Raw genomic sequence first — 86,878 nt, 5'->3', positions numbered from 1 at the left:
CCTTGCCGGACGATACGCGCCTGTTCACCGGGCACGATTACGAGCCCGGCGGGCGCGCCGCCAGATGGGAGAGCACGGTGGGCGAGCAGAAGCGCGCGAACCCGCATCTGGCCGGCATGACGGAGGAGCGCTTCGTCGCGCTGCGGGAGGCGCGCGACCGCACCTTGCCGATGCCGAAGCTGATCCTGCATGCGCTTCAGGTCAACATCCGCGGCGGCCGGCTGCCGGTGCCTGAGGCCAACGGCCGGCGCTATCTCAAACTCCCCCTCGATGCGCTGGCGGGGGCCGCGTGGTGATGACTTCCGCGATGACCCGCAAGATACCTCCGGCGGAGATGGAGGCGCGCGCCGGCGAGGTTGCCGCCTTGCTCAAGACATTGTCGCATCCGGCACGTCTGCGGCTCGCCTGCGCCCTCGCCGAGGGCGAATACGCCGTCGGCGAGCTTGAGGAGCGGCTCGGCATCCGTCAGCCGACACTGTCGCAGCAGCTCGGCGCATTGCGCGAAGCCGGGGTTGTCACGACGCGCCGCGAGGCCAAGCAGATCTTCTACCGCCTGAGTGAAGAGAAGGCCGCGCGCCTGATCGAAGCCCTCTACGCCATCTATTGCGAACCGGAGCAGCACCCATGAATGCCTATTGGCCTTCCCTGATCGGCGGCATGTTGCTCGGCCTCTCCGCCATCGCGCTGCTGCTGCTCGACGGGCGGATCGCCGGCATCAGCGGCATCGTTGGTCGCTTGCTCGGCGGCGGGCAGGTCCCGCTGAACGCGGCTTTCGTCATCGGGCTCATGAGCGGCCCGCCGCTCTACAGGCTGGCCTTCGGGAGCTTCCCGTTCCCGCGAGAAGATTTCACACCATCCATTCCGCGGGCGACGAATTTGGTATTCCCCCGAAGAAACTGAAAAAGGCGCTGATTGCTCTCGGCAACTTGCCAACCAAGACGAGGCCAACAGATCGCGCTTCGACGCCGTCGGCAGCGCAGAAATATTACAACTCATCTCAGCAGCGATGCCTATGGAGCAGGCACGAAAATATCTTGGGGCCACACCGGAATTGATGACATCTCTTCATCGAGCAGGCCTGATAGAGCCATTTGTTCGAAGAAATGTACAACAGAAAACTGGAGTTCACCTTTATTCGAAGAAAGACCTAGATCGGCCCCTATCCGATTTGTATTCGAATTTCCAAGATAGCGAAATCAATCAGCTCACCGCGACTAATATTATGCAAACGGCCAAAAGAGCAAATCGCAGTCAGGTTGAAGTCATCAAGCTCATTCTAGCGGGGAAACTTCGCAACGTCTGGAGACGACAGAACCAGTCTGGCATCCCAGCTCTTCTGTTCGACGCCAGCGAAGTCCGAAGCCTGCTTCATAAACCACAGAACGTACACACGATCGGGCGAGTGGCCGAGATCCTTCGGTCCACACGCAGCGTTGTAAAAGCCTTGATCAAGGAGGGCATTTTTTCCACCGGCACAGTCCCTCACATAGTGAGTTCCAAGCCTATTGTCGTGATACCAGCGCCAGAACTAGCTCAATTCAGGCGAGAGGTATGCACGATCTTTGACCTGGCGCGCGAAACAGGGGTTCACTATTCCCGCGTCAAAAGAGCGATCCAGGCCGCGGAAATCGAACCTGCCCTGAGATCCGATCGCTTCTCGGTCGATTTCTACCGACGATCCGAGCTTGCATACATCACGGTCAAATAGCAGCGCGCGCGGCGCAGCGTTTGGGCCCGGCATCTAGCGATGCCGGGCCCTTTTTTGTTGTGGATGTTATCGGCGTCCGAAGCCAAACTTTGCGCTTCCAGATGCCATACTAGAACAATTCCCGCATTCTCATGCTAGCAATATCAATGGCTTACATACCAAGCAGGTGCCATTTCCTGTGCATTCCCAGATGAACATTGTGGAAGCGGTCCCGGTACCGACCGGGAACCTCCCCTGTCATTCCGGGGGCGGGCCGCAGACCTGAGCCCGGAACCCATGAACGCGACACCGTTCCAGAAGCCGTCATGCTCGCCCTTGTGGCGAGCAACCACGTCTTGAACACGGCCTTCGGTCAGCGAAGACGTGGATGGCCGGGACAAGCCCGACCATGACGGCAAATATCATGTTCATCGATACCGGGCTCTTCGCTGACGCGAAGCTCCGGAATGACGGTGGAGCCTCGGCAGGGCTGAGGCGATCGAACGCCCCGAGACCCGCTTACGGCCTGCTCTCGAAGCGCGGCAGGATCGCCTTGAAGGTCGCGCCCTCGCCCGGCTTGCTCTCGATCGTCAGCCGGCCGCGATGGCGCAGCACGATGTGCTTGACGATGGCGAGGCCGAGGCCGGTGCCGCCGGCCTCCCGGCTCGCGGCGGTGTCGATCCGGTAGAAGCGCTCGGTCAGGCGCGGCAGGTGCTCGGGCGCGATGCCCGGCCCGTCGTCGCGGACATGAACGCTAGCCTCGCCCTCTCCTGCTGCGACCGTGATCGCGACCTCGCCGCCCTGCTTGCCGTATTTGATGGCGTTCTCGACGAGGTTCTCCATCAGCCGCAGCAATTCGTCACGGTCGCCCGGAATCTGGAGCGGCTCGCGCGGGGTGACGAGCGTCAGCGTCACCTGTCGCTCGCGCGCCAGCAGGGTCAGGGAATCGACGATCTCGCGCGCGATGCCGGCGAGGTCGACCGGCGTGTCGGGCGCGACATGGGCGCGCTGCTCGATGCGCGAGAGCGACAGCAGGTCGTCGACGAGGCGCGCCATCCGCAGGCCCTGCTCGCGCATGATCGCGAGGAAGCGCTCGCGGGCGCGCTCGTCGTTGCGTGCCGGTCCCTGCAGCGTCTCGACGAAGCCGAGCAGCGAGGCCAGCGGCGTGCGCAGCTCATGGCTGGCATTGGCGACGAAATCGACGCGCATGCGCTCGATCACGCGCTGCTCGCTCAGATCCTGGAAGGTCAGCAGCGTCGCGTATCGCGGCCCGCCGCCCAGCGCCGCGATGTGGATGCGGAAAGCCCGCTCGAACGGCACCCGTTCGACGAGCTCGACGGTCTTGCGGCCGCCCTCCTGCGCGACCTGGGCGATCGCGTCGTTGAGATCCGGATCCCGCAGCACCAGTGCCAGCGCCTTGCCGCTCTCGATGCCCGGAATCAACGCCTGCATCGCCGGGCTCTGCGCCTGGGCGACGCCCTGCTCGTCGAGGAGCACGACGGGCGCGCCCAGCGCCTCGATCATGCTCCGCGCCGCAGCGGAAGGGGAAACGGCAATGTCGATCATGAGAAGCCCGGAGCCAGCCGGCATCGCCCGGCGCGCCCTTCCTGGGCGGAAGCGGCGCGAGCGTCAATTCCCTTCCGTGCCACAGCCGGCTAGGCTTCCTTTCGAATGGGAGGTCGTGATGGCGAAGACGGACGCGAAAGCCGGCAGGAACCCCGAGACCGCCGCAAATGGCCCGAGCGCGGGGCAGAACCGCAAATCCGGCAAGGTGAAGGGCTTCGACATCGAGGCCGACAGCCTGCCGGAGGCCATCGTCGACGCCGCCTATCACAGCGGCGACTATCCCTATGGCAAGCGGATGAAGCGCAAGCGCTACAACCGCGAGCTCGAGCCGCTCCAGATCGAGCTGCAGAAGCTGACGCGCTGGGCCACCAAGCAGGGCGAGCGCATCGTCATCGTCTTCGAGGGCCGTGACGGCGCCGGCAAGGGCGGCACGATCAGCCGCTTCACCCAGCATCTCAATCCGCGCCAGGCGCGCATCGTCGCCCTGCCCAAGCCCTCCGACACCGAGAAGGGCCAGTGGTATCTGCAGCGCTACGCCGCGGAGCTGCCGACCAGCGGCGAGATCGTCTTCTTCGACCGCTCCTGGTACAACCGCGCCGGCGTCGAGCGTGTCATGGGCTTCTGCACGCCGCAGGAGACGGAACATTTCCTGCAGGAGGCGGCGGTCTTCGAAGGCATGCTGGCGCGCGACGGCATTCGCCTGATCAAGCTCTTCCTGACCATCGGCCGCGAGATGCAGATGACGCGTCTGCATGCGCGCTGGCACGATCCGCTCAAGCGCTGGAAGCTCTCGCCGATCGATTTCGAGGCCATCCCGCGCTTCGACGACTATTCGCGTGCCTTCGACGAGATGCTCGGGCGGACCTCGACCGAGGCCGCGCCCTGGTATGTCGTGCGCAGCAACGACAAGCTGCGCGCCCGCCTCAACGCCATTCGCCACGTCCTGAAGACCATCCCCTACAAGGACAAGGACGAGGCGGCGATCGGCAAGCTCGACGAGGAGATCGTCATCCCCGTCGCGCGTTATCTCGACCATGGCGGCGAGCCGGAAGGCCGCTGATCCGGCGGCAATGCACGCTCCTGCCGGATTCCGGCCACGAAATCGGCTGATCCTGCCCGGCGAAACCAGGGAGGTGACCGAAGCATGGCGTTCCCCGCCCTCATGGCCCTGCGGCAGGCGCTGCTCTCGCGGCTGACGATCGGTATCGGCGGCGTGCTCGCGCTCGGCTTCACCACGGCCCAGTCGGTGCGCGACGCCATGCCGGCGGCGAGCCTGCCGGTCGTCCAGGCGGGACAGCCGATCGCGGCCGGGCGCTGGCAGGTCACGCTTCGGCAGGCGGAGGTCGGCACCACGCCGCGGCCGGACGGCTACAAGGGCCGCCCCGGCACGAAGGCGCTCTCCATCGACCTCGAGCTCATGAACCGCAGCTCCGAGAGCAGCAATGCCGTCGCCCGCATCCTCTCCTTCGACCCGCCGTTGGCCGGCCTCGCGCCCTCGCCCACGACCTATCTGCTGCGCGACGGCACGATCCTCGGCGCCCTCCAGCCCGGCTTGCCCGAGCGGGTCCGCATGGTCTGGGATCTGCCGGAGGCGGCGCCGGTGCCCGAGACAATCCGCCTCCTCGTCGTCGGCGAGACCTTCAAGCCGCGCGACAACCTGCTGGCCGCGCCGGGCTGGTTCAACCCGAAGCCCGTCGCCACCCTGTCCCTGCCCCTGCGCGGCGGGGGGGCCGCGCCATGATCCGCAGCCTCGCCCGGGCCGCCGCGATCCTGCTCGCCGCCGCCCTCCTCCTGGCCATGCAGCGCACCACGCCGGGCTACAGCGAGATCACCGGCCCGATCACGCAGAATGGCGTCGCCGGCAAGGTCGTCACCGCACGCGGCTTCAAGCTGCGTGTCGAGAAGGTCATCCTCGCCGACAAGCTGCGCTGGCAATCGCTCGGCCGCAGCTATGAGCGCGACACCGGCGGGGTCTGGGCCGTCGCGATGGTCGCCGCCGAGGGCACGCCCGCCTCGACGACGCTCGCCGGCGGGATCTGGCAGTCCGAATCCGGCCTGCGCTTCGATGCGAGCCCGCGCGCCTCGCCCTTCCGCGGCCTCCTCGCCGAGGCGCGCCTCGAGCCCGGCCTCGCGCGCCGCGGCCTGATGGTCTTCGAGATCGGCCGCGACGCGGCGCGCAACGGCGCCCTTCTGGTCTCGATGTCGCGCTGGCCGCGCCTCGACGCGCAGCTGCGCATCCCCATCTCCGACGAGCACATCGAACAGGCCGAGACCCTCGATCTCGACACGCTGCTATGACCGACGCCGCGCTCTCCTCTCGGCCAGCGGCGAAGGCCCCGAACTGGCGCAGGCGCTGCCTCTGGGCGCTGCCGGTCGTCATCCTGCTCGGCCTCGCCGTCCAGCTGCGGGACACGGCCCCGACCTGGCTGCGCGACAGCGAGTTGCTCGCGCAGGACGTGCCGTTCGATCGGCCCGCCACACTTGCGGGCGCCGAATGGCGCGTCGTCAGCCTCCAGCGCGTCGCCGAGCGGCGGGACGGCTCCGCCGTCGCGCTGCTACGGATGGAGGCCAAGGTGCTCGATGCGGAAACCGTCGCCACGCCGCCCTGCCGCATCGTGTTGACCGATCCAGAGGGGCGGCGCTGGCAATCGACCTTCCTGCCGCCGAGCGAGGCGAGCCGCGTGATCCGTCGCGACAAGGACGAGGGCAAGAGCTGCGGCCCGGCCTTCCTCGGCAAGCCGCCGGCCGGCAGCACCGTCGCGATCACCGAAAGCTTCATCCTGCCGGCAGCGGCCTTCCAGACGGCGGGCGTCGCCCTCAGCCTGCCGGGTTCGCGGCCGTATTATCTGCGCTTCCGGCGGGAGAACTGAGGCTCTCGGCCCGCTTTGCCGCCGCCCGCTCGATCACGGCCGCGGCCAGGCAGATCCGCAGGGCATCGACCAGGATACCGCCGCGGATATCGCTCGGCCCGCCCAGGAAGAAAGCGATGATGCCGGCGATCGCCTGCCAGGCCGGCAATTCCTGCGGCCCGATGAGATGGGCCAGCCCGATCCAGCCCCAGGCCGCGGCCCAGCCGATCGCCCGCCAGAGCACGACGAGCCCGAGCAGCACCGGCAGCCCCGCGCCGAAGGCGAGCCGGACGCTGTTCACCACCGGCAGGTAGCGCGAACGGTAACCGGCGATGAAATGGTCGATGAATTCGCGCAGGAACCGGGGCAGCCGGCCATAGCGCGTGAGCGCCGCCGCCGTGCGCCGGTGGCTCGCCAGCGCGGCGGCGTCCTTCATGTCGAAGCCGTAGATCACCGCCGCCATCAGCAGCCAGACCAGCGGCAGGAGCGCGTAGAAGAACAGCCTCTTCAGGCTGCTTTCCAGCGCAGCCGGGGCGAGGTCGACGGCGACGGGCGTCGCCGCCTGCGCCTGGTCGACCAGGCCGAGGAAGAAATCGCGCAGCCATGTCAGATAGGGCATCGGCCCGCCTGCGCCGACCCAGGCCCAGGCCGCATCCTTCCAGCCCGCGATCACATAGAGGCCGATGAAGATCCAGTTGGCGTCGCAGAGCACGATGACGAACTGCCAGACCGGCCGCGAGCTACGCGTCTGCATCAGCTTCGCCAGCCGGCGCATGCCGAAGGCAAGTGCGACCGCAGCGATCAGCCAGAGCGTCGTCGGCACGTCGAGCACGGCGACGCGCTGGCCGAGTTCGGCCATCTGCAGCGCCAGCAGCGAATAGTCCCGCACCGTATCGCTGAGGAAGCCCCAGGCGGCGTAATAGGCGAAGAACGGGATGATCGCGATCGCGACGACCGCAAGCCAGCCCTCCTCCGGCCCGTCGCCCTCCGCCGCGCCGGCCCGCGCCTTCGCCGGGAACAGCGCCGTCACCGCCGGCATCGCCGGACGCAGCGACAGGAACATCAGCACGACCGTCACCAGCTTCGCCAGCACGATGCAGGACAGCACGGCGAAGCCGCCGAGCGGATTGGCAAAGCCCGCCCTCACCGCCAGGGGCAGCAGCAGATCGTTGAGCAACGCCCCGCCGACGGCGATGCACAGCAGCATCGGCCAGCCGAAGCGCCACAGATGGAGGAATTGCCGCAGCAGGCCGCCGATCTCGCGCATCGGCGGCAGTCTAGGCGATCGCCGCCCGTCGGCGAACCCACGCGGAGCCCGCTCCTGACAGAAGCTGCCAGTTGCTTCGGTGTCCGTCCGTTCACCGCCCCATGATCAGCTGCGGCAGCCAGGTGGTCAGCGGCGGCCAGAGCGTGATCGCGACGAGCACGGCGATCAGCGGCGCCAGCCACGGCACGATCGCCCGCGACATCGCCTCGAAGGAGATGTTCGCGACTTTCGAGGTCACGAACAGCACCACCCCGACCGGCGGCGTGATCGTGCCGATCATCAGGTTGAGCACGAAGATCAGCCCGAACTGGATCGGGTCGATGCCGAACTGCGCAGCCGCCGGCGTCAGGATCGGGATCAGGATCAGCATCGCCGCCAGCGCCTCCATGAAGCAGCCGACGAAGAGCAGCAGCAGGTTGACGATCAGAAGGTAGACGATGGGGCTGCCGGCGAGGTCGACCAGCGCCGGCCCGACGACCTGCGGAATGCGCGAGATCGACAGGCACCAGCCGAGCGCCGCCGCCGCCATCACCAGCGCCAGCACCACGCCGGTGGTCTCGACCGTCTGGACGACGAGCTCGGGCAGGGTCTTCAGCGAGAAGCTGCGATAGACGAAGAGCCCGAGCACCAGCGCATAGGCGGTCGCCACCGCCGCCGCCTCGGTCGGCGTGAAGATGCCGCCCATCATGCCGCCGAACAGGATGACCGGCGTCATCAGCGCCCAATGCGCCTCCTTGTAGGCGATCCAGAGCTGCCGCGCGCCGGGGAAAGGGTGGCGCGGCAGGTCGCGCTTCCTGGCGATGTAGACCACCATCGCCATCAATGCGCCCGCCATCAGCAGGCCGGGAATGATGCCGGCGATGAACAGCCCGCCGATCGAGACGTCGGCGGTGACGCCATAGATCACCATCGGCAGCGAAGGCGGGATGATCGGACCGATCGTGGCGGAAGCCGCCGTGATCGCCGCCGCCGTCTCGGTGTCGTAGCCCTCGTCCTGCATCGCCTTGATCTCGAGCGTGCCGACGCCGCCGGCATCCGCCACGGCCGAGCCCGACATGCCGGCGAAGATCACGCTGGCGAGGATGTTAGCGTGGCAGAGCCCGCCACGCATGAAGCCCACGCAGGCCGTGGCGAAGCCGAAGATCCGGTCGGTGATCCCTGCCGAGTTCATGATGTTGCCCATCAGGATGAACAGCGGCGCCGCCAGCAGCGGGAAGGAATTGGCCGATTGCGCGATCTTCTGCGGCACGATGCCGAGCGGGAAGCCGCCGAGGAAGGCGAAGGCGATGGCGGCGAGCGCCATCGAGACGAAGAGCGGCACGCCGAGCATCAGCGCGGCGAACCAGACCGGCAGGATCTGCAGCATCAGCGTCGTCATAGCGCCTGCGCTCCCGGCTCAGCGACCGCGACCTTGCGCCCGGCCAGCACGTCGCCGATCTCTGCCAGCGCCTGCAGGATCAGCGCCAGCGCCGCGAAGGGCATCACGACGTAGAGCGCAGCCGAGGAGACCGGCAGGGCGATCGATTCGACGTCCCAGGTGCGCTCGATCAGCCCCCAGGAGTAGCGCAGCAGGATCGCGGCGAAGACGATCACCGAAATCTGCGTGGCGACCTCCAGCATCGCCTGCGCCGGCCGCGGCAGCCGCGTGGCGAAGACCATGATGCGGATATGCGAGCGCCGCCGCGCCGCGATGATCCAGCCGACGAAGCCGGTCCAGACCAAAAGGTACTGCGCGAGCTCGTCCGACCAGGCGAGCGGCGCGTTGATCTGGCGGAAGAACACGCCGAGCACCACGACCGCGAGCAGCGCGAGCAGCAGGACGACCGCGGCCCAGTAGACCAGCCGATCCGCCAATGCGGCGAAGGATTTCATCATATGTCCTGCCATGGATGAAGGGCCCCAATGAGCGGGAAGGCACAAATGTTCGAACGTGCCGTCATGCTCGCCCTTGCGGCGAGCATCCACGTCTTGAACGTGGACCTTGATCAGCGAAGGCGTGGATGGTCGGGCCAAGCCCGACCATGACGGAGAGGCTCCGACGTCCAGCGCCCTACAGCGCCGCCAGCGCGTCCCAGGTGCCCTTGCCCCATTTGCTCTCGAACTGCTTGGGCAGGCTCGCAAGCACGGGCTTGGAGAAGCTCTCGAGATCGGGCTCGGCCACGGTCATGCCTGCCGCCTTCAGCGTCGCGACCAGGCTGCCCTCCTGGCTGGAGAGCTCCGCGTCCTGCCAGGCGACGCCCTCGGCGATGGCAGCTTCCAGAACCGCAAGGTCGGCCGCCTTCAGCCCCTTCCAGAAGTCGCTGTTCACGATGATGAGCCGCGGCGTGATGATGTGCCCGGTCAGGATGAGGTGCTTCTGAACCTCCTGCAGCTTGGCGCTGTGGATCGTCGGCAGCGGGTTCTCCTGCCCGTCGACGGCGCCCTGGCTCAGCGCGAGGTAGAGCTCGTTGAAATTGACCGGCGTCGCCTTGCCGCCCCAGGCCTCGACCATGGCGCGGAACGTATCGACAGGAGGCACCCGGATCTTCAGCCCGGCGACATCCGCCGCCGTCTTCACGGGCTTCGAGCCCGTCGTCAGGTGGCGCTTGCCGTAATAGGTCACGGCGACCATGCGCATGCCGCGCTTCTTCTCGAGCTCGGCATTCATCTGCGCGAAGACAGGCGCCTTGGCGACCTTCGACATATGGGCGGCATCGCGCCAGAGATAGGGCGCCTCGACCACCGACAATTGCGGCAGGAAGGCCCCGAGCGCCGCCGCGCCGTCCGTCGTCATGGTCAGCGCGCCCGAGGCGACCGATTCCATCATGTCCTTGCCGGAGCCGAGCTGTCCCGCCGGAAAGGCCTGGATGTCGACGCGGCCGGAGGTCTTCTCCTTCACCTGCTTGGCGATGCGCTCGACCATCTGCACCTGCGGATGCGTGGTGGGCAGCATCTCGCCCCAGCGCAGCACGGTCGCCTGCGCCCTGGCGATCGCCGGCATGAACACGGCCGCACTTGCGGCAGTCGCCCCCTGGAGAAAGCTGCGTTTCGTCAGTTTCATCGTCGTTCCCTCCCGTGCGGCCGGTTTCTCCGGCTCGTGGTCATGATCGTGGTTTGCGTCGTCCGTCGTCTTCCTCGAGTCGTCAGTATTGCATCGCCCGGGTGCGGGCGTTGCCGATATGGGCCGCCATCGCCTCGGACGCGCGCGCGGGGTCGCGCGTCTCGATCGCCGCGATGATGGCGAGATGGTCCTGCATCACCGGCACGATGATGCTGTTGTGGATGCGCGTCTCGTATTGCCGGATCAGCCGGATCTTGAGCCAGGTCACGCGGAAGGCCTGGCTGACGATCTCGTTGTCGAGGTGATCGATGATCGCCTCGTGCATCAGCCGATCGACCTCCTCGGCATCCTCGATCAGCTTGTCGTCGCCGCCTGCCTCGGCGCGGGCTACGATCGCCTCGTGGCGCGCGCGCTGCTCGGCGATCTCGGCATCGGTGGCGTTCTGGGCGTAGAGCGCCGTCGCCTCCTTCTCGAGGAAGAGCCGGAACTGGAAGGCGTTGCGGATCAGGTTGAGGTCGACATGGGCGACCTGCATGCCGCGCTGCGGCACGGTCTTGATCAGCCCCTCCGCCTCCAGCCGCGGGATCAGCTCGCGGATCGCGCCGAGCGGGAAGCCGGTCATCGCGACGAGCTCGCGCTGCGTCACGAACTGGCCGGGCTTGATCTCGCGCGCGAGCAGCCGCTCGGTGAAGGAGGCATAGGCGCGCTCCCTCAGCTTCAGCGGTTCGCCCTCGCGCGGTTCCTGCTCCGGCTGGATCACCTGTTCCTCCTTGAGAAGTCTTCCTCAGGCCGCCCTGGCCTGGGTGATCGAATCGAAGGCTGCAAAGAGCCGCTTGCGGGTCGCCTCGTCCAGCGCTTCGAGCGGCGGGCGCATCGCCCCGTAGCCGGCATCGCCATGGATATGGCCGGTCAGGGCCTTGACCGCGGCCAGCACCGGATAGGAGCAGATCTCATCGACCAGCGCGTTGACCACCGGGCTGTCCTTGCCCTCGTAGACCATCGGCCGCACCAGCTCGGGCACCAGGTTGGAGACGCCGCAGATCGTGCCTTGCGCCCCGTTGCGAACCGCCTTGGCGAGGTGGCGTTCGTCGCCGACCAGGATGGCGAGCTCGCCATGCGCCTTCAGCAGCGCCTCGGTATTGGCGTAGCTGCCGGAGGAATCCTTGACACCGATGACGAGCCCGGGAAACGCCGTCTTCAGCCGCTGCACCAGCCCGACACTGATCTCGACCGCGGTCATCGAGGGGATGTGGTAGAGCACGACGTTGCGCGCCGAGGCCCCGAGCTTCTCGAAAAACTGCGAGAACCAGACATAGAGCCCGTCATCGCCGACGCCCTTGAAGTAGAAGGGCGGCGCGACGAGCAGCCCCTTCGCCCCGGCGTCGAGTGCGAGTCGCGCCTGTTCCACCGCCTCGTGCAGCGAGGCCGCGGCGATGCCGGCATAGATCTGCTTGGCGGGGTCGACCCCCGCCCCGATCAGCGCACCCATCATCGCCGTCCGCGCCGGCAGGCCGAGTGCCGCGCCCTCGCCCGTCGTGCCGAACAGCGTGACGGAGTCGCAGCCCCGCGCCAGCACGTGCCGGGCATGATGGACGAGGCGCGGCAGGTCGACGCCGCCACCTTCCCGCATCGGGGTCGTGATCGCGCAGGAGAGGCCGAAGCGGTTCTTCTCGATGGCCATGTGAGGGAGCTTTCAGAGCTGAATGGTGGCTGACATGTTAGTATGAAGACAGAACCGCCCGCAAGCGGCTCATGCGGGTTCCGCTAGCCGTCCTTGAGGCCTCCGGCGGAGAGCCCGGCGACGATCTGGCGCTGGGCGATCACGGTGACGAGCAGCACCGGCAGCGTCACCAGCAGAGCCGCCGCAGCCAGCGGCCCCCAGGAGATCTGCTCGAAGGTCAGCGAGTTGTAGACGGCCGAGGGCAGCGTCCGGCTCGCCTTGCCGCCGAGCACCACCGAGAAGATGAAGTTGTTCCAGGAGAAGATGAAGGCGAGGATGCCGCCCACCACGATGCCCGGCTTCGCCAGCGGCAGCGCGACATGGCGGAAGGCCTGCCAGGTCGTGGCGCCGTCGATGCGCGATGCGTCTTCGAGTTCCATGGGAACATTCTCGAAATACCCGATCATGATCCAGACGATGATCGGGATGGTGATGACGAGATGGGTGATCACCAGCGCCGTGATCGTCCCGACCAGGCCGGTGATCTGGAAGAGCAGAAAAAGCGGGATGAGATAGGACAAGGCCGGCGTCATCCGCGCGATCAGGATCAGGATCGCGAATTTATGCGCCTTGCCGCGCGCGATGCCGTAGCCCGCCGGCACGCCGACCAGGAGCCCGAGCAGCACCGCCCCGCCCGTGACCAGCATCGAGTTCCAGAGATAGAGCCCGAAATTGTTCTGCGCGAAGACGTCGACATAGTTCTTCAGCGTCGGCGGATTGGGAATGAAGACCGGCGGGAACGCCGTGTTGTCGAGCTCGTTCTTCAGCGACAGCGAGATCATCCAGAGGAAGACCAGAACCGCCGGCGAGACCAGCACGAAGACCGAGGCGTAGAAGCCGAGTTTCTTGAGCGCGCGGTTCATGGGCGCTCTCCTGCGACACCCGCAGCCCTCATCCTGAGGAGCGCTCCAAAGGAGCGCGTCTCGAAGGATGCTCCAGATGTTTCTGGAACCTCGTGGACCATCCTTCGAGACGCCGCTGCGCGGCTCCTCAGGATGAGGGCTGAGTGTCCGAAGCGGGTCATCACGCGTTCCACTTCGACTTCTGCCGCGCATAGAGCAGCAGCAGCGAGAGCATGATGATGATCACGAAGAAGATCACCACGACGGCGGAGGCGTAACCGATCTTGTAGAACTGGAAGGCCTGCAGATAGAGGAAGATGTTCAGCGTCTCCGACGCCGTCCCCGGCCCGCCCTGCGTGATCACGAAGATCGTGTCGAAGGCCTTCAGCGCATCGATGGTGCGGATCACGATCGCGACCATGATGAAGGGCCAGACCAGCGGCAGCGTGATGTGCCGGAACATGTGCCAGTCGTTCGCGCCGTCGATCAGTGCAGACTCGTAAGGTTCTCGCGGCAGCCCCGCCAACCCGCCGAGCACGATCAGCATGACCAGCGGCGTCCAGTGCCAGACCTCGACCATCACGAGCGTCGGGATCACCGTCGCCGGATCGTAGACCCAGCCGGAAGGCCCGATGCCGATGAGCGAGAGCAGGTAGTTCAGCACGCCGAGCTGCGGGTGGAACATCATCGTCCAGACCAGCGCGACCGCGACCGGCGTCGCCATCATCGGCATGACGAAGATCGTGCGCAGCAGGCCGCGATAGGGAAACTCGCGGTGGAAGACCAGCGCCGCCGCCGTACCGAAGACGATGGGGAGCACCACGGCAAGAATGGTGAAATACGCCGTATGCCCCATCGACTCGATGAAGCGCTGGTCCCTGGCGAGCTCGGCGAAATTGCTCAGCTCGATGAACTCCGAGCCGCCCCCGATCTTCCAGTCCTGGCCGGACATGTAGAGGGTGAACAGCCAGGGGAAGACGATCACCGCCGCGATCACCAGCACCGCCGGCAGCGAGAACAGCCAGTAGCGCGGCGTGAAATCCGCCGAGGCGGCGGTAGCGCTCGCATGGGCCGTACTCGGCATGCTGGCTGGCAGGGACGTGCTGGTCATGCGTTCTGCTTCACTGGAAACCGCTCGTCATGCTCGCCCTTGCGGCGAGCATCCACGTCTTGAACACGCTCTGCGACCGAGGAAGACGTGGATGGTCGGGACAAGCCCGACCATGACGCCTCCCGGCACCGATCCACTCAGCCCTGTTCGCTCTTGGCGAGCACCGGCGCGAAGGTCTCCGTCGCCTTCTTGAGCTCGGCCGCGACATCGGCGCCGCCGATCGCATTGGTCAGCGCCACGCCGAAGACGTCGCGGAACTCGGTCACCGGGACGATCTGCGGCAGGCCAGCGCGTGCGATCTTGGCCGAGGCCAGCAGGCAGTCGAAATACTGCTTGCCGAACTTCGACTGCGAGATCGTCTCGGTATCGAGATAGGCCGAGGAGCGGCCGGGCGCGCCGGCGCCGGCCTTCAGCATGGCGATCTGGTTCTTCTTGTTGGTCATGAACTGGACGTAGAGCCAGGCCGCCTCCTTCTTCGAGGAGCCGCGCGAAATGCCCATGCCGTCGGCGAACATGCCGGCGTGATGCGCCTTCGGCCCCGGCGGCGTGACGCCGTAGCCGACCTTGCCGACGATGCGCGACTTCGACGGATCCTCCAGCGGCGTGGCGAAGCCGATGCCGTCGAGCCACATCGCGGCACGGCCCTGCATGAAGGTGGTCTGGCACTCGTTCCAGTTGAAGCCGACCTGGCCGACCGGGCCGGTCTCCTTGTTGAGCTTCCTGTAGAGCTCGCCCGCCCAGACCGCCTCCGGCGTGTCGGTCAGGAGCTTGCCCTCGGTCGAGACCGTCTCCATGCCCTGGCCAAGCATCAGCGAGGTCCAGACCGGGATGTTGGCGTTCTTCAGGCCGCGCGAGACGAAGCCGGCGACGCCCTTGGCCGGGTCGTGCAGCTTCTGCGCGACGGTGAAGATCTCCTCCATCGTCTTCGGATAGGCCACGCCCTTCGCGTCGAAGAGCTCCTTGTTGTAGTAGATCATCCAGTAATCGACGAAGAACGGGATCGTATCGAGCGCCCCGTCGGCCTGCCGCGCATAGGCGACGGGCCCCGCGCCGAAATCGGCGAAATCGAAATCGGGCGCGGTCAGCGCCGCGTTCTTGATGAAGGGCTCGAGGTTCTCGAACCATTTGCCCTTGGCCGCCATGCGCTTCTGGACATGCAGCGAGATGCCGCTGACGTCGAAGCTCGGCTTGCCCGAGGCGAACTCGATCACCGCCTTCTGGCGCTGCTGCTGCTCCGGCACCTGCTCGGAGGAGACCTTGATGCCGGTGAGCTCGGTGAACTCCTTCTCCGCCTGCTGCATCAGGTCGGAGCGCGGGTTCTTCACCAGCAGCACGTCGATCGACTGGCCGGAGAACTTCTTCCAGTCGAAAGCGCCTTGCGCCTGCGCCTTGCGCAGCACCAGCGGCGAGGCGAGCGCGGCGGCGCCGCCAGCCAGCAGGACGCGGCGGGTCGGCTTGAGAATGCTGTCGGTCATCGGCGTCCTCCCCAGGACTCTTGTCGGAACGAGACTTGTTTCTCGGGCTGTTGGGAGCCGCCCTTTGCGGACGTGCCCCCGCGCGGAAGGCCGGAAAGCACCGTCGCCGCCGCCCGCGATCGAGCTGGACGCTAATCCGCTTTCGTGGCGGTTGCAAGCTAACATGTTGGCGTGCACATAGTAGTGTCACGCCGGCCCCGCCCGGTCCCGAGAAAGCCCGCGAGAGCCGCCCGTGCCGAGCCCGCCCCGCATCGATTCCCACCAGCATTTCTGGCGGCTCGCCCGTGGAGATTACGGCTGGCTGACGCCGGCGCTCAAGCCCATCCATCGCGATTTCGAGCCGGCCGACCTCGCCCCGCATCTGGCCGAGCACGGCATCGCCTCGACCATCCTCGTCCAGGCCGCGCCGACCGAGGCGGAGACGCGCTTCCTGCTCGATCTCGCCGCCACCACGCCCTTCGTCGCCGGCGTCGTCGGCTGGGCCGATTTCGAGGCGCCGGACGCCCCCGCGCGCATCGCGGCGCTCGCCGCGGACCCGCTCCTCCTCGGTCTCAGGCCGATGGTGCAGGACATCCCCGATCCGCACTGGCTCGCCCGCCCCGATCTCGCCCCCGCCTTCGCCGCCTTGAAGGCGCACGGCCTCGTCTTCGACGCGCTGGTGAAGCCGCCGCAGATCCCGGCGCTGCTCGCGCTGCTGGAGCGCGAAACCGAGCTGCCCGTCATCATCGACCACGGCGCCAAGCCGGATCTGACCAACACCGATCTCACAGCCTGGCGCGACGGCATCGCCGCGCTCGCCGCACGCCCCAACACCGCCTGCAAGCTCTCCGGCCTCGTCACCGAAGCCGGGCCGGGCTGGAGCGACGCGACGCTCGAACCGGCCGTGTCGCACCTCCTCGCCTGCTTCGGACCGCAGCGCCTGCTCTGGGGCAGCGACTGGCCGGTCGCGACATTGGCCGCGTCCTACGGCCAATGGCACGCCGCGGCCGAACGGCTCACCGCCGCGCTCTCCGAACCGGAGCGCGCCGCAATCTTCGGCGGCAACGCCGCCCGCATCTATCTCGCCACCAGGGGCCGCCGCCCATGCTGAAATCGCTCGATCCCGTGCTCTCCGCCGATCTGCTCTGGGTGCTCGCCGCCATGGGCCATGGCGACGACCTCGCCCTGGTCGACGCCAACCACCCCGCCGAGACCATCGCGCGGGCCACCACGAGCGGAAAGCTCATTCGCCTGCCCGGGCTGACGATGGAGCGCGCCGCCCGCGCCATCCTCTCCGTGCTGCCGATCGACGATTTCGAGCCGGGCGCGCTGCGACGCATGGAGGTCGTGGGCGATGCCACGGCGATCCCCGACGTCCAGGGCGCCGTGCAGCGCGAGATCGACGCGGCGCTCGGCCGGCCCGCCCCGCTCGCTCGCCTCGAGCGCTTCGCCTTCTATGCGGCGGCCAAGGCCGCCTTCGCCGTGGTGCAGGTCGGCGATCCCCGGCCCTATGGCTGCTTCCTGCTGCGCAAGGGCGTCATCGCCGGCGAGCCGGGCTAAACCTCACGAGCCCTTGGCGATGGCTTGCTTCAGGCGCGCGACGGCCTCCGTCGCGCCGGAGCGGACCGTGACCTCCAGCGCCGGCGCCTCGCGCTCGATCATCGCGATCAGCGTCTGGGGCGTGATCTCGGACCGCTGCTGGGTGAGCTTCAGCACGGCATTGGCGATGATGTTCGGCCAGAACGCCGCCCCGCCCTTGGCAAGCCCCTTGGCCTTGCGGCCCTCGAATTCCTGGGCGAGCTGTTCGGGGGTCTTCTTCGCCATGGTCTCGTCACCTCCAAAGCAATTCCAGCAAAAGTGCGAAGCGGTTTTGCGTCCGGAATTGCGTAAAGCTCTAGTGGATTGAACCGCTGCCTATCACGAAATGTCGGCCCCTGCCTGCCCTCTTTGACCGCACTGCCCTCTCCGCACAGCCGGGCCGCGACAATCGCATTTGCATGCGGCCGCGACGCAAGGCACAGCAGCGCCCCCGAGGCAGGCCTGTGATGCGGCTGCCCGTCCAGGACCAGACCATGCCCCCTTTGTCCCGCGCGCTCCTCGCCGGCTTCGCCGGCCTCTTCCTCGTCGCCCCGGCCGCCGCGCGGATCACCGACCCGGAGCTGAGCTGCGCCGACTGGCTCAAGACCGGCGCCCACCGGAAGAGCGAGCATTCCGCCACTGTGGCGGAGCGGATCAGGGCCTTCTGCGCCGCCAACCCGAAGATGAAGGCGATCGACGCCGAAATGACAATGACGGGGGATTGAGGGACGGGTGCCGTCGCGCTGTCCGTCGCTTCGTCATGGTCGGGCTTGTCCCGACCATCCACGTCTTCAGCGATGCTGTGCCGTGTCCAAGACGTGGATGCTCGCCACGAGGGCGAGCATGACGGCGGGTTTCCGCGCATGCATCTTCGCCGCCCGCGTTGCCGCGTTCGTTGATCGATGAGGGGCAGCGGAGCGCCGCGAGGCGCGGGGGTATCGGGCCGCTTCCATTGAGCCAGGATGCGGCGCGGATGGATTGAGCCACCATCCGCACGCCCCGTGGCGCTCCGCTTGTCGGCGATTTGAAAACTCCGGGCCGCGCTTATCGGGTCGGGGTTGCCGTGGCATCGGGCCGGAAGGTGGAAGCCACCTTTCGGAATGATCCGACGCGACGACACGATGCCGGGTCGTCGCTGCCGCGTCCGATGGGACGCGCGCTGATCCAGGCACCGGCCGACCGTTCCAGCGAGCTCCTCGCACAGGGATCGTAGTGTCCCCAGGGCGGTGCCCCGAAGCCTCCCGGGAGTGGTTCGTAACGCCACCCGCAGGCGCCGCCCCCGCCCCGCCAACGGCATACCTCCGGATGGCTGCCCCTCGGGGACGAGGTGGGGCCAGTATAGGCGCGGGTGCGAGGGCGGGGATAAGTTTTCTGATGGAAGCGCGGGAACGCATTTTCTGAACGGCCGTGATTGCACGCGGGGAACCCCTCTCCCGGATGGGAGAGGGGCAGGGGTGAGGGACCGCCGTTGAAGGACAGGGCGATTGCGCTCAACATCATCCCCCGATGACAAGCGAACAGCGCCAATTCGCCCGGCAGCTCCGTTCCGTGCGCGTCATTCGGTTAGGACGGTGCCCCGAAGCCTCCCGGGAGTGGGTCGTAACCCCACCCGCAGGCGCCTCCCCGCCCCGCCAACGGCATACCTCCGGATGGCTGCCCCTCAGGGACGAGGTGGGGTGAGGATAGGCATGAGGTGGGAAGGCGGGGATAAGTTTTGGCACCGGGTGCGCGGCATTGGCGACAGTCGCCTCAAACCGCAACGATCTCAATGCCCGGCATAAAGCGCGATCGCGGCGAGCACATATGAGAATGCAATCAGAAGATAAGCTAGCTGAAGAAACGTCACTGGGACCTCCGCTTTGAAACAGCGGCGATCCATATATCTCAGATTTTCTCCAATCTTTTGGGAGTTTCACCCAAGAACGCGGATATTTTGCCCGAAGCTAGGCAGCCCCTGCTGAGAGCTCGGCGCACGGGCGTGTCCAAAAAACACGTGGAGGGCAATGGGCATCAGATGGTCCAAAATGGTGGTTATTTCGATGCGGTGCGCTTAGAGAGACCCAGTTGGTAACCGCCTGTTAACCATGCCGGCCAGCCTTATGGGTCGCCAAAAATTTGAAAGCTCCGGCCATGACTTTGCCCCTCCACACGATCGGCTATGAAGGTTCGTCAATCGAGGATTTCCTCGCGACACTTTCAATCGCTGGCATCGACTTGGTGATCGATGTTCGAGACGTGCCGCTCTCGCGAAAAAAGGGCTTCTCTAAAAACGCTTTGCGCCAGCAACTCGCGGGATACGGCATTGATTACCAGCATCTAAAAGCGCTTGGTGACCCAAAAGAGGGGCGCATAGCCGCTCGCGAACGGCGTTTTGATGATTTTAGGCAAATATACGGCGAGCATCTCCGAACTGATGAGGCTCAGAATGCCGTTGATGCGGCAGTGACGATGGCTAATGCGCAGCGCGCGTGCCTATTGTGCTTCGAAAGAGATCATCACGAATGCCACCGGTTGGCGGTAGCGATCGAGATGGCGAAAAGAGCAGATTTCCGTTTGATCCATATCGGGGTCAAGCGAGGTGTTGCGCCTATCCGGGGGGAAAACGCAAAACATGGAGATTTCGCATTCGTCGGGTAGTACAGAGGCAATTGTTCTCATAAAAGCCGCGCCACAAGTTGGAATGAAGCACGGAGAGACAGTGTGCTGTGCTGGGCTTGACCTGCATGGAAACTGGCTTCGTCTTTATCCGGTTTCGTTTCGTCAACTCGAGGCGGGGCAGAAATTCGGTCGGTGGGACCGCATTCGGTTCCGATGGCGTTTACCAAACGACGACCAGAGGCCGGAAAGCCGTCGCGTAGACCAGCAATCATTAGAAATCATCGGCGAGATTAAGAAGAGCGAACGCGCACCTTTCCTCGACCGAGCGATAGTACGTGGCCTTGCGGCTGAGCGAGAAAAAGGCCGGTCACTTGCATTGCTAGAGCCTGAGATCATCGAGTTTGTTGTCCAGAAGAAGCCGGACGATGAGCTGCGCGCTGATCAAAGTCGCTTTGAGCAAATGCGCGCGCAGCAAGACATGTTCACAAAAGCGCAGACCCCCTACAAACCATGCCCCTACCTGTTCAAGTATCGCTATCGAACTGCCGACGGCGAGCGCTTCGGTACCTGCCAGGATTGGGAGATTGAAGCCACGTTCTTCAAGTGGTCTAGTCAATACGGCGAGACGCGCGCACTGGACGATATGCGGCGCAGATTTGGTGATGAGTTTCCAAAGAAGGGCCTGCTGTTCGCCATGGGAACGCACTCCCGGTACCCGGATCAATGGCTTATCAATGGGCTCATCCGGCTGGATAGAAGCGACCAGCGAGAGCTGCTTTAGGCACTCCGGGTAAGGTCACGAAAATTAGCGCTCATTTCCATTCGATTTTTCGCGCTGCCGCTTCCTGCCTTGACTCCCCACCCCCAGCGGCTCTACCCCCATCGACGGGACACGCCCCCCCAACGGGGCGCGCCCATCTGTAAGGATGGAGACATCGATGGCGAATACCGCTCCGGCCGCGCGTCCGCGCGTGCCTAATTTCTCGTCCGGCCCCTGCGCCAAGCGCCCCGGCTGGAACCTCAAAGCCCTCAGTGACGCCCCGCTCGGCCGCTCGCACCGCGCCAAGATCGGCAAGGACAAGCTCAAGCTCGCGATCGACCTGACGCGCGAAGTGCTCGAGGTCCCGGCCGATTACCGCATCGGCATCGTCCCGGCCTCCGACACCGGCGCCGTCGAGATGGCGCTCTGGTCGCTGCTCGGCGCCCGCGGCGTCGACATGCTGAGCTGGGAGAGTTTCGGCGCCGGCTGGGTCACCGACGTCGTCAAGCAGCTCAAGCTCACCGATGTCCGCACCTTCGACGCGCCCTATGGCGAGCTGCCGAACCTGAAGAAGGTCGACACGAAGAACCGCGACGTCGTCTTCACCTGGAACGGCACCACCTCGGGCGTGCGCGTGCCGGATGCCGACTGGATCGCCGAAGACCGCGAGGGGCTGACCATCTGCGACGCCACCTCCGCCGCCTTCGCCCAGAAGCTCGACTGGCCGAAGCTCGATGTCGTCACCTATTCCTGGCAGAAGGTGCTGGGCGGCGAAGGCGCGCATGGCGTGATCGTGCTCTCGCCCCGTGCGGTCGAGCGCCTCACCACCTACAAGCCGGCCTGGCCGCTGCCGAAGATCTTCCGCCTGACCTCGGGCGGCAAGCTGATCGAGGGCATCTTCTCCGGCGAGACGATCAACACCCCCTCGATGCTCTGCGTCGAGGACTGCATCGACGGCCTCGAATGGGCGAAGAAGATCGGCGGCCTGCCGGCGCTCTTGAAGAAGGTCGACGCCAATGCCCGCGTCGTCGCCAAGTTCGTGCGCGAGAACGACTGGATCGACTTTTTGGCGGTGAAGCCGAAGACCCGCTCCAACACGTCGGTCTGCCTGAAGTTCACCGACCCGGCCGTGACCGCGCTGGCGCCGGAGGCGCAGGCCGCCTTCGCCAAGCAGGTCGTCTCGATCATCGAGAAGGCCGGCGCCGGCTACGATCTCGGCCATTACCGCGACGCCCCTCCCGGCCTGCGCATCTGGTGCGGCGCCACCGTCCAGGCGCGCGACCTCAAGGCGCTGATGCCCTGGATCGCCTATGCCTTCGCCGAGGCCAAGGCCTCGCTGGGCAAGAAGGCGGCCTGAGGCGCTACACCCTGTCATTCCGGGGCGCGGGCGAAAGCCCGCGAACCCGGAACCTACGACCGGGCGAGCCCTCCCCTCCGCCTCTTCCAGAACCACAGCGTTGCACCCCGTCATGGGTTCCGGGTTCGGCTTCGCCGCCCCGGAATGACAGGCGGGGCGCCCTCCCCCTTCTCAGCGCCAGACCGCTCCCTGTGCAGCGCGGCGCCAGCCGGAGCCTCCCATGCCCGCACCCAAGGTCCTGATTTCCGACGCCCTCTCGCCCGCCGCCGTGCAGATCTTCAAGGATCGCGGCATCGACGTGACCTTCGATCCGAACCTCGGCAAGGACAAGGACAAGCTCGCCGCCGTGATCGGCGACTATGACGGCCTCGCCATCCGCTCGGCCACCAAGGCGACCGCCAAGCTGCTGGAGCAGGCCAAGAACCTCAAGGTCATCGGCCGCGCCGGCATCGGCGTCGACAATGTCGAAATCCCGGCCGCGACCGCGCGCGGCGTGATCGTGATGAACACGCCCTTCGGCAACTCGATCACCACCGCCGAGCACGCCATCGCCATGATGTTCGCGCTCGCCCGCCAGATCCCCTCGGCCGATACCTCGACCCAGGCCGGGAAGTGGGAGAAGAACCGCTTCATGGGCGTCGAGATCACGGCCAAGACGCTCGGCCTGATCGGCGCCGGCAATATCGGCTCGATCGTCGCCGAGCGCGCCATCGGGCTGAAGATGCGCGTCATCGCCTATGACCCCTATCTCTCGCCGGAGCGCGCGGTCGCGCTCGGCGTCGAGAAGGTCGAGCTGGACGAGCTGCTGAAGCGCGCCGACTTCATCACGCTGCATGTGCCGATGACCGAGAAGACGAAGAACATCCTCTCGGCCGAGAACCTGGCCAAGACCAGGAAGGGCGTGCGGATCATCAACTGCGCCCGCGGCGGCCTCGTCGACGAGCAGGCGCTGGCCGACCTGATCAAGTCCGGCCATGTCGCCGGCGCCGCCTTCGACGTGTTCTCGCAGGAGCCGGCCGAGACCAACCCGCTCTTCGGGCTGGAGAACGTCGTCTGCACGCCGCATCTCGGCGCGAGCACCAACGAAGCGCAGGAGAACGTCGCCCTGCAGGTCGCCGAGCAGATGAGCGACTATCTGCTCAAGGGCGCGATCACCAACGCGGTCAACTTCCCGTCGATCTCGGCGGAAGAGGCCCCGCGCATCAAGCCCTTCGTCGATCTCGCCGAGAAGCTCGGCTCCTTCCTCGGCCAGCTCACCGAGGCGGCCGTGAAGGGCATCCGCATCGAGTATGAAGGCGCGGTCGCGAACCTCAACCTCAAGGCGATCTCGGCCGCCGCGATCACCGGCGTGCTCAGGCCCTTCCTGCCCGAGATCAACATGGTCAACTCGGCCATGGTGGCGAAGGAGAAGGGCATCGTCGTCGAGGAACTGACCCGCGAGGTCGCCGGCAATCTCGAAAGCGTCATCCGCATCGTCGTCGAGGCCGAGGACATGCCGCGCCACGCCTCCGGCACGGTCTTCCAGGACGGCAAGCCGCGCATCGTCGAGATCCGCGACATCGCCGTCGACGCCGAGTTCGCGCCGCACATGCTCTATGTCCGCAATGCCGACAAGCCGGGCTTCATCGGCCAGTTCGGCTCGCTGCTCGGCGCCGCCGGCGTCAATGTCGCGACCTTCGCGCTCGGCCGCGACAAGCCCGGCGGCGACGCGATCTGCTACGTCTCGGTCGACGAGCCGATCTCGGACGAGCTGCTCGCCAAGATCCACGAGATCCCGATGGTCAAGCGGGCCCGGCGCCTGCGGTTCTGATCGTGATCAATCCGCTGCGGGCCATCGTCGCCTCCAGACAGGAGGCGGCGCTGGAGCCGATCCGCTTCGAGGTCCGCCGCGACGAGGCGGCGGGCCTCTGGTACGCCATGGATACCGGCGAGCTCGGCATCGTCACCGAGGCTGAGTCGCTCGACGCCCTGCGCGAGCGGCTGAAGCAGCTCCTGCCGGAGTGCTTCGGCATCGAGGACTGCCCGGTCGAGCTCGCGCTCTGCGACGAGGGCGACCCGGCCTGAAGCCTCCGCCGCAAGGCCGCCGCAATGTCCGTTCCCTGTGATGGCCTCGCCACGGGGAAACGCCCATGCCTGCCCGCTTTCGCTTCGCTGCCGCCGCCCTCGCCTGCCTCGCGGCGGCCCCCGCCCTCGCCGACTGGGACCGCGACAAGCTCGACAAGGGCATCGTCGCGATCGAAGCCCAGGCCGAAGGCCGGCTCGGCGTCGCGCTCCTCGACCTCAGGGACCGCAAGCAATGGTCCCACCGCGGCACGGAGAGCTTCCCGCTGCAGAGCGTGTTCAAGCTGCCGCTTGCGGTCGCGGTGCTCCAGCAGGTCGAGGCCGGCAAGTTCAAGCTCGACCAGCCGATCACCGTCACGCGCAAGGATTTCTCGCTGTTCCACAGCCCGCTCGCCAAGACCTTCAAGGGCGAACGCAACGACTATCCGCTGAGCGAGCTCGTCCGACTCGCCGCCGGGCAGAGCGACAACACCGCCGCCGACCTCTTGATGCGCGAGATCGGCGGCCCCCAGGTGGTGACCAACATGCTGCGCGACGGCGGCATCACCGGCATCTCGATCGACCGCTACGAGCGCCAGTTCCAGCCCGAGATCTACGGGCTCAAGGGCTTCGGCTGGGACGACACGGTCGACGAGCCGCGCTTTCGCGCCGAGCTCAAGGCGCTGAAGCCGCGCCTGCGCATCGGCGCGCTGCAGGCCGCGCTGAAGGACAAGCGCGATGCCGCGACGCCGGAGGCGAGCGTGCTCTTCCTCGAGGCCTTCGCCAAGGGCAACTGGCTGCGCGAGCCCGCCCATACCGCCTTCATCGAGAAGATCATCTCCGAGACGAAGATCGGCGCCGACCGCATCAAGGCCGGCCTGCCCGCAGGCTCCCGGCTCGCCCACCGCACCGGCCTCGGCATGACCACGGACGGTATCAACCACGCCACCAACGATATCGGCATCGCGACGCTGCCGGACGGGCGGCGCTTCGCGATCGCGATCTATCTCGCCGGCTCCCGCGCCGACGCGAACGAGCGCGAGGCCGCCCATGCCGCCGTTGCGCGGCTGGCGGTGGAGAGCCTGCGCTGAGGCGCACCGCCCGGACAACCGCACGTCATGCTCGCCCTCGTGGCGAGCATCCACGTCTTGAACGCGGCCTTTGACCGAGGAAGACGTGGATGGTCGGGACAAGCCCGATCATGACGTCGGAGGAGCGCGGCCCGCTCTACCGCCCCAGCCGCTCGGCGATCCAGATGCCGCCGAGCACGAGCGCGAGCGCCAGCCCGTGATAGAGCGCGAGCTGCTCGCCGAGGATCGCCACCGCCAGGATCGGCGCGAAGACCGGCACGAGATTGACGAAGACCCCGGCCCGGCCGGGGCCGATGATCTCGATGGCGCGCATGAAGAAGAGCTGCGACAGCAGCGACGGACCGATCACCGTGAAGGCGAGGATCGCCCAGCCCTTGGCCGTCGGGAGATAGAACTGGCCGAGCGCGATCTCGCCGATCAGCAGCGGCAGCGAGAACAGGCAGGCGACGCAGGCGACCGCTGTGAAGAAGACCAGCCCCGGCACCGCCGGCCGGTTGCGGATCGCGACGGTGTAGCCGGCATAGAGCACGCAGGCGAGGATCATCAGCAGGTCGCCGGCGGCGAAGCGGAAGCCCATCAGGACCTGGATGTCGCCGCGGCTCGCGGTGACGGCGACGCCGACGAGCGTCACCGCCACGCCCAGCGCCTGCATGGCGCCGATCGGCGTGCGATAGGCCAGCAGCGCCCCGATCAGCACGAAGACCGGGATCGAGCCCTGCAGGATGCCGATATTGATCGCCGAGGTCGAATAGGCGGCGAGGTACATCAGCGTGTTGAAGGCGGTGAAGCCGAGGATGCCGAGCAGCGCGATGAAGCGCCAGCGCGCCCGCAGCGCCGGCCAATGCGCCTTGAGCTGGTCGCGCAGCAGGAAGGGCAGGATCAGGCAGACGGCGACCCAGCGGAACGAGGTCAGCGCCATCGGCGAGATGTTGCCGACGGCGAGCCGGCTCGCCACGGCGTTGCCGCCCCACATCAGCGTGGTCAGGATCAACAGCAGATAGGCATTGGCCCAGGCGCGTTGCAGCCAAGTCGGGGAAGGGTGCACGATTCCGCCCTGTCGCGAGAAAGGGCCCATGCAATACCCTTGCGCGCACCCGGTCTCATATGAGATCGGGCGCAAGCCTGCCCGTCGCCCTGCGCATCCCTGCGGAACCTTTTTGATGATTGCAACCAGCTCCCGCCCGCTTCGCCTGCTCTTCGTCGACGGCAACACGCGCGCGCATCGCGAAGGCCTGCGCACGGCCTATGGCATGGCCTATGGCGAGGCCTATGCCGCCGAGATCGCGGCGATCGCGCCCGGCATCGTCTCCGACATCTGCCTGCCCGCCGACGAAGGCGCCAACCTGCCCGACGGCGCCGGCCTCGAATCCTATGACGGCATCTTCCTCACCGGCTCCGCCCTGCACATCTACGAGATCGAGCCGGCAGTGACGCGGCAGGTCGAGCTGATGCGCGCGATCTATGCCAGCGGCACGCCCTGCTTCGGCTCCTGCTGGGGCATCCAGGTCGGCTCGGTCGCGGCGGGCGGCACCGTCACCGCCAATCCGAAGGGCCGCGAGGTCGGCTTCGCCCGCCGCATCGCGCCGACTGAAGCCGGCCGCGGCCATGCCTTGCTCGCCAGCCGCCCGGCCGCCTTCGACGCCCCGGCGATCCATCTCGACACCATCGCGCTGCCGGCCCATGGCACGACCATCCTCGCCTCGAACGCCTACAGCCAGGTCCAGGCAGCCGAGATCAAGCATAATGGCGGCAGCTTCTGGGGCGTGCAGTACCACCCCGAATTCCCGCTGAAGCAGGTCGCCTCGATCCTCGGGCGCATGGTGCCGCTGCTGATCGACGAGGGCTTCCGCCGCGACGAGGCCTCGACCCGGTCCTGGCTTGACGATTTGCGCACGCTCGATGCCGAACCCGCCAGCCGCCAGGACCTCGCCTGGGCTCATGGGCTCGACCGCGAGGTGCTCGACGCCGAGCGCCGCGTCACCGAGCTGCGCAATTTCGTCGAGCATCGCGTCAAGCCGCACGCCAGCGCCCGCAGCCGCGCCTGAGCCTCCCCGCGAACATCGCAATCAGTGCCTGTATCACTTTCCGGATAAGGAGCGCCTCATCCCGGACGGAGCGAAGCGGAGACCCGCGGTGACGGCGTCGTTCTGGGTAGAGCCGCAGCCTTGCCATCGCGGTCGGCGATGACTAGGTAGGCGGCCGAGAGGCCACGACCTCCCCCAACCTGGGCAATGTGCCGGGACGACCCGGCAACCATGGGGGACCGCTATGGCGTGGCTCTACCTGTTTTCTGCCGGCATTCTCGAAGTCGTCTGGGCTTTCACCATGAAGCAGTCGGACGGGTTTTCCCGTCCGGGACCGACGGCGATCACCATCGTCACCATGATCGGCAGCTTCGCCCTGCTCTCGCTGGCGATGCGCAGCCTTCCGCTCGGGACGGCCTATACGATCTGGACCGGCATCGGCGCGGTCGGCGCCTTCGTCGTCGGCGTCACCGTGCTCGGCGAGGCGCTGACGCCGATGCGTATCGCCGCCGCCGTGCTGATCGTCTCCGGCCTCGTCATGATGAAGTTGTCGGCGCATTGACGACAGCACTCGCCAAAGCCGGACTTGCCAAAGCCGGACTTGCCAAAGCGGCGGCGGCTTTCTAAGCAGGCCCGGCCTCGGGACGACCCGCGGCCTTCGCACTTCACAGGGGACGGCCCCACGACGCGGAATTCTCCGCGCCGTCGCGCAACCTCGTGCAGCGGAGGCCCTGCCTTGGCCAATCCCAGCGACCAGTTCATCGTCAAGACCCTCGTCCCGCTGCGCATCAGTGGGCTGGATCTCGGCTTCACCAATGCCGCGCTGATGATGATGCTCGCCACCGCGACCATCGGCGGCGGCCTGATCTGGGCGACGCGCTCGCGCGCCCTCATCCCCGGCCGGGCCCAGTCGCTCGCCGAGATGCTCTACGAATTCGTCGCCAGGACCCTGACCGAGGCGACCGGACGCGAGGGCATGCGCTTCCTGCCGCTGATCTTTTCGCTCTTCATATTCGTGCTGGTGCTCAACCTGTTCGGCATGGTCCCCGGCGCCTTCACCGTCACCAGCCACATCGTCGTCACCTTCGCGCTCGCCATGCTGGTGATGGCGACCGTCATCGGCTACGGCCTGCTGCGCCATGGTTTCGGTTTCCTGCGGCTGTTCGTGCCGTCGGACGTGCCGAAATGGCTGCTGCCTTTCATCACGCTGATCGAGATCGTCTCCTTCCTGTCGCGGCCGATCTCGCTCAGCCTGCGCCTCTTCGCCAACCTGCTCGGCGGCCATATCGCGCTCAAGGTCTTCGGCAGCTTCGTCGCCGCCCTGCTCGCCGCCGGCTTCGGCTATTCGGTGCTGGCGCCGCTGCCGCTGCTCATGACCGTCGCGCTCACCGCCTTCGAATTCATGGTCGCGGTGCTGCAGGCCTATGTCTTCACCGTGCTGGCCTGCATCTATCTCAACGACGCGCTCCACCCCGGCCATTGAACGCCATCGGCCGCTCCGGCGCGCCGACCTCTCCTGCAAACGCAGGACGCTCCGGACGCGCTGGCCCTCTATCCGCATTCCGGCCAAATTCGGCCTTCGGCGTGCCGGATTCGGCAGCGCCAATCGCGGCCCCTGAGACTGCGATTTGGAGGGGATGATTTTAATGCGAAACCATATTGCCGCCGCCCTGATCCTGGCTCCCGGTTTCGCCGGCGCCGCCGAGACCGAATTCGCAAGCCGGATCGACCGCGTCACGGTCTATCCCGACGGCGCCGTGGTGACGCGGCTCGGCAAGGCCCAGCTGCTGCAGGGCGTTTCGCAGCTCGTGCTGCGCGGCCTGCCCGCGACGATCGACCCCGCCTCGATTCGCGTCGAAGGCAAGGGCGATGGCGTCTTCTCGGTCGGCGCCGTCGATGTCCGCCTCGCGCCCGGCGATGCCAGGCCGGTGCTCGACACGGTGATGGAGGAGAAGCTCAAGGGCCTGCGCGACGACAAGGCGAAGCTGGAAGGCCAGGTCGCCGCGATCGAGGCCAAGCGCGCCACGATCGAGCGCTTCGCGCAGACCGGCCCCGACAAGCTCGGCCCGGATGGCAAGGCCCTGCCCGTCGCCGACTGGCCGGCCGTGTTCGAGGCGATCGGCACCGCGCTGGTCAAGGTCCAGGACGAATTGCGCGGCGTGCGCAACCGCCTCTCCGACGTCGAGGCCGAGATCGCCGCGCTCGAGCGCGCCCGCCCGCAGGCTGGCCGGCCCGGCGCCCCGAAGCGCGACGTCGCCATCGCGGTCGAGGCGCCGCAGCCGGTCGCTGCGGAGTTCACCGTGAGCTATCGCGTCACCGGCGCGAACTGGACGCCGACCTATGAGGCGCGGCTGACCACGACCGGGGCGAAGCCGCAGATCGCGCTTACGCGCCGGGCCGAGCTGCGCCAGCGCAGCGGCGAGCCCTGGGACGATGTGGCGCTGACACTCTCGACCACGCGCTCGGCCGGCGGCACCGGTGCGCCCGATCTCTCCCCGATGCAGGTCGCCTTCTTCGAGCCGCCGGTCGTCTATGAGCGCCGGGAGCGCATGAGCGCCGCGCCCGCCCCGATGGCGGCCGCCCGCGCCAAGGCCGAAGCCGAGGCCGACGCTCGGGCCAAGCAATCGCAACGCTCCGCCGCACTCAAACCGGCCGAGATCGAGGTCGCCGAGATCGAGGCCGGCGCCTACCAGGCCAGTTTCCAGGTGCCCGGCCGCGCCACGATCCCGCAGGATGGCAGCTCCAGGACGGTGGTGCTGACCGAGCGCAAGGCGGAGGCGACGTTGTCCGCCCGCGCCGTCCCGGAGCTGGAGCAGAAGGCCTATCTCCAGGCCGGCTTCGTCCACGAGGAGGAGGCGCCCCTGCTGCCCGGCCGCGTCGCGCTGCATCGCGACGGCAGCTATGTCGGCATGGGGCGGTTCGAGCTCGTCGCGCCGGGGGACGAGGTGGCGCTCGGCTTCGGCGCCGACGACCGCATCAAGGTCGGCTTCGCCCCGGTGAAGCGCCGCGAGAACGAACCGCGCTGGCTCAACCAGTCGCGCACCGACCAGCGCGAGTTCCGCACCGTGGTGAAGAGCCTGCACGCGCAGCCGGTCAAGGTGACGCTGCTGCAGCGCGTCCCCTTCTCGGAAAACAGCGCGATCACGGTCGAGACCATCGCCGCCCAGACCACGCCGCCGACCGAGAAGCAGGTCGGCGACCGGCGCGGCGTCTCGTCCTGGACCTTCGAGCTGGCGCCGGGCGGCGAGAAGGAGGTCAGGCTGGCCTACCGCATCAAATGGCCGGGCGACCGCGAGCTCTCCTATGACGAGCAGCCGCTGCCGAACGCGAGGGATTGAGACGAGCCGACGGCGTCCGGCCCCGCATCATTTGCATACGCCGTCATGCTCGCCCTTGTGGCGCGCATCCACGTCTTGAGCCCCTACCAGGCAGCAAAGGCGTGGGTGGTCGGGACAAGCCCGACCATGACGCAAAGCATCATGCGGGAGGACCTGCCGAGGTCGGCTCAACTTCCGCCGACGGCACCCGTAGCTTAGAGCGCCATCTCGACCTCGCGCCCGCGGCCGAGATCGGCCATCCAGCTGCGGTATTTCGGCTGGACCGCGAGCTGATGGGCATAGTGCCGGCGCAGCGCCTCGGTCAGGCGCCCGTTCCGGCCGAGCTGTTCATCGGCGAAGCCGATCATCACCGAGTTCGGCCAGGCCTGCGGGCGGATCTCGCGCAGCCTTTCGAACAGCACGTCCTCGCCCTCTGCCGGATCGGCCTGGGCCATCAGCGTCATCATCGCCGCGGTCGAACGCGAGATGCCCATATGGCAATGGACCAGCAGATGCCCCTTCACGCGGACGGCGGAGGTGTCGCGCAGGCCCTCGCCGAAGCGCAGGATCTCGCCGACATGTTCCTGCGCCGGCATGATCTGGCCGGGCCGCGGGTCGATGATGTCGTGGAAGCGCAGCGTGACGCGATGATGCTCGCCATAGGTGCCGAAGGCCTCGATCTCGGCACGGTCGGGATCGAGCACCGAGAGCACATGCGTCACCTCGCGCGCGCTGTTGCCCGGCAGCTCCTCGATGCCGCAGATGGTCAGGGTCGAGATCGCGAGGGTCTTCATGGCATGGCTCCGCTGCTGAGCCCGCCTAGATCCGTTCCGCCGGCGGCTCAACCGTCGGAAACGACGCGCACCCCGTCAAAACTGCGGCCGGCATCCCCTGACGCCGGCCGCGGTGATGTCCTACTCCGCCGCGACGGCCCGCAGGCCCTGGCCGAGCTCCTGGTCGACGAGGCCGACCCAGTAGCGCACGCCGTCCGGGATGATCGCGTCGTTGAAGTCGTAGAGCGGCGTGTGCAGGCCGACGAAGGAGCCGTCGGGATTGACGCCGTTGCCGATGCGCATGAAGGCGCCCGGCCGGACCAGCATCATCTCGGCGAAATCCTCGCCGCCCGTGCCGGGACGGAGCTGGCCGTTGACATGCTCGGCCCCGACGGCGGCGGAGGCCGCGGCGACCGCGACGCGGACCTGCTCGGCCTCGTTCACCAGCGGGCTGGTGCCGCGATGGTAGGTGGCTTCGGCCTTGCAACCCCAGGCCTGGGCGGTGGCCGCCGCGAGCTCGGCGATGCGCCGCTCGACGGTGTCGCGCACCTCCTGCGAATAGGTGCGGGCGGTGCCGCCGATGACGAGTTCGGAGGGGATGACGTTCGAGGCGTTGACGTCGCCGCCATGGATGTAGCCGACGCTGATCACCGCCGTGTCGAGCGGGGCGACGTTGCGGCCGATGATGCCCTGCAGGCCGAGCACGAAATGCGCCTGGGCATAGGTGATGTCGGTCGAGCGGTGCGGCTGCGAACCGCCATGGCCTCCGACGCCGTGGAAGGCGACCTTCCACGAATCCGCCGCCGCCAGGAACGGACCGACGGTGGTGCCGAAGGTCGATTCCGGCATGCCGGGCGTGTTGTGCAGCCCGTAGATCGCGTCGCAGGGGAAGCGCTCGAACAGCTTGTCGGCCAGCATGGCGTTGGCGCCGCCGCGACCTTCCTCGGCCGGCTGGAAGATCAGGTTGACGGTGCCGGCGAAATCCCGGTTCTCGGCGAGATAGCGCCCGGCCGCGAGCAGCATCGTGGTGTGCCCGTCATGGCCGCAGGCATGCATCCGGCCCGGATTCTTCGAGGAATAGGGCAGGTTCGTCGTCTCATCGAGGGCCAGGCAGTCCATGTCGGCGCGCAGGCCGATGGCACGTCCGCCCGGCTTGTTGCCACGGATCACGCCGACGACGCCGGTCTTGCCGACATTCTCGGTGACCTCGACGCCCCACTCACGCAGCTTGTCGGCGACGAGCTTGGCGGTGCGCACCTCTTCCAGGCCGAGTTCGGGATGGGCATGGATGTCGCGGCGGATCGCCGTGAACGCGGCATGGTGCTGGCCGAGCCAGTCGTCGAGCTTGGTCATGATCGCTGGTTTCCCCTCTCCTGCGGCATCGGGAAGCATGGTCCCCGCCATCTCCCGATCCACCCCATAGCCCTTACGCCCGAATGCGGCAGCATTACTGCGCAGATGCTGCAGACCGGCCATGCTCAGGCTGTTTATCCGCTGCCGGTCGCGGCTTGGGGCCCGATCCGAGCCCTCATCCTGAGGAGCCATTCCCCGGGGGAATGGCGTCTCGAAGGATGTTCCAGGAAGCTCGGAAATATCTGGAGCATCCTTCGAGACGCCGCTGACGCGGCTCCTCAGGATGAGGGCTCGGAAGCGGGAAACTGGCCCGAGGACCACCGGAAAACTTGACCTGCGAGCCGCATTGGCCCATGAGGGGTTGCAAGGACCTGCCCCGAAACCCCGGCCTTGCGCCGGGGTTTTGCATTTGCGCGGGCGCTTGCACGACAACGTGGAAGATCAAGCAGGGAAACCTCGCTCATGGCGAATGTTGTGGTGGTCGGCGCCCAGTGGGGCGACGAGGGCAAGGGCAAGATCGTCGACTGGCTCTCCAGCCAGGCCGATGTCGTCGTCAGGTTCCAGGGCGGCCATAATGCGGGCCACACCCTCGTCATCGACGGCGTCGTCTACAAGCTCTCGCTGCTGCCGTCGGGCATCGTGCGGCCGGGCAAGCTCTCGGTCATCGGCAACGGCGTCGTCGTCGATCCCTGGCACCTCGTCGAGGAGATCGCCAAGCTGCGCGCCCAGGGCGTCGCGATCACGCCGGAGAACCTGCGCATCGCCGACAACGCCACGCTGATCCTGCCGCTGCACCGCGAGCTCGACCATTTCCGCGAGACCTCGAATGCCGGCATGAAGATCGGCACGACCAAGCGCGGCATCGGCCCCGCCTATGAGGACAAGGTCGGCCGCCGCGCCATCCGCGTCATCGACCTCAAGGACGAGGCCCTGCTCGAGGCCAAGATCGAGCGCCTGCTCGCCCACCACAACGCGCTGCGCCGCGGGCTGGGCATCGGCGAGGTCGACGGGGCGGAGCTGCTCGGCCAGCTCAAGGCCGTCGCCGCCGAGGTGCTGCCCTATGCCGACACCGTCTGGGCGCTGCTCGATGCCGAGCGCCGCGCCGGCAAGCGCATCCTCTTCGAGGGCGCGCAGGGCGCGCTGCTCGACGTCGACCACGGCACCTATCCCTTCGTCACCTCCTCGAACATCGTCGCCGGCCAGGCCGCGACCGGCTCCGGCCTCGGCCCCTCGGGTGTCGGCTATGTGCTCGGCATCGCCAAGGCCTACACCACCCGCGTCGGCGAAGGCCCCTTCCCGACCGAGCTGTTCGACGAGATCGGCGAGCTGATCGGCACCAAGGGCAAGGAATTCGGCGTCGTCACCGGCCGCAAGCGCCGCTGCGGCTGGTTCGACGCCTGCCTGGTCCGCCAGACGGTCAAGACCTCCGGCATCGATGGCATCGCGCTGACCAAGCTCGACATTCTCGACGGCTTCAAGGAGATCAAGGTCTGCGTCGGCTACAAGCTAGACGGCCAGGTGCTGGAGCACCTGCCGGCCGGCCAGGCCGACCAGGCCCGGGTCGAGCCGATCTACGAGACCATCGAGGGCTGGGAAGGCTCGACCGCCAACGCCCGTTCCTGGGCCGATCTGCCGGCGCAGGCGATCAAATATGTCCGCCGCATCGAGGAACTGATCGGCGCCACCGTCGCCGTGCTCTCGACCAGCCCCGAGCGCGACGACACCATCCTCGTCCACAACCCCTTCGAGGGCTGAGCCGACCCGCCGAGGGTTGACGGCGGGCGCCATCAGCGACAAGTGAGGCCAATGGCCGACTTCTATCCGATCCTGGCGCGTGCCGTCGCCGGGCTGCCCGACAACTCCCCGGAGACGCGCCGCGCCATCTACGACCGGGCGCGGACGGCTCTGGTCGCGCAATTGCGCGGTCTCGACCCGCCGCTGAGCGAGGCCGAGATCATGCGCGAGCGCCTGGCGCTCGACGAAGCCGTGGCGCGGATCGAGGCGGATTACGAGGATGCGCCGCCCGCCCCGCCCGCCGGCGAAGGACCCGTGATCCGTCCGGCGGATCCCGCTCCGCCGCCGTCGCGCCCGGTTCCGCCCAAGCCACAGCCGGAATTCGCCCCCCTGCCGCCCGCCGCGGGCGAGGATGAGGGCGAGCCGCTGCCCGAGCCGGCCGAGCCGCAGGTGGCGCGCCCGCGCGTGCAGCCGCCGCGCGAATCGCGGGTCAAGCCGGGGCATATCCGTTCGGCCGTGGTCGGCGGCGTGGTGGCGGTCGCGGTCGCGGCCATCGCGGCCACCGCGATCTACGTCCACAAGCTGCGGCCGCAGGAGCCGGCGCGCCAGAACGGCGAGACGGCGCAGCAGCAGCGCCCGGCCAGCCAGACCGAGAGCAACGGCAAGATCACCGACCGCATCGGCGAGGCCGGCGCGCCGACGCAGGGCCGCGGCAACACGGCGAGCGCCTCCCCCGGCATCCCGGTGCCGCAGCCGGGCGGCGAGATCGCGGTGGCGCAACGCGCCGTGCTCTACACCGAAGTCCCGGAGAACCCGCAGCAGCCCAAGGCTGTGACCGGCCGCGTCTTCTGGCGCCTCGACAGCGAGAGCGCCGGCCAGGGCCGTCCGGTTGAGACGATCGTGCGGGCGACGGTGGAAATCCCCGAAGCCGGCCTCAATCTCGACTTCACCATCCGCCGCAACACGGATTCCGCCTTCCCGGCCTCGCACATCATCGGGCTGCGCTTCTCCAGCACGGGCGACCCGGCGACGCAGACGGTCAAGGAAGTCGGCGTGCCGCAGTTCAAGGCCGAGGAGAGCGAGCGCGGCGCACCGCTTTCGGCGATCAACTCGGCGCTCGGCGACAATCTCTTCGTCGCCGCGCTCTCGAACGTGCCCGTCGAGGTCGAGCGCAATCTCGACCTGATCCTCAACCGCAGCTGGATCGACATCCCCGTGCGCTTCGCCTCGGGCCGTCGCGGGATCATCACCTTCGAGAAGGGCGTCTCCGGCGGCCAGACCCTGTCCGACGCCTTCAATCGCTGGCGCTAGCATGCGCTCCTCCGGCAACGCCATCCTCGCCCGAAGACCCCGGCGGAAGCTCTGAAACGCCGCGCGTGCCGATTCGGCGCGCGCGGTCGATCCCCTTAGCTTCAACGGAAACCGGCAGCGCAGGCGGCCGGCAGGACGAAACCATGACGAATGCCTTCGAAAGCCCGTTCAAGGGCCGCCTGCTCTCGGAGCAGGTCACCAACCCCAACATCAGCGTCGGCCGCTACAGCTATTATTCCGGCTACTATCACGGCCACGCCTTCGACGACTGCGCCCGCTATCTCTGGCCCGAGCTCGCCGATGTCGACAAATTGATCATCGGCAGCTTCTGCTCGATCGGCACCGGGGCCACCTTCATGATGGCCGGCAATCAGGGCCACCGGAACGACTGGGTCTCCAGCTTCCCCTTTTTCTACATGAAGGAGGAGCCGGCCTTCGCAGGCGCCCGCGACGCCTTCCGCAAGGCCGGCGACACGGTCGTCGGCAGCGACGTCTGGATCGGCGCCGAGGCGATGATCATGCCGGGCATCCGCCTCGGCCATGGCGCGGTGGTCGGCAGCCGGGCGCTGGTGACCCGGGATGTCGAGCCCTACACCATCGTCGGCGGCAATCCGGCGCGGCCGCTGCGCAAGCGCTTTGGCGACGAGGAGATCGCCATGCTGCTCGAAATGGCCTGGTGGGACTGGCCGCTCGCGGAGATCGAGGCCGCCATGGACCTGCTCTGCTCGAGCGAGATCCGCGGCCTCCACGCGCGCTGGCGCGCCGCGAAGGCGGCGGGCTAGCTCTTCCTTTGCGCCGCGAATCGCGCCGCGGCCCGGAGCACGTCCGCCTCCGGGCCGAAGCCCGCCAGCGCCGCGACCGCGGCCTCGCTCAACCTGTCGCGCTCGCGCTTGGCGCCGTCGAGGCCGAGCGCGCCGACCAGGGTGGCCTTGCCCTTGTCCGCATCCTTCGCGGTCGCCTTGCCCATCTGCTCGGCGTCGGATTCGACGTCGAGGATGTCGTCGGCCACCTGGAAGGTCGCGCCCAGCGCCCGGCCGTAATCGCCGAGTGCCGCAAGCGCCGCCGCATCGGCGCCGCCGAGCCGGGCGCCGATCTCGACGCTGGCGGCGAGCAGCGCCCCGGTCTTCATCGCCTGCAGGCGGCGGATGGCGGCTTCCGGCAGTGCCTCCGGCCCCTCCGCGAATCGTCCCTCGGCCGCGAGGTCGAGCATCTGCCCGCCGACCATGCCGCCGAGCCCGGAAGCGCGCGCGAGGCAGCTGACCAGCGCCGCGCGCACGGCGCCGGACGGATGCGTCGCCTCGTCCGCCAGCACCTCGAAGGCCAGCGTCAGCAGCGCATCGCCGGCCAGGATCGCCGTCGCCTCGTCGAAGGCCTTGTGCACGGTCGGCCGGCCGCGGCGCAGATCGTCGTCGTCCATCGCCGGCAGGTCGTCATGCACCAGCGAATAGCAATGCAGCAGCTCGACCGCGGCGCCGGCGCGCAGCCCCTGCTCGGGCGCTGCGCCGAAAAGCCGCGCCGTCTCCGCGGTCAGGAATGGCCGCAGCCGCTTGCCGCCGCCGAGCGCGCCATGGCGCATCGCCGCGAGCAGGCGCGCCGGCCGGGCGGTCTCGCCGGGCTTCGCCGCATCGGCGAGCAGCGCCGCGAGCAGGGCCTCGATCGCCTCGGCATGGCGCGCCAGACGCGCCTCGATCTCGCCGGGGCTGGCCGATGATGGAACGGAACTCATGCGCGGGCCTCGCGTTCGCTGCCGGGACGGGGGCCTTGCCGGACGAAGGCGGCATCGTCAAGCTGCGCCGCCATGACGCAGGATATCGCGGACGAGCCGGTCGACCGGCAGGGGAGAGCGGGCCAAGGGGGACCAGGCGTGCTGGGTAGGGTTCTCGGCCAAGGTTTCCGACTCGCCTTCCGGCTCGCGTTCTGGCTGCTCCTCGCCCTCGCCGCGCTGATCGCGCTCTATCGCTTCATCCCCGTCCCCTCCACTCTGATGCTCGGCCGCTGGCTGACACTGCGCCCCGTCGAGCGCGAATGGGTGCCGCTGGAACAGATCTCGCCTCATCTGATCCGCGCCGTCATCGCCGCGGAGGACCAGCGCTTCTGCAGCCATCGCGGCATCGACTGGATCGAGCTCAACGCCGTGCTGGAGGATGAGGACGGGCCGAGCCGCGGCGCCTCGACGCTGACCATGCAGACCGCCAAGAACGTCTTCCTCTGGCCGGGCCGCTCCTATCTCCGCAAGGGGCTGGAGATCCCGCTGGCGATGGCGATCGACCTCGCCTGGGGCAAGCCGCGCGTCGTCGAGGTCTATCTCAACGTCGCCGAATGGGGCGAAGGGCTGTTCGGGGCGGAGGCGGCGGCACAGCGCTATTTCCGCAAGCCGGCCGCGAAGCTCTCCCCCGCCGAGGCTGCGCGCCTCGCCGCCGCGCTGCCGAATCCCCTGCTGCGCAATCCGGGCAGGCCGAACCGGGCCCTGCAATCCGCCGCCGGGCGGACGCTGCGGCGCCTCGGCCAGCTCGGGCCGCTCGGCGATTGCGCCCTTCCCGGCTGATCCCCCTGCCATTCCGAAGAAATCCGGATTCGGCACTAGCAATCCTCGCCCTGACCGTGTATGGCGAACGCCTCACGAGATTGATCCGTCGCCGTGGCGGATGCTTGGCCTTGGGCCAGCGTCCCGACGGTGGCACGATGGAGAGTACAATGGCCGTTCCGAAGAGAAAGACGTCGCCGTCGAAGCGTGGCATGCGCCGCTCGGCCGACGCGCTGAAGCAGCCCACCTATATCGAGGACAAGAACTCGGGCGAGCTGCGCCGTCCGCACCATGTCGACCTGAAGAGCGGCATGTATCGCGGCCGTCAGGTCCTGAAGGCCAAGACCGAGGCCTGAGCCGGAGGCGGTGGCGACGCCGCTCCCGCGACGATGAATGCGAACCGGCCGAAAGGCCGGTTTTTCTTTGCCTGCCTTCCGTCAGCCCCGGGGGCGCGGCAGCCGGCCGCGCGGCAGGAGCCGGGCCGTGGCCCTGTAGCTCCCGGCCGCCGCCTGCGGCGTCGCCCGGCCCGAGCGCGCGAACGGGCCGATCTCGGCCCGCGCCGCCGCCGCCTGCAGGAGCACGAGCACGCTGCGGTCGGCCATGGCCTGCTCCGGCCAGATTCGGGGCTCCGCCATGTATCACTCCGGCACAGACGAGTTGTGACGGAGCTCAGGCTGCAAATCGGCCGCCAGCCTTAACGGCGTATTAATCCGAATGGCCGCATCGTTTCGAAGCACTTCCCATCAGCCGGACAGAGCGACGAAGCACCAGAATGGCGCGACGCGTGCTGTCCCTCCGAGGCCGCGCGATGCCGACCCCCTCGATCTTCAGCTTCCAGAATGGCGGCCCGGTCGACCCCCGCAGCATCCTCTCCTCGATCGGCGAAGTCGTTTACGGCTGGGACGTGCAGAGCGACGCCCTGACCTGGGGGCCGAATGCCCGCGAGGTGCTGGGCCCACTTCCGGACCGGGCCCTGGCGCGCGGCCTCGCCTTCGCCGGCCTCGTCGAGCCGGGCAGCGGCCCGAGCCGCTACGACGCGATCTTCGGCTCCAGCGAGCATGACGACGGCGACGGCGTCATCTACCGCACCCGCTATGCCATCGACCTCGCCGGCCGCAAGATGTGGGCCGAGGACACCGGCCGCTGGTTCGCCGGCAGCGACGGCCGGCCGGCCCGTGCCCGCGGCGTGCTCCGCCTCGAACGCTCGGCCAAGCCCGAGGAGCTGGAGCGGCTCGGCAACGAGCTCTGCGACCGCCCGGCCCTGCTGGAGCGCATCGATTCGGCGCTGAAGGAGCATCTGCCGGCAGAGCGGCCGGTCGTCGTGCTGGTGGCGGCCATCGACGAGCTCGCCCGCCTCAACGACGATTTCGGCCATGAGGCCACCGACGAGATCATCAGCACCGTGCATGAGCGGCTGCGCGCGGTGACGCGCCGCCGCGACCATCTCGTGCGCTATGCCGGGAACAGCTTCGCCATCCTGCTCGTCGGCTGCCCGCAGGACCAGATCGAATCGGCGGCGCAGCGCTTCATCAAGATCGTCGCCCAGTCGGCGATCGAGACGGCACGCGGCATCGCGCTGGTGCGCCTGCGCGTCGGCGCCGCCAGCGCCCCCGAACTCGGGAACCATGCCGGCTCGCTGCTTGGCGCGGCCGAAGGGGCGCTCGCCAGCGCCCGCGCCGGCTCGGTCGACACCGCCGTCACCGCGAAGCCGCGTCCAAGGCGCGAGACCGCAGGCGATCCGGTCGGCTTCGACGTGCAGGCCCTCGCCGCGCTGAACGAGCGGCGGGTGCACCTGGCCCTGCAGCCGATCGTCCGGACCGTTTCGCGCGAGCCCGCCTTCCACGAGGCGCTGCTGCGCGTCGGCCAGGGCCAGAGCGGGCTCTATTTCGCCTCGGCCGAACTCATCCCGATGCTGGAGCGACGCGGCCTGGTGCGGCTGTTCGATCACCGCGTGCTCGAGCTCGCCATGGAGATGATGGACGAGGATCCGGACCTGGTGCTGTCGGTCAACGTCTCGCCGCGCTCGCTGGCCGATCCGGAATGGCTCGACGCCTTCATCGCCTGCACCGATGCCGGTGCGAGCAAGGCCTCGCGCCTGATCGTCGAGGTCACCGAGACGGCGACGATCGAGAACCCGGCCCGGATGGCGAAGCTGCTCGGGCGCATCAAGCGGCAGGGCGCGCGCATCGCGATCGACGATTTCGGCGCTGGCCACACCTCGCTGCGCCATCTGCGCGCCTTCCCGATCGACATCCTCAAGATCGACGGCGCCTTCACCCAGAATCTGCGCCGCTCGACCGACGACCGATTCTATGTCCGCACGCTGGTCGATCTCGCCGGCCATCTCGGCGTCGAGACGGTGGCCGAATGGGTCGATGACGAGATGCAGGCCGCCATGCTGCGCGACTGGGGCGTCACCTATCTGCAGGGGCATCTCGTCGGCCGGGCGGAGCTGCAGGCGCCTTCGCAGCCCGCACTTCGCAAGCGCGCGGCCGGCTGAAGCCAGCACCCCAATCTGGCGCTTGGAGGGATGAGCGTTCCCGCTAAGGGCCGACGACGAGACCCATTCGAGCCTCGCGATCGACCGATGAAGGTTCGGTAGAATCGGCCTTGCGCTGACTGTTTCGAAGAAATCCGCGTTGCTGCCGGAGCGGACGGCACAGCGGAACAAGGCACTCACTCCAGGAGGTTGCGCCGCTTCGGGACGGGAGCAGTTCGTTACTTTCGCTTAACTTCCGGCTGCACTGTATGTGTTGCGCTGTTGCTGATTCGCCGTTCAGTTGAATTGGCGGAATGTACGTTGCGCCATGTCCCAACGCGACGACGTTGAAACCTAGACGGCCGGGGGGCTGAGAATTGAAGAGTTTAGCAGCAAGGAGCGGCGCAGCCGCTCGCGGCTATCGCCGAACCGTGTTGCTGCCGACAGCGCTCGTCGCGCTGGTTTGCGCCGGCAACTTTCCGGCGGCTGCCCAATCGGTCGTGGGCAGCGGCGATGTGAATCCCGGCCCTGCTCAGTCGCCGAACTGGGCCGTTGGTAGCGACCTCCTGGTCGGCGATACCGGCGTCGGTCAGCTCGACATCAGTGCCGGCGGAACCGTGGTCAACGATTTCGGCGCGATCGGCTACAATCCGGGCGGCAATGGCACGGTCACCGTTTCAGGCGTCGATGGCGACGGCAATGCGTCGACCTGGACCAATACGAGCGACCTCGTCATCGGCCAATCCGGCACAGGTTCGCTGACCATCCTTGGTGGCGGCAAGGTGAGCAGCCAGAGTGGCTCTATCGCCGCCGACCTTGGCAGCCAGGGCACAGTCACGGTCTCGGGCGTCGACGGCAACGGCAGGGCTTCGACATGGACCAACACCAGAGATCTCTATGTCGGCTCCGACGGGACCGCGACATTGACGATTCTCGCCGGCGGCCAGGTTTCGAATGTCGGCGGCAGCATCGGCAGCGGCAGCAGCGTGCTGGTCGGCGGACGGGGCTCGTCCTGGCAGAATAGCGGCCGCCTGACGATCGGCTTGCATGGGGCCGGAACTCTGCGCGTCGAAAACGGCGCTACGATTTCGAGCGCAGACGGCCTCATTGGCAGCGGTGCCCAGGGCGATGTCGTGCTGACTGGCGCGAGCACGAGCTGGACCAATACGGGTCAATTGACCGTCGGCAGCTTCAGCACGGGCACGCTGCGCATCGAGGGTGGCGCCAGCGTCAGCAGCAATCAGGGCTATATCGGCGCCAACAGCACCGGCACCGTCACCGTGACCGGGGCGGGTTCGAAATGGTCGATGTCGCCGTACAACCTGACCATCGGCAATGTTGGCACCGGTTCTCTGACGGTCGAGAATGGCGGGTTGGTTCGCGCCGAGAGCGGTGTCCTGCTCGGCGCTGCCGCAGGCTCCGGCGGAACGCTGCTCCTACAGGGCACTGCAAGCAATCGCGGCGTTCTGGAAACCAGCCGGATTTCGGGTGGCGCCGGTGCAGCGAGCGTCACGCTCGACGGCGGCCTGCTGCGCGCCACTGGCGGCAACTCCAATTTCTTCAGCAGTTTCGGCACGCGCAGCATCGCCATCGACACCAATGGCGCCGTTATCGACACGAATGGCCATGACATCGGCATCTCCCCCGCCTTCGCGGGCGCGGGCGCGCTGATCAAGGACGGAGCCGGCCAGCTGACCCTGACCGGCGACAGCGGCGCGACCTTCACCGGCGCCGCCAGCGTGACGGCGGGCACGCTCGCCGTGAACGGCGTCCTAGGCGGGACGATGGAGGTCATCGGCGGCCGCCTGCAGGGTATCGGCACGGTCGGCGCCACCGTCAATCAGCCGGGCGGCACGATCGCTCCGGGCAATTCGATCGGCACACTGACGATCAACGGCAGTTATCTCGGCAATGGCGGCCGGCTCGAAATCGAAACCGTGCTCGGCGGCGATTCCTCGCCATCCGACCGCCTTGTGATCACCGGCAGCACTGCGGGCACGACCATCGTCAGGGTGCTGAACCGGGGCGGCGTCGGAACACAGACCATCGAGGGCATCAAGATCATCGATGTCGGCGGGGCCTCGAACGGCGTCTTCAACCTCCAGGGCGACTACGCCTTCCAGGGGCAGCAGGCCATCGTCGCAGGCGCTTATGCCTACACCTTGCAGAAGAACGGCATCAGCACGCCGAACGATGGCGACTGGCATCTGCGCTCGGCCTATATGGCACCGCCCTCTCCGACCTCACCGTCGGCCGGCTCGACCATCATCCGCCCGATCTACCAACCCGGAGCGCCCATCTACGAAGCCTATGGCCATATCCTGCAGAGCCTGAACGAGCTTCAGACCCTGCGTCAGCGCGTCGGCGAGCGCTTCGACAGCCGGACCGACGATACGCCGAACGCGGCAGGCCGTGCGATCTGGGCCCGCATCGATGCAGTCCACAGCCGCGTCGCGCCGGGGTTTTCCACGACCGGCACGAGCTACATGATCGATAGCTGGCGTCTGCAGGCCGGCGCCGACGGGCAGGTTTTCGCCAGCGATGCCGGCACGCTGATCGGGGGCGTGTCGCTGCATCATGGCGAAGCGTTGGCCGATATCTCCTCGGTCTTCGGCCGCGGCAAGATCAAGACCTCAGGTAGCGGGTTCGGCGGGGCGCTGACGTGGCATGGCGCGACTGGCTTCTATGCCGACGCGCAGACCAAGTTCAGCTGGTTAGACAGCGACCTGTCCTCCACGACGACCGGGCGCCAGCTCGCCAAGGGCAAGGCCGGCTTCGGCTATGCGCTGGGGCTCGAACTGGGGCAGCGCATCGCGCTTTCCGGTGGCTGGTCACTGACGCCGCAAGCGCAGCTGACTTATGCGCATGTCGATGCCGACCGCTTCGTCGACCCGTTCGGTGCCCACGTCGCCCTGAGCGACGGCGACGGCCTGCGCGGGCGACTTGGCCTGTCCATGGACTACCGCCAGAGCTGGCGCGACGCGGCAGGGCGACGGGTCAATACGGCGCTCTATGGCATCGCCAACCTGCACTACGAATTTCTCGACGGGACGACGGCAACCGTCGCCGGCACGCCTTTGATCAACCGTGGAGAGCGGCTCTGGGGTGGGCTCGGCCTCGGCGCCAAATACGAAACGGGCCGCTATGCCCTCTATGGCGAGGTCGAGGCCCGGACCAGCCTGGCGCACTTTACCGACAGCCACAGCATCACCGGGCGCGCGGGCATCAGGGTCGGCTGGTAAAAAAGCAGCGCCCCTCTTTCGCGAGGGCGCTGCTCAGGATCGCAGGACCGGCTCAGCGCGAGCGGGACAGCTTGTCGAGGCGCTCGCGCATCTCGCTGAGCTCGCGCTTGAGATCGCTGAGCTCGCCCGCCCCCGCCGGCGCGGCCGGCTTGGCACCCTCCGCCTCCTGCCGGGCCTCGGCCGCGGCAGTGAAAGGATTGAACAGCCGGAACGCCTCGGTGAACATCTGCATGTTGGCGCGCGTCTGGGCCTGGATCGCGTCGAGCGCGTTGCCGCCGAACGCGCCCCCGCCGAAAGCCTTGGCCATCTGCTCGCGGAACTTGTTCTGGTCCTTGGCGAAGTTCTCCATCGAGAATTCGAGGTAGCGCGGCACCAGCGCCTGCATGCTGTCGCCGTAGAAGCGGATCAGCTGGCGCAGGAAGGTGATCGGCAGCAGGTTCTGCCCGTCCTTGGCCTCCTCGTCGAAGATGATCTGCGCCAGCACCGAGCGCGTGATGTCCTCGCCCGACTTCGCGTCATAGACGACGAAATCCTCGCCCGCGCGGACGAGCCCGGCGAGATCCTCCAATGTCACATAAGAGCTGGTGCCTGTGTGGTAGAGACGCCGGTTGGCGTATTTCTTGATGACGGTCGGTTCTTTGTCGCTGGCCATCAGATCCTGCTTGACGTTGATCCGCGGCCACTGGTGTTCCCGGCGTGCTCGGCGGAGCGGTCTCCCTGCACCGACGATAGCCTGTCGGTGCTGCACCGCAAGCTCTTTGAGCGGGCGCTGCAAAAATCTGTCGGAAGTGAGACGTCGGCCTCGGCTTTCGGCCTTATCCACAGCCGCGCGGCGAGCCTCCCTTCCGATTTGGCCCTTCGCCCGTCTTGACGGCGTCGCAGCAGGCTTCGAAGGTGGTTGTGAACGGCTGGGCCGGCGGGAGCGGCGCAGCATGAACGACAAAGCGAGGACACTCTCATGGCAGATTCGGATATCGTGATCGTCGGCGCAGCCCGCACGGCGGTCGGTGCCTTCAATGGCGCCTTCGCCAACACCCCCGCCCATGAGCTCGGCGCCATCGCGATCCGGGAGGCGCTGAAGCGCGCCAAGGTCGAGGGCGGCGAGGTCGACGAGGTCGTGATGGGCCAGATCCTGACCGCGGCCCAGGGCCAGAACCCGGCCCGCCAGGCGGCGATGGCCGCCGGCATCCCCCAGGAGAAGACCGCCTGGGGCCTCAATCAGCTCTGCGGCTCCGGCCTGCGCACCGTCGCCATCGGCCTGCAGCAGATCGCCAATGGCGACGCCGACATCATCGTCGCCGGCGGCCAGGAATCGATGTCGCTCGCCCCGCATGCCTCGCATCTGCGCAACGGCACCAAGATGGGCGACACCAAGTTCATCGACACGATGATCAAGGACGGTCTCTGGGACGCCTTCCACGGCTACCACATGGGCACCACCGCCGAGAACGTCGCGACCAAGTACCAGATCAGCCGCGACGAGCAGGACCGCTTCGCCGTCGCCTCGCAGAACAAGGCCGAGGCCGCGCAGAAGGCCGGCCGCTTCAAGGACGAGATCGTTCCCGTGACGATTTCGTCGCGCAAGGGCGATGTCATCGTCGACTGCGACGAGTATCCGCGCCACGGCGCCACGATCGAGGCCATGGCCAAGCTCAAGCCCGCCTTCTCGAAGGACGGCACGGTGACCGCCGGCAACGCCTCGGGCATCAATGACGGCGCCGCCGCGCTGGTGCTGATGACGGCCAAGGAAGCCGCCCGCCGCGGCCTCACCCCGCTCGCCCGCATCGCCTCCTGGGCGACGGCCGGCGTCGACCCGGCGATCATGGGCACGGGCCCGATCCCGGCGACCCGCAAGGCGCTGGAGAAGGCCGGCTGGAAGGTCGGCGATCTCGATCTCGTCGAGGCCAACGAGGCCTTCGCGGCGCAGGCGCTGGCGGTCAACAAGGACCTCGGCTGGAACCCCGACATCGTCAACGTCAATGGCGGCGCCATCGCGATCGGCCATCCGATCGGCGCCTCCGGCGCGCGCGTGCTGGTGACGCTGCTGCACGAGATGGCCAAGCGCGACGCCAGGAAGGGCCTCGCCACGCTCTGCATCGGCGGCGGCATGGGCGTCGCCATGGCGGTCGAGCGCTGAGAAGCGGCTGCCGATGGCGAAGCGCACGACGCTCTATCGCTATCTCACGGGCCCCGATGACGCATCCTTCTGTCATCGGGTCAGCGAGGCCTTGAGCCGCGGCTGGTCGCTCTACGGCCAGCCGACGCTGACCTTCGACGCAAGCCAGGGCCGCGTGATCTGCGGCCAGGCCATCATCAAGGACGTGGACGAACCCTACTCACCCGAGTTGAAACTATCCGAACAATGACGGCGGCAAGCCGCAGAGGACTTCACCAAGAGGGAGAATGGCTATGACGAAGGTGGCGTTGGTGACGGGGGGCACGCGCGGCATCGGCGCGGCGATCTGCAAGACCCTGCAGGAGGCCGGGTACAAGGTCGCCGCCAACTATGCCGGCAATGACGAGGCCGCCGCCAAGTTCAAGGCCGAGACCGGCATCCCGGTCTACAAATGGGACGTCGGCGATCACGATGCCTGCGCCGCCGGCATCGCCCAGGTCGAGGCCGAGAACGGCCCGGTCGATATCCTGGTCAACAATGCCGGCATCACCCGTGACGGCTTCTTCCACAAGATGACCAAGGACCAGTGGTCGGCGGTGATCCGCACCAATCTCGATTCGCTGTTCAACATGACCCGCCCGGTCATCGAGGGGATGCGGGCCCGGAATTTCGGCCGCATCATCGTGATCTCCTCGATCAACGGCTCGAAGGGCCAGATGGGCCAGGTCAACTATTCCGCCGCCAAGGCGGGCGACATCGGCTTCGTCAAGGCGCTGGCGCAGGAGAACGCCAACAAGGGCATCACCGTCAACGCGATCACGCCCGGCTATATCGGCACCGACATGGTCGCCGCCATGCCCGAGGCGGCGCTGCAGCGCGTCGTGGCGGGCATCCCGGCCGGGCGCCTCGGCAAGCCCGAGGAGATCGCCCAGATGGTCGCCTGGCTCGCCTCCGAGCACGGCGCCTTCGCCACCGGCGCGACCTTCGCCATCAATGGCGGCCAGTACATGGCCTGACGGGCGACGACCCGGTATCCCGCTCAGGCGACGGCGGGCCGCGGCGTGCCGTCGGCCTCCGTCGCCGCGGGCTCCTGCGAGATCGTCGGGTTGAGCGGGTCGATGACCTCGAAGGGCCGCTCGACCTTGGGCGGCGCCTCCCGCATCCGGACGCGCATGCCCGCCACCGCTGCCAGCATCAGGGCGATCGCGGCCATGAAGTAGAGCAGGCCGTCGATGTCGAAGTGCGCCATGATCCAGGCGCCGACCAGCGGGCCGAGCGCCGAGCCGAAGCCGCTGACCAGGATCAGCCGCCCGCTCACCGCCACCACCCGGTCGGCCGGCATCCGGTCCAGCGCATGGGCGACGCAGACCGGGTAGAGCGTCGACATGAAGCCGCCGAGCAGCGCCGCCACCGGCAGGACGGCGGCCAGCGAGCGCGGCATCGCCAGCAGCAGCACGACGACCGCGGCATAGGCCACCGCCAGCGCCGCCAGCACCAGGCGGCGGTCGTTGCGATCCGACAGGCGGCCGACCGGCACCTGCAGCGCCAGGCCGCCGAGCACCGCGACCAGCATGAACAGCGCGATCGTCTGCTGCGGAGCGCCATTGCTCAGCATCCAGGCCGGAACCAGCGCATAGAAGGCGCTGGTGATCACGCCGCTGACGACGCAGCCGATCACCGAGATCGGCGCCTGGCGCGTCAGCTCGCCGTAACGCAGCTCCGCCTCCGGCGCGAGGCCCGGCGCCTCGGCCCGCGTCGTGCTGACCATCACCAGCGCCAGCGCGAACAGCGCGATGATGACCTGGAAGGCTCCGGCCGAATGGATGGAGAGGCCGACGATGGCGAGCTGGCCGATGGCCAGCGCCAGGAAGGTGCCGACCATATAGGTCGAGAAGACGCGGCCGCGCTGGTCCGGCACCGCCTTGGCGTTGAGCCAGCTCTCCGTGGTGACGAACAGCCCGACGCAGCCGACGCCGATCACCACCCGGCAGGCCGCCCAGACCAGTGCCGAGCTCCAGAGCGGCATCAGCGCCGTCGCGATCACCACCAGCCCGGCAAAGGCGGTATAGGCCCTGATATGGCCGATGCGCTGGATCACGCTGCCGCTCCACACCGCACCGATGGTGAAGCCGACGAAATAGGCGCTGAGCACGATGCCCGTCGCGGCGGCGCCGAAATCCTCGAGCGTCAGGCGCAGGGACAGGAAGGTGTTGAAGAAGCCGTTCGCGAGCTGAACCAGACTCGTCGCGGCGATCAATGTTCCGATCTGTACCAGCATCGGCCATCCCTGCGGCAGCGGCCGTCAGCGTCCGGCCCGAAAACCCCAGCGCTAGCGACCGAATGTGGGCTCAATGCGTCAGGGCCGCCGGAAGGCCGGCGGCCCTGCGATCTCAGGCGCGCGCTACCGGCTCAGCCATGCCGCTTGCCGCGCGGCAACAGGAAGGTCAGCAGGCCGACGGCCGGCAGCCAGGCGCAGATCTTGAAGACCTGGATGATGCCGATCTGGTCCGCGAGCGCGCCGATGCCGGCCGCCGCGATGCCGCCGAGACCGAAGGACAGGCCGTAGAACAGCCCGCCGACCAGCCCGACGCGGTGCGGCACGAGGTCGATCGCGTAGATCAGGATCGCCGAGAAGGCGCTCGCCATGACGAAGCTGATGACGACGCTGAGCACGCCGGTCCAGAACAGATCGGCATAGGGCAGCATCAGCGCGAAGGGCAGCGAGCCCAGGATCGACAGCCAGATCACCCGGTCGCGGCCGATGCGGTCCCCGATCATGCCGCCGATGATGACGCCGGCCGCGCCGACGACGAGATAGAGGAACAGCATGATCTGGGAGAGCTGCAGCGTCACGCCGAAGCGCTCGATCAGGTAGAAGGTGTAATAGGAGGTGAAGGCGGCGGTATAGCCGTTCTTCGAGATCAGCAGCAGGATCAGCACGCTCATCGCCAGCAGCACGCGCCCATGCGGCAGGCCGTGATCCGCGACCTCCTCGACATGATCGCTGGAAGCCTTCTGGTCGCGCCGCAGCGCCGAATAGCGCGAGCCGAGCCAGCCCATCACCAGCATCGCCACCAGCACGACGCCGGAGAACCAGGACAGGCTCTCCTGGCCGCGCGGCACCACGACCATCGCCGCCAGCAGCGGGCCGGTGGCGTAGCCGATATGGCCGCCGACCTGGAAGACGCCCTGCGCCAGCCCCTGCCGGCCGGCGGCGGCATGGCGCGCCATCCGCGTCGCCTCGGGATGGAACACGGCGGAGCCGAGGCCGATCAGGGCCGCGCCGATCAGCACCACCCCATAGCTGTGGGCGAAGGAGAGCAGCAGCAGCCCCGACAGCGTCGCGCACATGCCGGCGACCATCGCATAGGGCCAGGGCCGGCGGTCGGTGACATAGCCGAGCAGCGGCTGCAGCAGCGACGACGTCACCTGGAAGGCGAGCGTGATCAGGCCGATCTGCACGAAGTCGAGCTGATAGGCTTCCTTGATCAGCGGGTAGAGTGCCGGGATCATCGACTGGACGAGGTCGTTCAGCAGATGCGCGACGCTCAGCGCGGCCAGAACCGGCATCAGAGGCCGGCGAGCGGCGGATTGCAGCGGGATCGTGGTCATTCCAGAGGGATGATGTGCCTCGCGCGCGCGGTCAACGGGTCCCGGAGCATGGCGCCCATGGCGTCGGTGCCGAGCTGCGGTGCAGCAAGCGCGCCCGGGTCGAGCACGGTGCGCCGGACAAGCCGCCGGCGGCGCCGTCCCGATAACCAGACGGCACGCGTCGCGAACGGGATCGGCAAGCGGCTGCAAAGCTGCTATCGCGCTCGTTCCCACCCGGCTGTTTTTCCATGACCTCCCGCACCGCGACCCTCATCGGCTTCTGCGCGATCCTGCTCTGGTCGACCCTCGCCCTGTTCACGGCGATGTCGGGGCGGGTCCCGCCCTTCCAGCTCGTCGCCATGACCTTCATCATCGGCGGGCTCCTGATCCTCGCTATCACGGCGCTGCGCGGCAATCTCTCGCGCATCCGGCCGACGCCGGCCTCCTTCGCGCTCGGCCTCTACGGGCCCTTCGGCGATACCGCGCTCTACTATGCCGCGGTGAAGACGGCCCCGCCGGCCGAGGCGAACCTGATCCATTATCTCTGGCCGCTGCTGATCGTGCTCTTCGCCGCGCTGCTGCCGGGCGCCGGGCTGAAGCCGCGCCATCTCGTCGGGGCGCTGATCGGCCTCGTCGCGACGGGCCTGCTGGTCTCCGGCGGGCTCGGGACCGGCGGCGGCCTCGCACTCGGGCATGGGCTGGCGGCGCTCGGCGCCTTCGTCTGGGCGAGCTATTCGGTGGTGTCGCGCCGCTTCGCCAACGTACCCTCGGAAAGCCTCTGCATCACGATGCTGGGCTGCGCCGTGCCGGCGCTCGCGCTCCACCTCGCCTTCGAGACCACCCTGTGGTCGCTGACATCGGTCGAATGGGCGGGTGCGCTCGGCCTCGGCCTCGGCTCGATCGGGCTTGCCTTCGTCGTCTGGGATATCGGCATGAAGCATGGCGACGTCGCCTTGCTCGGCGTCGCCTCCTATGCCGCGCCGGTGCTCTCGACGCTGATCCTCGTGCTTTTCGGCTACGCCCCGGCGAGCTGGCTGCTCGGCGCCTCCTGCGCGCTCATCGTCGTCGGCGCGCTGGTGGCGAGCGGCGGCGGGCGGAAGGGCTGACCCCGCATCGCCACGGTCGGGCTTGCCCCGACCATCCACGTCTTCGCCGCTCGAGGGCGCGTTCAAGACGTGGCTGCTCGCCACAAGGGCGAGCATGACGGCACGCAGCCTGCTCAGTTCCGCCTGAGCAGGCGCTCCAGATAGTCGAGTTCCTCGGTCGGGCGCAGCGGGTCGCCGAGGCGCTTGCGCAGCTCTTCGAGGATGCGCCGCGCCCGTTGCGTCGCGCTCTCGTCGGCGCCCGGCACCTTGACCCGGCCATCGGCCCAGTCGCGCTGGCGCTGCGGCCGGCCGAGCGGGTCCTCGCTGCCGCGCTGCTGCGCCGAGGGCCGGCCGGCCGGGCGCCCGTCAGGCTCGCCATAGGCGCCTTCGGTGCCGTCGCCCTCGCCGGGCTGGCCCTGCATCTGCTGGGCGAGGTTCTGGCCGCCGCGGCGCAGCGCATCGAGCGCGCGCCCCTGCGCGTCGAGCGCCCCCTCGCCCTGCCCCTGGCCGAGCTGCTCCTCGGCCTCGCGCATGGCGTCCTCGGCCTCGCCGAGCTCGCCGTTCTGCGGCGCGCCCATGCCGCGCATCCGCCGCTGCAGATCCTGCAGTCGCTCGCGCAAGGCCTGCTGGCGCTGCGACAGGCCCTGCCCCTGGCCGTTCTGGCCCTGCATGCCCTCGCCGCCTTCGCCGTCCTCGCCCTGCTCGCCGGGCTGCTGGCCGGGCTGGCGGCCGCGCTGACCCTGCTGGCCCTGTTGCCCCTGTTGGCCGCGCTGCCCCGGCCGCGCCTGCTGCCGCCCGGGGCGCTGCCCCTGCTGCGTCCGGCGCTGCTCGTCCTGATAGGTCTCGTCGCGCAGGTTCTGCTGGTCGCGCGTCATCCGGTCGAGGTCGCCGAGCGCCTGGTTCATCTGGTTCTGGCGCGGATCGCGCTGGCCGGGGCGCGCCATCTGCAGGTTGTTGAGCATCCGGTTGAGCTCTTCCATCAGGCGCTGCGCCTCGGCCATGTCGCCGCGCTTCGAGAGCTCCTCGATGCGGTCGAGCATGTTCTGCAGGTCCCGCGGCGTCACGGTGCGGAAATTCTCCGGCAGTTGCGCCTGGTTCTGCTCGCCGTTCTGCTGCTGGCGCATCATCTGCTCGGCCAGCTGGCGCATGAAATTGTCCATGGCCCGGCGCATCTCTTCGGTGAGCTTCTTGACCTCCTCCTCGGAGGCGCCGCGCTCCAGCGCCTGCTGCAGGTTCTCCTGCGCCTGCCGGAGCGCCCGCTCGGCATCGGACATGTCGCCGTCCTCGAGCTGCAGCGCCATCGCCCACATCAGCTCGGAGACCTCGCGCAGCTCGTCGTCGCTGCCGGACTTGCGCAGCCGCTCGGTCAGCATCCGCATGCCGAGATAGACGCCGGTCTCCTTCATGAAGAGGTCGGGCTCGATCATCAGCGCATCCATGGCGAGCTGGACCTTGGAGCGGTCGTCGACATTCATCACGAGCTTGCGCCGCTGCTCGACCAGCGCCTTGGCGATCGGCTTGGTGAAGGTGCGCTGCGGCAGCACGACCTCGACCGGCTCGCTGCGGCCTTCCTGCCCGGCTTCGTCCTTGGCGATCAGCACCATGCGGACCTTCGCGCCGGCCCAGGGATGGGCCGAGAAGTCGACGGTGCTCTTCATCTCCTCCTCGGCCGCCGAGGGTGGCGGCACGGCGAGGTTCTGCTTCGGCGGCTCGACCAGCGAGCGCCCGCCCGCCCCGGCGTCCGGACGCGTGACGGTCGCCTCGATCGAGGCGATGCCGTAATCGTCCTTGGACTTGTAGACGATGCCGAGCCCGCCGGACTGTGCGCCGGTGACCGGCTTCGGCGGCTCGGCGAAGGCGATGGTCGGCGGCTGGTCGGCGATGGCCGTGAGCTGGAGCGTGGTGCCGGGCGCGCCGCTGCCGGTGAGCTTGAGCGTGCCGTTGCCGGCGAGCGTGAAGCGCTTCTCCAGCACCGCCTGCTGCGGCCCGGCCGGCTTGGCCGCCCCGGCCTCCTTGGCCTTGGCGTCCTTGCCCTCCGCGTCCTTGTCCTCGGGCTTCACCAGTTCGAGCCGTCCCGTGGTGGCGACGTCCATATTGGTCTTGCCGGCGATGCGCACGACGATGATCGATTTCTCCGGCGCGCTGAGATGAGGGCTCGCGAGCTTGGCGAAATCGATCAGGATCGGCGGCAGGCGGGTATAGGCCGGGGGGTCGATCCAGGCGTCGATGCGGGTCGAAGGCGCGCTGCTCGGCGGTCCCTTCCAGTCGAAGGCGGCCGAGAGGCGCTGCGTCGTCTCGGGCCCTGCCACGAAGAAGGCGGTGATGGCGGCGAGCAGCGGCACGGCGCGCAGCGCGAACCGGTCGCGCCCCGCCATGAGCGGCTGCGGCGGCGCAACCTTCAGCGAAGCCACCTGCCGGCTCTGACGCTCGACATGCAGCTTCCAGAGCGCCTGCGCCACCGGGTCGGCCGCACCGACGGCGAGGCTGTCCTCCAGCGCCGAGGCCGGGCGATGCCCGCCCGCGAAGGATCGGTCGAGCCGGTTCAGCGCGTCGCGATGCGTCGGCAGGACGAGCCGGGCGACATGCCAGAGGCTGCCGGCGAGCGCAGCGGCGAAGGCCAGCACGCCGGCAATCCGCCCATACCAGGGCAGATGCGTCCATAATCCGAACCAGGAGACCGCGAGAAAGGCGAACAGGACCGAGAGCGGCAGCCAGAGCCGCGGCCAGAGCCGCTCCCAGCCCAGCGAGGCGCGCGAGGCCAGCGCGAGACGGCTGAGCCGCTGCCGGATGCCGTCGATCGTGTCGGGCGCCTTGCGGCGCTCTGCCTCGCTCATGCCATCGCTCCGGGCGGCCCCCATTCCTGTCTGATCTTGCCTGACCCGGTCAGGCTAACATGGGAATGTGGCATTGCCAGCGCGAAGACGCCGCGGCGCACAACGCTCCGCCTTTCGTGAACGGGAGGCACACGCCGTCATGTCCAGGAGCCTGTTCGCGGAGCTCTTCGTCATGGTCGGGCTTGTCCCGGCCACCCACGTCTTCCTGCATCAAGCGAAGCAATCAAGACATGGATGCTCGCCACAAGGGCGAGCATGACGGCCTGGCTCAGGCGAACCAGCCGGGCAGCCGGTCGGTGCCGATCAGCTCTTCATAGCTCTGGCGCGGCCGCGTCACGGCATAATCGTCACCCTTGACCATGACCTCCGCGACCAGAAGGCGCTGGTTGTAGGTCGAGGACATCGAGGCGCCATAGGCTCCCGCCGTCATGAAGGCGACGAGGTCGTTCTGCTTGAGCTGCGGCAGGGCGCGGCCCGTGGTGAAGGTGTCGCCCGATTCGCAGATCGGGCCGACGACGTCATAGGCGATCTCGGGGCTGCCGATCGCCGGCTCCGCCACCGGCCAGATCTCGTGATAGGCCTCGTACATCGCCGGCCGGACGAGGTCGTTCATCGCCGCGTCGACCACGAGGAACTGCTTGGTCGGGCGTGGATTGAGATGCAGCACCCGCGTCAGCAGCAGGCCGGCATTGCCGACGATCAGGCGGCCCGGCTCGAAGCCGAGCTCGACGTCGAGCCCCTTCGTCACCCGGCCGACCATCTCGGCATAGGCCTCGATCAGCCCCGGCCCGTAATCGAAGGTCTTGGGGATGTCGTAGGGGATGCCGAGCCCGCCGCCGAGATCGAGCCGGTCGACCCGGTGCCCCTCGCCCTTCAGGTCGCCGACCAGCGCGACCATCTTGGAATAGGCCGCCTCGAAGGCGTCGATCTCGCGGATCTGGCTGCCGATATGGACGGCAAGGCCCATGATCCGCACGCCCGGCATGTTGGCCGCGCGGGAATAGAGCCGGCCGACCTCCTCGAAGGAGACGCCGAACTTGTTCTCGGAGGAGCCGGTCGTGATCTTGGCGTGGCCGCCTGCGCCGATGTCCGGATTGACCCGGAACACCGCCTCCTGCCGCTTGCCGAGCGAAGACGCGACCTTGGAGAGCAGGTCGAGCTCGCTCTCGCTCTCGATATTGACCTGGTAGATGCCGGTCTCGACCGCGAAGCGCAGCTCCTGCTCGCTCTTGCCGACGCCCGAGAACACGATCTTCTCGGGCGGGATGCCGGCGGCGAGCGCCTTGCGCACCTCGCCCTCGGAGACCGTGTCGATGCCGGCGCCGAGCGCCCCCAGCGTCTTCAGCACGCCGAGATTGCCGTTCGCCTTCATGGCATAGAAGACATGCGCCTTGCCGGCGGCCTTCTTCATCGCCGCCGCGAACAGCTTGTAGTGCCGTTCGATCGTCGCGGTGGAATAGACATAGACCGGCGTACCGACCTCGGCCGCGATGCGGCGGAGATCGACGCCCTCGGCATGGAGCGAGCCGTCGCGATAGGCGAAATGATGCATGGGATTAACCCTGAAAAGGCCAGCTGAAATTCACGTCGTCATCCCGCCGGAGCGAAGCGGAGAGCCGGAACGGCGGCGCGAGGAAACTGAAATCACATCAACGGGTCGAGGAGGAACGGCTTGTCCGGCACCGTGATCGCCTTGTTCGCCTTGGCCGGCTTGGCCAGCACCGAAGCCGAACCATAGGACGAGACATCGTTCTCGTGCGCCCCGATCTGGTTGTCCGGCAGGTCGATGGCGCCGGTCGCGTTGGGCGGCGCCTCCAGCGGCCCCTTGCGCCCGCAGGCGCCGAGCGCAACGGCCAGAAGGCCGACGACCAGCAGGGTGCGGCCGAATTTCAGGCGGGAATCAAGCACGAAAACGAACCCTCGAACGAAGCGTGGCGGGACCTTAGCGGAGGATGCGGCGGAGCGCGAGGCTTCCTCGGGTGTCATTCTCGGGCCGCGTCGGCGGACCCGAGAATCTCTGTCGGAAGAGGCTCGGGTCAAGCCCGAGCATGACGGCCTATTTCTTCGCGAGCTGCTTGAGCCAACGCCGCGCCTGCTTGCGGACATTCGCCGGGGCCGTGCCGCCATAGCTGACGCGGCTCTTGACCGACTGGTCGACGCCGAGCACGGCGAAGACGGCCTCGGTGATCTTCGGCTCCACGCCTTGCATCTCGGCGAGCGAGAGCTTCTCCAGCCCGATCTTCTTCTCCGAGGCGATGCCGACGAGGCGGCCGGTGACATGGTGCGCGTCACGGAACGGCATCTTCAGCACCCGCACCAGCCAGTCGGCGAGGTCGGTCGCGGTGGCGTAGCCGAGGCCGGCGGCCTTCTTCATCACCTTGAGGTCGGGCTGCATGTCGCGGACCATGCCGGCGGTGGCGGCAAGGCAGAGCGAAAGCGTCTGCAACGCGTCGAAGGTGCCCTCCTTGTCCTCCTGCATGTCCTTCGAATAGGTCAGCGGCAGGCCCTTCATCATGGTCAGCAGCGCCTGCAGCGCGCCGAAGACGCGCCCCGCCTTGCCGCGCACCAGCTCGGCCGCGTCCGGGTTGCGCTTCTGCGGCATGATCGAGGAGCCGGTCGAGAAGGCGTCCGACAGTTTCACGAAGCCGAATTGCGGCGTCGCCCAGAGCACGATCTCCTCGGCGAGGCGCGAGAGATGCATGGCGCAGATCGAGGCGGCCGACAGCGTCTCCAGCACGAAATCGCGGTCCGACACCGAATCCAGCGAATTCGCGGTCGGGCGGTCGAAGCCGAGCGCCTTCGCCGTCATGTGGCGGTCGATCGGGAAGGAGGTGCCGGCGAGCGCGGCCGCGCCGAGCGGGCACTCGTTGAGGCGGGCGCGGGCATCGCGGATGCGGCTGCGGTCGCGGGCGAGCATTTCGACATAGGCCAGCATGTGATGGCCGAAGGTGACCGGCTGCGCCGACTGGAGATGGGTGAAGCCCGGCATCACCGCCCCCGCATAGGTGTCGGCCTTCTCGGCCAGCGCCAGCTGAAGGTCGGCCATCTGGCCGTCGAGCTCGTCGAGCGTGTCGCGCACCCACAGCCGCATGTCGGTCGCGACCTGGTCGTTGCGCGAGCGGGCGGTGTGCAGCCGGCCGGCGGCTGCGCCGATCTTGTCCTTGAGGTTCGACTCGACGTTCATATGGACGTCTTCGAGCGCACGCGAAAACGTGAAGGCGCCGCTCTCGATCTCACCCTCAACCTGCTTGAGGCCGGCGATGATCGTCGCGACATCGTCCTTGGTGAGGATACCGGTCTCGGCCAGCATGGCCGCATGCGCGAGCGAACCGCGGATATCCTGGCGCCAGAGCTTCTTGTCGAAATCGATGGAGGCGTTGATCTCCTCCATGATGACGCCCGGCCCTGTGGCGAAACGCCCACCCCACATGCGATTGCTCACGATGGTCTTTCCTGCTTCTAGGGCGCGATGAGGTCTCGAACGATCATTCTGGCCGCAACCGGGGCTCTGGCCCTCCTCGCCCTCGGCGGCGGCGCAGCCTTCTACTCCGTCACGGGCGATGCCGGCAACGGATCATGCAGCGCGGCGCGCGCAACCGCCGAGCGCATGAAGCCGCAGGTCAAGGGCGAGGTCGCGGCGGTCGAGATCCGCTCGCGCCCGCAGCCGGCGCCGGAACTCGCCTTCACCGGGCCGGACGGCCAGCCGACGACGCTCGCCGCGCTGAAGGGCAAGACGCTGCTGGTCAACCTCTGGGCGACCTGGTGCGCGCCCTGCCTGAAGGAGATGCCCTCGCTCGACGCGCTTCAGAAGGAGATGGGCGGGCCCGACTTCGCCGTCGTCGCGATCAACATCGACACGCGCAACCTCGACAAGCCGAAGGCCTGGCTCGCCGAGAACAAGATCACCACCCTGCCCTTCTATGGCGATCCGCAGGCCGCGACCTTCCAGGCGCTACGTGCCGCCCACAAGGTCGAGGGCATGCCGGTCAGCATCATCGTCGACAAGGCGGGCTGCGAGCTCGGCATCATCCAGGGCCCGGCCGATTGGGCGAGCGCCGACTCCAAGGCGCTGATGAAGGCGGCGATCGGGAAGCCCTGAGCGATTTGGCTTCCCGCGCCGGGGAGGTTATTGGCTTTCGACCATGAGCTACACGATCGGCCTTGCGACGACGTTCCACGATCCCGCCATCGCGATCATCGGCCCCGATGGCGAGGTGCTCTTCGCCGAGGCGACCGAGCGCTACCTGCAATACAAGCGCGCACCGAACTGCGAACCGGATTCGGCGCCGCGCATGGAAGGGCTGCTGAAGCGCTACATCCCGGAAGGCGCTGAGATCCGCATCGCCACGAGCTGGGGCGAGGATTTCACCGGCTTCCTCGACCAGATGGCGCGCGCCGGCTCCTTCACCCTCGAGGCACTGCTCAAGCTCTCGCCCGAGCTCAACCGCTCGCTCGTGCCCGAGCGCACCGAGCGCGCGCTGATCGCCTCGCTGCATCTGGCGCAGCAGCGCGCCGGCATGGGCGTGCTGCTCGGCCTCGACCGCGCTTATGGCAAGGCCAACGTCACCGGCCTCAAGCGCTACGGCCACCATCTCAGCCACGCTGCCTATGCCTGCTGGTCCTCGCCCTTCGAGAACGCTGCCTGCCTCGTCGTCGACGGTATGGGCGAGACCGGCGCCTCCGCCATCTTCGCGCTGGAGAATGGCCGCATCCGCGAGGTGAAGCGCCATCGCGGACGCGAATCGATCGGCTTCTATTTCGGGCTCGTCACCGACCTCGCCGGCTTCGACCAGGCCAAGGGCGAGGAATGGAAGATCATGGGGCTCGCCCCCTACGGCAAGACCGACCCGGAGCTGATGGCGCTGCTGCGCAAGCTCTACTCGATCGAGGGCCACAAGCTCTCCTTCTCCAAGGCCGATGTGGTGCAGGCGGTCGCCGCCGAGATCCTGGCGAAGCGCCCGGCCGAGGCCCTCGACCAGGGCTGGGCCGATCTCGCCCGCTGCGGGCAGGATGTCTTCGCCGAGATGATGGAAGCGCTGCTTGGCGAGGCCGCCGCGCTCGTTCCGAGCGAGAACCTCGTCCTCGCCGGCGGCTGCGCGCTGAATTCCTCCTTCAACGGCAAGATCGCCGGCCGCCACGGCTTCAGGACGGTGTTCGTGCCCTCGGCGCCGGCCGATGACGGCAACGCGATCGGCGCAGCCTGGCTCAGCCATGCCGAGGCCAATCCGGACTGGCGCGCGCCGAAGGGGCCGCTCACGCCCTATCTCGGCTCGACCGTCTCGACCGAGCCTTTCGAACGCATGCAGCTCTGGGAGAAGCGCCTGCGCAAGCTCTCTCCCGAGGAGATCGCGTCCGTCACTGCCAAGCTGCTGACAGAAGGCAAGCTGATCGGCTGGGTGCAGGGCCGCGCCGAATTCGGCCCGCGCGCGCTCGGCAACCGCTCGATCATCGCCGATCCGCGCCCGGCCGACGCCAAGGACATTCTCAACGCCAAGGTGAAGTATCGCGAGGCATTCCGCCCCTTCGCGCCCTCGATCCTGGCCGAGCATGCCGCCGACTGGTTCGATAACTATCAGGACGCGCCCTATATGGAGCGCACGCTCACCTGGAAGGAAGCGGTGCGCCACCGCGTCCCGGCCGTGGTCCATGAAGACGCGACCGGCCGGCTCCAGAGCGTCACGGCTGAGCGCAATCCGCGCTACCACGCGCTGATCTCGGCCTTCCATGATCTGACGGGCGTGCCGGTGATCCTGAACACCTCCTTCAACATCATGGGCAAGCCGATCCTGCACACGGCCGAGGACGCGATCCTGATGTTCTATACGAGCGGGCTCGACGCGCTGGTGATCGACGACTGGCTGCTGGTGAAGTGAAATTCGGGGGCGCCCTGCCCGCTACGGACATGGCTTGCCGTCATGCTCGGGCTTGATCCGAGCATCTCTGGCTGAAGGGAGCGCCTTTTCCTGCAGGAGATTCTCGGGTCTGCGCTCCGCTTCGCCCGAGAATGACAGCTTGCCCCAGACCGATCCGTCTCGTTGATCGGTCGGATCACGCGAAATCGCTGGTTTCGGGGCCGTTTGAGGTCATTCTTCCGCGCCCACAGAGGGAGACCACGCCATGCTGCAACTGCGCCCGAACTGCGAATGCTGCGACCGCGACCTCACCCCACAGTCGCGCGACGCGCTGATCTGCACCTTCGAATGCACCTTCTGCGTCGACTGCGCGGAGACGCGTTTCGCCGGCACCTGCCCGAATTGCGGCGGCGAACTGGTGCGCCGGCCGGTCAGACCGGAACGGATGCTGGAGAAATATCCGGCTTCGACCGAGCGCGTCCGCAAGCCGCACCCGCAATGCGCTGCGGCTTGAATCTGATACGAATGCATCCGAAGAGGCCGACCGCGCAGCTAGTGAGATGCCATGACGCCCATGCCTGTCGTCTATGGCGCCCTACAGCGTCTATGTCCGCGCCGTCCGGCTGGCGCTTGAAGAAAAGGGCGTGGCCTACCGGCTCGACCCGGTCGACGTCTTTGCCAAGGACGGGCCGCCTGCTTCCCTGCTGGAGCGACAGCCATTCGGCCGCATCCCCGCCTTCGAACATGATGGCTTCAGGCTCTATGAAGCCGGCGCCATCGAACGCTACGTCGATGAAGCATTCCCCGGCCCTGCGCTCCAGCCTTCCGCACCGCGCGAGCGCGCCCGCGTCAATCAGCTGACGAGCATCCTCGATTCCTACGCCTATCGCCCGCTGGTCTGGGACATCTATGTGGAGCGCGTCTCCGTCCCCAAACAGGGACGTGCGCCGGACGAGGCGCGAATTCAGACTGCACTGCCCAAGGCGCAACTATGCCTGCGCGCGATCAATGACCTGATGGATGACGGGCCTTATCTCGCCGGCGCAGCGCTGACACTGGCCGATCTGCATGCCGCGCCCATGTTCGCCTATTTCACGCTGGCGCCGGAGGCCGAGGCACTGCTCGCCGAGCAGCCCGCCATCAAGGCCTGGTGGGCGAGTATGAGCCGGCGGCCTGCCGTGCAGGCCACCGCCTATCCCGCCTAGGCGGTTTCGCTGCAGAGATCGGCAGAAAGCAACCGTGCCCGCCTGCGACACGGGCAGACGGGCCGTGGCGGCGAGCCTCAGCTCGCCTGCTTCACCGCGATGCCCTTCTCTTCGAAGAGCGCCTGCAATTCGCCGGCCTGGAACATCTCGCGGGTGATGTCGCAGCCGCCGATGAACTCGCCCTTGACGTAGAGCTGCGGGATCGTCGGCCAGTTCGAATAGGCCTTGATGCCCTCGCGGATCTCCTGGTCCTCGAGCACGTTCACGCCCTTATAGGGCACGCCGATATAGCCGAGGATCTGCGCGACCTGGCCGGAGAAGCCGCACATCGGGAACTGCGGCGTGCCCTTCATGAAGAGCACCACGTCGTTGTTCTTCACTTCCGCTTCGATGCGGGCATTGACGTCGGACATCATCTGTCTCCTGGAGCGGGTTCAAGGCCCGCCGGATGGTCTCGTTCTAATCTTGGGGAACGCTGGTCGTCAGCGCAAGGGCGTGCAGCACCCCGCCCATATTCCCCTGGAGCGCGGCATAGACCATCTGGTGCTGCTGCACCCGGGTCTTGCCCTTGAAGGCGGCCGAGACGACGGTCGCGGCATAGTGGTCGCCGTCGCCGGCCAGGTCCTTGATCTCGACCGCCGCATCCGGCAGCGCCGCCTTGATCATCCGCTCGATCTCGTGAGCGTCCATCGCCATGGGTCGAACTCCTCAGGCCGCCTTGCCGGCCATGTAGGACGGCAGCCAGTCTTCGTGGATCTTGCGGAGATCGGCGACGGCCAGAGCCTGCTCGCCCGGCAGGCTGAGCGAGGCGCCGCCGGTGCGACCGATGGCGAGCGCCGGCACGCCGGCGGCCTTCGCCGCGGCGATCACGGCCTCGGCCTCGGCCGCGGGAACCGTCAGGACATAGCGCGCCTGATCCTCGCCGAAGAGCACCGCATGGGCCGGGCCGGCCGGCAGCGTCTCGATGGTCGCGCCGATACCCTTGGCCATCGCCATCTCCGCGAGCGTGACGGCAAGGCCGCCATCCGAGAGGTCGTGGCAGGTCTCGACCTTGCCGCCGGCGATCAGCCCGCGCACGAAATCGCCGTTGCGGCGCTCGATCGCGAGATCGACCGGCGGCGGCGCGCCCTCCTCGCGGCCGCAGACGGTCGCGAGATAGGCGCTCTGGCCGAGCCAGCCGGCGGTCTCGCCGATCAGGATGATCGCCTCGCCCTCGGCCTTGAAGGCGACGGTCGCATGCTTCGTCACATCGGCCATGACGCCGACGCCGCCGATGGTCGGGGTCGGCAGGATCGAGACACCATTGGTCTCGTTGTAGAGCGAGACGTTGCCGGAGACGACGGGGAAGTCGAGCGCCTTGCAGGCCTCGCCGATGCCGCGGACGCAGCCGACGAACTGGCCCATGACTTCCGGCTTCTCGGGGTTGCCGAAGTTCAGGTTGTCAGTGATGGCGAGCGGGGTCGCGCCGGTCGCGGTGAGATTGCGCCAGGCTTCGGCCACCGCCTGCTTGCCGCCCTCGAACGGATCGGCCTCGCAATAGCGCGGCGTCACATCGGCGGTCATGGCGAGGCCCTTCGGCCCGTCCTCGATGCGGATCACGCCGGCATCGCCGCCGGGCCGCACCACCGAATTGCCCAGGATCAGCGTGTCGTACTGCTCCCAGATCCAGCGCTTGGAGGAGAGGTCGGGCGAGCCGATCAGCTGCTTCAGCGCCTCGGCATTGCCGCAGGGGGGCGCCACGCTTTCGGCCGCGATGCGCTGCTGCGGCGCGGTCTCGATCCAGGGCCGGTCGTATTCGGGCGCCTCGTCGCCGAGCTCCTTGATCGGCAGGTCGGCCATGACCTCGCCCTGGTGCTTCACGACGAAGCGCAGCGTGTCGGTGGTGTGGCCGACGACGGCGAAGTCGAGACCCCATTTCTGGAAGATCGCCTCGGCCGCCTCCTCATGCCCCGGCTTGATCACCATGAGCATGCGTTCCTGGCTCTCCGAGAGCATCATCTCATAGGCGCTCATGCCTTCCTCGCGGCAGGGCACCTTGTCGAGGTCGAGCTCGACGCCGAGATCGCCCTTGGCGCCCATCTCGACGGCCGAGCAGGTCAGGCCGGCGGCACCCATGTCCTGGATCGCGTCGACATGGCCGGCGGCCATGATCTCGAGGCAGGCCTCAAGCAGCAGCTTCTCGGCGAAGGGGTCGCCGACCTGCACGGTCGGGCGCTTCTCCTCCGACTTGTCGTCGAATTCGGCCGAGGCCATGGTCGCGCCGTGGATGCCGTCGCGGCCGGTCTTGGAGCCGAGATAGACGATCGCCTTACCGACGCCCGACGCCTTGGCGTAGAAGATCTCGTCGGCCTTGGCGATGCCGACCGCCATGGCGTTGACCAGGATGTTGCCGTCATAGCGGGTGTGGAAGCCGGTGGCGCCGCCGACATTCGGCACGCCGAAGGAATTGCCATAGCCGCCGATGCCGGCGACGACGCCGGAGACGAGATGGCGGGTCTTGGGATGGTCCGGCGAGCCGAAGCGCAGCGCGTCGAGCACCGCGATCGGGCGCGCGCCCATGGTGAAGACGTCGCGCAGGATGCCGCCGACGCCCGTCGTCGCGCCCTGATAGGGCTCGATGAAGGACGGGTGGTTGTGGCTCTCCATCTTGAAGACGATGGCCGTGCCGTCGCCGATATCGATGACGCCGGCATTCTCGCCCGGCCCCTGGATCACCCATGGCGCCTTGGTCGGCAGCGTCTTCAGATGGATCTTCGACGACTTGTAGGAGCAGTGCTCGTTCCACATCGCCGAGACGATGCCGAGCTCCGTGATCGTCGGCTCGCGGCCGATCAGATGCAGGAAGCGCTGATACTCGTCCGGCTTCAGGCCGTGCTCGGCGACGAGCTGCGGGGTGATCTTGATGTCGTTCGGAATCACGGGCTCAGGGTTCCTGGCGGTCCGGCGAGGGGGTTGGCTGGGGCATAGCCTGCCTCGGCTCGTTGCACAACGTACAACGGCATAGACGCCCCCTTCAGCTCTGGATCGCGGCGAGCGCCGCCCGCAATGGCGCCGGAATGGGCACCGGCTTCTGGCCCGCACGCGCGACATAGACATGGGTGAAGCGGCCCTGCGCCGCCGCCTGCGCCCCGCCCTGCCGGAAGATGCCGATGCGGTAGGTGACGGAGCTGTTGCCGAGCCGCTCGACCGCGATCCCGGCCTCGACGGTCTCGGGGAAGGCGACGCTCTCGAAATAGGTGCAGGCCGTCCCGACCACGAGCCCGACGATTTCGCTCGTCGCCGGGTCGAGGAAGCCGTTCTCGACCAGCCAGGCGTTCACCGCCGTGTCGAACCAGCCATAGTAGACGACATTGTTGACGTGGCCGAAGATGTCGTTGTCGTGCCAGCGGGTCGGAATGGCGCGGAAGATGCGGAAATCGGCCCGTGACAGACGGGGTTGGCGTTCGCTCATGTCCTCAGCCCCCTCCACCGTCATGCTAGCCCCTGTGGCGAGCATCCACGGCTTGAACACTGCGCGCGAAGAGCGAAGACGTGGATGGTCGGGACAAGCCCGACCATGACGGCGCGGGCATGTCCATTCTCAGCCTTCACCCGGCTTCTCGCCGGCCTTGATCTCCGGCACGCCGAGCGCATCGGCCAGCCTCGCCTTGGCGGAGCCGGGCCTCAGCGGCTTCTGCTGGCTCTCATGCGGCGCCCAGCCGGAGACCCAGACGAATTCGAAGGTCGCCGGCAGGCGCCCATCGGGATCGGCGAAGCGTTCGGCATAGAGCGCGGCAGCGCGCAGCAGCGTCTCGCGCCGCAGCAGCGCCTTGCGCCGGGCGAGGAGCGCATTGGCCCAGCCCATCGCCCTGAGATCGCGCAGCAGGCCGAACACGTCGCCATAGCGCACCGTCACGACCTCGCTGTCGACGACGGGCAGCGCGAAGCCGGCGCGCTGCAGCAGGCTGCCGAGATCGCGCAGATCGGCGAAGGGGGCGACGCGCGGGCTGACGCCACCGGTCGTCTCGCTCTCGGCCTCGAGCAGGGCTTGCCGCAGCTCCTGCAGGCTGCGGCCGCCGAGCAGGCAGCCCATGAACAGCCCGTCGGGCCGCAGGGCACGCTTGATCTGGACGAGCGCTCCGGGAAGGTCGTTGACGCCCTGCAGCGCCAGCAGCGAGACGGCGAGATCGAGCGACTCGGCCGCGAAGGGCAGGCGTTCGAGATCGCCGATCACGGCAGCGCCGCCACCCTCGGCCTCGGCCATGCGCAGCAGCTTGCCGGCCTTGGCCGAGAGGACGGGCGCGACGACGGGCAACGGCGTGCCGAGATCGGCCGCGACCGCGAATTCCCGCAGCACGGCGCCGAGCCGCTCCTCCAGATCGCCGGCCGCGCGCTGGAGCAGGAAATCCGGATAATCGCCAGCGAGGGCGCGCCTGAGCCGCGAACGGCCGAGCGCGCGATCGAAGACGAGACTCTGGTCGCTCAACTCTGCACCCTCTGCAAAGACGAAGCCCTCATTCCGAGGAGCAGCCGCAAGGCTGCGTCTCGAAGAATGCTCCAGCGCTCTCCCGAGCCTCCTGGATCGTCCTTCGAGACGCCCTTCCTATTCGGATCGGCGCCTCGGGACGAGCGCTGAGTGGACCGGTCTGGAACGCCTCAGCGGTCGAGCAGCTTCTCGATCTCGGCGCGCAGCTGCGGGCCGAGATCGCCGCGGTCGAGCGCATAGGCGACGTTCGCCGCCAGGAAGCCGATCTTGGAGCCGGCATCGTAGATCTCGCCGTCGAAGCGCACCGCGTAGAACGGTTCCTGCCGCGACAGCGCGATCATCGAATCGGTGAGCTGGATCTCGCCGCCGGCGCCCTTCTCCTGGTTGGCGAGCAGGTTGAAGATCGTCGGCTGCAGGATATAGCGGCCGGAGATGTGCAGGTTGGACGGGGCCGTGCCCTTCGGCGGCTTCTCGACCATGCCGGTCACCTTCGAGACCTTGGCCTTGGCGTCCTGGACGCCGACGATGCCGTATTGATGGGTCTGGTCCTCCGGCACGGGCGCGACGGCGATGTGGTTGCCGCCATGCTGGTCATAGGCCTCGATCATCTCGGCGAGGCAGCCCTTGCCCTGGCTGTAATGGAGCATGTCCGGCAGCAGCAGCGCGAAAGGCTCCTCGCCGACGATCTCGCGTGCGCACCAGACGGCGTGGCCGAGGCCGAGCGGCGCCTGCTGGCGGGTGAAGCTGGTCGCGCCCGCAGCCGGCAGATCGGCCTTCAGCGCCTCGAGCTCCTTCACCTTGTTGCGCTTGGCCAGCGTGTCGTCGAGCTCGTAGGCCATGTCGAAATGATCCTCGATCACCGCCTTGTTGCGGCCGGTGACGAAGATAAAGTGCTCGATGCCGGCGGCGCGGGCCTCGTCCACGACATGCTGCACGACCGGGCGGTCGACGATGGTCAGCATCTCCTTCGGGATCGCCTTGGTGGCGGGCAGGAAGCGGGTGCCGAGACCGGCGACGGGGAGAACGGCCTTGCGGATGCGTTTCGTCATGAAAAATCCATTGGGCGCGGTAGCCAATTGCCGAAGTCCGGCAGTGGTGGGAGCGGCCGCACAACTGTCATGGTTGCCGGCCATCTGGACTATAGCCGACAGGCCTTGAGAACCCGTCAACGGTTTTTCGATAGGGCTTGTTCCTGACAAAGATGAGGCAAGCGAGACGATGGCGGTATTGGTTTCGGGCGGCGCCGGCTACATCGGCAGCCATATGGTGCTGGAATTGCTCGACCGCGGCGAGAAGGTCGTCGTGCTCGACAATCTCTCGACCGGCTTCTGGTGGGCGGTTCCACCGGAAGCGACATTCGTCCAGGGCGATATCGGCGACCAGGACCTCGTCGAGCGGGTGATCGCCGAGCACGGCATCACGGCGCTGGCGCATTTCGCTGCCCGCATCGTGGTCCCCGACTCGGTCAGCGACCCTCTCGGCTACTATTTCAACAACACCGTGAAGACGCGCGCCCTGATCGAGAGCGCGGTGCGCGCCGGGGTGAAGCACGTCATCTTCTCCTCCACCGCCGCCGTCTATGGCGAGCCGCCGGTCTCGCCGGTGCCGGAAGAGATCGCGCTCAACCCGATCAACCCCTATGGCCGCTCCAAGCTGATGAGCGAGTGGATGCTGCAGGACGCGGCCAAGGCGCACGGCTTCAACTATGTCGCGCTGCGCTACTTCAACGTCGCCGGGGCCGATCCGAAGGGCCGTTCCGGCCAGTCCACGCCGAACGCGACGCATCTGATCAAGGTCGCGAGCCAGGCCGCGCTCGGGCAGCGCGAGAGCCTGACCGTCTTCGGCACCGACTATGCGACGCCGGACGGCACCTGCGTGCGCGACTACATCCACGTCACCGACCTCGCCCGCGCCCATCTTGCCGCGCTCGACCATCTGCGCGGCGGCGGGGAGAGCCTCACGCTGAACTGCGGCTACGGCCGCGGCTATTCGGTGAAGCAGGTCATCGATGTCGTGAAGAAGGTGTCGGGCGTCGACTTCCCGGTGGCGCTCGCCGGGCGCCGCGACGGCGATCCGGCCTCGCTGATCGCCCGCGCCGACCGTATCCGCGACACACTCGGCTGGCAGCCGCAGCATGACGACCTCGAGCAGATCGTCGGCCAGGCCCTCGCCTGGGAGGAGAAGCTCAGGACCCGCAACGCCTCGGCCTGAGCCACCGAAACCGGCCGTCTGACGTCTCGTCGAGGCCGAAGCTGCAAGGGCCTCAGGCGCCCGTCATTGCCAGCACGGCGAAGCAATCCAGGGGCGGCAGAGCGCCAGGCCTCCCTGGATTGCGCCGTCGCTACGCTCCTCGCAATGACGGTGCGGACTTCTCGCATTCCGAGCTAGGACGCCGCCTCTTCCTCGGCCGGCTCGCGCACTTCCAGCACGGTCAGGCGCTTGACGTCGCCGGAGCGGGTCGTCCAGTCGATTGAGCGCTCCGCGGCCATGCCGATCAGCGCGACGCCGATCGGCGTCATCACCGAGATGCGGTTCTTCTCGATATTGGCATCCTGCGGCCAGACCAGCGTGATCGTGGTCTCGCGCTTGGTGCTTTCGTCGCGATAGACGATCTCGCTGCCGACGCGGGCGTGATCGATCGAGGTCCGGCCTTCCGGCAGGATGCGGGCGCGGTCGAGCTCGTGGCTGAGCTCGGCGGCGAGCTCCGGCATGGTGTTGGCGGCGCCGGCCGCAATCCGGCTCAGCATGGCATGGTCCGCGGCGGTAACGGTAATGGCGGGACGCTTGGAGGACATCGGTGTAGCTTTCATCGAAACGGCGAGCGCCCGCCCGCGGACGCAAAGCCGCACGGCATCACAAGGTCGAACTCGCAGGTGAACGGAAGTGGAGAGAGAGCGCGCCCCCCGAGCCGGAGGCGCCAAGCGCGACAGACCCGGGGCTAGACGCCCGCGATGAGATTGCCCGAGCGGTGCAGACCGCGGCGAAAGGGGGAAGCGCTGTTCATCGGCGGAAAGTCCGACAATCGTTCGAGCTTGTCAAATCACGAAGCCGCGCCAGGCTCGCGCGCGACTTAACCTTTGGTTAATCTTGTTCGGGCGCTGTGGTGATGTTTCCATCCAGCATCCGCCGGGAGTGTCCATGCGCCTGTCCGTCATCGCAGCTTCGGCCCTGATCAGCCTGGCCCCGGCGCTGGCGCAGACCACGGGCTCGATCAACGTTTCCGGCGCCCATGCCCGGGTGACCCCGGCGAGCCCGTCCTTCGACATCTTCCTGCAGCGGCTCTGGCCGCAGGCGCAGGCGCGCGGCATCTCGCGCGCAACCTTCGACCTCGCCTTCCGCGGCGTGACGCCGGACGCCTCGATCGTCGCGCTGACGAAGAAGCAGTCCGAATTCAGCGCACCGATCTGGAGCTATCTGGAGAACGCCGTCGGCGGCACCCGCATCCAGCGCGGGCGCGATGCCGCGGCCGAGAACGCGACAGTCCTCGCCCGGGTCGAGGCACGCTACGGCGTCCCCAAGGAAGTCGTCCTCGGCGTCTGGGGGATGGAGACCAATTACGGCTCCTTCAAGGGCGGCAAGGACGTCATCCGCTCGCTCGCGACCCTCGCCTCGATCCGCTACCGCGGCGACTTCTTCCGCGACGAGCTGCTGATCGCGCTGGAGCTGATCGAGAAGGGCTATGCCGGGCGCGACGAACTGCGCGGCTCCTGGGCCGGCGCCATGGGCCATACCCAGTTCATGCCGTCGAGCTATCTGAAGCACGCGGTCGACTGGACCGGTGACGGCCATGCCGACATCTGGAGCTCGACCAGCGACGCGCTCGCCTCGACCGCCAACTACCTGCGCAACCATGGCTGGGCGCCGGGCCTGCCCTGGGGCATGGAGGTCAGCCTGCCTGATCGCTTCGACCATCGCCTCGACAAGGCGAGCTTCGCGGCCTTCGCTTCCGCCGGGGTGCGCCGCGTCGACGGCAAGGCCCTGCCCTCCTCCGGCAGCGGGCGCCTGTTCTACCCGGCCGGGCATACCGGGCCGGTGCTGCTGCTCACCGCCAATTTCGACGTCATCAAGAAATACAACTCCTCGGACGCCTATGCGCTGGCCGTCGGCCATCTCGGCGACCGGATCATGGGGCGCCCGGCGATCCAGGCCGACTGGCCGGTCAAGGCGGCGCGCCTCGACATGGCCGGCACCAAGGACCTGCAGCGGCGCCTGAAGGCGCTGGGCCTCTACGATCACGATGCCGACGGGCGGATCGGCACCGGCACGCGCGAGGCCGTCCGCCAGTATCAGATCAGCGCCGGCGAGATCCCCGACGGCTATCCGACGCCCGCTCTTCTGGCCCGGATGCGCGGCAAGCGCTGACTTCGGGGCGCTGCGGCCCTATATTGCGGATGATACGGGCCGGAGGATCGGACAGGCCGATGCGTCTGCGTTCGCTCGCTGTCGTCATGTGCGCCGCCGGCCTGCTGCTGCTGACCGGCGGGCCGGTCTCGCTCGCCCAGCAGCCGCAGCAGCAACGCAGCCTCTTCCAGCTGTTCTGGCAATTGCCGGCAAAGCCGCAGCGCGCCGCGCCTCCGCAACCGCGCCAGCGCGTCGCCCCGGCCGTACGGCGGCGCGAGGCGCCGGTGGTCGTCCGCGACGACCCGGTGATCCCCAAGGTCGACGTCGCCCACCATATCGTGGTGATGGGCGATTCCCTCGCCAACCTGCTCGCGGACGGGCTCGACGACGCCCTCAACAACCGTCCCGACGTCGAGATCGTGCACAAGGCCAAGCCGGATTCGGGCCTCGTCCGCACGGATTTCTACGATTGGCCGAAGACCGTCTCCGAGATTCTGGCCGGCGACCAGAAGATCAGCATCGGCGTCATGCTGGTCGGCCTCAACGACCGCCAGCCGATCCGCGAGGGCGACGTCATCCACGAGCCCCTGAGCCCGCGCTGGCAGGAGCTCTATGGCGAGCGGATCGACGCCGTCGCCAACGCCTTCGCCGCGCGGCGCATCCCGCTGATCTGGGTCGGCGCGCCGCCGGTCCAGAACGGGCGTCTCTCGGCCGATTTCGTCTCCTTCAACGAACTCTACCGCCAGCGCGCCGAGAAGGCCGGCGGCCAGTATGTCGATCTCTGGGGCGCCTTCGTCGACGCCGAGAACCGCTATACCGCGACCGGGCCCGACGTCTCCGGCCAGCCGACGCGGCTGCGCCTCGGCGACGGCATCCATTTCACCGCCGCCGGCGCCCGCAAGGCCGCCCATTTCGTCGATCTCGTCATCCGCCGCATCATCGAGGCAGCTCCGCAGAACAGCGTGATCGCGCTGCCGGTCCCTGCGGAGGGCAGCCAGCCGCTGCAGCCGGACGCGATCGAGCGCCTGATCGACCAGATGGTCGCCGGCGTGCCGACGCTCGGCCTGCCGCCGGCCCTGCAGGCCCGCCCGCTGGCGGGGCCGATCCAGCCGCTCACCGGCCAGATGGGATCGCCCGAGCAGGCGCTGCTCGCCTCGATCGGCGAGGCGCGCGGCCGCAGCGACGCCGCCGGCCAGCTCGAACGCGTCTTCGGCCAGGGCATCGCGCCTGATCCGGTGCCCGGCCGGCTCGACGACTATCGCTGGCCGCGCTGAGCCGGCTCGGCCGCCAGCAGCTCAGCCCGCCATCAGCCGGTCGAAGACCGGATCGGGATCGTCGACCTCGACCAGCCTCCTGCCCTCGATCACCCAGACCCGCGTCGCCACCGCCCGCACGAAGGCGCGGTCGTGGCTGACCAGCAGGCAGGCCGCGCCATGCGCGACAAGTTCGCGCTCCAGCATGTCCTGCCCCTCGATGTCGAGATGGTTGGTCGGCTCGTCCAGCAGGTAGAAATTCGGCTCCGCCAGTCGCAGCAGCAGCATCGCCAGCCGCGCCTTCTGCCCACCCGAGAACCGGGAGATCGGCGCGGACTGGGCCTCGCTGGCGATTCCGGCGCCTGCCAACAGCGTCCGCGCCAGCTGGTCGCCGGCATCGCTGCTGCCCTTGACCGCGGCCCAGGGCGTCGGCCAGCCATCGAGCTGCGAGAGCGCCTGGTCGGAGACGCCGGCCTTCAGGCTGGCAGCCGCGCGGATCTCCGGATCACCGCCACCGAGCGCCGCCCGCAACCGCGTGACGAAGCGCGTCTTGCCGGCGCCGTTGGCGCCGAGCAGAGCGATTCGGTCGCCGTTCTCGATCCAGAGCTGACCAGAGCGGAAGAGCGGCCGTCCGTCCGGCGTCGCGATCATCGTGTCCTTGATCGCAACCAGGGCCTTGGCATGGCTGCCGCTGTTGGCGAGCCTGATCGCCCCCGCAGAACGCTCCCTATGCGCCGGCCGGACGCTCTCCTCCAGCCTGTCGGCGCGCTCGGACAATTGCTTGGTCTTCACCACCAGCAGGTCGGAGCCGGAATTGATGCCGATATTCTTGAGCTTGGCCGCCTGCTGCCGCAGCGCCCTGACCTTGCGCATGTCGTTCTCGAATTGCCGCCCCTGCGCCGCGTCCCGCTCCTCGAGCGCCTGCAAGGCGCGCGAATAGGGCAAGGCGAAATCGGCGCTCGCCGCCGGGCGCAGGAACAGCGTGCGCGTGCTGACATCGTCGAGAAAGGCGCGGTCATGGCTCGCCGCGACCACGGCGCAGTCGCGCGGCAGCGCCGCGAGGAAACGCTCCAGTACGCCGATCCGCGCCAGGTCGAGATGGTTGGTCGGCTCGTCGAGGAGGAGGAGATCGGGCTCGACGACCGCCGCCCGCGCCAGCAGCATCGTGCGCTGCCAGCCGCCGGAGAGGCTGCCGACGGCGCGGCTGCGCAGGCTTTCCTCGACCATGAGATCGTCGAGCAGCACATCGACGCGCCAGCTCTCGGTCTCTGCGGCCTCGGAATCGAGCGCATCGAGCACGGCATCGTAGAGGCTCATCGGCAGCAGGCGCTCGGGCGGGTCCTGCGGCGCGAAGGCGGTGACGAGGCCGCGGGCGCGGGTCACGGTCCCGCCGGTCGCCTCCTCCGGGCCCGCCAGAATGCGCAGGAGCGAGGATTTGCCGCGTCCATTGGCGGCGACGAGGCCGAGGCGGTCGCCTTTGGCGATGGCGAGGTCGAGGCCGGAGAAGAGGGGCGCGCTGCGGGCGAGCGACAGGTCTTTCAGGGTGATCAGGGACATCGGAATCTCATGAAGTCAGGCATGCGCGCATGAGCGCGCCGAGAAAGGCTGACGATGAGACGACGATGCGTTCCCGGTCAGCCCCGCGAGGTGAAGCGCGGGGCGCAGACAGGTCCGCGGGTGCGGCTGTGGAAGCGGCGGCTCGGCGCCTGCTTCCCCTTCTGGCTCGATTCCATGGCGGCGATCATAGCGATGGCGGGCCGCATGAACAGGGCTTCGCCGGCATGACCCGCACTACCACGGCGCAGATCACAGGCGCCGGCGGAACTCTCGCCCATCCCTCGGATTGATGGACCAAGGAGGCGCGACGATGCCCAAATTCGTGACCATCGGCTATGGCGACCGGGCGGGCTACGACCGCACGGCTCCCGAAATCCGCGATGCGGCCCATGCCCAGGACGCCACTCTCGTCGCGCGCGGCGCCGTGATCGGCATCGCCGGCAGCCCGGTGCAGGTGCGCAATCCAGATGCAACCGGTGTCCAGGCAACGGCCGGCGCGTTCATGGCGTCGGCCCTGCCCGTCGCGGGCTTCGCGATCATCGAGGCTGCGGATCTGTCGGAGGCGGTCGATCTCGTATCGCGCGTGCCCTGCGCCGTGGCGCATGGCGTCGTCGAAATCTGGCCGCTGGAGGAGCCGGGATCGTCCTGACGCCGGCTCGGCTCCGCACCTCACACCGGCAGGATCGTCGCGCCCATCAGCTCCTTGTCGATGGCGTGCGCCGCCTGACGGCCCTCGCGGATCGCCCAGACGACCAGCGACTGGCCGCGGCGCATGTCGCCGGCGACGAAGACCTTGCCGACGCTGGTCTTGTAGTCGCGGTCGTTGGCCACGACGTTGGCACGCTTGTCCACCGCAGCGCCCGATTGCGCGATCATGCCCTCGATCAACGAGCCGGCGAAGCCGATGGCGAGGAAGCAGAGATCGGCCTGCAGCACGAATTCCGTGCCGGGGATGGGCTTGCGCTTCTCGTCCACGCGCGCGCATTTCACGCCGGTCAGGCGGCCGTTGCGGCCTTCGAGCCCGAGCGTCGCCGCCTGGAATTCGCGCTCGGCGCCCTCGGCCTGCGAGGAGGAGGTGCGGAACTTCGTCGGCCAGTAGGGCCAGACCGTGAGCTTGTCCTCCAGCTGCGGCGCCATCGGCCGGATGTCGAGCTGCGTCACCGAGAGCGCGCCCTGCCGGAAGGCCGTGCCGACGCAGTCCGAGGCCGTGTCGCCGCCGCCGACCACCACGACATGTTTGCCCGCAGCGATGATCGGCGCCTCGCCGGAGATGTCCTCGTTGCCCACCCGCTTGTTCTGCTGGGTGAGGTAGGGCATCGCGTAATGCACGCCGGCAAGGTTCGTCTCGGGCAGGCCGGGATCGCGCGGCGCTTCCGCGCCACCGGTCATCAGCACCGCATCATGCTCGGCAACGAGCGTGGCGAAGGGCAGCGTCACGCCGACATTGGCGTTGTAGTGGAAGGTCACGCCTTCCGCCTCCATCTGCTTCACCCGGCGGTCGATATGCTTCTTTTCCATCTTGAAGTCGGGGATGCCGTAGCGCAGCAGGCCGCCGGCCTTGGCCTCGCGCTCATAGACATGCACGTCATGGCCGACGCGGGCGAGCTGCTGCGCCGCGGCCATGCCGGCGGGGCCCGAGCCGACGATGGCGATGCGCTTGCCGGTGCGCTTCGCGGGAATCTCGGGCGCGATCCAACCTTCCTCCCAGCCCTTGTCGGCGATCGCCTGCTCGATCGTCTTGATCGTCACCGGCATGTTCTCGAGGTTGAGCGTGCAGGCTTCCTCGCAGGGCGCCGGACAGATGCGACCGGTGAATTCCGGGAAATTGTTGGTGGAGTGGAGGTTGCGCAGCGCATCCTCCCAGCCGCCGGAATAGACCAGCTCGTTCCAGTCCGGGATCTGGTTGTGCACCGGGCAGCCGGTCGGCCCGTGGCAGAAGGGGATGCCGCAATCCATGCAGCGGGCCGCCTGCTTGCGCACATCGCGCTCTTCGAGCGGCAGCGTGAACTCGCGGAAATGCCGGATGCGGTCGCCGGCGAGCTGATACTTCTGCTCCTGCCGGTCGAATTCGAGAAAGCCAGTAACCTTGCCCATGCTGTTTCTCTCGCCGTGTGCCCGGGGCGTCCCCGTGCGCGTGCCCTAACCTGATCGGAATGCCGGGGCCCGAACGGCCCCGGCGGGGTGGCGTCTCGCTTACTCCGCGGCCTGCAAGCTGCGGGCCTGCTCCATCTCGCGCAGCGCCCGGCGGTACTCGACCGGCATCACCTTGACGAATTTGGTGCGGTAATCGGCCCAGTTGTCGAGGATCGTGCGGGCGCGCTGCGAACCGGTATAGGTGAAGTGGTTCGTCAGCATCTGCATCAGGCGCTCGTCGTCATGGCCCGACATGTCGGCCATATCGATGCGGCCCTTGTGCTCGAGGTCGCCGCCATGATGGTGCAGCCGCTCCATCAGGTCCTCTTCCTCCTCGACCGGCTCGAGATCGACCATCGAGAGGTTGCAGCGCGACTTGAAGGTGCCGTCCTCGTCCAGCACATAGGCGATGCCGCCGGACATGCCGGCCGCGAAATTGCGCCCGGTCTGGCCGATGACCGCGACGACGCCGCCGGTCATGTACTCGCAACCATGGTCGCCGGTGCCTTCCACGACCGCGATGGCGCCGGAGTTGCGCACCGCGAAGCGCTCGCCGGCGACGCCCCTGAAATAGGCCTCGCCCGAAATCGCGCCGTAGAGCACCGTGTTTCCGACGATGATCGAGCGCTCCGGCACCGCCCTGGAGGCGGGGTCGGGCCGGACGATCAGCTTGCCGCCGGAAAGCCCCTTGCCGACATAGTCGTTGGCCTGGCCGGTGAGCTCGACCGTGACGCCGGCCGCGAGGAAGGCGGCGAAGCTCTGGCCCGAAGTGCCCTTCAGCTTCACCGTGATGCTGTCCTCGGGCAGGCCGGCATGGCCGTAGCGCTTGGCGACCGCGCCCGAGAGCATGGCGCCGACCGAGCGATCGACATTGCCGACCGGCCTCTCGATCACCACCGGCTTGCCGGTCTCGATCGCGTCGGCCGCCTCGGCGAGGAGCTGGCGGTCGAGCACGCTGTCGATCGGGTGCTGCTGCAGCTCGACATGGCGGATCGCCACGCCCGGCAGGTCGACCTTGTGGAAGAGCTTGCCGAAATCGAGCCCCTTCGCCTTCCAGTGGGCGATCGCCCCGCGCTTGTCGAGCAGGTCCGAACGGCCGACGAGTTCCTCGATCCTGGTGAAGCCCATCTCCGCCATGATCTGGCGGACATCCTCGGCCACGAAGAAGAAGTAGTTCACCACATGCTCGGGCAGGCCCTTGAAGCGCTTGCGCAGCACCGGGTCCTGCGTCGCGACGCCGACCGGGCAGGTGTTGAGGTGGCACTTGCGCATCATGATGCAGCCGGCCGCGATCAGGGGCGCGGTCGAGAAGCCGAACTCGTCGGCGCCGAGCAGCGCGCCGATGATGACGTCCCGCCCGGTGCGCAGGCCGCCATCGACCTGCAGCGCAACGCGCCCGCGCAGCTGGTTCAGCACCAGCGTCTGCTGCGTCTCGGCAAGCCCGATCTCCCAGGGGGAGCCGGCATGCTTCAGCGAGGTCAGCGGGCTTGCGCCGGTGCCGCCCTCGAAGCCCGAGATGGTGATGTGGTCGGCGCGCGACTTGGCGACGCCTGCCGCCACCGTGCCGACGCCGATCTCGGAGACGAGCTTCACCGAGACGTCTGCGGTCGGGTTGACGTTCTTCAGGTCGAAGATCAGCTGGGCCAGATCCTCGATCGAATAGATGTCGTGATGCGGCGGCGGCGAGATCAGGCCGACGCCCGGCGTCGAATGCCGGGTCCGCGCGATCTTGGCATCGACCTTGTGGCCGGGCAGCTGCCCGCCCTCGCCGGGCTTCGCACCCTGCGCGACCTTGATCTGCATCACGTCGGCATTGACGAGGTATTCGGTGGTGACGCCGAAGCGGCCGGAGGCGATCTGCTTGATCGCCGAGCGCTTGGAGCGGCCATCCGGCATCGGCTTGAAGCGGATCGGCTCCTCGCCGCCCTCGCCGGTGTTCGACTTGCCGCCGATCTGGTTCATCGCGAGCGCGATCGTCTCATGCGCCTCGCGCGAGATCGAGCCGAAGGACATCGCGCCGGTGGCGAAGCGCTTCACGATCTCGGCGGCGGGCTGGACGCTCTCCAGCGGAACGGGAGCGCGGCCGTCATCCACCGCCATCCTGACCTTGAACAGGCCGCGGATGGTGCTGAGTCGCTCGGCATCGTCGTTGACCTGCCTGGCGAAATCCTCGTAGCGCTCGCGCGCATTGAGGCGCACCGCATGCTGCAGCGAGGCGACGACGTCCGGCTTCCAGACATGGTCCTCACCGCGGACGCGGTACATGTACTCGCCGCCGATATCGAGGCTGTCGCGGTAGAGCGGCGAGTCGCCGAAGGCGTCGCGATGGCGGCGCAGGCTCTCCTCGGCGATCTCGTCGAGGCCGACCCCCTCGATCGCGGTGCCGGTGCCGAAGAAGAACTTGTCGACGAAGGCGCTCCGGAGCCCGACCGCGTCGAAGATCTGGGCGCCGCAATAGGACTGGTAGGTCGAGATGCCCATCTTGGACATCACCTTGAGCACGCCCTTGCCGACCGACTTGATGTAGCGCTTGACCACTTCCTCGGCGTCGACCTCCTCCGGGAAGGCGCCCTGCTCATGCTGGTCGAGCAGGGTGTCGAAGGCGAGATAGGGGTTGATCGCCTCGGCGCCGTAGCCGGCGAGGCAGCAGAAATGATGGATCTCGCGCGGCTCGCCGGATTCGACGACGAGGCCGACCGAGGTGCGCAGGCCCTTGCGGATCAGGTGATGATGCACCGCCGCCGTCGCCAGCAGCGCCGGGATCGGGATGCGGTCCGGCCCGACCTGCCGGTCGGACAGGATGATGATGTTGTAGCCGCCATGGACCGCTGCCTCCGCGCGCTCGCAGAGCCGCGCCACCGCGCCCTCCATGCCGGCCGCGGCCTCGCGCGCCGGATAGGTGAAGTCGATCGTCTTGGTGTCGAAGCGATCCTCGTAATGGCCGATGCAGCGGATCTTCTCGAGATCGTCATTGGTCAGGATCGGGGTGCGGACCTCGAGGCGCTTGCGCCGCGAGGTGCCCTCCAGATCGAGGATGTTGGGACGCGGCCCGATGAAGGAGAGCAGGCTCATCACCAGCTCCTCGCGGATCGGGTCGATCGGCGGGTTCGTCACCTGCGCGAAGTTCTGCTTGAAATAGGTGTAGAGCAGCTTCGACTTGAGCGAGAGCGCCGAGATCGGCGTGTCGGTCCCCATCGAACCGACGGCTTCCTGACCGGTCACCGCCATCGGCGCCATCAGCAGGCGGACATCCTCGGTGGTGTAGCCGAAGGCCTGCTGGCGATCGAGCAGCGGCACGTCGGTGCGCGATGCCCGCGCCTCGACCGGCGGCAGGTCCTCCAGCACGATCTGGGTGCGCTTCAGCCAGTCCTTGTAGGGGTTGGCGAGGCACAGCGAGGTCTTGATCTCGTCATCGCCGATGATGCGGCCCTGCTCGAGATCGATCAGCAGCATCTTGCCGGGCTGGAGACGCCACTTCTCGACGATCTTCTCCTCCGGGATCGGCAGCACGCCGAATTCGGAAGCGAGCACGACGAGACCGTCATCGGTGACGAGATAGCGCGCCGGGCGAAGCCCGTTGCGGTCGAGCGTCGCGCCGATCTGGCGCCCGTCGGTGAAGGCGATCGCGGCCGGCCCGTCCCAGGGCTCCATCAGCGCGGCGTGGTATTCGTAGAAAGCGCGCCGCTGCTCGTCCATCAGCGGGTTGCCGTTCCACGCCTCCGGCACCAGCATCATCATCGCATGGGCGAGCGAGTAGCCGCCCTGCACCAGGAATTCGAGCGCGTTGTCGAAGCAGGCGGTGTCGGACTGGCCCTCATAGGAGATCGGCCAGAGCTTCGAGATGTCCGAGCCGAAGAGCTCGGAATCGACGCTCGCCTGCCGCGCCGCCATCCAGTTGACGTTGCCGCGCAGCGTGTTGATCTCGCCGTTATGGGCGACCATCCGGTAGGGATGCGCCAGGCGCCAGGACGGGAAGGTGTTGGTGGCGAAGCGCTGGTGCACGAGCGCGAGCGCGCTCTCGAAGCGCTCGTCCTGCAGATCCTTGAAGTAGGAGCCGAGCTGGTTCACCAGCACCATGCCCTTGTAGACGATGGTGCGGCAGGACATCGAGACCGGGTAATATTCCGCCGTCTTGCGTTCCTGGTGCTTGTAGACCTTGTTCGAGACCGACTTCCTGAGGACGTAGACCTGCCGCTCGAACTCGTCCTCGCTGGCGAAATCGGCGGGACGTCCGACGAAGAGCTGGCGGTGCATCGGCTCGGTCGCCAGCACCGCCCTGCCGAGATCGGAATTGTCGACCGGCACGTCGCGCCAGCCGAGGAAGGTCAGGCCCTCCTCCTCGACGGTCTGGGCGATGATCTCCTCGCAGAGCGCGCGGATCGCCGGGTCGCGCGGCATGAAGAACTGGCCGATGGCGTAGAAGCCGGGCTCGGGCAGCGCGATGCCGAGCTTCGCCGTCTCTTCCTTGAAGAAGCGATGCGGGATCTGGACCAGGATGCCGCAGCCGTCGCCGAGCTTCGGGTCGGCCCCGACGGCGCCGCGATGGTCGATATTGTGCAGGATCTGCAGGCCCTGCTGGACGATGGCGTGGCTCTTGCGGTTCTTCATGTCGGCGATGAAGCCGACGCCGCAGGAATCCTTCTCATTGGCCGGGTTGTAGAGGCCTTGCCGCGTCGGCAGCGCCGGATCTCGCACCTCCGGAAAACGCTCGAACCCCTCTGCGCCGCTCGCCTTGCTGGTCGCGCTCATCGTCAAACCTGCTCCCCAGAACCCCGCTGGCTCTTCACCGGCGGACAGACCGTCAGTCACAATCCTTCCCGCGGCAGGCCTCGGCACCGACACCCCCGGTCGGCAGCGCGGATGAGGCCAAGGCGGGTCGGCCGTCGTCTCGTCGGAGGCTTACTTGCGCTTTGTTTCCACCGCGCCCGCGTCCTCCGCAGGCGCTTCGGGCTCGCTATCGCCCGGCCGCGCCTGTCTCAGGCCGTCGTTTTACGGACGGCGCACGTACGGTCGGCTTTGGCATCAGCAGCCCGGCCTTTCGTCATGCTCCGCTCCATCGCGACGGCGCGACCTCCAGCCTGCAGCGGCTTTCGGTCGGCGCGGTGAAAAATGGGACAGCAACACTGTCCTATTGCGATGAACTTGCCAGAATTCCAATCTACGCACAAGCGCCGATTTTGCACCGCGGCGAAATTTTATTGCAAAATCGAATCGGCGCCAGACATTTCCGGCATGAAAGCCTGACTCCGGCAGCACGCTTCTTGTTTTCCTGCCCAATGAGCCCCGATCCTCATCGCAAGCGCAGCGAAGCGATCCAGGGGACTGGGCCGAACCGTTCGGCGCAGCGCGCAAGCCCCCTCTTCGCCTCCGCCGCTTGGCAGGAAGCCGCCATCCGCCTAACCCTCGGTCATGGAATTCTTCAGCGACAATACCGTCGGCGCCAGCCCCCGCGTCATGGCCGCCCTCGCCGCCGCCAACGCCGGCTCCCTCCCCTCCTACGGCGCGGACGACTGGACGCGGCGCGTCGAGGAACGCTTCGCCGCGCTCTTCGAGCATGAGGTTTCCGTCTTCCTCGTCCTGACCGGCACGGCGGCGAATGCACTGGCCCTGGCGAGCCTCGTCCGGCCCTGGGGCGCGGTCCTCACCCATGAGGAGGCCCATGTCGTCGAGGACGAATGCGGCGCGCCCGAATTCTTCACCGCCGGCGCCAAGCTGGTAGACCTGCCCGGCGTCGGCGCCAAGCTGACGCCGGAGGCCGTGACGCGGGCGCTCTCGCATCTGCGCGCCGGCGATTTCCACCAGGTCCAGGCCCAGGCGCTGACGATCACGCAGGCCACCGAATGCGGCACGGTCTACACCCCGGACGAGGTGCGTGCCTTGAAGGCCGCCGCCGCGCCGCGCGACCTTGCGCTGCACATGGACGGCTCCCGCTTCGCCAACGCGCTGGTCACGCTCGGCTGCACGCCGGCCGAAATCACCTGGAAGGCCAGCGTCGACGTCCTCTCCTTCGGCGGTACCAAGAACGGCGCGCTCGCGGCCGAGGCCGTGATTTTCTTCGACACGGCCCGGGCCGAGGAGATGAAATGGCGCCGCAAGCGCGCCGGGCAGACCCTGTCCAAGGGCCGCTTCCTCGGAGCCCAGTTCGAGGGGCTGCTCGCCGACGACCACTGGCTGGAGCTTGCCCGCCACGCCAACGCCCAGGCGAAGCGGCTGGCGGATGCGGTCGCGCAGGGCAACCAGGCCCGTCTCGCCTGGCCCTGCCAGGCAAACGAGGTCTTCATCGTCCTGCCGCCGGCCGCGCAAGCGCGGCTGAAGGCTGCCGGCGCCGGCTATTACGAATGGTCGGCCCGTTCGCTGCCGCCCGAGGCACCGCTCCGGCAAGGCGAGATTCTCGGCCGCTTCGTCATGTCCTTCGCGACGGAGCCGGCGCATGTCGAGCGCCTGATTACGGCGATCGCCGGCTGAAAAGGCCGATTCCCGCCCCGTTTCCAGCCCCATGCCTGCCGCAATCACTAACAAGACTGCGCGCCACGCAAGCAGTCGTTAAGGAAGGATGGCATGGCAAATCGTTCGACCGCACCGGGGCGCATCGCTCTGATGGGCCTGGTCGTGGCCGGCGCTCTGACCGGCATGGCGGGAACCGCCGGCGCCCAGTACTACTATTATGACGACGGATATGATCCGTACCCGGCCTATGGCTATCGCGACGACTATGGCTACGCACCGCGCCCGCGGGCAGTGGTTCCGCGCGCCGCTCCGGCTCCGGTCTCGCCCTACGAGATCAACCGCATCGCCGCTCGCGATTACGGCCTCGTCCGGATCGAGCGCTCGATCCGGCGGGACGACACCTATGCCGTCGACGGCGAGACCGCGAACGGGCAGCGCCTGCGGCTGATCCTCGACGCCTATGCCGGCGACCTGATCCGCCGGGTTCCGCTGCGCGGCCGCACCGCCGCCGCGCCCCATGTCGCCCGTGCCGAGCCGCGGCAGGACCAGACGGCGCCGCGTCCACGCCTCGTGCCCCAGCCGCCCGAACGCCCGGCCGAACTGAAGCCGCCGGCGCAGGCCAGCGCGCCCGCCACGGCCGCCCCGCCCTCTCCGGCCACGCCGCCGGCGCCCGAACCGGCCGCTCCGGCGGAGAAGGCGCCGGTCGAGGCGAGCGCTCCCGCGACCGCGTCGCCACCAGCGCCCGCAGCACCGCCCGCGCCGGAACCGGCGAAGCCCGCCGAGCAGCCACCGCTGGAAGCGAGTGCCCCCGCCACGGCATCGCCGCCGCCGGCCGCGAAACCTGCCGAGCCTTCTCCCGGCCCGGCCAATCCGGAAACCGGAGCCGACAAGCCGAAGCTGGTCGAGCCCGGCAGCAATCCGGCCGAGGCGCAGAAGCCCGAGGGCAGCGCCGAGCCGGCGCAGTCGACCGCCTCCGCGCCCGCGCCGGAAGCGCCGGCTGCCCAGCCGGTCGCCCCTGCTCCCAAGCCAGAGGCTCCCAAGACCGAGCCTGCGCGGCCCGGCGTCTGGATCCCGCCCTTCGCCCCGACCGAGTGATCGGGCGACCGGGCACGACGCACTAACAAAAAAGGCTCCCGTTTCCGGGAGCCTTTCTCGTTTCAGCCGGTTGGGCCGATCGGATTACGCGGCCTTGGCGACCTTGGCCTCGAGGACCTTGGCCGAAGCGGCGCCGATCGGAATCTGGCGGGGCTTCTTGGCCTCGGGAATCTCGCGCACGAGGTCGATATGGAGCAGGCCGTTCTCGAGGCTCGCACCCGTCACCTGGACGTAGTCGGCGAGCTGGAAGCGGCGCTCGAAGGCGCGGGCGGCGATGCCCTGATGCAGGACCTCGCGCTTTTCGGCGCTGGCAGCCTGCTTCTCGCCCTTGACGGTGAGCGCGTTCTCCTTGGACTCGATGGAGAGGTCAGCCTCGCCGAAGCCGGCGACCGCGATGGTGATGCGGTAGGCGTTCTCGGCGGTCCGCTCGATGTTGTAGGGCGGATAGCCCGGCGCGGCGTCGTTGCTCGTCACCTGGTCGAGGAGATTGAACAGGCGGTCGAAGCCGACGGTCGAGCGATAGAGAGGAGAGAGATCGAATTGACGCATGATATGTCCTCCGAAGAAGCGACAGTCTGGTCAGCCCGCCTCGCATGAGCGCGGGCCCGGTTTCAGGTTGCGCAGCCGGTTCCGGCCTGCGCATCACTGATCTGGGATGGCTTTCCGCCTTTTCAAGAGCCCTTGCGAAGAGGCATAAACCAAGCTCGGGAGCCGGGCCGCGCTGGTCGCATCGACCTGACCGGGGCCGCTCCGGTTGAGTTCGGCGGCCGGTGAGCGGGCAGCCGCGAAGCGGAGCCCGCGATGGCCGAGGCCGTTCTTTTCGCCCACCCAGACTACCCGGTGCCGGGCCACGGCAAGGTCTGGCTCGCCATGACGGGCGACGGCGCGCGCCTGCGCTTCGCCAGCTGGCGCCCGACGGTCAAGCCGATCCGCGGCAGCATCGTCATCGTCCAGGGCCGGGCCGAGTTCATCGAGCGCTACAGCGAGACCGTCGCCGAGCTGCGCCGGCGCGGCCTCCACGTCCTGTCCTTCGACTGGCGCGGCCAGGGCGGTTCGCAGCGCTTCGTCAGCCGCGAGCGCAAGGGGCATGTCGGGCGCCTGCGCCACTACGAGGCCGATCTCGCCTTGGCCATGGCCGAGATGCAGGCGAAGTTCCCGCCACCCTATTTCGTCCTCGCCCATTCGATGGGGGCGGCGCTCTGCCTCGACGCCGCCCGCCACGGCGCCCTGCCGGTCTCGCGCATGGTCGCGCTCGCGCCGATGCTCGGCCTGTCGATGGTCAAGCGCCCGGTCTGGTCCAGCCGCCTGGCGAGCCTGCTTTACTGGCTCGGCTTCGGCCGCGCCTTCATCCCCGGCGGCGGCGAGACGGCGATCGCGACCAAGCCCTTCGAGGGCAACCGGCTGACCGGAGACCCGCTGCGCTATGCCCGCAACAGCGCGCTTTCGGCCAGCGCGCGCCATCTCAGCATCGGCGACCCGACCATCGCCTGGATCCGCACCGCGTTTCGCCTGATGGCCCGTCTCAAAGCGCCTTCCGCCGCCCTGGAAGTGAAGGTGCCGACGCTGGTCGTCGCCGCGGGGCAGGACCCGGTCGTCTCGACGCCGGCGATCGAGCGCTTCGCCGCGCGCCTCAAGACCGGCTCGGCGCTGGTGCTGCCGACTGCACGCCACGAGATCCTGATGGAAAGCGACGAGATCCGCGCCCAGTTCTGGGCCGCCTTCGACGCCTTCATCCCCGGCGAGGACCTGGCCGTCGCCGACTCAGCCGGCGAGGCGCGCGAGGGCAGCCTGATGCAGCGCCTTGCTGCCGGCGGCGAGGATGCGCCCGCCGCTGGCGGCGCTGCCGCCGTCCCATGAGGTGATGACGCCGCCCGCGCCCTCGATGATCGGGATCAGCGCCACGATGTCGTAGGGCTTGAGCCCGCTCTCGATGACGAGATCGACATGGCCGGCCGCGAGCATGCAGTAGGCGTAGCAGTCGCAACCATAGCGCGACAGCCGCACCTCGCTCTCGACGCGGCCGAAGGCCTCGGCCTCCTCGCCTTTGAACAGGGCCGGCGAGGTCGTCATCAGCGTCGCACCGGCGAGATCGGCGACCTCCCGCGTGCGCAGCTTCCGTGCGCCGCCCGGCCCCTCATAGCGCGCCTCCCGCCCGTCGCCGGAATAGCGTTCGCCCGAGAAGGGCTGGTGCATCATGCCGTAGACCGGCACGCCCTTGCGCGTCAGCCCGATCAGCGTGCCCCAGACCGGGATGCCGGAGATGAAGGCGCGCGTCCCGTCGATCGGATCGAGCACCCAGACATAGTCGGCTTCCGTGTTCTCGCTGCCGAACTCCTCGCCGAGCACGCCATGTGCCGGGAACTGCCGCTTGATCAGATGGCGCATCACCGATTCGCCGGCGCGGTCGGCCTCGGTCACCGGATCGAACACACCGCCCTGGGATTTGTCCTCGGTCGCATGATGCGCCCGGAAGAACGGCAGGATCGCCCGGCCCGACTGAGTCGCCAGCTCCGCGACGAAAGCGCCGAAATCGACTGCGCTCATGAACAGGTCCCCCTTTTGCTGCTCCGCAGCATCGGCCTCTTGAAATCGCGGTTCGCAATGACGCGCAATATCGAAAAATCCGTCAAAACCTTGAAAACCCCAACCAAGTCATGCGCCGCATGCATGCCACCCGCGATTTCAGCTGTTTCCGCTTGCGTTTTGCAGCGCACCCACATATTGTGCACTGCGAAGGGGAGATGACCTCAAACCTTCGTTGCCCTCCTTGGGCGTTTCCTCCCTAGACTTGGGCCGCCACGCCAGTGTGCGGCCCTTTTTTCTTGGCCGGGCCCCGCTGCCGCCTCGCTATTCGGCCGCCTCGCGCCATTCGTCGAGCCAGCCGCTCCAGCGGGCGAAGCACTCGGCCATCGCGCCCGAGACCGCCTGCTCCATCGCGGCGAAGCCGGCATGCGGCTCCAGCGTCGACTCGTTCATGTAGAGGGCCCGGTTCACCTCGATCTGCAGCCCGTGCACCCCGGCCGAAGGCGCCCCGTAATGCTCGGTGATGAAGCCGCCCGCATAGGGCCGGTTGCGCGTGACGCTGAAGCCGAGCCGGGCGAAGGCCTGCTCGGCGATGTCGATGACGTAGCCGGCGGCGCTGGTGCCGAAGCGGTCGCCCAGGATGATGTCTGATTTGGACAGCCCGTCGCGATCCAGCCCGGCGGAAGGCATCGAATGTGCATCGACCAGGATGCAGGTGCCGAACACGGCCTGGGTGCGCTGCACCAGCCCGCGCAGCCCGGCATGATAGGGCCGGTAGAGCCCGTCGATTCGGGCGAGCCCCTCCTCGACCGGGATACGCCCGAAATAGATCTCCTGCGCATCGCCGACGATGCGCGGAATCGTCCCGAGCCCCCCGGCGACGCGCATCGAGCGGGTATTGGCAAAGGGCGGCAGCCGCCCGTCGAACATACGCGGGTCGAGCTCGTAGGGCTCGCGGTTCACATCGAGATAGGCGCGCGGAAATTCGGCCACCAGCAAGGGCGCGCCGAGCGCGACGCACTGCCCGAACAGCCGGTCGACGAAGGCGTCCTCGGAGCGCCTCAGGCTGCGCAGCGGCAGCCGCGCCGCATCGACGAAGCCGCGCGGGTAGCAGCGCCCGGCATGGGGCACGTCGACCACGACCGGCACGACCTGCAAGGCCGGCTGGTACAGGCTGTAGGGCCGGTCGATCTCGGCGACGACATCGTCGGGTCCCGGCGGAAAGGGGGCGCTGGAGAGGCTCATCTCGCCTGAGAGAAGCACACAAACCGGGGCGGTTGAAGCGATGTCGCGAAACCGTGGAAATCCTTGTCCGGATTCACGCGTTGTTTACCATGATGCCGCCTTATAAAAGCGCATGGTTCCAACTGCACGGGCGGGTGAGTACCCAGCCGTTCCAGGCCCGACTTTGGGACGGGCGCCAGACGCATCGAGATACAGGCCTCAGGGACGGACACAACAGGCCCATGACGAAGATACTGCTCGCGGAAGACGACAACGACATGCGTCGCTTCCTGGTCAAGGCCCTGCAGAACGCAGGCTACGACGTCGCCTCCTTCGACAACGGCCTGTCGGCCTATAACCGCCTGCGCGAGGAGCCGTTCGAGCTCCTGCTGACCGACATCGTCATGCCGGAAATGGACGGAATCGAGCTGGCGCGCCGCGCCACCGAGCTCGATCCGGACATCAAGGTGATGTTCATCACCGGTTTCGCCGCCGTCGCGCTGAACCCCGATTCGCAGACGCCGAAGGATGCGAAGGTGCTGTCCAAGCCCTTCCACCTGCGCGAGCTGGTCAACGAAGTCGAGAAGCTGCTGGCGGCCTGAGAGGCTGCCAGGCATCCCGCAACCGGAGATGCCAACAGCCCCGGAGAATTTATGCGGCAAACGCCTTGCAAGCCGCGAGGCGAGTCGCTATAGCCCCCTCACCTCGCAGCGTGATCGCGGCCCACACGGCCCGGACACGCTACCGGAAGCCGCTCAAGGCGGTGACGGGCGCGTAGCTCAGCGGGAGAGCACTACGTTGACATCGTAGGGGTCACAGGTTCGATCCCTGTCGCGCCCACCATTTTTGAAGCCCCGGGGACCATTGAAGAAATGCTCCTCGGGGTCTTCCACAAGCCCCCCGATCTCTGCTGTTTGGTGCCATAGCCGGCCTCATCGCCGGAAATCACGGCCACCAGCCGCAAGCCCCCTCCGAATTCGCCTCCGTAGCACGGACGCGCCTCCCCTCACGCGTTCATTCGCCGGCGGAGCAGGCGTGAAGGAGAGCGCCTCACCAAAAGCGCGCGCCGGCCGATTCGCGTCGGCCCCGGGCAGCCTTCGTGAAGGCGCCCCCCCATCCGTGATTCCGGCCAGCCGGAGATGCATCCCGAACCGGCATTTCGAGACGATCTCGCCCGCTTGGGAATAATCGCGCCCATGCGACGTTTTCGTCGCCATGACGCTGCGTTCTTCCGATTCGCCCGCCGGGCTCGCCATGCCCGCTTTTCTCGGTCGGACCGAACGGGCGCGACGATCGGACTGAAGCCTCCCGCAATGGAATCGCTCTCTCACGGGCGGTGCCATGTCGGGGCGATCGTGGCGCTCGGCGTCGCGGGCTGGTGTACGCTGCCGCTGCACGGTGTCGACGCCGCCAGGGCCGGACAAGCGTCATCCTTCCACT

The 86,878-nt window shown here is 67.9% G+C and carries 77 protein-coding genes, 1 tRNA gene and 4 pseudogenes; 46 read left to right on the top strand and 36 right to left on the bottom strand.

Annotated elements, in window-relative coordinates; genetic code table 11:
• From B5Y19_RS12515 to B5Y19_RS25685, 4 genes and pseudogenes are all read left to right on the top strand, one after another.
• Positions 1 to 296 (top strand): annotated as a pseudogene (locus B5Y19_RS12515) (bifunctional sulfur transferase/dioxygenase Blh); the annotation flags it as partial.
• Between the two features lie 11 nt (positions 297 to 307).
• Complete coding sequence (gene bigR / locus B5Y19_RS12510; RefSeq protein WP_176168618.1) at positions 308 to 628, top strand: sulfite-sensing transcriptional repressor BigR; 321 nt, start codon at positions 308 to 310, stop codon at positions 626 to 628.
• Positions 625 to 831: pseudogene (locus B5Y19_RS12505) on the top strand (YeeE/YedE family protein); the annotation flags it as partial. The gene bigR and the pseudogene B5Y19_RS12505, both read left to right, overlap by 4 nt.
• Before the next feature lie 181 nt (positions 832 to 1,012).
• The gene (locus tag B5Y19_RS25685; protein WP_139384367.1) at positions 1,013 to 1,708 is read left to right on the top strand and encodes a hypothetical protein; all 696 of its coding nucleotides are present in this window, start codon (positions 1,013 to 1,015) and stop codon (positions 1,706 to 1,708) included.
• A gap of 498 nt (positions 1,709 to 2,206) precedes the next feature.
• On the opposite strand, the gene B5Y19_RS12500 is transcribed toward B5Y19_RS25685, so the two are convergent.
• On the bottom strand, positions 2,207 to 3,211 hold the full coding sequence (locus B5Y19_RS12500; RefSeq protein WP_244555576.1) for an ATP-binding protein: 1,005 nt from the start codon (positions 3,209 to 3,211) through the stop codon (positions 2,207 to 2,209).
• A gap of 160 nt (positions 3,212 to 3,371) precedes the next feature.
• On the opposite strand from B5Y19_RS12500, the gene ppk2 reads away from it, so the two are divergent.
• The 4 genes from ppk2 to B5Y19_RS12480 all read left to right on the top strand — a co-directional run bounded on the left by ppk2 (position 3,372) and on the right by B5Y19_RS12480 (position 6,123).
• Entirely contained in the window at positions 3,372 to 4,313 is a 942-nt protein-coding gene (gene ppk2, locus B5Y19_RS12495; RefSeq protein WP_055728149.1) for a polyphosphate kinase 2, read from the top strand.
• A gap of 84 nt (positions 4,314 to 4,397) precedes the next feature.
• Positions 4,398 to 4,994: a hypothetical protein gene (locus B5Y19_RS12490; protein ID WP_079591528.1), complete on the top strand. Its 597-nt coding sequence runs from the start codon at positions 4,398 to 4,400 to the stop codon at positions 4,992 to 4,994.
• Positions 4,991 to 5,551, top strand: a complete 561-nt coding sequence (locus B5Y19_RS12485) for a hypothetical protein (RefSeq protein ID WP_055728151.1) — start codon at positions 4,991 to 4,993, stop codon at positions 5,549 to 5,551. The genes B5Y19_RS12490 and B5Y19_RS12485 overlap by 4 nt, the downstream gene beginning before the upstream one ends.
• The gene (locus B5Y19_RS12480) at positions 5,548 to 6,123 is read left to right on the top strand and encodes a hypothetical protein (RefSeq protein WP_055728152.1); all 576 of its coding nucleotides are present in this window, start codon (positions 5,548 to 5,550) and stop codon (positions 6,121 to 6,123) included. The genes B5Y19_RS12485 and B5Y19_RS12480 overlap by 4 nt, the downstream gene beginning before the upstream one ends.
• Here B5Y19_RS12480 and B5Y19_RS12475 read toward each other — a convergent pair.
• The 9 genes from B5Y19_RS12475 to B5Y19_RS12435 form a co-directional block, all read right to left on the bottom strand.
• Positions 6,071 to 7,369, bottom strand: coding sequence for a hypothetical protein (locus tag B5Y19_RS12475; protein WP_079591527.1), 1,299 nt, complete (start codon positions 7,367 to 7,369; stop codon positions 6,071 to 6,073). The genes B5Y19_RS12480 and B5Y19_RS12475 overlap by 53 nt on opposite strands.
• A gap of 91 nt (positions 7,370 to 7,460) precedes the next feature.
• Positions 7,461 to 8,747: a TRAP transporter large permease gene (locus tag B5Y19_RS12470; RefSeq protein WP_055728154.1), complete on the bottom strand. Its 1,287-nt coding sequence runs from the start codon at positions 8,745 to 8,747 to the stop codon at positions 7,461 to 7,463.
• A complete protein-coding gene (locus B5Y19_RS12465; protein WP_244555575.1) occupies positions 8,744 to 9,241 on the bottom strand; it encodes a TRAP transporter small permease in 498 nt (165 codons plus the stop codon). The genes B5Y19_RS12470 and B5Y19_RS12465 overlap by 4 nt, the downstream gene beginning before the upstream one ends.
• 178 nt (positions 9,242 to 9,419) lie before the next feature.
• Complete coding sequence (locus tag B5Y19_RS12460; protein WP_055728156.1) at positions 9,420 to 10,409, bottom strand: sialic acid TRAP transporter substrate-binding protein SiaP; 990 nt, start codon at positions 10,407 to 10,409, stop codon at positions 9,420 to 9,422.
• Positions 10,410 to 10,491: 82 nt separating this feature from the next.
• Entirely contained in the window at positions 10,492 to 11,166 is a 675-nt protein-coding gene (locus B5Y19_RS12455; protein ID WP_055728201.1) for a GntR family transcriptional regulator, read from the bottom strand.
• 27 nt (positions 11,167 to 11,193) lie between these two features.
• Complete coding sequence (locus B5Y19_RS12450; RefSeq protein WP_055728157.1) at positions 11,194 to 12,090, bottom strand: dihydrodipicolinate synthase family protein; 897 nt, start codon at positions 12,088 to 12,090, stop codon at positions 11,194 to 11,196.
• Between the two features lie 83 nt (positions 12,091 to 12,173).
• Entirely contained in the window at positions 12,174 to 12,992 is an 819-nt protein-coding gene (locus B5Y19_RS12445) for a carbohydrate ABC transporter permease (protein WP_055728158.1), read from the bottom strand.
• Positions 12,993 to 13,152: 160 nt separating this feature from the next.
• Positions 13,153 to 14,082 carry a carbohydrate ABC transporter permease gene (locus tag B5Y19_RS12440; RefSeq protein ID WP_055728159.1) on the bottom strand — a complete coding sequence of 310 codons (930 nt, stop codon included), beginning with the start codon at positions 14,080 to 14,082 and terminating at the stop codon, positions 13,153 to 13,155.
• 137 nt (positions 14,083 to 14,219) lie between these two features.
• The gene (locus B5Y19_RS12435) at positions 14,220 to 15,557 is read right to left on the bottom strand and encodes an ABC transporter substrate-binding protein (protein WP_055728160.1); all 1,338 of its coding nucleotides are present in this window, start codon (positions 15,555 to 15,557) and stop codon (positions 14,220 to 14,222) included.
• 232 nt (positions 15,558 to 15,789) lie between these two features.
• On the opposite strand from B5Y19_RS12435, the gene B5Y19_RS12430 reads away from it, so the two are divergent.
• Positions 15,790 to 16,647 (top strand): amidohydrolase family protein, encoded by an 858-nt coding sequence (locus B5Y19_RS12430; protein WP_055728161.1) that lies wholly within the window; start codon positions 15,790 to 15,792, stop codon positions 16,645 to 16,647.
• A complete protein-coding gene (locus B5Y19_RS12425) occupies positions 16,641 to 17,096 on the top strand; it encodes an RbsD/FucU family protein (protein WP_055728162.1) in 456 nt (151 codons plus the stop codon). The genes B5Y19_RS12430 and B5Y19_RS12425 overlap by 7 nt, the downstream gene beginning before the upstream one ends.
• Positions 17,097 to 17,099: 3 nt before the next feature.
• Here the strand turns inward: B5Y19_RS12425 and B5Y19_RS12420 are convergent, their stop codons facing one another.
• Entirely contained in the window at positions 17,100 to 17,360 is a 261-nt protein-coding gene (locus B5Y19_RS12420; RefSeq protein WP_055728163.1) for a hypothetical protein, read from the bottom strand.
• 248 nt (positions 17,361 to 17,608) lie between these two features.
• Between B5Y19_RS12420 and B5Y19_RS12415 the strand changes: the two genes are divergently transcribed.
• The 7 genes from B5Y19_RS12415 to bla all read left to right on the top strand — a co-directional run bounded on the left by B5Y19_RS12415 (position 17,609) and on the right by bla (position 24,960).
• Complete coding sequence (locus B5Y19_RS12415; RefSeq protein WP_139384366.1) at positions 17,609 to 17,839, top strand: hypothetical protein; 231 nt, start codon at positions 17,609 to 17,611, stop codon at positions 17,837 to 17,839.
• A 1,405-nt stretch (positions 17,840 to 19,244) separates the two neighbouring features.
• A complete protein-coding gene (locus tag B5Y19_RS12410) occupies positions 19,245 to 19,751 on the top strand; it encodes a DUF488 domain-containing protein (RefSeq protein WP_055728165.1) in 507 nt (168 codons plus the stop codon).
• Positions 19,726 to 20,493: a DUF8758 domain-containing protein gene (locus tag B5Y19_RS25680; RefSeq protein WP_139384365.1), complete on the top strand. Its 768-nt coding sequence runs from the start codon at positions 19,726 to 19,728 to the stop codon at positions 20,491 to 20,493. The genes B5Y19_RS12410 and B5Y19_RS25680 overlap by 26 nt, the downstream gene beginning before the upstream one ends.
• A 157-nt stretch (positions 20,494 to 20,650) precedes the next feature.
• Positions 20,651 to 21,829 (top strand): phosphoserine transaminase, encoded by a 1,179-nt coding sequence (locus B5Y19_RS12400; RefSeq protein WP_055728167.1) that lies wholly within the window; start codon positions 20,651 to 20,653, stop codon positions 21,827 to 21,829.
• Positions 21,830 to 22,049: 220 nt separating this feature from the next.
• Positions 22,050 to 23,639 (top strand): phosphoglycerate dehydrogenase, encoded by a 1,590-nt coding sequence (gene serA / locus B5Y19_RS12395; protein ID WP_055728168.1) that lies wholly within the window; start codon positions 22,050 to 22,052, stop codon positions 23,637 to 23,639.
• 2 nt (positions 23,640 to 23,641) lie between these two features.
• Positions 23,642 to 23,893: a DUF1902 domain-containing protein gene (locus B5Y19_RS12390; RefSeq protein WP_055728169.1), complete on the top strand. Its 252-nt coding sequence runs from the start codon at positions 23,642 to 23,644 to the stop codon at positions 23,891 to 23,893.
• Between the two features lie 65 nt (positions 23,894 to 23,958).
• Positions 23,959 to 24,960 carry a class A beta-lactamase gene (gene bla / locus B5Y19_RS12385; RefSeq protein ID WP_055728170.1) on the top strand — a complete coding sequence of 334 codons (1,002 nt, stop codon included), beginning with the start codon at positions 23,959 to 23,961 and terminating at the stop codon, positions 24,958 to 24,960.
• Between the two features lie 136 nt (positions 24,961 to 25,096).
• On the opposite strand, the gene B5Y19_RS12380 is transcribed toward bla, so the two are convergent.
• Entirely contained in the window at positions 25,097 to 26,005 is a 909-nt protein-coding gene (locus B5Y19_RS12380) for a DMT family transporter (RefSeq protein WP_244555573.1), read from the bottom strand.
• Between the two features lie 115 nt (positions 26,006 to 26,120).
• Here B5Y19_RS12380 and B5Y19_RS12375 point away from each other — a divergent pair, with 115 nt between their 5' ends.
• The 4 genes from B5Y19_RS12375 to B5Y19_RS12360 all read left to right on the top strand — a co-directional run bounded on the left by B5Y19_RS12375 (position 26,121) and on the right by B5Y19_RS12360 (position 30,322).
• Positions 26,121 to 27,005, top strand: a complete 885-nt coding sequence (locus tag B5Y19_RS12375; RefSeq protein WP_139384364.1) for a type 1 glutamine amidotransferase — start codon at positions 26,121 to 26,123, stop codon at positions 27,003 to 27,005.
• Between the two features lie 223 nt (positions 27,006 to 27,228).
• On the top strand, positions 27,229 to 27,546 hold the full coding sequence (locus B5Y19_RS12370) for a DMT family transporter (protein ID WP_055728171.1): 318 nt from the start codon (positions 27,229 to 27,231) through the stop codon (positions 27,544 to 27,546).
• A 174-nt stretch (positions 27,547 to 27,720) separates the two neighbouring features.
• Complete coding sequence (locus B5Y19_RS12365) at positions 27,721 to 28,467, top strand: F0F1 ATP synthase subunit A (protein WP_055728172.1); 747 nt, start codon at positions 27,721 to 27,723, stop codon at positions 28,465 to 28,467.
• Positions 28,468 to 28,630: 163 nt separating this feature from the next.
• The gene (locus B5Y19_RS12360) at positions 28,631 to 30,322 is read left to right on the top strand and encodes a mucoidy inhibitor MuiA family protein (protein WP_055728173.1); all 1,692 of its coding nucleotides are present in this window, start codon (positions 28,631 to 28,633) and stop codon (positions 30,320 to 30,322) included.
• 194 nt (positions 30,323 to 30,516) lie between these two features.
• On the opposite strand, the gene B5Y19_RS12355 is transcribed toward B5Y19_RS12360, so the two are convergent.
• Entirely contained in the window at positions 30,517 to 31,095 is a 579-nt protein-coding gene (locus B5Y19_RS12355; RefSeq protein WP_055728174.1) for a tyrosine phosphatase family protein, read from the bottom strand.
• Positions 31,096 to 31,215: 120 nt separating this feature from the next.
• A complete protein-coding gene (locus tag B5Y19_RS12350) occupies positions 31,216 to 32,427 on the bottom strand; it encodes an amidohydrolase (protein ID WP_055728175.1) in 1,212 nt (403 codons plus the stop codon).
• A 462-nt stretch (positions 32,428 to 32,889) separates the two neighbouring features.
• Here B5Y19_RS12350 and B5Y19_RS12345 point away from each other — a divergent pair, with 462 nt between their 5' ends.
• The 3 genes from B5Y19_RS12345 to catB all read left to right on the top strand — a co-directional run bounded on the left by B5Y19_RS12345 (position 32,890) and on the right by catB (position 36,254).
• Positions 32,890 to 34,182: an adenylosuccinate synthase gene (locus B5Y19_RS12345; protein ID WP_055728176.1), complete on the top strand. Its 1,293-nt coding sequence runs from the start codon at positions 32,890 to 32,892 to the stop codon at positions 34,180 to 34,182.
• Between the two features lie 51 nt (positions 34,183 to 34,233).
• Positions 34,234 to 35,472 (top strand): hypothetical protein, encoded by a 1,239-nt coding sequence (locus B5Y19_RS12340; protein WP_079591524.1) that lies wholly within the window; start codon positions 34,234 to 34,236, stop codon positions 35,470 to 35,472.
• A gap of 143 nt (positions 35,473 to 35,615) precedes the next feature.
• Positions 35,616 to 36,254, top strand: a complete 639-nt coding sequence (gene catB / locus B5Y19_RS12335; RefSeq protein ID WP_055728135.1) for a type B chloramphenicol O-acetyltransferase — start codon at positions 35,616 to 35,618, stop codon at positions 36,252 to 36,254.
• Here catB and B5Y19_RS12330 read toward each other — a convergent pair.
• A complete protein-coding gene (locus B5Y19_RS12330) occupies positions 36,251 to 37,198 on the bottom strand; it encodes a polyprenyl synthetase family protein (RefSeq protein WP_055728136.1) in 948 nt (315 codons plus the stop codon). The genes catB and B5Y19_RS12330 overlap by 4 nt on opposite strands.
• Positions 37,199 to 37,270: 72 nt before the next feature.
• Here B5Y19_RS12330 and mtgA point away from each other — a divergent pair, with 72 nt between their 5' ends.
• Entirely contained in the window at positions 37,271 to 38,017 is a 747-nt protein-coding gene (gene mtgA / locus B5Y19_RS12325) for a monofunctional biosynthetic peptidoglycan transglycosylase (protein WP_079591523.1), read from the top strand.
• A gap of 149 nt (positions 38,018 to 38,166) precedes the next feature.
• Positions 38,167 to 38,352 (top strand): 50S ribosomal protein L32, encoded by a 186-nt coding sequence (rpmF, locus tag B5Y19_RS12320; RefSeq protein WP_043233137.1) that lies wholly within the window; start codon positions 38,167 to 38,169, stop codon positions 38,350 to 38,352.
• An 81-nt stretch (positions 38,353 to 38,433) separates the two neighbouring features.
• Here rpmF and B5Y19_RS12315 read toward each other — a convergent pair whose 3' ends face one another.
• Complete coding sequence (locus B5Y19_RS12315) at positions 38,434 to 38,631, bottom strand: hypothetical protein (protein WP_055728137.1); 198 nt, start codon at positions 38,629 to 38,631, stop codon at positions 38,434 to 38,436.
• Between the two features lie 173 nt (positions 38,632 to 38,804).
• Between B5Y19_RS12315 and B5Y19_RS12310 the strand changes: the two genes are divergently transcribed.
• The 3 genes and pseudogenes from B5Y19_RS12310 to B5Y19_RS26800 form a co-directional block, all read left to right on the top strand.
• Entirely contained in the window at positions 38,805 to 40,496 is a 1,692-nt protein-coding gene (locus B5Y19_RS12310) for a GGDEF domain-containing phosphodiesterase (RefSeq protein ID WP_055728138.1), read from the top strand.
• 410 nt (positions 40,497 to 40,906) lie between these two features.
• Positions 40,907 to 41,845, top strand: a pseudogene (locus B5Y19_RS26805) (autotransporter domain-containing protein); the annotation flags it as partial.
• A gap of 303 nt (positions 41,846 to 42,148) precedes the next feature.
• Positions 42,149 to 43,717: pseudogene (locus tag B5Y19_RS26800) on the top strand (autotransporter family protein); the annotation flags it as partial.
• Positions 43,718 to 43,769: 52 nt separating this feature from the next.
• Here the strand turns inward: B5Y19_RS26800 and phaR are convergent.
• Positions 43,770 to 44,369, bottom strand: a complete 600-nt coding sequence (gene phaR / locus B5Y19_RS12300; protein ID WP_055728140.1) for a polyhydroxyalkanoate synthesis repressor PhaR — start codon at positions 44,367 to 44,369, stop codon at positions 43,770 to 43,772.
• Positions 44,370 to 44,675: 306 nt separating this feature from the next.
• Here phaR and B5Y19_RS12295 point away from each other — a divergent pair, with 306 nt between their 5' ends.
• From B5Y19_RS12295 to phbB, 3 genes are read left to right on the top strand one after another with little or no spacing between them, the layout of a single operon-like run.
• A complete protein-coding gene (locus B5Y19_RS12295) occupies positions 44,676 to 45,854 on the top strand; it encodes an acetyl-CoA C-acetyltransferase (RefSeq protein ID WP_055728141.1) in 1,179 nt (392 codons plus the stop codon).
• Between the two features lie 13 nt (positions 45,855 to 45,867).
• Positions 45,868 to 46,083 carry a DUF1737 domain-containing protein gene (locus B5Y19_RS12290; protein ID WP_055728142.1) on the top strand — a complete coding sequence of 72 codons (216 nt, stop codon included), beginning with the start codon at positions 45,868 to 45,870 and terminating at the stop codon, positions 46,081 to 46,083.
• 43 nt (positions 46,084 to 46,126) lie between these two features.
• On the top strand, positions 46,127 to 46,849 hold the full coding sequence (phbB, locus tag B5Y19_RS12285; RefSeq protein WP_055728143.1) for an acetoacetyl-CoA reductase: 723 nt from the start codon (positions 46,127 to 46,129) through the stop codon (positions 46,847 to 46,849).
• Between the two features lie 23 nt (positions 46,850 to 46,872).
• Here phbB and B5Y19_RS12280 read toward each other — a convergent pair whose 3' ends face one another.
• Positions 46,873 to 48,111, bottom strand: coding sequence for an MFS transporter (locus B5Y19_RS12280; protein WP_055728144.1), 1,239 nt, complete (start codon positions 48,109 to 48,111; stop codon positions 46,873 to 46,875).
• 131 nt (positions 48,112 to 48,242) lie between these two features.
• Entirely contained in the window at positions 48,243 to 49,445 is a 1,203-nt protein-coding gene (locus B5Y19_RS12275) for an MFS transporter (RefSeq protein WP_055728145.1), read from the bottom strand.
• 227 nt (positions 49,446 to 49,672) lie between these two features.
• Between B5Y19_RS12275 and yddG the strand changes: the two genes are divergently transcribed.
• Positions 49,673 to 50,530 (top strand): aromatic amino acid exporter YddG, encoded by an 858-nt coding sequence (gene yddG / locus B5Y19_RS12265; RefSeq protein ID WP_055728147.1) that lies wholly within the window; start codon positions 49,673 to 49,675, stop codon positions 50,528 to 50,530.
• A gap of 113 nt (positions 50,531 to 50,643) precedes the next feature.
• On the opposite strand, the gene B5Y19_RS12260 is transcribed toward yddG, so the two are convergent.
• The 4 genes from B5Y19_RS12260 to argH form a co-directional block, all read right to left on the bottom strand.
• Positions 50,644 to 53,343: a TIGR02302 family protein gene (locus B5Y19_RS12260; protein WP_079591521.1), complete on the bottom strand. Its 2,700-nt coding sequence runs from the start codon at positions 53,341 to 53,343 to the stop codon at positions 50,644 to 50,646.
• A gap of 268 nt (positions 53,344 to 53,611) precedes the next feature.
• Positions 53,612 to 54,895: a diaminopimelate decarboxylase gene (gene lysA / locus B5Y19_RS12255; RefSeq protein WP_055731025.1), complete on the bottom strand. Its 1,284-nt coding sequence runs from the start codon at positions 54,893 to 54,895 to the stop codon at positions 53,612 to 53,614.
• Positions 54,896 to 54,987: 92 nt separating this feature from the next.
• Entirely contained in the window at positions 54,988 to 55,251 is a 264-nt protein-coding gene (gene lptM, locus B5Y19_RS12250; protein ID WP_079591520.1) for an LPS translocon maturation chaperone LptM, read from the bottom strand.
• A 148-nt stretch (positions 55,252 to 55,399) separates the two neighbouring features.
• Complete coding sequence (argH, locus tag B5Y19_RS12245) at positions 55,400 to 56,785, bottom strand: argininosuccinate lyase (RefSeq protein WP_055731027.1); 1,386 nt, start codon at positions 56,783 to 56,785, stop codon at positions 55,400 to 55,402.
• Between the two features lie 27 nt (positions 56,786 to 56,812).
• Between argH and tlpA the strand changes: the two genes are divergently transcribed.
• The 4 genes from tlpA (at position 56,813) to B5Y19_RS12225 (ending at position 60,400) form a co-directional block, all read left to right on the top strand.
• Entirely contained in the window at positions 56,813 to 57,442 is a 630-nt protein-coding gene (gene tlpA, locus B5Y19_RS12240; RefSeq protein ID WP_055731028.1) for a thiol:disulfide interchange protein TlpA, read from the top strand.
• Between the two features lie 43 nt (positions 57,443 to 57,485).
• Positions 57,486 to 59,216: a carbamoyltransferase family protein gene (locus B5Y19_RS12235; protein WP_055731029.1), complete on the top strand. Its 1,731-nt coding sequence runs from the start codon at positions 57,486 to 57,488 to the stop codon at positions 59,214 to 59,216.
• A 244-nt stretch (positions 59,217 to 59,460) separates the two neighbouring features.
• Entirely contained in the window at positions 59,461 to 59,709 is a 249-nt protein-coding gene (locus B5Y19_RS12230) for a DUF1272 domain-containing protein (RefSeq protein WP_055731030.1), read from the top strand.
• Between the two features lie 73 nt (positions 59,710 to 59,782).
• Entirely contained in the window at positions 59,783 to 60,400 is a 618-nt protein-coding gene (locus B5Y19_RS12225; RefSeq protein ID WP_079591519.1) for a glutathione S-transferase family protein, read from the top strand.
• A 77-nt stretch (positions 60,401 to 60,477) separates the two neighbouring features.
• Here B5Y19_RS12225 and grxD read toward each other — a convergent pair whose 3' ends face one another.
• From grxD to galU, 6 genes are all read right to left on the bottom strand, one after another.
• Positions 60,478 to 60,813 (bottom strand): Grx4 family monothiol glutaredoxin, encoded by a 336-nt coding sequence (grxD, locus tag B5Y19_RS12220; protein WP_055731032.1) that lies wholly within the window; start codon positions 60,811 to 60,813, stop codon positions 60,478 to 60,480.
• A gap of 46 nt (positions 60,814 to 60,859) precedes the next feature.
• The gene (locus B5Y19_RS12215; protein ID WP_055731033.1) at positions 60,860 to 61,096 is read right to left on the bottom strand and encodes a BolA family protein; all 237 of its coding nucleotides are present in this window, start codon (positions 61,094 to 61,096) and stop codon (positions 60,860 to 60,862) included.
• A gap of 12 nt (positions 61,097 to 61,108) precedes the next feature.
• Positions 61,109 to 63,319 (bottom strand): phosphoribosylformylglycinamidine synthase subunit PurL, encoded by a 2,211-nt coding sequence (gene purL / locus B5Y19_RS12210; RefSeq protein ID WP_139384363.1) that lies wholly within the window; start codon positions 63,317 to 63,319, stop codon positions 61,109 to 61,111.
• A 94-nt stretch (positions 63,320 to 63,413) separates the two neighbouring features.
• Complete coding sequence (locus tag B5Y19_RS12205) at positions 63,414 to 63,851, bottom strand: acyl-CoA thioesterase (protein WP_055731034.1); 438 nt, start codon at positions 63,849 to 63,851, stop codon at positions 63,414 to 63,416.
• 129 nt (positions 63,852 to 63,980) lie between these two features.
• Positions 63,981 to 64,865 (bottom strand): methyltransferase domain-containing protein, encoded by an 885-nt coding sequence (locus tag B5Y19_RS12200; RefSeq protein WP_055731035.1) that lies wholly within the window; start codon positions 64,863 to 64,865, stop codon positions 63,981 to 63,983.
• A 170-nt stretch (positions 64,866 to 65,035) separates the two neighbouring features.
• Positions 65,036 to 65,914 carry a UTP--glucose-1-phosphate uridylyltransferase GalU gene (galU, locus tag B5Y19_RS12195; protein ID WP_055731036.1) on the bottom strand — a complete coding sequence of 293 codons (879 nt, stop codon included), beginning with the start codon at positions 65,912 to 65,914 and terminating at the stop codon, positions 65,036 to 65,038.
• A 169-nt stretch (positions 65,915 to 66,083) separates the two neighbouring features.
• Between galU and galE the strand changes: the two genes are divergently transcribed.
• Positions 66,084 to 67,076 carry a UDP-glucose 4-epimerase GalE gene (gene galE / locus B5Y19_RS12190; RefSeq protein ID WP_055731037.1) on the top strand — a complete coding sequence of 331 codons (993 nt, stop codon included), beginning with the start codon at positions 66,084 to 66,086 and terminating at the stop codon, positions 67,074 to 67,076.
• A gap of 173 nt (positions 67,077 to 67,249) precedes the next feature.
• Here the strand turns inward: galE and rnk are convergent, their stop codons facing one another.
• Complete coding sequence (rnk, locus tag B5Y19_RS12185) at positions 67,250 to 67,660, bottom strand: nucleoside diphosphate kinase regulator (RefSeq protein ID WP_055731038.1); 411 nt, start codon at positions 67,658 to 67,660, stop codon at positions 67,250 to 67,252.
• Between the two features lie 343 nt (positions 67,661 to 68,003).
• Between rnk and B5Y19_RS12180 the strand changes: the two genes are divergently transcribed.
• Positions 68,004 to 69,227, top strand: a complete 1,224-nt coding sequence (locus B5Y19_RS12180; RefSeq protein ID WP_079591517.1) for a lytic murein transglycosylase — start codon at positions 68,004 to 68,006, stop codon at positions 69,225 to 69,227.
• Between the two features lie 59 nt (positions 69,228 to 69,286).
• Positions 69,287 to 70,480 carry an SGNH/GDSL hydrolase family protein gene (locus B5Y19_RS12175; RefSeq protein ID WP_055731040.1) on the top strand — a complete coding sequence of 398 codons (1,194 nt, stop codon included), beginning with the start codon at positions 69,287 to 69,289 and terminating at the stop codon, positions 70,478 to 70,480.
• 21 nt (positions 70,481 to 70,501) lie between these two features.
• Here B5Y19_RS12175 and B5Y19_RS12170 read toward each other — a convergent pair whose 3' ends face one another.
• Positions 70,502 to 72,016: an ABC-F family ATP-binding cassette domain-containing protein gene (locus B5Y19_RS12170; protein WP_055731041.1), complete on the bottom strand. Its 1,515-nt coding sequence runs from the start codon at positions 72,014 to 72,016 to the stop codon at positions 70,502 to 70,504.
• Between the two features lie 310 nt (positions 72,017 to 72,326).
• On the opposite strand from B5Y19_RS12170, the gene B5Y19_RS12165 reads away from it, so the two are divergent.
• The gene (locus B5Y19_RS12165) at positions 72,327 to 72,665 is read left to right on the top strand and encodes a YciI family protein (protein ID WP_055731042.1); all 339 of its coding nucleotides are present in this window, start codon (positions 72,327 to 72,329) and stop codon (positions 72,663 to 72,665) included.
• Between the two features lie 20 nt (positions 72,666 to 72,685).
• On the opposite strand, the gene B5Y19_RS12160 is transcribed toward B5Y19_RS12165, so the two are convergent.
• Entirely contained in the window at positions 72,686 to 74,110 is a 1,425-nt protein-coding gene (locus B5Y19_RS12160) for a glutamate synthase subunit beta (RefSeq protein ID WP_055731043.1), read from the bottom strand.
• 99 nt (positions 74,111 to 74,209) lie between these two features.
• Positions 74,210 to 78,898, bottom strand: coding sequence for a glutamate synthase large subunit (gltB, locus tag B5Y19_RS12155; protein ID WP_079591515.1), 4,689 nt, complete (start codon positions 78,896 to 78,898; stop codon positions 74,210 to 74,212).
• A gap of 660 nt (positions 78,899 to 79,558) precedes the next feature.
• Here gltB and B5Y19_RS12150 point away from each other — a divergent pair.
• Together B5Y19_RS12150 and B5Y19_RS12145 are read left to right on the top strand one after the other, a co-directional pair.
• Complete coding sequence (locus B5Y19_RS12150; protein WP_055731045.1) at positions 79,559 to 80,614, top strand: threonine aldolase family protein; 1,056 nt, start codon at positions 79,559 to 79,561, stop codon at positions 80,612 to 80,614.
• A 93-nt stretch (positions 80,615 to 80,707) separates the two neighbouring features.
• Complete coding sequence (locus tag B5Y19_RS12145) at positions 80,708 to 81,691, top strand: hypothetical protein (RefSeq protein ID WP_079591514.1); 984 nt, start codon at positions 80,708 to 80,710, stop codon at positions 81,689 to 81,691.
• Positions 81,692 to 81,775: 84 nt separating this feature from the next.
• Here the strand turns inward: B5Y19_RS12145 and B5Y19_RS12140 are convergent, their stop codons facing one another.
• A complete protein-coding gene (locus B5Y19_RS12140; protein WP_055728303.1) occupies positions 81,776 to 82,240 on the bottom strand; it encodes an Hsp20 family protein in 465 nt (154 codons plus the stop codon).
• Between the two features lie 252 nt (positions 82,241 to 82,492).
• Here B5Y19_RS12140 and B5Y19_RS12135 point away from each other — a divergent pair, with 252 nt between their 5' ends.
• Positions 82,493 to 83,548, top strand: a complete 1,056-nt coding sequence (locus B5Y19_RS12135; RefSeq protein WP_055728302.1) for an alpha/beta hydrolase — start codon at positions 82,493 to 82,495, stop codon at positions 83,546 to 83,548.
• On the opposite strand, the gene hisN is transcribed toward B5Y19_RS12135, so the two are convergent.
• Complete coding sequence (gene hisN, locus B5Y19_RS12130) at positions 83,453 to 84,235, bottom strand: histidinol-phosphatase (protein WP_055728301.1); 783 nt, start codon at positions 84,233 to 84,235, stop codon at positions 83,453 to 83,455. The genes B5Y19_RS12135 and hisN overlap by 96 nt on opposite strands.
• A gap of 303 nt (positions 84,236 to 84,538) precedes the next feature.
• Entirely contained in the window at positions 84,539 to 85,459 is a 921-nt protein-coding gene (locus B5Y19_RS12125; protein ID WP_055728300.1) for an N-formylglutamate amidohydrolase, read from the bottom strand.
• Between the two features lie 221 nt (positions 85,460 to 85,680).
• Between B5Y19_RS12125 and cpdR the strand changes: the two genes are divergently transcribed.
• Positions 85,681 to 86,040: a cell cycle two-component system response regulator CpdR gene (gene cpdR / locus B5Y19_RS12120; RefSeq protein ID WP_038363805.1), complete on the top strand. Its 360-nt coding sequence runs from the start codon at positions 85,681 to 85,683 to the stop codon at positions 86,038 to 86,040.
• Between the two features lie 166 nt (positions 86,041 to 86,206).
• Positions 86,207 to 86,281: transfer RNA gene (locus B5Y19_RS12115), tRNA-Val, on the top strand.
• The last annotated feature ends 597 nt before the right edge of the window (positions 86,282 to 86,878 follow it).

It is taken from the genome of Allobosea thiooxidans (assembly GCF_900168195.1).
Lineage (GTDB): Bacteria > Pseudomonadota > Alphaproteobacteria > Rhizobiales > Beijerinckiaceae > Allobosea > Allobosea thiooxidans.
Note: the sequence above shows the minus strand (reverse complement) of the source record. Positions and strands in the feature narration are given on the sequence as shown.

What these genes read in the sequence shown, in the direction of transcription:
- B5Y19_RS25685 (WP_139384367.1), top strand. Translation starts at nt 1,013, where the DNA reads ATGGAGCAGGCACGAAAATATCTTGGGGCCACACCGGAATTGATGACA.
- B5Y19_RS12485 (WP_055728151.1), top strand. Translation starts at nt 4,991, where the DNA reads ATGATCCGCAGCCTCGCCCGGGCCGCCGCGATCCTGCTCGCCGCCGCC.
- B5Y19_RS12135 (WP_055728302.1), top strand. Translation starts at nt 82,493, where the DNA reads ATGGCCGAGGCCGTTCTTTTCGCCCACCCAGACTACCCGGTGCCGGGC.
- B5Y19_RS12310 (WP_055728138.1), top strand. Translation starts at nt 38,805, where the DNA reads ATGCCGACCCCCTCGATCTTCAGCTTCCAGAATGGCGGCCCGGTCGAC.
- catB (WP_055728135.1), top strand. Translation starts at nt 35,616, where the DNA reads ATGACGAATGCCTTCGAAAGCCCGTTCAAGGGCCGCCTGCTCTCGGAG.
- phbB (WP_055728143.1), top strand. Translation starts at nt 46,127, where the DNA reads ATGACGAAGGTGGCGTTGGTGACGGGGGGCACGCGCGGCATCGGCGCG.
- B5Y19_RS12125 (WP_055728300.1), bottom strand. Translation starts at nt 85,459, where the DNA reads ATGAGCCTCTCCAGCGCCCCCTTTCCGCCGGGACCCGACGATGTCGTC.
- B5Y19_RS12280 (WP_055728144.1), bottom strand. Translation starts at nt 48,111, where the DNA reads ATGCTGGTACAGATCGGAACATTGATCGCCGCGACGAGTCTGGTTCAG.
- B5Y19_RS12275 (WP_055728145.1), bottom strand. Translation starts at nt 49,445, where the DNA reads ATGACCACGATCCCGCTGCAATCCGCCGCTCGCCGGCCTCTGATGCCG.
- B5Y19_RS12450 (WP_055728157.1), bottom strand. Translation starts at nt 12,090, where the DNA reads ATGGCCATCGAGAAGAACCGCTTCGGCCTCTCCTGCGCGATCACGACC.
- B5Y19_RS12465 (WP_244555575.1), bottom strand. Translation starts at nt 9,241, where the DNA reads ATGAAATCCTTCGCCGCATTGGCGGATCGGCTGGTCTACTGGGCCGCG.
- B5Y19_RS12160 (WP_055731043.1), bottom strand. Translation starts at nt 74,110, where the DNA reads ATGGGCAAGGTTACTGGCTTTCTCGAATTCGACCGGCAGGAGCAGAAG.
- B5Y19_RS12345 (WP_055728176.1), top strand. Translation starts at nt 32,890, where the DNA reads ATGGCGAATGTTGTGGTGGTCGGCGCCCAGTGGGGCGACGAGGGCAAG.
- phaR (WP_055728140.1), bottom strand. Translation starts at nt 44,369, where the DNA reads ATGGCCAGCGACAAAGAACCGACCGTCATCAAGAAATACGCCAACCGG.
- B5Y19_RS12145 (WP_079591514.1), top strand. Translation starts at nt 80,708, where the DNA reads ATGGCAAATCGTTCGACCGCACCGGGGCGCATCGCTCTGATGGGCCTG.
- B5Y19_RS12150 (WP_055731045.1), top strand. Translation starts at nt 79,559, where the DNA reads ATGGAATTCTTCAGCGACAATACCGTCGGCGCCAGCCCCCGCGTCATG.
- galU (WP_055731036.1), bottom strand. Translation starts at nt 65,914, where the DNA reads ATGACGAAACGCATCCGCAAGGCCGTTCTCCCCGTCGCCGGTCTCGGC.
- B5Y19_RS12420 (WP_055728163.1), bottom strand. Translation starts at nt 17,360, where the DNA reads ATGGCGAAGAAGACCCCCGAACAGCTCGCCCAGGAATTCGAGGGCCGC.
- cpdR (WP_038363805.1), top strand. Translation starts at nt 85,681, where the DNA reads ATGACGAAGATACTGCTCGCGGAAGACGACAACGACATGCGTCGCTTC.
- B5Y19_RS12340 (WP_079591524.1), top strand. Translation starts at nt 34,234, where the DNA reads ATGGCCGACTTCTATCCGATCCTGGCGCGTGCCGTCGCCGGGCTGCCC.
- B5Y19_RS12165 (WP_055731042.1), top strand. Translation starts at nt 72,327, where the DNA reads ATGCCCAAATTCGTGACCATCGGCTATGGCGACCGGGCGGGCTACGAC.
- B5Y19_RS12475 (WP_079591527.1), bottom strand. Translation starts at nt 7,369, where the DNA reads ATGCGCGAGATCGGCGGCCTGCTGCGGCAATTCCTCCATCTGTGGCGC.
- rpmF (WP_043233137.1), top strand. Translation starts at nt 38,167, where the DNA reads ATGGCCGTTCCGAAGAGAAAGACGTCGCCGTCGAAGCGTGGCATGCGC.
- gltB (WP_079591515.1), bottom strand. Translation starts at nt 78,898, where the DNA reads ATGAGCGCGACCAGCAAGGCGAGCGGCGCAGAGGGGTTCGAGCGTTTT.
- B5Y19_RS12180 (WP_079591517.1), top strand. Translation starts at nt 68,004, where the DNA reads ATGCGCCTGTCCGTCATCGCAGCTTCGGCCCTGATCAGCCTGGCCCCG.
- tlpA (WP_055731028.1), top strand. Translation starts at nt 56,813, where the DNA reads ATGAGGTCTCGAACGATCATTCTGGCCGCAACCGGGGCTCTGGCCCTC.
- B5Y19_RS12140 (WP_055728303.1), bottom strand. Translation starts at nt 82,240, where the DNA reads ATGCGTCAATTCGATCTCTCTCCTCTCTATCGCTCGACCGTCGGCTTC.
- ppk2 (WP_055728149.1), top strand. Translation starts at nt 3,372, where the DNA reads ATGGCGAAGACGGACGCGAAAGCCGGCAGGAACCCCGAGACCGCCGCA.
- lysA (WP_055731025.1), bottom strand. Translation starts at nt 54,895, where the DNA reads ATGCATCATTTCGCCTATCGCGACGGCTCGCTCCATGCCGAGGGCGTC.
- B5Y19_RS12375 (WP_139384364.1), top strand. Translation starts at nt 26,121, where the DNA reads ATGATTGCAACCAGCTCCCGCCCGCTTCGCCTGCTCTTCGTCGACGGC.
- B5Y19_RS12170 (WP_055731041.1), bottom strand. Translation starts at nt 72,016, where the DNA reads ATGTCCCTGATCACCCTGAAAGACCTGTCGCTCGCCCGCAGCGCGCCC.
- B5Y19_RS12500 (WP_244555576.1), bottom strand. Translation starts at nt 3,211, where the DNA reads ATGATCGAGGCGCTGGGCGCGCCCGTCGTGCTCCTCGACGAGCAGGGC.
- galE (WP_055731037.1), top strand. Translation starts at nt 66,084, where the DNA reads ATGGCGGTATTGGTTTCGGGCGGCGCCGGCTACATCGGCAGCCATATG.
- B5Y19_RS12445 (WP_055728158.1), bottom strand. Translation starts at nt 12,992, where the DNA reads ATGAACCGCGCGCTCAAGAAACTCGGCTTCTACGCCTCGGTCTTCGTG.
- B5Y19_RS25680 (WP_139384365.1), top strand. Translation starts at nt 19,726, where the DNA reads ATGGAGATTTCGCATTCGTCGGGTAGTACAGAGGCAATTGTTCTCATA.
- B5Y19_RS12480 (WP_055728152.1), top strand. Translation starts at nt 5,548, where the DNA reads ATGACCGACGCCGCGCTCTCCTCTCGGCCAGCGGCGAAGGCCCCGAAC.
- serA (WP_055728168.1), top strand. Translation starts at nt 22,050, where the DNA reads ATGCCCGCACCCAAGGTCCTGATTTCCGACGCCCTCTCGCCCGCCGCC.
- B5Y19_RS12215 (WP_055731033.1), bottom strand. Translation starts at nt 61,096, where the DNA reads ATGGCGATGGACGCTCACGAGATCGAGCGGATGATCAAGGCGGCGCTG.
- B5Y19_RS12235 (WP_055731029.1), top strand. Translation starts at nt 57,486, where the DNA reads ATGAGCTACACGATCGGCCTTGCGACGACGTTCCACGATCCCGCCATC.
- hisN (WP_055728301.1), bottom strand. Translation starts at nt 84,235, where the DNA reads ATGAGCGCAGTCGATTTCGGCGCTTTCGTCGCGGAGCTGGCGACTCAG.
- B5Y19_RS12350 (WP_055728175.1), bottom strand. Translation starts at nt 32,427, where the DNA reads ATGACCAAGCTCGACGACTGGCTCGGCCAGCACCATGCCGCGTTCACG.
- B5Y19_RS12295 (WP_055728141.1), top strand. Translation starts at nt 44,676, where the DNA reads ATGGCAGATTCGGATATCGTGATCGTCGGCGCAGCCCGCACGGCGGTC.
- B5Y19_RS12460 (WP_055728156.1), bottom strand. Translation starts at nt 10,409, where the DNA reads ATGAAACTGACGAAACGCAGCTTTCTCCAGGGGGCGACTGCCGCAAGT.
- B5Y19_RS12435 (WP_055728160.1), bottom strand. Translation starts at nt 15,557, where the DNA reads ATGACCGACAGCATTCTCAAGCCGACCCGCCGCGTCCTGCTGGCTGGC.
- B5Y19_RS12205 (WP_055731034.1), bottom strand. Translation starts at nt 63,851, where the DNA reads ATGAGCGAACGCCAACCCCGTCTGTCACGGGCCGATTTCCGCATCTTC.
- bla (WP_055728170.1), top strand. Translation starts at nt 23,959, where the DNA reads ATGCCTGCCCGCTTTCGCTTCGCTGCCGCCGCCCTCGCCTGCCTCGCG.
- B5Y19_RS12260 (WP_079591521.1), bottom strand. Translation starts at nt 53,343, where the DNA reads ATGAGCGAGGCAGAGCGCCGCAAGGCGCCCGACACGATCGACGGCATC.
- B5Y19_RS12330 (WP_055728136.1), bottom strand. Translation starts at nt 37,198, where the DNA reads ATGAGTTCCGTTCCATCATCGGCCAGCCCCGGCGAGATCGAGGCGCGT.
- rnk (WP_055731038.1), bottom strand. Translation starts at nt 67,660, where the DNA reads ATGTCCTCCAAGCGTCCCGCCATTACCGTTACCGCCGCGGACCATGCC.
- B5Y19_RS12370 (WP_055728171.1), top strand. Translation starts at nt 27,229, where the DNA reads ATGGCGTGGCTCTACCTGTTTTCTGCCGGCATTCTCGAAGTCGTCTGG.
- B5Y19_RS12290 (WP_055728142.1), top strand. Translation starts at nt 45,868, where the DNA reads ATGGCGAAGCGCACGACGCTCTATCGCTATCTCACGGGCCCCGATGAC.
- B5Y19_RS12400 (WP_055728167.1), top strand. Translation starts at nt 20,651, where the DNA reads ATGGCGAATACCGCTCCGGCCGCGCGTCCGCGCGTGCCTAATTTCTCG.
- B5Y19_RS12490 (WP_079591528.1), top strand. Translation starts at nt 4,398, where the DNA reads ATGGCGTTCCCCGCCCTCATGGCCCTGCGGCAGGCGCTGCTCTCGCGG.
- bigR (WP_176168618.1), top strand. Translation starts at nt 308, where the DNA reads ATGACCCGCAAGATACCTCCGGCGGAGATGGAGGCGCGCGCCGGCGAG.
- B5Y19_RS12415 (WP_139384366.1), top strand. Translation starts at nt 17,609, where the DNA reads ATGCCCCCTTTGTCCCGCGCGCTCCTCGCCGGCTTCGCCGGCCTCTTC.
- B5Y19_RS12470 (WP_055728154.1), bottom strand. Translation starts at nt 8,747, where the DNA reads ATGACGACGCTGATGCTGCAGATCCTGCCGGTCTGGTTCGCCGCGCTG.
- B5Y19_RS12360 (WP_055728173.1), top strand. Translation starts at nt 28,631, where the DNA reads ATGCGAAACCATATTGCCGCCGCCCTGATCCTGGCTCCCGGTTTCGCC.
- B5Y19_RS12425 (WP_055728162.1), top strand. Translation starts at nt 16,641, where the DNA reads ATGCTGAAATCGCTCGATCCCGTGCTCTCCGCCGATCTGCTCTGGGTG.
- B5Y19_RS12230 (WP_055731030.1), top strand. Translation starts at nt 59,461, where the DNA reads ATGCTGCAACTGCGCCCGAACTGCGAATGCTGCGACCGCGACCTCACC.
- grxD (WP_055731032.1), bottom strand. Translation starts at nt 60,813, where the DNA reads ATGTCCGACGTCAATGCCCGCATCGAAGCGGAAGTGAAGAACAACGAC.
- B5Y19_RS12315 (WP_055728137.1), bottom strand. Translation starts at nt 38,631, where the DNA reads ATGGCGGAGCCCCGAATCTGGCCGGAGCAGGCCATGGCCGACCGCAGC.
- B5Y19_RS12410 (WP_055728165.1), top strand. Translation starts at nt 19,245, where the DNA reads ATGACTTTGCCCCTCCACACGATCGGCTATGAAGGTTCGTCAATCGAG.
- B5Y19_RS12440 (WP_055728159.1), bottom strand. Translation starts at nt 14,082, where the DNA reads ATGACCAGCACGTCCCTGCCAGCCAGCATGCCGAGTACGGCCCATGCG.
- B5Y19_RS12225 (WP_079591519.1), top strand. Translation starts at nt 59,783, where the DNA reads ATGGCGCCCTACAGCGTCTATGTCCGCGCCGTCCGGCTGGCGCTTGAA.
- B5Y19_RS12175 (WP_055731040.1), top strand. Translation starts at nt 69,287, where the DNA reads ATGCGTCTGCGTTCGCTCGCTGTCGTCATGTGCGCCGCCGGCCTGCTG.
- B5Y19_RS12355 (WP_055728174.1), bottom strand. Translation starts at nt 31,095, where the DNA reads ATGAAGACCCTCGCGATCTCGACCCTGACCATCTGCGGCATCGAGGAG.
- yddG (WP_055728147.1), top strand. Translation starts at nt 49,673, where the DNA reads ATGACCTCCCGCACCGCGACCCTCATCGGCTTCTGCGCGATCCTGCTC.
- mtgA (WP_079591523.1), top strand. Translation starts at nt 37,271, where the DNA reads ATGACGCAGGATATCGCGGACGAGCCGGTCGACCGGCAGGGGAGAGCG.